General features: G+C 54.7%; 86 protein-coding genes, 1 pseudogene and 1 other annotated feature (1 of these 88 cut by a window edge). Of the genes and pseudogenes, 36 read left to right on the top strand and 51 right to left on the bottom strand.

Features of this window, described 5'->3' with window-relative positions; translation table 11 throughout:
- The 12 genes from INF58_RS15815 to INF58_RS15760 all read right to left on the bottom strand — a co-directional run.
- The coding region (locus INF58_RS15815) for a hypothetical protein (protein WP_193528061.1) at positions 1-418 on the bottom strand (418 nt) is incomplete at its 3' end.
- Positions 419-509: 91 nt separating this feature from the next.
- Positions 510-1091, bottom strand: coding sequence for a hypothetical protein (locus INF58_RS15810; RefSeq protein WP_193528060.1), 582 nt, complete (start codon positions 1089-1091; stop codon positions 510-512).
- A 55-nt stretch (positions 1092-1146) separates the two neighbouring features.
- A complete protein-coding gene (locus INF58_RS15805) occupies positions 1147-3324 on the bottom strand; it encodes a M23 family peptidase (RefSeq protein WP_193528059.1) in 2178 nt (725 codons plus the stop codon).
- A 14-nt stretch (positions 3325-3338) separates the two neighbouring features.
- The gene (locus INF58_RS15800; protein WP_227415109.1) at positions 3339-5771 is read right to left on the bottom strand and encodes a type VI secretion system Vgr family protein; all 2433 of its coding nucleotides are present in this window, start codon (positions 5769-5771) and stop codon (positions 3339-3341) included.
- Positions 5768-8413 carry a type VI secretion system ATPase TssH gene (gene tssH, locus INF58_RS15795; RefSeq protein WP_193528058.1) on the bottom strand — a complete coding sequence of 882 codons (2646 nt, stop codon included), beginning with the start codon at positions 8411-8413 and terminating at the stop codon, positions 5768-5770. The genes INF58_RS15800 and tssH overlap by 4 nt, the downstream gene beginning before the upstream one ends.
- 172 nt (positions 8414-8585) lie before the next feature.
- Entirely contained in the window at positions 8586-9077 is a 492-nt protein-coding gene (gene hcp, locus INF58_RS15790) for a type VI secretion system effector Hcp (protein ID WP_009653685.1), read from the bottom strand.
- Positions 9078-9082: 5 nt separating this feature from the next.
- Entirely contained in the window at positions 9083-10789 is a 1707-nt protein-coding gene (locus tag INF58_RS15785; protein ID WP_193528057.1) for an OmpA family protein, read from the bottom strand.
- Positions 10786-11478: a type VI secretion system protein TssL, short form gene (gene tssL, locus INF58_RS15780; protein ID WP_193528056.1), complete on the bottom strand. Its 693-nt coding sequence runs from the start codon at positions 11476-11478 to the stop codon at positions 10786-10788. Before tssL ends, INF58_RS15785 begins: the two co-directional genes overlap by 4 nt.
- The gene (tssK, locus tag INF58_RS15775) at positions 11475-12815 is read right to left on the bottom strand and encodes a type VI secretion system baseplate subunit TssK (RefSeq protein WP_193528055.1); all 1341 of its coding nucleotides are present in this window, start codon (positions 12813-12815) and stop codon (positions 11475-11477) included. Before tssK ends, tssL begins: the two co-directional genes overlap by 4 nt.
- A 15-nt stretch (positions 12816-12830) precedes the next feature.
- A complete protein-coding gene (tssC, locus tag INF58_RS15770) occupies positions 12831-14366 on the bottom strand; it encodes a type VI secretion system contractile sheath large subunit (RefSeq protein ID WP_063867064.1) in 1536 nt (511 codons plus the stop codon).
- Positions 14367-14406: 40 nt separating this feature from the next.
- A complete protein-coding gene (tssB, locus tag INF58_RS15765; protein WP_193528054.1) occupies positions 14407-14898 on the bottom strand; it encodes a type VI secretion system contractile sheath small subunit in 492 nt (163 codons plus the stop codon).
- A 611-nt stretch (positions 14899-15509) separates the two neighbouring features.
- Entirely contained in the window at positions 15510-17126 is a 1617-nt protein-coding gene (locus tag INF58_RS15760; protein WP_193528053.1) for an ABC transporter substrate-binding protein, read from the bottom strand.
- A 183-nt stretch (positions 17127-17309) separates the two neighbouring features.
- Here INF58_RS15760 and mpaA point away from each other — a divergent pair, with 183 nt between their 5' ends.
- Positions 17310-18023, top strand: coding sequence for a murein tripeptide amidase MpaA (gene mpaA, locus INF58_RS15755; protein ID WP_193528052.1), 714 nt, complete (start codon positions 17310-17312; stop codon positions 18021-18023).
- Here mpaA and ycjG read toward each other — a convergent pair.
- Positions 18014-18979: an L-Ala-D/L-Glu epimerase gene (gene ycjG / locus INF58_RS15750; protein WP_193528051.1), complete on the bottom strand. Its 966-nt coding sequence runs from the start codon at positions 18977-18979 to the stop codon at positions 18014-18016. The genes mpaA and ycjG overlap by 10 nt on opposite strands.
- A gap of 106 nt (positions 18980-19085) precedes the next feature.
- Between ycjG and tpx the strand changes: the two genes are divergently transcribed.
- On the top strand, positions 19086-19592 hold the full coding sequence (gene tpx, locus INF58_RS15745) for a thiol peroxidase (protein WP_193528050.1): 507 nt from the start codon (positions 19086-19088) through the stop codon (positions 19590-19592).
- A 34-nt stretch (positions 19593-19626) separates the two neighbouring features.
- On the opposite strand, the gene tyrR is transcribed toward tpx, so the two are convergent.
- The 3 genes from tyrR to INF58_RS15730 form a co-directional block, all read right to left on the bottom strand.
- A complete protein-coding gene (gene tyrR, locus INF58_RS15740; protein WP_063452310.1) occupies positions 19627-21168 on the bottom strand; it encodes a transcriptional regulator TyrR in 1542 nt (513 codons plus the stop codon).
- A 111-nt stretch (positions 21169-21279) separates the two neighbouring features.
- Positions 21280-22332, bottom strand: coding sequence for a YcjF family protein (locus INF58_RS15735; RefSeq protein WP_193528049.1), 1053 nt, complete (start codon positions 22330-22332; stop codon positions 21280-21282).
- Positions 22329-23726: a YcjX family protein gene (locus INF58_RS15730; RefSeq protein WP_112791805.1), complete on the bottom strand. Its 1398-nt coding sequence runs from the start codon at positions 23724-23726 to the stop codon at positions 22329-22331. Before INF58_RS15730 ends, INF58_RS15735 begins: the two co-directional genes overlap by 4 nt.
- 155 nt (positions 23727-23881) lie before the next feature.
- On the opposite strand from INF58_RS15730, the gene INF58_RS15725 reads away from it, so the two are divergent.
- Positions 23882-24892 carry a LacI family DNA-binding transcriptional regulator gene (locus INF58_RS15725; RefSeq protein WP_193528048.1) on the top strand — a complete coding sequence of 337 codons (1011 nt, stop codon included), beginning with the start codon at positions 23882-23884 and terminating at the stop codon, positions 24890-24892.
- 33 nt (positions 24893-24925) lie between these two features.
- Here the strand turns inward: INF58_RS15725 and INF58_RS15720 are convergent, their stop codons facing one another.
- The 15 genes from INF58_RS15720 to pspA all read right to left on the bottom strand — a co-directional run bounded on the left by INF58_RS15720 (position 24926) and on the right by pspA (position 39346).
- Positions 24926-25840 carry an OmpG family monomeric porin gene (locus INF58_RS15720; protein WP_063866586.1) on the bottom strand — a complete coding sequence of 305 codons (915 nt, stop codon included), beginning with the start codon at positions 25838-25840 and terminating at the stop codon, positions 24926-24928.
- 66 nt (positions 25841-25906) lie between these two features.
- Positions 25907-26989 carry an ABC transporter ATP-binding protein gene (locus INF58_RS15715; RefSeq protein ID WP_107535455.1) on the bottom strand — a complete coding sequence of 361 codons (1083 nt, stop codon included), beginning with the start codon at positions 26987-26989 and terminating at the stop codon, positions 25907-25909.
- Between the two features lie 13 nt (positions 26990-27002).
- Positions 27003-27668, bottom strand: a complete 666-nt coding sequence (gene pgmB / locus INF58_RS15710; RefSeq protein WP_193528047.1) for a beta-phosphoglucomutase — start codon at positions 27666-27668, stop codon at positions 27003-27005.
- Positions 27658-29937 carry a glycoside hydrolase family 65 protein gene (locus tag INF58_RS15705; protein WP_193528046.1) on the bottom strand — a complete coding sequence of 760 codons (2280 nt, stop codon included), beginning with the start codon at positions 29935-29937 and terminating at the stop codon, positions 27658-27660. Before INF58_RS15705 ends, pgmB begins: the two co-directional genes overlap by 11 nt.
- Complete coding sequence (locus tag INF58_RS15700) at positions 29931-30989, bottom strand: Gfo/Idh/MocA family protein (RefSeq protein ID WP_193528045.1); 1059 nt, start codon at positions 30987-30989, stop codon at positions 29931-29933. The genes INF58_RS15705 and INF58_RS15700 overlap by 7 nt, the downstream gene beginning before the upstream one ends.
- A gap of 11 nt (positions 30990-31000) precedes the next feature.
- Positions 31001-31789: a sugar phosphate isomerase/epimerase gene (locus INF58_RS15695; RefSeq protein ID WP_193528044.1), complete on the bottom strand. Its 789-nt coding sequence runs from the start codon at positions 31787-31789 to the stop codon at positions 31001-31003.
- A gap of 17 nt (positions 31790-31806) precedes the next feature.
- A complete protein-coding gene (locus INF58_RS15690) occupies positions 31807-32859 on the bottom strand; it encodes a zinc-binding alcohol dehydrogenase (RefSeq protein ID WP_063866580.1) in 1053 nt (350 codons plus the stop codon).
- A 28-nt stretch (positions 32860-32887) separates the two neighbouring features.
- The gene (locus INF58_RS15685) at positions 32888-33730 is read right to left on the bottom strand and encodes a carbohydrate ABC transporter permease (RefSeq protein ID WP_193528043.1); all 843 of its coding nucleotides are present in this window, start codon (positions 33728-33730) and stop codon (positions 32888-32890) included.
- Positions 33717-34598: a carbohydrate ABC transporter permease gene (locus tag INF58_RS15680; protein ID WP_102750156.1), complete on the bottom strand. Its 882-nt coding sequence runs from the start codon at positions 34596-34598 to the stop codon at positions 33717-33719. The genes INF58_RS15685 and INF58_RS15680 overlap by 14 nt, the downstream gene beginning before the upstream one ends.
- Before the next feature lie 21 nt (positions 34599-34619).
- On the bottom strand, positions 34620-35912 hold the full coding sequence (locus tag INF58_RS15675) for an ABC transporter substrate-binding protein (RefSeq protein ID WP_112791799.1): 1293 nt from the start codon (positions 35910-35912) through the stop codon (positions 34620-34622).
- Positions 35913-35925: 13 nt separating this feature from the next.
- Positions 35926-37611 carry a sugar phosphorylase gene (locus INF58_RS15670; RefSeq protein ID WP_193528042.1) on the bottom strand — a complete coding sequence of 562 codons (1686 nt, stop codon included), beginning with the start codon at positions 37609-37611 and terminating at the stop codon, positions 35926-35928.
- 196 nt (positions 37612-37807) lie between these two features.
- On the bottom strand, positions 37808-38032 hold the full coding sequence (gene pspD, locus INF58_RS15665; RefSeq protein WP_063866575.1) for a phage shock protein PspD: 225 nt from the start codon (positions 38030-38032) through the stop codon (positions 37808-37810).
- Positions 38033-38044: 12 nt separating this feature from the next.
- Entirely contained in the window at positions 38045-38404 is a 360-nt protein-coding gene (pspC, locus tag INF58_RS15660) for an envelope stress response membrane protein PspC (protein ID WP_193528041.1), read from the bottom strand.
- The gene (gene pspB, locus INF58_RS15655) at positions 38404-38628 is read right to left on the bottom strand and encodes an envelope stress response membrane protein PspB (RefSeq protein WP_063452294.1); all 225 of its coding nucleotides are present in this window, start codon (positions 38626-38628) and stop codon (positions 38404-38406) included. Before pspB ends, pspC begins: the two co-directional genes overlap by 1 nt.
- 49 nt (positions 38629-38677) lie before the next feature.
- On the bottom strand, positions 38678-39346 hold the full coding sequence (gene pspA / locus INF58_RS15650) for a phage shock protein PspA (RefSeq protein ID WP_063452293.1): 669 nt from the start codon (positions 39344-39346) through the stop codon (positions 38678-38680).
- Between the two features lie 151 nt (positions 39347-39497).
- Here pspA and pspF point away from each other — a divergent pair, with 151 nt between their 5' ends.
- The 6 genes from pspF to sapF all read left to right on the top strand — a co-directional run bounded on the left by pspF (position 39498) and on the right by sapF (position 45858).
- Positions 39498-40490: a phage shock protein operon transcriptional activator gene (gene pspF, locus INF58_RS15645; protein ID WP_180979062.1), complete on the top strand. Its 993-nt coding sequence runs from the start codon at positions 39498-39500 to the stop codon at positions 40488-40490.
- Positions 40491-40578: 88 nt separating this feature from the next.
- Positions 40579-42219, top strand: coding sequence for an ABC transporter substrate-binding protein SapA (gene sapA / locus INF58_RS15640; RefSeq protein ID WP_193528040.1), 1641 nt, complete (start codon positions 40579-40581; stop codon positions 42217-42219).
- Entirely contained in the window at positions 42216-43181 is a 966-nt protein-coding gene (gene sapB / locus INF58_RS15635; RefSeq protein ID WP_063452290.1) for a putrescine export ABC transporter permease SapB, read from the top strand. The genes sapA and sapB overlap by 4 nt, the downstream gene beginning before the upstream one ends.
- Complete coding sequence (gene sapC / locus INF58_RS15630; RefSeq protein WP_063452289.1) at positions 43168-44058, top strand: putrescine export ABC transporter permease SapC; 891 nt, start codon at positions 43168-43170, stop codon at positions 44056-44058. The genes sapB and sapC overlap by 14 nt, the downstream gene beginning before the upstream one ends.
- A complete protein-coding gene (gene sapD, locus INF58_RS15625) occupies positions 44058-45050 on the top strand; it encodes a putrescine export ABC transporter ATP-binding protein SapD (RefSeq protein WP_063866571.1) in 993 nt (330 codons plus the stop codon). Before sapC ends, sapD begins: the two co-directional genes overlap by 1 nt.
- Position 45051: 1 nt before the next feature.
- Positions 45052-45858: a putrescine export ABC transporter ATP-binding protein SapF gene (gene sapF, locus INF58_RS15620; RefSeq protein WP_003856838.1), complete on the top strand. Its 807-nt coding sequence runs from the start codon at positions 45052-45054 to the stop codon at positions 45856-45858.
- Here the strand turns inward: sapF and INF58_RS15615 are convergent.
- Positions 45855-46445 (bottom strand): TetR/AcrR family transcriptional regulator, encoded by a 591-nt coding sequence (locus INF58_RS15615; RefSeq protein WP_193528039.1) that lies wholly within the window; start codon positions 46443-46445, stop codon positions 45855-45857. The two genes, sapF and INF58_RS15615, sit on opposite strands and share 4 nt — an antisense overlap.
- A 133-nt stretch (positions 46446-46578) precedes the next feature.
- Here INF58_RS15615 and INF58_RS15610 point away from each other — a divergent pair, with 133 nt between their 5' ends.
- From INF58_RS15610 to osmB, 7 genes are all read left to right on the top strand, one after another.
- A complete protein-coding gene (locus INF58_RS15610) occupies positions 46579-46995 on the top strand; it encodes a RidA family protein (protein WP_193528038.1) in 417 nt (138 codons plus the stop codon).
- Positions 46996-47255: 260 nt separating this feature from the next.
- Entirely contained in the window at positions 47256-48044 is a 789-nt protein-coding gene (gene fabI, locus INF58_RS15605; RefSeq protein ID WP_003856831.1) for an enoyl-ACP reductase FabI, read from the top strand.
- Between the two features lie 152 nt (positions 48045-48196).
- On the top strand, positions 48197-49183 hold the full coding sequence (locus INF58_RS15600; protein WP_193528037.1) for a CMD domain-containing protein: 987 nt from the start codon (positions 48197-48199) through the stop codon (positions 49181-49183).
- Between the two features lie 88 nt (positions 49184-49271).
- Positions 49272-51206, top strand: a complete 1935-nt coding sequence (locus tag INF58_RS15595) for an exoribonuclease II (protein WP_063866567.1) — start codon at positions 49272-49274, stop codon at positions 51204-51206.
- Positions 51207-51624: 418 nt separating this feature from the next.
- Positions 51625-51807 (top strand): hypothetical protein, encoded by a 183-nt coding sequence (locus tag INF58_RS15590; protein WP_063867062.1) that lies wholly within the window; start codon positions 51625-51627, stop codon positions 51805-51807.
- A gap of 37 nt (positions 51808-51844) precedes the next feature.
- Entirely contained in the window at positions 51845-52597 is a 753-nt protein-coding gene (locus INF58_RS15585; RefSeq protein WP_107535470.1) for a DNA-binding transcriptional regulator YciT, read from the top strand.
- Between the two features lie 262 nt (positions 52598-52859).
- Positions 52860-53078 carry an osmotically-inducible lipoprotein OsmB gene (gene osmB / locus INF58_RS15580; RefSeq protein WP_017384212.1) on the top strand — a complete coding sequence of 73 codons (219 nt, stop codon included), beginning with the start codon at positions 52860-52862 and terminating at the stop codon, positions 53076-53078.
- A gap of 105 nt (positions 53079-53183) precedes the next feature.
- Here osmB and yciH read toward each other — a convergent pair whose 3' ends face one another.
- The 5 genes from yciH to pgpB form a co-directional block, all read right to left on the bottom strand.
- Complete coding sequence (gene yciH, locus INF58_RS15575) at positions 53184-53510, bottom strand: stress response translation initiation inhibitor YciH (RefSeq protein WP_193528036.1); 327 nt, start codon at positions 53508-53510, stop codon at positions 53184-53186.
- The gene (gene pyrF / locus INF58_RS15570) at positions 53510-54247 is read right to left on the bottom strand and encodes an orotidine-5'-phosphate decarboxylase (protein ID WP_193528035.1); all 738 of its coding nucleotides are present in this window, start codon (positions 54245-54247) and stop codon (positions 53510-53512) included. Before pyrF ends, yciH begins: the two co-directional genes overlap by 1 nt.
- 185 nt (positions 54248-54432) lie before the next feature.
- The gene (gene lapB, locus INF58_RS15565) at positions 54433-55602 is read right to left on the bottom strand and encodes a lipopolysaccharide assembly protein LapB (RefSeq protein WP_063452279.1); all 1170 of its coding nucleotides are present in this window, start codon (positions 55600-55602) and stop codon (positions 54433-54435) included.
- A gap of 6 nt (positions 55603-55608) precedes the next feature.
- Positions 55609-55917: a LapA family protein gene (locus INF58_RS15560; RefSeq protein WP_006810839.1), complete on the bottom strand. Its 309-nt coding sequence runs from the start codon at positions 55915-55917 to the stop codon at positions 55609-55611.
- Between the two features lie 148 nt (positions 55918-56065).
- Complete coding sequence (gene pgpB / locus INF58_RS15555; protein ID WP_193528034.1) at positions 56066-56833, bottom strand: phosphatidylglycerophosphatase B; 768 nt, start codon at positions 56831-56833, stop codon at positions 56066-56068.
- A 197-nt stretch (positions 56834-57030) separates the two neighbouring features.
- Here pgpB and ribA point away from each other — a divergent pair, with 197 nt between their 5' ends.
- Complete coding sequence (gene ribA / locus INF58_RS15550) at positions 57031-57621, top strand: GTP cyclohydrolase II (RefSeq protein WP_013096372.1); 591 nt, start codon at positions 57031-57033, stop codon at positions 57619-57621.
- 37 nt (positions 57622-57658) lie between these two features.
- Here ribA and acnA read toward each other — a convergent pair whose 3' ends face one another.
- From acnA to topA, 6 genes are all read right to left on the bottom strand, one after another.
- On the bottom strand, positions 57659-60334 hold the full coding sequence (gene acnA / locus INF58_RS15545; protein ID WP_193528033.1) for an aconitate hydratase AcnA: 2676 nt from the start codon (positions 60332-60334) through the stop codon (positions 57659-57661).
- Positions 60335-60500: 166 nt separating this feature from the next.
- Positions 60501-60602 (bottom strand): small membrane protein YmiC, encoded by a 102-nt coding sequence (ymiC, locus tag INF58_RS20980; protein WP_063452276.1) that lies wholly within the window; start codon positions 60600-60602, stop codon positions 60501-60503.
- Between the two features lie 134 nt (positions 60603-60736).
- Complete coding sequence (locus INF58_RS15540) at positions 60737-60907, bottom strand: hypothetical protein (protein ID WP_063866560.1); 171 nt, start codon at positions 60905-60907, stop codon at positions 60737-60739.
- Between the two features lie 2 nt (positions 60908-60909).
- Positions 60910-61050, bottom strand: a complete 141-nt coding sequence (locus INF58_RS15535; RefSeq protein WP_216636322.1) for a YmiA family putative membrane protein — start codon at positions 61048-61050, stop codon at positions 60910-60912.
- 336 nt (positions 61051-61386) lie between these two features.
- Positions 61387-62361, bottom strand: a complete 975-nt coding sequence (gene cysB, locus INF58_RS15530) for an HTH-type transcriptional regulator CysB (RefSeq protein ID WP_006810844.1) — start codon at positions 62359-62361, stop codon at positions 61387-61389.
- 186 nt (positions 62362-62547) lie between these two features.
- On the bottom strand, positions 62548-65145 hold the full coding sequence (topA, locus tag INF58_RS15525) for a type I DNA topoisomerase (RefSeq protein WP_193528032.1): 2598 nt from the start codon (positions 65143-65145) through the stop codon (positions 62548-62550).
- 398 nt (positions 65146-65543) lie between these two features.
- Here topA and INF58_RS15520 point away from each other — a divergent pair, with 398 nt between their 5' ends.
- Positions 65544-65795 carry a YciN family protein gene (locus INF58_RS15520; RefSeq protein WP_063452272.1) on the top strand — a complete coding sequence of 84 codons (252 nt, stop codon included), beginning with the start codon at positions 65544-65546 and terminating at the stop codon, positions 65793-65795.
- A 36-nt stretch (positions 65796-65831) separates the two neighbouring features.
- Here INF58_RS15520 and sohB read toward each other — a convergent pair whose 3' ends face one another.
- Entirely contained in the window at positions 65832-66878 is a 1047-nt protein-coding gene (gene sohB / locus INF58_RS15515; protein WP_193528031.1) for a protease SohB, read from the bottom strand.
- Positions 66879-67129: 251 nt separating this feature from the next.
- Between sohB and INF58_RS15510 the strand changes: the two genes are divergently transcribed.
- Together INF58_RS15510 and cobO are read left to right on the top strand one after the other, a co-directional pair.
- Positions 67130-67891, top strand: coding sequence for a YciK family oxidoreductase (locus INF58_RS15510; protein ID WP_063866557.1), 762 nt, complete (start codon positions 67130-67132; stop codon positions 67889-67891).
- Complete coding sequence (gene cobO / locus INF58_RS15505; protein WP_193528030.1) at positions 67888-68478, top strand: cob(I)yrinic acid a,c-diamide adenosyltransferase; 591 nt, start codon at positions 67888-67890, stop codon at positions 68476-68478. The genes INF58_RS15510 and cobO overlap by 4 nt, the downstream gene beginning before the upstream one ends.
- Positions 68479-68513: 35 nt before the next feature.
- Here the strand turns inward: cobO and rluB are convergent, their stop codons facing one another.
- From rluB to rnm, 3 genes are all read right to left on the bottom strand, one after another.
- Positions 68514-69389, bottom strand: a complete 876-nt coding sequence (gene rluB / locus INF58_RS15500) for a 23S rRNA pseudouridine(2605) synthase RluB (protein ID WP_193528029.1) — start codon at positions 69387-69389, stop codon at positions 68514-68516.
- 97 nt (positions 69390-69486) lie between these two features.
- Positions 69487-70107: an L-threonylcarbamoyladenylate synthase gene (locus tag INF58_RS15495; protein WP_003856793.1), complete on the bottom strand. Its 621-nt coding sequence runs from the start codon at positions 70105-70107 to the stop codon at positions 69487-69489.
- On the bottom strand, positions 70104-70997 hold the full coding sequence (gene rnm / locus INF58_RS15490) for an RNase AM (RefSeq protein ID WP_064910501.1): 894 nt from the start codon (positions 70995-70997) through the stop codon (positions 70104-70106). Before rnm ends, INF58_RS15495 begins: the two co-directional genes overlap by 4 nt.
- Before the next feature lie 127 nt (positions 70998-71124).
- Here rnm and trpL point away from each other — a divergent pair, with 127 nt between their 5' ends.
- The 9 genes from trpL (at position 71125) to INF58_RS15445 (ending at position 80170) form a co-directional block, all read left to right on the top strand.
- Positions 71125-71169 carry a trp operon leader peptide gene (gene trpL / locus INF58_RS15485; RefSeq protein ID WP_071524153.1) on the top strand — a complete coding sequence of 15 codons (45 nt, stop codon included), beginning with the start codon at positions 71125-71127 and terminating at the stop codon, positions 71167-71169.
- Positions 71146-71239 (top strand) — a sequence feature (Trp leader region). Its footprint overlaps the gene before it by 24 nt.
- A 23-nt stretch (positions 71240-71262) precedes the next feature.
- Positions 71263-72825: an anthranilate synthase component 1 gene (locus INF58_RS15480; protein ID WP_193528028.1), complete on the top strand. Its 1563-nt coding sequence runs from the start codon at positions 71263-71265 to the stop codon at positions 72823-72825.
- A complete protein-coding gene (gene trpD, locus INF58_RS15475) occupies positions 72825-74420 on the top strand; it encodes a bifunctional anthranilate synthase glutamate amidotransferase component TrpG/anthranilate phosphoribosyltransferase TrpD (RefSeq protein WP_063866553.1) in 1596 nt (531 codons plus the stop codon). Before INF58_RS15480 ends, trpD begins: the two co-directional genes overlap by 1 nt.
- Positions 74421-74423: 3 nt before the next feature.
- The gene (gene trpCF / locus INF58_RS15470) at positions 74424-75782 is read left to right on the top strand and encodes a bifunctional indole-3-glycerol-phosphate synthase TrpC/phosphoribosylanthranilate isomerase TrpF (RefSeq protein WP_193528027.1); all 1359 of its coding nucleotides are present in this window, start codon (positions 74424-74426) and stop codon (positions 75780-75782) included.
- A gap of 10 nt (positions 75783-75792) precedes the next feature.
- The gene (gene trpB / locus INF58_RS15465) at positions 75793-76986 is read left to right on the top strand and encodes a tryptophan synthase subunit beta (protein WP_063452264.1); all 1194 of its coding nucleotides are present in this window, start codon (positions 75793-75795) and stop codon (positions 76984-76986) included.
- Positions 76986-77795 (top strand): tryptophan synthase subunit alpha, encoded by an 810-nt coding sequence (trpA, locus tag INF58_RS15460; RefSeq protein WP_063452263.1) that lies wholly within the window; start codon positions 76986-76988, stop codon positions 77793-77795. The genes trpB and trpA overlap by 1 nt, the downstream gene beginning before the upstream one ends.
- A gap of 173 nt (positions 77796-77968) precedes the next feature.
- Positions 77969-79180 (top strand): selenium metabolism membrane protein YedE/FdhT, encoded by a 1212-nt coding sequence (gene yedE, locus INF58_RS15455; protein ID WP_193528026.1) that lies wholly within the window; start codon positions 77969-77971, stop codon positions 79178-79180.
- Positions 79177-79410, top strand: a complete 234-nt coding sequence (gene yedF, locus INF58_RS15450) for a sulfurtransferase-like selenium metabolism protein YedF (RefSeq protein WP_003856774.1) — start codon at positions 79177-79179, stop codon at positions 79408-79410. Before yedE ends, yedF begins: the two co-directional genes overlap by 4 nt.
- Before the next feature lie 478 nt (positions 79411-79888).
- Positions 79889-80170: a hypothetical protein gene (locus tag INF58_RS15445; RefSeq protein WP_370551720.1), complete on the top strand. Its 282-nt coding sequence runs from the start codon at positions 79889-79891 to the stop codon at positions 80168-80170.
- Between the two features lie 39 nt (positions 80171-80209).
- On the opposite strand, the gene ompW is transcribed toward INF58_RS15445, so the two are convergent.
- Positions 80210-80842 carry an outer membrane protein OmpW gene (gene ompW / locus INF58_RS15440; protein WP_063866546.1) on the bottom strand — a complete coding sequence of 211 codons (633 nt, stop codon included), beginning with the start codon at positions 80840-80842 and terminating at the stop codon, positions 80210-80212.
- A 275-nt stretch (positions 80843-81117) separates the two neighbouring features.
- Between ompW and INF58_RS15435 the strand changes: the two are divergent.
- The 5 genes and pseudogenes from INF58_RS15435 to yciA all read left to right on the top strand — a co-directional run.
- Positions 81118-81198, top strand: a pseudogene (locus INF58_RS15435) (YkgJ family cysteine cluster protein); the annotation flags it as partial.
- Between the two features lie 25 nt (positions 81199-81223).
- Positions 81224-81967, top strand: coding sequence for a YciC family protein (locus tag INF58_RS15430; RefSeq protein ID WP_193528025.1), 744 nt, complete (start codon positions 81224-81226; stop codon positions 81965-81967).
- A 13-nt stretch (positions 81968-81980) separates the two neighbouring features.
- Positions 81981-82520 carry a septation protein A gene (locus tag INF58_RS15425; protein WP_063452258.1) on the top strand — a complete coding sequence of 180 codons (540 nt, stop codon included), beginning with the start codon at positions 81981-81983 and terminating at the stop codon, positions 82518-82520.
- A gap of 179 nt (positions 82521-82699) precedes the next feature.
- Positions 82700-84886 (top strand): TonB-dependent siderophore receptor, encoded by a 2187-nt coding sequence (locus INF58_RS15420; RefSeq protein WP_193528024.1) that lies wholly within the window; start codon positions 82700-82702, stop codon positions 84884-84886.
- 98 nt (positions 84887-84984) lie between these two features.
- Positions 84985-85380 (top strand): acyl-CoA thioester hydrolase YciA, encoded by a 396-nt coding sequence (gene yciA / locus INF58_RS15415; protein WP_063866544.1) that lies wholly within the window; start codon positions 84985-84987, stop codon positions 85378-85380.
- 47 nt (positions 85381-85427) lie between these two features.
- Here the strand turns inward: yciA and tonB are convergent, their stop codons facing one another.
- The gene (tonB, locus tag INF58_RS15410; RefSeq protein ID WP_193032807.1) at positions 85428-86150 is read right to left on the bottom strand and encodes a TonB system transport protein TonB; all 723 of its coding nucleotides are present in this window, start codon (positions 86148-86150) and stop codon (positions 85428-85430) included.
- Positions 86151-86371: 221 nt separating this feature from the next.
- Here tonB and INF58_RS15405 point away from each other — a divergent pair, with 221 nt between their 5' ends.
- Positions 86372-86668, top strand: a complete 297-nt coding sequence (locus INF58_RS15405; RefSeq protein WP_063452254.1) for a YciI family protein — start codon at positions 86372-86374, stop codon at positions 86666-86668.
- A 32-nt stretch (positions 86669-86700) separates the two neighbouring features.
- Here INF58_RS15405 and leuE read toward each other — a convergent pair whose 3' ends face one another.
- Complete coding sequence (leuE, locus tag INF58_RS15400) at positions 86701-87336, bottom strand: leucine efflux protein LeuE (RefSeq protein WP_063866543.1); 636 nt, start codon at positions 87334-87336, stop codon at positions 86701-86703.
- Positions 87337-87470: 134 nt separating this feature from the next.
- A complete protein-coding gene (locus INF58_RS15395; RefSeq protein WP_017384232.1) occupies positions 87471-87644 on the bottom strand; it encodes a YciY family protein in 174 nt (57 codons plus the stop codon).
- A 143-nt stretch (positions 87645-87787) separates the two neighbouring features.
- On the opposite strand from INF58_RS15395, the gene cls reads away from it, so the two are divergent.
- On the top strand, positions 87788-89148 hold the 5' portion of the coding sequence (gene cls / locus INF58_RS15390) for a cardiolipin synthase (protein WP_063452252.1). The gene runs 100 nt beyond the window's last position; 1361 of the gene's 1461 nt are visible here — the first part of the coding sequence; the start codon lies at positions 87788-87790; the stop codon falls past the right edge of the window.

Here is an 89148-nt window from a genome sequence, read left to right as displayed (position 1 = left end):
TCACAAACCATTTAATATCTTTACTACATTTAATAATCCACAATTTTTCCATACCGAGACATGGTTCAGAATCTTCCGCATATTCTGAGTTATATTTCCTGTCCGGTATAAGATATTGGGCATTAACGTTTAGTACTACATTGCACCGACTATAAGGCTCATCTTTCCCTGGTACACCCTCGTGGTTAAAAACAAAAGGATATGCATACTCAACACCTAATTTCATAAAAATATAATAAGGAGGAAACCCAACATCTGGAGCATTAACCTTGTATACTTGAGATAAACCGTAAGGCTCCCCTTCTTTAAAAGTATAGTTTTTTACTGCAGCTGATACATCCGCAGCATTCGCAAGCACACTTGGTGAATAAAAATTAATCACACCAGCCAAGCTCAGCAATATAATTGCATTTTTCATAATCACTCAAGAACTCATTCACACTGCATCGTATAATTAACTGTAATTTCTACCGTAAGCATCAGGCTTCAGAATTGCAATTTTATAAATCTTAATTTTCATCAAATGAGATGGACTCAAGAAGTTTCAGTGTCTTTTTAGATAAATCTTCACCAGTATTCATTACAGCACTGTATCCTGAACCACAAAGAGCGTTATTATCGTGAATCAAACAGAAATAAACACTTTCACCGACACTTCCATCATTGAACTTAGCCATGCGGTTGACAGCCATAAACCCATTTGAATTTTTACCTTTCACCTTCATTAATGATAGATGATTAGGATTTCCATTTTTTACATATGTTTTATCAGGGACTAGTTTCCAATCTTTGTTTTTATAATCGTAAATAATTTTATTGTCTGAACTGCTAACATTAATACCTTTATTGTTAACCTGCTGACTATCATACCCGGCTTCAAAAGCCTCTCCTGAATATAGGCAGCTCCATTCAGATATAGGATATTTTTTCTCGAAATATTCGTCATCAGTTAACTTTGGATATTCATAGTCACTGAAGTGTACATTACATGAATCAAAGCTAGATGATGAAGAAATATCAGCATTAGAATCAGATGACAAACTTCTAATTACTGATGGACTTCCATCATTAGCAGTAGTCGCAGAAGCCATAGCGAAAGAACTGATGATACTAAGAAAGAATGACATGCAAACTAATTTCATAACGTTATTTCCTATGCTTGTATCCTTCCGGAAAATCTACTACTAAACTACCGGAAGCATTCGGGAATTTATTTTCGGTTAAAACAGCAATTGCTACACCGTACGCACAGCATCTCGAATCAAATCCATTGAGTGAACGATGATAAAGTGAACCGATTCGACCAGGCAAATTTACTGCTGCACTTGCTTCCCAAAAACTAGGGCTCCTATAGTAATATTTAACCCCAGCATTTGAGTTAACTGATACTCGTTCTAAAACATGCTCTTTATCAGCATATTTAGCCATTTTATTTTTAACCCAGTAAAAGCCGGCACTATCCGCAGCTAATATGCTCGATGAATCACTATTGCTAACTTCGTTTCTCAACTCAATAAACTCTGTTGAAAGCGTAGGGAAGTGACGATCTTGCAGTGTAGCATTAGATCTATTTCCAGGAGGCTGAGCTGCGATTGAAGCATAGGTATTAACCAGGATTTGTCTAAGTGGTTCCTGAACAGTTTTCCCAATATATTTAAAGTAATTCAAATAATTGTCTGGGTTAGTTAATTGGAGGAAACCCCGTCCATACCATGGTGCATACCAAAGATTGCTACCATTTCCCTCGTGAAGAGTACTTAGCCAACCCGTTTCTTGTATTGCATTTCCTAAAAAACATGCAATTCTAAATGAAGTGTTAATACAATACTTCCTCATTGCATAGTTCAAATTTGAAATTTGATTGCTTAAAATAGAGCCGGACTCTCTTAAATTTGTATTAATCGCTTCCCAGGCATATCGATTTCTACCGGACTGTCGAAGTGCATGGCTGGGTACTATTTGTTTCATTTCAGAAAAACTCAACCAACTACAGTTCCTTAAGTGGTTAATTATCACCTTAGGCTCGAAATGCCACAGTCTTCCGCTGCCGAGAGATCCTGAATCAAAGCACAACGCTTCTGCATGGGCCTTGAATTTTGCATAATCTGCTTCCGTCATCGGAGCACGCTTATCATCCCCCGTTTTCAGCCATGAAAAACGGGTATCGATCGTACTTTTTTCCCATTCGAACGGGAAATGACAGATTAACTTTCCACACTGATTATTGTACTCACCGTCCTCCTGCAGCTTCCTGATTATGGCTGAGCTACACTGACTGTTACTGTCAGCATCGTCATCGACCAGCTGCCAGCCCGTCCAGTGAGGAAAATCAGCGTCACTGAACTTTTTGATATTCGCGTCAGCAAGATTAACCATCCCTTTGCCACCCGGGTAATTCACGGTCATCCATAATGGCGCATCTGCCGGTGCCAGCGTTTCGTGCTCCGTATTGATCACCCGGCCAAAACGAAGCAGTTCAAACCCCGCGCTGGGGCTTTCCTTATAATTCCGCATCGCGGTTTTATAGAGATTATATTCGTAGTCTTCACCGTCAGCATTCACCAGAGGGTCGCCCAGCAGATCATACTTCCCGTCAGTCTGTGTATTTTTCTGGCGGGTCACCATCGTGCAGCTGCCTTGTGCCAGAGTCATACTGACATACAGCGGCGCACTGCTGGTATACAGCTCCGAAAGACCGGTTATGGAAGTACTGTTATCTGCGGGTGCCTTGTCATAAAACTTCGTTCCGGCCGGAAGATAAAAGTGAATATCGCCGTAAACTGCATCGGTTCGGCCATCTTTCGACACATCCAGTTCACGGGTCGTTCTGCCCGCCAGCTTGCTGATATTGTCGTCATCACAAAAAATCTGGAAATGGAATTCATTCTGACCACTGCACATTCCTGAAGAGCCCAGGGGGGCTTTACGGTATATTTTTGCATCCTGCTTTATTTCTTCCTCCAGAAATTTCATATGCATGCACAGTGAATAGAATACGACCTTCCCGTCTTCTCCGCTTCCGATCTCCGTTTCATGCTTCAGCAACACATAGCCGTCATCTGTCGGTCCGAGATAATTGAGTGGTTCTGCATCCTTAGACGACGATGGCTGGCGGAACGAAACCACCACGCCATCAGCAATTGCCCGTATTTTTCCAGGCGGCGTTCCACTATCTGTATGTGTAATGTGAACACCACCATGCCAGGATTCTGCTCCGTTTAAAGGAAATCCCTGAACTGAATTTACCGGCATCATTGCACCAGTCCAGTCGGCATCAGTCTGGGATGCAGTTCTGTTTCTCAGAAACGGCGGGCTGATAATCATGTTATGACTCCGTGTCAGGAAAATAGGAAATAGCTGGCTGGCCCAGGAGCTTCCGGACCAGCATCAGGGGCATCTTCAGCGTTGTCTGGATTTTCTTGAGGTTTGCTATCAGAGCTGACAGGCTCTGATGCTACCGGGGCAATACTCGGAAAATCTTCTGGTTTATTTGCCTTTAGCAGCCGGTCATAAAATCCTGCCCGTGTCCGGTAATCCCCGAGCGTCGCCGCTTCAATCGCATTCGCGTCCAGCGTGATATAGCTTCCGCCACCGTTCAGCGTGATCTTCTTCTTCGCAAGGATCCTGATTTCATCTTCCGTGCTGACAATGCTGATTTCCTTGCGTGCCAGCAGTTCCATCAGATCGTTCTGCGCCTGTACCTGCACTGGTCCCTGGTTCGCGATAAGCCTGATACCCATCTTGCGGACAAACAGGCTCAGGGCGTTGCCCACCCCGATGAACAGATTTTTTACCACGCTGACGTCCGCATTTTTACCGGCCGTGGCAATCAGGTTCTGGCCAGCAGACACCTGAAGATGTTGTCCGCTGGTCAGCGCCATACCGTCCGGTGCGCTCATCAGCAGCACCGATTTTTTCAGGTCCGTCAGATGCTGTTCCAGCAGGGTGATTTGCGCCTGAAGGTCTGCCGGATTCGCCGTCGCCGTCCGTGCATCATCCGATATCGCCTGCATCTGCGCCCGGGCATCACCTAGGTGGATCACCGCCGGCTTCATCTCCAGCACCTGACCCTGCGCCTTCGCCTGCGCGTCCGCGCTGATAAATATCCCTTTCTGCGCCCGTATCGCACCCCAGCTGTCCGTCCTGAGCTCAAACCCCTCGCCGCGCTGCTGCTTCTCGTTGTCGACCAGGTGCCCGAGGTTCAGCTGGCTCTTGCCGCCATACTCTGTGCTGACCTTGATGTGCTCTTTCCCGCGCTCGTCATCAAGGCGGATTTTGTTGTTCGCCGGGGTGCGCAAGACGTTACGTTTGTAGTTGCGGATGGAGACATGGTCGCCGTGCGCCGAGTCATGCAGCACGCCGGCAATGTACGGCCGGTCCGGGTTGCCGTCTTCAAAGCCAATCGCCACTTCGGTGCCCGCCAGCAGCGGCAGGTGCAGGCCGTAGGTGTCCCCCGCATACGGGCGGGACTGACGGACCCACAGGCTCTCGAACCCGGTCTCCCAGTTCTCACGGTCAAACAGCATATTGACGCGATAGCGACCGTCCTTGTCGATATGCCCGTAGGTGTCATTTTCGGTGGTGCTGGTGACGCGGGCCGGTAAGGTGCCGGCCATTACCGGGCGGCTGCCGGGTTCCGGGCGAAAGCAAAAGTCCGCGCTGTCCGGGATGCCGTCAAACCTGACGCAAAAGTCTGCATCACGCCGGGCATGGCTGTGCATCGCCGTGACAACCACGCCCTGGGTAAACACCTCCGCCACTTCGTACCCGCCGGTGACTTTCAGAAGCATACCCGGTGAAAGGATCGGGCAGCTGGTGAAGGCAACGGTCTGCGTCTGGCCATTCAGGTAGCGCTCATGACGGATGCGGGCGTAAAACGCCCCGGACTCCGCTGTCGGGTTGCGATCATACGCACTTCCCTGCGTCAGATAATTATCGCCGTAATGATAGGCCTCACCACAGGTGGTGGTATCCCCGCCGGTCGCGTCAACCCGGGTGTTCATGTCCTCCGTGGCCTGACGGTAGTTGTAGTCGCGTGTGCTGACCTCCTTCTGCACCACGTTATGGTGGCTCTCCATATCCCACACCGAGTCCACACCCTGTGAGTGCTGCCCTGACGGCGGTACCGATGGCAGCGTCAGGCCTTTCTCATACCCCTGCTGGCTGTCGTAAAACTCCACCACGTCGATGTTCAACCGCGTATCGGTGGTGAAGCGGAACCATATACCGACCTCACCCAGCAGGCGGGTGATAAAGTGCAGGTCGTCCTCAGCGTACTGCATCACCTGCTCACGGCGCGGGTACTCTTTTGTCAGTGAGAACAGGAAATCCTGGCCGCGCATGCCGTGGCGCTCGCGCAGGATTTTTTCCACGATTTGCGGAACCGACATGTCCTGGTAAATCGCGTTCTGGTGCGAGCGGTCAAGCAGCGCCAGACGCGGCTCAAGCGTCAGGGCGTAGTGGGTTTCATCTTTTGACGTGCTGAGGCGTTCAAAACCGGTCACCACGCCCTGAATCACCCGCACCGGCTGCTGTATTTTGATACCGTAACCCTGGTCAACCGGAGCCTGAAGCGTCAGGGAAGCCGCTTTCATCAGCATCATCTCTTTGCTGATGGCATGGTCCGCGCTGGTAAATTCAGTACGGTAGCTGAACGGTGTGCTCAGGGCTTCATCGCCCTCAAATGCCAGCACATCAAGCCCTGCATCGCAGCCCTTCACCAAAAGCAGGTGATGGCTGTGGCTGAATCGTAAGGGAAGATTACTGCTCATGCATGCTCACCTTCTGTCCGGTCAAACTCGAGCACTATGCCCTCTTCCTCATCCCAGCCAAGCGTAAGATGCTGCAGCTTCTGCCCCGCCGCCATCTGGCTCAGCAGCTGCTGGCTCAGGACCGGCAGAATCTGCTGATTCAGCAAACTGTCGATATTACGCGCACCGGTATCTGGCAGCAGGCAGGCGTCGGTCAGCGCGTCATATAGGTATTCAGCGATGGTGGTCGTCATACCGTAGTGACGCGCCAGGCGCTGGCTCATCTGGCTCAGCTTCATGCCAACAATCGTTCGCATTGCAGCCTGAGCCAGCGGACGGTAAATCACCGTCTGGAAGCGCGCCAGCAGCGCGGGCTGGAAGTGTTCGCGCAGTACCGGGCGCAGCAGCTCATGCAGGTCCGGCTCTGTCGCTTCCGGCTGTTCATCAAGCATCTGCATGATGAGATCGCTGCCGAGGTTCGAGGTCATCAGAATCACCGTGTTGCGGAAGTCAATTTCACGCCCCTCGCCGTCGCGCATGAATCCCCGGTCAAAGACCTGGTAGAACAGGTTCATCACATCCCGGTGCGCCTTTTCCACTTCATCCAGCAGCACCACGCTGTACGGGCGCTTGCGGACGGCTTCGGTCAGAATGCCGCCCTGACCGTAACCAACGTAGCCCGGAGGTGAGCCCTTGAGCTGAGAGACGGTGTGCGGCTCCTGGTATTCCGAGAGGTTGATGGTGATAAGGGATTTCTCGCCGCCGAATAACTCGTCCGCCAGTGCCAGCGCCGTTTCCGTCTTGCCGGTGCCGCTCGGTCCCACAAGCAGGAACACGCCCTGCGGGCCATTCTCTGGTGCAAGGCCGGTTTTACTTGCTCTCAGGCGCTGCGCGATGGCGTTCAGCGCCGCGTCCTGGCCAACCACCCGCCCGCCAAGGTTTTGCTCCAGGCTCAGCAGTTCCGTCTGCTCATCCTTCATTAATGACGAGAGCGGTATGCCGGTCCAGTCGGCGATAACGGTTGCGACGGTACGGGCGTCCACGTCCAGCCCCAGCAGCGGCGTATTTTTCTGTACGGCAGTAAGCTGCATCTGTAGTTCTGCAATCTCCCCCTGACGGGAGATATCAGTGCGGCAGGCGAACAGTTCTTCCGTCAGCTTCAGCTCCTGACCGTACTGGTTTTCCCGTTCGTCGAGCTGCAAAATGATGCGGACTTCTTCCTGTTCGATGACGGCCAGACGTTCGCGGTGGGCGGTATTGCCCACCGCGATATCCTCCAGTAGCGCCTGTTTCTCCATGGCAAGTGCCGTAAGTTGCGCCTTCATGCGGGTCAGCGGCTCCGGCACCGTATCTAGGCTCATGCGGATACGGGCAGAAGCGGTATCCAGCAGATCAACCGCCTTGTCCGGGAGCTGGCGTCCGGTCAGATAACGCCTGGACAACGTGACGGCGGCTTTTACCGCTTCATCGGTAATATGCACGCCGTGGTGCTCTGCGTAGCGTGACTTAAGTCCGCGCAGCATCAGACAGGCGGTGTCGTCGTCCGGTTCGTCAACTTTAACCATCTGGAAACGACGCTCCAGCGCGGCGTCGCGCTCGAAGTACTGTTTGTACTCGCTCCAGGTGGTGGCGGCGATGGTTCTGAGTTCACCGCGGGCGAGAGCCGGTTTCAACAGGTTTGCCGCATCGGCGCCGCCCGCCAAGTTGCCCGCGCCGATAATGGTGTGTGCCTCGTCAATAAACAGCAGTACCGGTGATGGCGACTGTTGCACCGCTTCGATGATGTTTTTCAGGCGCTTCTCGAACTCCCCCTTCACGCCCGCTCCTGCCTGTAGCAGACCGAGATCAAGGGTGCGCACCGAGACCGGCTTCAGCGCATCCGGCACATTGCCCTCCGCAATTCGCAGTGCCAGTCCTTCCACGAGCGCGGTCTTACCGACCCCCGGCTCGCCGACCAGAATCGGATTATTTTTACGGCGTCGGGAAAGAATATCCACCATCTGGCGGATTTCATTGTCACGACCAAAGACCGGGTCGATCTTCCCTTCACGGGCGCGGGCGGTAACGTCGAGGGTGAACTTGTCCAGCGCGCTCTGCAACGCCGGGGTCAGCTCTCCTTTTATATCGGCATTTACCGGACGGCCGACAAACTCCACCTCACCGCCCTGCGTAAGCTCCGCTTCCTGCTGCACCTCCGGGCGTTCATCCGACTGCGCATCCAGAAGCCCCCGCAGGCGCTCAAACTGGCTTTGCGCCAGTGTCAGCAGCGGCCACAGGCCGTCGCAGCGCACCAGTTTTGGTTTTTCCACCAGGGCCATCAGGAAGTGAATGCTGCGGATGTGCTCTTCCCCCGCCAGCGAAGCGTGCAGCCAGGCCCCCTGCATCAGAGCCTGAACGCTGTCCGACAGCTGCGGGCGGCTGCGCACCGAACGCGGCAGGCTGTCCATAAAACCCAGCAGATCCTGCCATATCGCATCCATATCCCATTCGTAGCGTCGCGCCAGCACGGTCAGGTCGCCTTCGCCCTGTTCCAGCAGCTTCAGCAGCCAGTGTTCGGGCAAAATTTCCGCATGGGCGCGGGTCTGGCAGAGGGACGCGGCGCCTTCCATCGCGCGGGCACAGTAAGGATTTAGACGGCGTAACAGGATGGCTGGATTTTCCATGAGACTCTCTCTTTAACAGTTCCGGACACGCTACCGCCCGTCGCTGTTCCCTGTTATTCAGGAACCCAAAGCGCATCAGGTCAGGCAGGCAGATTGTGTAGTTTTTTGCTGAACGCCCGTCAGTGCAGGCGCTCAGCAAAAAAAGCAGACGGCTGACCGTCTGCTCGGGCACTTACGCAGTGGCGCGTTCGTTCCAGGAATCGGAATGAATGATGTTGCCGTCTTTGTAAGTCCAGGTGATTTTTTCGTAGCGCAGCTCAATCTGCTCAAGGTGGTTATGCTTCTCGAAAGCAGGATCCTTGATGTCATGCATCTTCGGATTCACTTTCACCAGCTTCACGTTCTCAAGCTTCGTGTTGAAGTACTCCACTTCCTGACCCGCGTCGTTGATTCTGTACCATTTGAATTCCGCAGATTTCAGGGTCTGGCCCGTGGTCACCGCCTTGTACAGGTACGGGCTGGAGGAGTCGATTTCCTTGGTGAACAGGAATGGCGTGTGGATACGCGTGCCGGTCAGCTTGCCGGTGTTGTTATCGGTCGGGATGTACAGGTTGTGCTCCTGAGCCACCACTTCGATACTACCTTCACGATCCTGAACGTCCACAGACCCTTTAATGTCCGCGCCGCCGTCGTCCTTCAGCCACAGATAGACTGGAATTGCCATGTTAATTACTCCGTTACATTATTATCAGCGTCATCATCCTGCGATGACGCATGGGTAGTGCCCGGTGCCTGGCAGGCATTCGCCTGCGGCACCAGACTGATTTCGACACGGCGGTTGAGCGCACGCCCTTCCGGGGTGTCGTTGGTGGCGACAGGACGGCTTTCACCATAGCCCTGCACCGCAAAACAGCTTTCCTGCACGTCGCCGGTGTCACGCATCCAGTCGCGCACCGCTTCAGCACGCTTCAGGGACAGCGTTTGGTTCAGTTGTGGATTACCGGTGTTATCGGTATGCCCTGACACGACAATCAGCCAGCCCGGCTTCGCTTTGATGCCAACCAGTGAATTTACCAGCATTCGGATGGAGCCCGCTTTGAGCTCAAATTTGCCGGAATCGAACAGCGACATGCTGTCGAGCCGCACAATTTTCGGTATCGGTTTGAGCTTCGGTTCAGGCGGCGGAGGTGGGGGCACATACGAGCGGATCGCATCCAGCACTGGCATGCGCAGACGCCCGCCCTGATAAAGTCCCAGGCTCAGCCGGGCCGGTACGCCATTACGTGCATGGTCGTCCAGTAAAGCCGCATCCTCGCGCAGTACCGCAACGGCGTCGGCTTTCGGACCGTAGTTGTCCATAGAAATGCGGTCGTAACGGATAATATCGAAGCTCACGTGATGCATTAGCTGGCGATTATTCAAGCCACTGCTGAGCAGCGCAGCGATAGTCGCCAGCGTGAAGATCCCGAGCGCGCAGCGCCAGGTTCGCTCACGCGATGTAAGACCCCGCCCTTCCGGCAGTAATGGCAGGATAAAATCCGGGTACAGGGAGATAACCGTACTGTCCGTTCCCACCGGCTGCCAGCCAGACACCTGCTGCATCGCTGTGTGATGGGAAAGCCACGTCGTCCAGGCAGATGTGGCCAGGCTTCCGGCGAGGATCGGCCCCATTCCCCAAAGCATCGCAATAGGTGCAATCACAGGAATATCGGGGTTTTCATCTATAAATACAGCCTCTACGTGCTGCTGGAACCAGCTCATCAGACTGTTCATCAGCACCTGCTGCTGCACCGCAGGCGTTCCGCCGGTAGTAACCCATGCAGCAACAGAAGCTGGGGCTGAAGATTCACGCCAAACCCTCACGCCTTCTCCCGGTAAAGCAGCCTGCCAGAGTATGTCATTCGTCATCGCGCTGCCGACCTGACCATTCAGCACCAGCGGTATAGAATGACCGGTTTCTTTACGCAACCGGCTGATTTCCCAGCGCAGGGTCAGCAGCCGACTGGTCAGGGCTTCGCTGTCGGGGTGCTGCTGGGGGCAGACGCTGACCATCACCGACAGCTGACGACCCCAGTCAGGACGTAACCACAGTATCTGACGGGCAGCCTGCACCAGATCCTGATGATCTTCCACGCGGATCCAGCATCCCTGCGTGACAGTGAGTACCGGTGACGGTTGCGGCCAGGCTAGCGGCAGATCGCCACAAACCAGCACCACGGGCTGACGGTAAGTGGCGTGAGGCAGTTCCTCCAGACGCAGGGTGGAATCATGCTGTTCACGGCGACTGGCGACAGTCCAGAACACCAGTATAAGCCCTACTACCGCCAGCAGAATGAGCACAGAAACCAGCCAGGATACCGGCAGAAAACCCAGGCAGACCACAGAACTCAGCAGAACGGCCCACAACGCAAGCCAGCGCTGTTGTGCAGGACTCATTTCACGGCCTCCGGCAACAGGGTCAGCAGCATCTGATCTAGCCAGCGATCCAGCCCCCACCAGAGTGCAACGACCACCATCACGCTCAGACCAATACGTACGGGCCATGACGCCAGCCAGCCGCCCATAATTCCCCGCCCGGTATGGCTCTCCGCAAGTACGGGGTGGGACTGTGGATAGCTGAACGGCGTGACATATTCGCTGAGGACGTTGACTAGTTTCTGGCGCTCCGGGTCATTCGGTGAACGGTAACTGCCGAGAAAACCCAGCATCATGACCCGCTGGAAACAGGTCACGACAGCGTGGTCTGGCGCCGGTTCACGCAGCACATCACGCATCCGGTCGCACAGCGTGTCACCAGCATCCATAGTGCCGAGGAAGTACCCTTGCAGAGGAATGTCATACCACTGTATACAGGCGTCATCCTCCACACCCCGACCTTTGACCGCCTCATCGAGTAGCGCGCATTGTGCCGTGAGAATATGCTGGCAGCTGGCTTCATCGAGCTCTCTCGCTTTTAGTTCACGTTGCACATGTTCCACATCAGCAATACAGCGCTCCCAAAGGATTCGCCCTTCCCCTTCCTGGAATGTCGGGCCGTGACGCAGGCTTATCACCTGTAGCCAAGTGTCCTGGAGGAGATCATCAATATCAATGAACGCGGCATTAGCGCGTTTACGATCACTCATGTTCTCAGTACCGCAAAGAGTTCAAGTTCAGGCTCGGCAAGCATTCCAGGAACGTAAAACATACAGGTGCCGCTCTGGAACATTTCTATGGCCAGGGGATGAGAGACATCAAGGCTGAAATACTGATTTTCCAGACGCAGTGGGATGGCTGCCGGCACATGACGCAGCGGCGTCAGAGGAACACCTACCCGCGATGAGTTGACGATACTCCTGACATGATCGGGGCTGCCGACCTTGCACTGGCGCGGGAATTGCTCCTGCAATTGTGCCACCGGCAACGGTGAACGCACGGAGAGGTAATAATCAGCTTCTTCGCGCAAACGCGGATCGTGCAGACGAGCCTGCCAGAAGTGGAGCCGGGCATCATGCTCTAGTTCAATCGCTACCACACGCGATGGCAGGCTAGCTTCGAGCAGGTCACCTAATAAATCAAAGAGCGGCGGGAAGACGTTATTTTGTTGCTCATGTTGCCATACCGGGATCGCGCTGACCTGGTGCTCCAGCGAGAAGGTCAGTAGGCTTCCTGCAAGCCGAGCCAACTCTGGATACAGACGCTCAGGCGGGCTTTGTGGATTGCGCTGAAACTGCCCCAGCACAGGCTCAGCACTGTTAAGGGCATTAAGCAACCAGAACAGGGAGACATCGGCTACGGCAAAATCCGCCATACGCTCATTACTTTCCCGGCGCATGTCCATCAGACGGCCCAGACGAGCGCGCAGTTGCGTCAACAGTTGCTCCAGCTGAGTCACCAACCAGCGGCTGCCCAGCAGCGCCAAAAGTGGTGGAAGGTACGTCTCATCAAGTGCCCAGTTTCCCTGTGAATCTCGCTGTAGGTGAGCGACCGGACAGGTCAGGTAATCGCTGTTGTTTTGATGAGCGAAACGCAACGTCAGTTCTGGCCGCATTACCGCAATCTGCCGAGTGTCATCTCCAAAAAGGTTGCGGACATCCTGCCAGCGCTGACGATAGCGAACAGGACGCCCTGCGACCTCATCGGGCTTAAGGCAGTTGCCACCATTCGCGCGTAGCAGCGGAAGGGCCAATACCACCACCACATCCTGTGATTCACTCTCCAACGCCAGCACCGGGGGAAGGTCGTCAGCATTATCCGTATCGACTAATGTCCCGTCAGGAAACCGGATGTGCAGATGACGGGCCTGCAAACGTCCCAGCTTGAGAATATCCGATTCGAAAGTGGCATTAATTACCCCCCAGGGATGGGTGAGACCCAGCCGGGCGATACATTCCGCAGACCAGGCCGCATAGGCGGCCTGTTGCTGGAAGTGCTGGGGAGAGACCATCTGGCCCCTGCCCCATAACGGTTGTTCCGTTTTCATGCTTCCTGCCTTACGTTACGCTTTCGCTTTCGGCATCTGGCTTACCAGAGACAGGTTCACGTCCATCCCTTCCACCTGGAAATGCGGAACCGCATACAGCTTCACGCGGAAGAAGCCCGGGTTGTCTTCGATATCTTCCACCACCACCTTCGCGTCACGCAGCGGATGAGAAGCCTGCAACTCATCGCCCGGATCGGTCATTTCAGTCACCAGGCTTCGCACCCAGGTATTCAGCTCCAGCTCCAGCAGACGGCGGTCCTTGGTGGTGCCGATGTTCTCGCGCTGAATCAGCTTCAGGTAGTGCGCAATACGCGACAGCAGGAAGATGTAAGGCAGACGGGCATTGATGCGGCTGTTGGCCGTCGCATCTGCGGTGTCGTACAGCGCCGGTTTCTGAGCGGAGTTGGCCGAGAAGAAGCAGGCGTAATCGCGGTTTTTGTAGTACGACAGTGGGATAAAGCCGAGATTGGCGAACTCAAATTCGCGGGTCTCCGGGATCATCACTTCGGACGGTATCTTCACCTGGTTACCGGTACCGAGGTCGTACAGGTGAATCGGCAGATCTTTCACCGCTCCGCCCGCCTGCGGGCCGCGGATCTGCACGCACCAGCCGTTATTGATGAAGCTCTTCACCATATTAGAGGCAAAGGAGAATGACGCGCTGGTCCACAGGTATTTCTCGTGATCCGGGCCTTTCACCTGCTCAACGTAGTTGAAGCTGCGAACAGGCACGGTATCAGGGCCATACGGCAGACGCCCCAGCACGCGCGGCATCACCAGGCCGATATAGCGGGCGTCGTCAGTGTCGCGGAAGGATTTCCACTTGATGTATTCAGCGCGGTCGAAGTAGTTGCCGATATCCTTAATTGCAGCGACCTCTTCCATAGAATCTTTCAGGAAGAATTTCGGGCCGACAGAACCAATAAACGGCATGTGTGCGGCAGCAGACACTTTAGAGATGTTGCGCAGCAGCGCCACATCCTGCGGGCTGGCGTCAAATTCATAGGATGAAATGACTGAGCCAATCGGCTCGCCGCCCGGGGTGTCGTATTCGGCGGTATAAGTGTGCCAGTAGAGGCCGCTCTGGATCAGTTCCGGTGCATCCTCAAAATCCTGGCGCAGGTCGTCCTTGGAGACGTCCAGAATCTCGGTTTTCACATTCTGGCGGTAGTCGGTGCTGTCTACCAGCTGCTTCAGGCCGCGCCACAGGGATTCCACTTTCTGGAACTCCTGATGATGCATTACGGCATCCAGCTGACGGCTAATCTGAAAATCCAGCTCGGCGATATGGTGGTCAATCAGCGTCTTGTCGAGCTTATCCACGGGCTGACCGGATTTGCGGATGCAGTCCATAAATACCTGCATCGCCGCCGTCAGGCGTTCACCCGCCGGAGCGTCAGAAAGCGCGGCATCATCCAGAAACGCATTGATATCACCCAGGCTGGAGGCCGGAGTGAGGTTGATTTTTTCAAACAGGGAGGCGTAAACGCCCTCTTTTTCCAGTACGGTGGTCTGCCCCTGCGCGGAGGCGGTTTCAGTATTCACAGACATCAGCATATTCCCGGTTAATCCATTAAATTACACATGCCGCTTATTTCGGGGCCAGTGCACTCATTTCGTCGCGTAATTCCTGAGACAGCGCTGGGTCTTTAAGAATTTTCTCGAGTTCTTTTCTGAAAGTAGCGTTATCAAGAAGATTGGATTTGAGATCGCGTAATAAATTACGCATAGCCAGCATGGCACGGAGCTGAGGGATCTGGCGGGCCACCTGTTCAGGTTCGAAATCCTTAATATCGGAGAAGTTAAGTTTTATACTTTCTTCAGAACCATCCCCTGCCATTGTGTTTGGAACCGTCAGATTAACTCCCGGGTTAAATTCCGAAAGTACACTGTTGAAGTTATTTTTATTGACGATGATTTTCTCCCTTTCGGATAATGGACGATTCTCTTTTCCATTACTGAAATCACCGACGGTAAGGAGTTTAAGCGGCAGTTCAACTTTCTTCTGCGCGCCACCTGTATGCAGCGCCAGCTTTAAATTTATGCGTGCCTTGGGCACCTCATTCTGGAACGAATCGGCCATAGCAGTCCCTTTCTTCAAAAGAAATAATGTTAAGTGAGTGACGGTTCTTTACAAATCCATATTAGAACAAAAGGCCATTCTAGATCAACTAATCAGATCAAAGATCTACATTTAGACTTTTCTTAAGAATTTTCCACTAATAATTAGTATTTATAAATACCAGACATACGTGGCACATAAAAAGTATTAACCATTTATTCACAATAAACCAGCAGGAATGCCTGCGTTGACAGAGAATATTGAATTCATTGCCCCCTGTCGCTGAATAATTGATTTTTATCAATGCGATTCTAAACATCAGCCGCAGAAGCGCAACCTAATATCATCTTATCCAATAAATCTGCTGAATATGGAAAAGTCCTATACCGGACAATCTCAGGTTTCAAATAGCAGAAATCATGCTGTTATACAGATAATGAATTAATGGTTACGCGCTTTTCGATAAACCGGAAGAGTAATATCGCTGGTGGCATTCATCAAAAGAATGAATGCGGTTTTTTATGGAAGGATTTTTGGTAATAACTCGCCTGTAAATAGCATTAACCCTGCGTTCAGGCGCTTAAGCGATGTACGGCTATTTGCCATAGCCACTTAAGCGCCTTACCTGGTTTTTAATGTTTTTCAATGTACATTGTACGACTGTACGCAACATCCTCTGGGTTATTTATCGGATACCCTTTAACCCAGGGCTTAATGAGACGACCATTGGTGTACTGATAAATCGGGGCAATCGGCGCTTTCTCGGTGAGGATCTTCTCGGCCATGTTGTAGTCTGCATTACGCGCTTTTTCAGTCGTTTCAAGCGTCGCCTGATGAAGAGTCTTATCGTAAGCAGGATCGTTAAACCGGGAGATGTTGCCGGTGTGTGAGGACGTCAGCAGCGACAGGAATGTCGACGGCTCATTGTAGTCTCCTACCCATGACGCACGGATCACGTCAAAATTCCCGGTATTACGGCTGTCGATGTAGGTCTTCCACTCCTGATTCTGCAACTTAACGTCAACGCCCAGATTTTTCTTCCACATAGATGCGACGGCAATTGCGATTTTCTGGTGGTTTTCAGACGTGTTGTACAGCAGCGTTAATTTCAGCGGGCGCTGGGGACCATAGCCTGCCGCCTGCAATAATGTTTTCGCCTGAGCATTCAGCTCCTGCTGCGACATCTGCTCGAATGGCGAGGGTTCCGGCGTAAAACCGGCAGTGACATCAGGAGTGAAATGCCAGGCCGGTTTCTCACCGGTTCCCAGAACTTTTTCCGCCATAATGCGCCGATCAATAGTCATGCTGAGCGCCAGACGCACGCGCGCATCAGCGGTTGGGCCTTTTTGCGTGTTAAACGCGTAGTAATAGGTACCAAGCTGTGGCGGAGTATATACCTGTCCCGGAATATCCTTTAGCAGCTTCTGATACATGTTTTTCGGAAATGATTCCGTGATATCAATGTCGCCCGCCAGGTAGCGTTTGGTCGCTGAGGACTCCTGGTTGATTGGCACGAATGTGACTTTTTTTATCACCGTATTGGCGTTATCCCAGTAGTGAGTGTTCGGCTCAACCACCAGCTTTTCATTCACCACGCGATCTTTCAGCACATATGCACCGTTGCCGATGAGCGCGCCAGGGCGCGTCCATTCTTTACCGCTTTCCACGTTTGCCTTTTGAACCGGATAGAACGCAAAGTTCGCCGTGAGGTTGCTGAACCATGGCAGCGGTTTGTCCAGCTGCACGCGCAGCGTTTTAGCATCAACTGCCGTCACGCCGAGCGTATCCGGAGCAGCTTTTCCATCAATAATGGCCTGCGCATTGTTAATGCCCGCCAGCGCTGCAAACCAGGCGAAAGGTGACGTCGTTTTGGGATCAACCAGGCGACGCCAGCTGTAGACAAAATCTTGTGCCGTCACCGGGCTACCGTCAGACCACTTAGCGTTATCCCGCAACGTGAACGTCCAGACACGGTTATCATTGCTCTGCCAGCGCGTCGCCACGCCGGGAACCAGCTTCCCTTTTTCGTTCTGATTCACCAGCCCTTCATAAAGGTCGCGGATCACCTGTATCTCGGGTAAACCCACCGCTTTAGCCGGATCGAGCGAAGCGGGTTCATCTTTAATGTGTCGAACCAGCTCCTGGTTTTGCGCCAGAACCGTTCCTTTGGGAACCTCCGCGGCATATGAAAGTGAAGAAAGCCCGCACAGCCACAGCGCAGTACAAAGAAGCGAAACAGGATGCTTCATACGATCCCCTTAATGATGTCAGGTAACAGGCAGATGCGTAATTATTTGTTTCGACACGGAGAAATGCAAATGCTTCCTCTGGAAAGTTGATGTCAGGCAATTTTCCATCCAGACGGAAACTATTTGATTAAGCGCGGGTTTTGCACAACACTGCCAGAAGCGACTTCATCATCAGGGTTTACTATGGCAACCACCCGACCAAGAACGGAACGCGGCGCCTTCCCGCCCGGGACTGAACATTATGGCCGCTCATTTTTAGGCGCTCCACTGATCTGGTTTCCCGCCCCCGAGCCCAATCGTACTAGCGGCTTAATCATTGCGGGCACGCATGGCGATGAAAACTCGTCCATCGTGACGCTTTCGTGCGCGCTACGTACGTTGTCCCCCGATTTACGACGACATCATGTGATTTTGAGCGTCAACCCGGACGGTTGTCAGCTTGGATTACGGGCAAATGCGCGAGGCGTTGACCTTAACAGGAATTTTCCGGCAGCAAACTGGCGCGCGGGTGAAACGGTATATCGCTGGAACAGTTCGGCGCAGGAACGCGATGTGGTCCTGCTCACGGGCGACAAACCGGGTTCCGAGCCCGAGACTCAGGCGTTGTGCCAGCTTATTCATAAGATCCACCCGGCCTGGGTAGTCTCTTTCCACGATCCCCTCGCCTGTATTGAAGATCCTCGTCATACGGCGCTCGGGCAGTGGCTGGCGGATGCGTTTGCTCTTCCGCTGGTAACCAGCGTCGGCTATGAAACTCCCGGGTCGTTTGGAAGCTGGTGCGCCGATCTCGGCCTGCACTGTATCACCGCAGAATTTCCGCCGATCTCCTCGGATGAAGCGAGTGAAAAATACCTCAGAGCGATGACAGATCTTCTGCGCTGGCAGCCTCAAAGATGAAGAACGCCAGAGGTAAAACTCAGGGCGGGTGAAACGTCAACCGCCAGCCAGGTTGGGCCATCCAGATCGGCAAAACGCACGCTGTTCACCAGCGGGAGTGCAGCGCCGATCGCTCTGGACGTACACAACATACAGCCCAGCATCAGGGTAAAGCCTTGCGCCTGCGCATGCTTTGCCAGCGCCAGGGCTTCGGTTAACCCCCCTGTTTTATCCAGCTTGATGTTCACCATTTCGTAGCGGCCCTTAAGATCTGAAAGACTCTCGCGCGTATGACAGCTTTCATCTGCACAGACGGGAAGCGGATGAATAAAATTCGCCAGCGCGGCGTCGTCGTCTGCCGGGAGAGGTTGCTCCAGCATGGCAACGCCCAGATCGGCAAGCAGCTGACAGCGGGCCGCCAGCCCTTCGCTGTGCCATGACTCGTTCGCGTCGACTATCAGGGTGGCATCTGGTACCGCCGCCCGAATGGCGACCATGCGTTCGCTAATCAGACGATCGTCGAGCTTCACCTTTAATAAGGTTGCACCGGTGGCATATAACGCCTGAGCGCTGGCCGCCATTTGCTCGGGTTCACCGATGACGACCGTTTGCGCGGTGACGATCGATTGCGGCAGCGTAACGTCCAGCAGTGAAGGCAGCGGTTTGTGTTGCTTCGCCGCTTCCAGACTCCAGAGTGCGCAGTCAATCGCATTGCGTGCCGCGCCGGCCGGCAACCTTTGCTGAAGGGACTCACGCGTCAGGCCCGCCTGCAAGTCGGGCACCACCGTCATAATTTGCGCCATGACCGAGGCCAGGCTTTCTCCGTAGCGAGGATAAGGGGTACATTCCCCGACGCCTTTTACGCCATCCTCTTCACATTCAACCACCACCACACTGGCCTCATTACGGCTGCCGCGCGAGATCACAAACGGGGTGTGCAATGGCCAGGCTTCTTCATAGACCTTAACGCTTCTCATCACTGACTCCTTGCAGGCCGGTAAGGCATAAAATTGGTTTGCCGTGCTAACTGCGGATGGCATACACTAGCCACGACGTTAACTATTTGTAAACAGGAAGATATCTATGTCACAACTCGTTCATTTCCAGGGCAACCCGGTAGCTGTTGCAGGTTCCATCCCTCAGTCTGGCAGCAAAGCACAGCCTTTTACTCTGGTGGCTAAAGATCTGTCCGACGTCTCGCTGAGCCAGTTTGCTGGCAAACGTAAAGTCCTGAACATTTTCCCAAGCATCGATACGGGCGTTTGCGCGGCATCCGTGCGTAAATTCAACCAGCTGGCGACCGAAATGGACAACACCGTGGTGCTGTGCATTTCTGCTGACCTGCCGTTTGCCCAGTCCCGCTTCTGCGGCGCTGAAGGCCTGAGCAACGTCATCACCCTTTCCACTCTGCGTAGCCCGGATTTCCTGGAGCAATACGGTGTTGCCATTTCCGAAGGCGCGCTGAAAGGTCTGGCTGCACGTGCGGTGCTGGTCATCGACGAAAACGACAACGTTCATTTCAGCGAGCTGGTTAACGAAATCACCACCGAACCGGATTACACCGCTGCACTTGAGGCACTTAAAGCCTAAACGTAAAAAAGCCTCTGCAAAGAGGCTTTTTTGTTTATTCGTCACCCTTCTTCTGATTTAACCCATATTCGCGCAGCTTATTCGCAATCGCAGTATGTGAGACCCCAAGACGTTTCGCCAGCTTGCGCGTGCTCGGATAGCTACGATAGAGCTGCGTTAACACCGAACGCTCGAAACGGCTGGTGATGTCGTCCAGCGAGCCTTCCATGGCCTCTTCGCCTACCGATACCGTCCCGGCATCGTAATCCGGCAACAAAATATCCTGAGGACGCAGTTCATACCCTTCAAGCTGAGTTAATGCGCGATAAACCGCATTTTTTAGCTGACGAATATTGCCCGGCCAGCCGTAACGCGTCAGCACGGTGCCGAGGTCGGCAGAAAGCTTCGGACGCGGCACGCCCTGCTCGTCGGCAAAACGGGCGACGAACAGCTCCGTCAACGGCATGATGTCCTGCGGGCAATCGCGCAGCGGCGGGATATTGAGCGTCAGAACGTTCAGACGATAGTAGAGATCTTCGCGGAAAACCCCTTTCTGCACCAGCTCCACCAGGTTTTTCTGGGTGGCGCAGATGACGCGCACATCCACATGCACTTCATGATCTTCCCCCACGCGACGGAACGTGCCGTCATTCAGGAAGCGCAGCAGCTTCGCCTGCATGCGGGGCGACATTTCGCCAATCTCGTCCAGCAGCACCGAACCGCCGTTTGCCTGTTCGAAGAAGCCTTTTTTGCCTTCCGGCGCATGCCCGAACAGCTCGCTTTCCACCGCATCTTCCGGAATCGATGCACAGTTCAGCGCCAGATACGGTTTTGCCGCGCGCGGGCTGGCCATGTGCACAGCATGCGCCAGCAGATCTTTCCCCGTACCGGTATCACCGGTAATCAGCAGCGGCGCGGTCAGATTAGCCAGCTTGCGCGCCTGGTCGATCACGTGACGCATCTTCGGGCTTACCGCAATAATCTGGCTGAATGCGCCAACGTCCTGGCTGGACAAATTCTGTAACTGGCGGCCCATGCGCACCGTGGAGCGCAGCATGATCACTGCGCCGGTCAGCACCCGCGCGGCATTTTCACCTTTCAGGTAGACCGGCGTGATCTCCATCAGGAAATTCTGTCCGTTGATGACGACGTGCTCGCTATGGGTATTTTGCGGGCTGCTGTCCAGCCAGCGCTGGAAATTAAACCCCGGGATCAGCTGCGTAGCGTGGTGACCGATGAGCTTTTCCTGGCTCTGCGCAAACAGCTGGCAGCTGGCCTGGTTAACGCGCTCGACTTTATTTTTCAGATCGAGAGACAGAAACGGCTCCGGCATCGCTTCCAGCAGCGCGCTCAGCGCGAGATGTTCTCGCTCGGACGGCATCCAGGGGATGGTGCGAACATCCGTAACGCCAGCGATACGGCGGATTTCCGCCATCAGGCTACTGAAGGTATTGAATTCAATTTCGGCAAAGTTGAGGTAAATTCGCCCGACAGGGTCGATCTCAATGCCACGTAAATCAATGCTACGTAAAACAAGAAGATCGAGTAACTCGCGGGTCAGACCGAGACGGTCCTCACAAAAGACTTCCAGACGCATGGGAAATTCACCGTTTAAGCCATTAACAGTAAAATGATATGTCAGATCACGGTGTTCGGGAAGGTGGCTGTCAACAAATATTGACAGCCAGCACGAATAGTAAACAAATCCTCACTGCACAGGTTTTTTACTGAGCGTCTCTTTAAGCTGACCTACCAGCTCGCGGCGGAAATCGCCCAGTCGCGGCTTGTCGCCGTCGATCCAGGGAAGTGGACGACAGACCTCCATCGCTTTAATGCCTAAGCGTGCTGTCAGCAGACCGACACCGATCCCCTGCGCCGCCCGCGCGGAGAGACGCGCCGCGAGATCCTGCGACATCCAGTCCATTCCGACCTCGCGCACCAGTTCGCTGGCCCCGGCAAAGGCGATATTCAGCAACACCAGTTTGAACAGGCGCAGACGGCTGTAATAGCCAAGCTCAATGCCGTACAGCCTGGCGATGCGGTTAATCAGGCGCAGGTTGCGCCAGGCGATAAAGGCCATGTCTACCATCGCCAGCGGGCTGACGGCGATCATCAGCGTGGATTCCGCCGCCGAACGGCTGATCTCACGGCGAGCCTGCGAATCCAGTACCGGCTGGACAATATGGGCATACAGCGTGACCACCTCCTGATCATTCTGGGTTTCGTGGATCGCCGCATACCAGCGCTGTAGCGCCGGATGAGAGTGATCTATCCCGGCCTGAGCCGCCAGCTTTTCACAAAATGCGCGCCCTTTTCCCGTGCCGTGGCTGTGCAGCAGATCCCGCGCTTCTTCGCGTTCGTGCGCGCGCTGACGCAAACGCCATAGGCGACGCCACTCGGTGACGACTGAGCCTACGCCCGCACCAACGATCAACACTCCGGCAGCACAGCCACCCAACGCCACCCAATCCTGGGTTTGCCAGGCATTGATGCCCCACTGCACGCCCTGCCCGATTACGCTCGCGCCAAAAAGGGCCAGCCCGGCGGTGACCATCTTGCGCCACAGGCTGCGTTTCGGGCGCAGTGCCGCGTCAACGACCGCTTCCGCCTGCCCCTCTTCAACCAGCGGTTCCTCTGTCAGCACGGGAGCAAAGTTGTCGGCCTGCGGGCCGCTGAAGGTTTGCGCCGTTTTGAACGCTTCATGCGGGGTCTGATCAAGCTGACCGGTAAAATCAATGCGTGGTTTCAACGGTTCCGTCATCGCAATTTATCTCCAATCAAAAACTCCAGCGCCGCATCCAGACGGATGTGCGGCAGTGGCTGGTCAACGTTCATCCTCTGCGGACGGAAGGCTTCGAACTGAAACCCCTGGCTTTGCCAGAAGGCCTGGCCCGGCAGACGCGCGGGAACTTCCCCTGGATAGACCGTGAGCGGCTCTCCGTCGCTGAGGCGGTTGCCCCGAAGGGCCGGAATTTTCTCGCCGTTAACGTCAATCAACCCGCTTTGCGTAGCCTGTACGGACGCCAGCCCCAGACAATCCATGCCGATCCCTTCGAAAGCCGCATTCTGCCAGGCATCCTGCACCAGCTGTTGCAGCAGGGAAACCATATTGGCGTGCTGATCGACTGTCACATGGTCGGCTTTTGTGGCGGCAAATAACAGCTTATCGATGACCGGAGAGAACAACCGGCGAAACAGGGTACGCTGTCCGTAATGGAAACTCTGCATCAGCTGCGTCAGCGCCAGCCGCATATCATTGAACGCCTGCGGCCCGCTGTTGAGCGGTTGCAGGCAGTCCACCAGCACGATCTGGCGGTCAAAGCGTAAAAAGTGATTTTTATAAAAGCCCTTAACCACCTTTTCACAGTAGTAGTTGTATCGCTCGCGGAGCATACCGGCGTTAGTGGTCTTGTCCGCCTGCGCCAGCTTCGATTCGCCGATGCTGTCAACGTCCGGCCACGGGAAAAACTGGAGCGCGGGGGCGCCGGCTAAATCACCCGGCAGCACAAAACGGCCCGGCTGGATAAAATGAAGCCCCTCTTGTTTGCACTGGTGCAGGTAATCCGTCCAGGCTTCGGCTATGACGGCCAGACGATTTTCATCCGCCGGCGCCAGCGGATCCAGCCCTTCGCAAAGCTGGCGCCATTTGGTCGACCACTCTGCCCGCTGCCCCTGCAACAGGCCGGTCATCTGTCGGGACCAGCTCAGGTAATCCTGCGCCAGCATTGGTAAATCAAGCAGCCATTCACCCGGATAATCCACAATTTCGAGATAAAGCGTGGACGTTTCTTTGAAGTGACGCATCAGGGATTCATTCGAGCGGAAACGAAGCGCAAGGCGAATTTCGCTCACGCCACGCGTCGGGGTGGGCCAGGCGGGAGGCTCCCCGTACAACTGCGCCAGACCTTCATCATAGGTGAAACGGGGGATGCCAAAATCACGTTGCGGTACGCGTTTCACGCCCAACAGCCGCTCCTCACGCACCGCGCTTAGCAGCGGCAGCCGCGCTCCCGCATGCAGGTTCATCAGCTGATTGACCATCGCCGTAATGAATGCCGTCTTACCGCTGCGGCTCAGCCCCGTCACGGCAAGACGCAGGTGGCGATCAACGCCACGGTTCACCAGAGAATTGAATTCGTTTTTAAGTCGCTTCATCGCCGTCCTTCATTGCCTGGAACCCTGAAAAGAGTCACTTCAGAATACAGTAAATTGGGGCAGATCGTTGATTATCAATTCTTAATTATTGCTATTGCCGTTTTCTCTCCAGTAAGATGGGCGCAATTGCTGTCCGTCTGGAGTGAGTAAGGTGTATGTCACCCACCATCTATGATATTGCCCGCGTTGCTGGCGTTTCGAAATCAACCGTGTCACGCGTTCTGAATAAACAAACGAATATTTCTCCTGAAGCGCGTGAAAAGGTGTTGAAGGCGATAGATGAATTAAATTACCAGCCTAATAAACTTGCCCGCGCACTCACCTCTTCTGGCTTCGACGCCATTATGGTTATTTCGACCCGCTCAACCAAAACCACTGCTGGAAATCCCTTTTTCTCTGATGTATTGCATGCCATAACGGCAAAAGCAGAAGAGGAAGGTTTTGATGTTATTTTACAAACGTCCAAAAGCAGTGAAGACGATCTACAAAAATGCGTGGGTAAAATAAAGCAGAAGATGATCAAAGGGATCATCATGCTAAGCTCGCCGGCGAACGAGTCTTTTTTCTCGACGCTGGATGAATACGGTGTGCCCGTGGTTGTTATTGGTAAAGTGGAAGGGAATTACCAGAATATCTATTCTGTCGATACGGATAATTTCCGCGACAGCGCCATATTAACAGACTCGTTTATCAAGCATGGCCGCACCAAAATTGCCTGCCTGCATGCCCCGCTCGATTATCACGTTTCTATCGATCGCCTGGCGGGCTATAAGTTCAGCCTTGAGAAACACGGCATCGAAATTAACCCGGCCTGGGTTATCGATGGCGGATATACCCATGAAAGCGCGCTTCAGGCGGCCAGCCAGCTTCTCTCCTCAGCCAACCCGCCCGACGCGGTTTTTGCAACTGACAGCATGAAATTGCTGAGTCTTTACCGTGCCGCCGATGCGCTAAATCTGACGATCCCGGAGCAAGTTGCCATGGCAGGATACAGCGACCCGATGCTGTCTCTCATCTTGACCCCTGCACCCGGCGGCTTTGATATCCCAACGAGAAAGCTCGGCGAAGAGAGCTGCACTCTTTTATTCAAGTGCATTGCAAATAAACCTGCGCCGCATAAGGTGTTGGTTGAAACCCACTTTACAGATGCGGCTTCGTTACGTTAAAAACCAGGGGCAAACGCCCCTGGTATCACGTCATCAGAACGCGTAATTCACGCCGACACCCGCATAGTGGAAGCGGTCGCTGTCACCTTCGTCATGATTTTCCCATTCGTAGGCATACTCGAGCGTCATGGAAAGGCCATTCGCAAAGTCGTAAGCATAGAGCAGCCCCAGTCGGTTGAAGTCATGCCCTTCACGGGTTGGATCGTCCTGCCAGTCCCAGTTTGACCAGCGATCGAGCCCCAGGCGGGTGTAAGGCGTAAGCGTTGTCTGGCCTAATGAAACAGGCAGGTAGGCACGAATTTCCTGGGTGGAGAATTCACCGTTATTACGTGAACTGTCCATATTGAAACCACGCTCTAAATAGTAGTTAACTTTTGCAGAGACGGTTTCGTTTATTGTCCAGGTAAAACCGGTTTCCGTTTCAACACGGCTGTCAGAATAACCGGTTTTTCCCAGGTCATTCGCAAACTGGTACATGGCAAACCAACCGCTAAAACGCCAGTCATCGGTTAATTTCAGATCCCAGTCTGGCTGAATTTTGTAGCGCTGCATATTAGCACTGCCATCTTTCGCACCGTGTTCATCTTTAAAATGATATCCATAATTACGGAAACCGCCCGTAAGACCCAGCGTAAAATCATCGGTGCCAATGAAGCGATACCGTAATTCGAATTCAGGGCGATCGAAATAGGTGCCGCGCGTCATGCTGCTGTAATCAACCGGGCCTTCCTGATACATGGCCAGTGAAATGGTCCACGCATCATACGTGGCGTTAAACCACACGGAAGGTTCATATAATCCATCTTTATCGTCACCCTGCCCTTCGACGTTTTCAATTTCATACATGGCACCAATATTAAACTCCCAGTGTTTTGCTGTTTCTGTTGCTTGCGCGCAGCTAACCCCTGCGCACAGAACGAGCGCAGCACTTCTTAGTAGAGTACTCATTAAAATATTCCTTTATAATTAACTCACAAAAAAACCGGAAATTTTCATTTCCGGCGAACACCTTTCTTATCTAATTGCTGCTTCAGTTTCAGCATCGAAGAAATGGCACTTACTCATATCGAACTGGATGCCGATAATATCTCCTGCGACGTAATCATCCGCTGCACCCGCACGGACCACCAGTTCATGCCCACCCACGGTGGCATACAGCATAAATTCTGCCCCGGTGAGTTCCGCGACGCTGATTTTCGCCGTAACGTTTTCACCGCTACGCTGTAGAGTAAGAATGTCTTCAGGACGGATCCCAAAGACGACCGCTTTACGCTGGTAACCCTGTGCATTCAGTTCGGCGAGCTTGTCTTCCGGGATCTCCAGGCGCAGCGTTTCCGTCACGAAATAGCGATCGTCGATCGCGCCACGAATAAAGTTCATCGCCGGTGAACCAATGAACCCTGCCACGAACATATTCGCGGGCTCGTTGTAGACCTGCTTCGGCGCGCCCACCTGCTGGATGATGCCGTCTTTTAAAATCACGATGCGGGTCGCCATGGTCATGGCTTCCGTCTGATCGTGCGTCACGTAAATCATGGTGGTATTGAGCTTCTGGTGCAGCTTGCTGATTTCAGCGCGCATCTGCACACGAAGCTTGGCATCAAGGTTTGACAGCGGTTCATCCATCAGGAAAACCCCGGCTTCGCGCACTATCGCCCTGCCTAACGCCACGCGCTGGCGCTGACCGCCGGACAACGCGCCAGGTTTACGCTGGAGATAGTCGCGTAAGCCCAGGATCTGGGCCGCCCAGCTAACGCGTTCTTCGATGATGGAGGGGGCAATTTTTTGCATCTTCAGGCCAAACGCCATGTTGTCGTAGACCGTCATATGCGGATAGAGCGCATAGTTCTGGAAAACCATCGCGATATCACGGGATTTGGCGGGAACATCATTCATGCAAACCCCGTCAATAATCAGTTCACCTGCGCTGATTTCCTCAAGGCCGGCAATCATTCGCAGCGTCGTGGATTTACCACAGCCCGATGGACCGACGAAGACAATAAATTCTTTGTCTTCAATTTCGAGATTAAAATCCTTAACCACGTGGACCTGGTTATCATAGATTTTCTGAATGTGTTTCAGTGACAGTTGAGCCATTATAAATTCCTTATCAATACGCCGGGGATGCCCAGAACGCCGTCAGGCGTTCCCAGGTCAGTTCCTGCGTTGAATGAAGTTGTAATCCCGCATGGTCCAGGCCAGGTCCAATCCCGACCGACAGCATTCCTGCGGCGTTGATCGCATCCACCCCCGCGGCGGCATCTTCGATACCGATGGCCTCTTCAGGACGCACGTTCAGTCCTTTACATGCCGCGAGGAAGATCTCCGGGTCCGGCTTTGAGCGGCGGATCCGGGAAGCATCGGCGCAAAAATCGAAGGCCTGATGAATACCCAGCGCATGCAAAATCCCCGGGGCGTTAAGCGATACGGATGCCAGCCCAGTTTTGACCTTCGCAGCACGAATATCCGCCAGTACCTCGCGAATACCCGGAAGCAGCGAATCCTGCGTCAGAGACGCCAGCGACTGGACATAGAGGGCGTTTTTCCTGGCTGCAAGCGCCAGACACTGCTCTTCACTGAACATCCCCGCTTTCCCGCCGTGCTTCAGGATGCGCTGAAGAGAATCCATGCGGCTTATTCCCTTCAGCTGTTCGTTAAACACTTCGTCGAAGGTGATCCCGATCTCCTGGGCCACGGCACGCCAGGCCAGAAAGTGAAGGTGCGCGGTATCGGTGATCACCCCGTCCAGATCGAATACAACAGCGTTAAGCATCATGGCGCCCCTCCGTGGTAGCGGTCCCATTAACAGGTGCAAGAAAGTCCTGATGCGCACATACCTTCCGCCCCGATACGTTCAGCATTTGACCCCACAGCGTTAACGTGACGGGTGCGGTAGTTTCAATGGTTAACAGATCATCTTCAAAGGTGATGTGCATTGTTGCGTCGCGCCACCGCAGCGGGAAGGCAAGTTTCCGCCATTGAGCGGGCAGCTTCGGCGCAAGATGCAGTTCCCCGTCGCTAATGTGCATCCCGGCAAACCCCTGAATGGCACCCAACCAGATCGCGCCGGTGGCCGCAGCATGTATACCGTCATCGCTGCTGTGCGGGTCGTCCCCCAGATCGATGGCGATACCGTCACGCCAGAACGCATAGGCCCCCTCGGTGTCACCGCAGCGCGCGAGCACAATGCCGTGAATGGCTTTACTCAGCGACGAATCATGAATCGTGCGCGGCTCGTAGAACGCCAGATTGGCGGCACATTGCTGCGGCGTAAACCGTTCCGGCAGCAGGTAGTTAAGCATCACGACATCGGCCTGCTTCAGGATCTGCATCTCGTTCACTTCCGCGCGGGAGTAATCGAGCAGAATGGTCTGTTTACCCGCTTTGGCCTTGTAGCGGCTCAGATCGATGGCCGGTTTTGTCATAAAGGTATCATCCTGCGGGATCACACCCTCTGCATCGGCCTCCGGTAACCACAAACGCGCCAGAAACGTCTCGGCATTTTCCGTAAAACGCGCATCGTCACGCCCAAACATCGCCATAAACTGGCGCGCACAGGCCACGTTGTGCCAGGCCAGGTAGTTGGTGTAGGCGTTGTTGTTGACATGCTCGGTGTATTCGTCCGGTCCGATCACGTCATGGATTTCCAGACGACCATTGACGTCCGTCGCGCGTCCCATCCAGAACGAAGCGGTTTCCATCAGCAACGTCAGGCCTTCGTGACGCATAAAGGCATCATCATGCGTCGCCTGCCAGTAAGCGACGACGGCCCAGGCGATATCTGCCACGATGTGGTGTTCAGCGAGTGCGGAAGCCACCTTCTGGCGACCCCCGGTACGAATGTTAATTGCCGCGAACTCAGGCGTCTCTTCCTGTCCGCTGGCGGCGCTTTCCCACGGGAACAGCGCGCCAGGCCAGCCGTTACGACGCGCTTTTTCACGGGCGCCTGAGAGATTAAGCCAGCGATAGCGCAGCAGGCTGCGGGCAATCTTTGGACGGGTAAACAGATGGAACGGCAGCAGGAAAATTTCGGTATCCCAGAAGACGTGCCCCTTGTACCCCTCACCCGTCAGCCCTTTTGCGGCGATACTGCTTCGCTCATCATGGGCAGGCGTCATTGTCGTCAGGTGCCAGACGGCGTAATCCAGCGCCAGCTGATCCTGTTGCTCCGGGGAAGTCACTTCCACACGGGCGTCGCGCCAGACGTCTTTCCAGGCATACGCTGAGCTCTCACGCAGCGCCTCGTAGCCTCTTGCCGCACAGACTTTGAGATCGGCCAGCGCGTTGCGCGCGAAAGTTTCCTGCGACAGCGCTTTATCGCTGCGATGCGTTACCCAGACGATCTTCTCAAGCGTGACAGTGTCACCTTCGGCAATCGTCAGCGAATGATGCACGCTGAGCCGACGATTTTTGGCGGTGAAGCAGCTGTCGCTCTTCTTCGAGAGCTGGCAAAACGCCGAAACCACAATCTCAGAAGCCCGGTCCTGCGTTTCATACACGCCCTGCATGTAATGCTGGTCAAAGACCCTGACCGAGATTTCATCCAGATGCTGCCTGCCGCTGTTCGTTTGCGTCGCATCAATGCCGGTTTTCAGCACGGCCTGCGCGGGGGCATCAAGGGGGGTGATTGCAAGCTGCATAGCCACTAAAGGCAGCTGGTCCAGCGACACAAATCGGCGACTCTCCAGCCGATAGCGTTTGCCGTTGGGTGAACGCCAGACAACGTTGCGATGCAGTTCGCCGTTTGCAAAGGCCAGCTCGCGCTGCCACTCAAGTATTTCCCCTGAAAGGAGGGTGAAATTGACGCCGTCCAGCTCAACATCAATACCGGTGATATCCGGCAGGTTGACCAGTTCAGTGGTCTCGTTGCGACCCGCGCGATGATAAAGGCCGGCAAGATACATGCCCCTGGTTTGCAGGGTGTAATCTTCTTCATGCGCAGCGCGAATGCCCATGTAGCCATTACCGCAGGTCATGACTGAGGCATATTTATTCAGGCTGTGAGGACAAAATCCCGGATCGGTTAATACAGATACGTTCAGCATAATGTCACGCTTTCCCCTGTTTCTGCGGATTCATAAAGCGCGGCGACAAGCTGTTGAATAACCAGTCCCTGCTCTGCGTCAGCGATCATCACAGGCTCACCCAGCACATGCCGCACGAAGGCATCCATGCTGCGCAGATGGCGCCGATCGTCCGCCTCTTCACGCTGGGCAAGGGTTTCCAAAACACCGGCTTCGTCGTTATAGATATGCGCCGGGAACAGCGTTGCGCCCGCCTTTTCACCGCAGAAAGAGACGTTCATGATGGACTGCTCGCGGATGTTAAGCGCAAAGGAGGTATCCAGACGCAGAACGCCGCCGTTGCAGAACTCGATCGTGCCAAACAGGGCATCTTCTACGGTAAACTGCGCGGGATCCCACTCGCCAAACTGGCCGCTGTGTTTCTGGTTTCCGAGCTTCTGGAAGCTGTGCGCGGTCACCCGCTTCACCGCCGGGAAACCCAGGACGTACATGGCGGCATCCAGCATATGAATGCCAATATCAATAAGCGGTCCACCGCCCTGGAGCGATTTGTTGGTAAATACGCCCCAACCCGGTACACCGCAGCGGCGCAGCGCCTGCGCCGAGGTAAAGTAAACTTCGCCGAGCGTGCCGTTCATCACCGCATCACGCAGTAGCTGGGTATCCAGGGCAAAGCGATGATGAAAATCATACGCGAGGACTTTTCCAGCCTTACGCGCCGCAATGCGCATCTGGTCGGCCTGTTCCGGCGTCATCGCCGGCGGCTTTTCACACATCACATGACAACCCGCTTCGAGGGCCGCCATGACGTGTTCAAAATGGAACCGGTTAGGCGAACAGACGCTCACCACATCCGGTTTTACTGTCTGCAACATCTCGTGAGCGTCCTGCCATGCCGATGGAATAGCATAACGTTCCGCGAACGCCTGTGCCTGTTCAGGGCGGCTGTCCATGACAGCCACCATTTGAACATCACTGCGCGTGGCGTAATACGAGGCATGCACTTTGTCTGCAACCTGCCCGGCGCCAATGATGGCGACGCGCAGAGGCAAAGGTGTAGAAGCACTCATCACGCTCGTCATCCTTAGCATTCACGCAGGTAATTGAGTGAGTCCTGATAGGCCTTGGCCGGATCGTCGGCACGAACCCGGCACTCGTACACCACATAACCCTGATAGTTATCGGCACGCAGTCGATCGAACAGGCTGGCGAAATCGAGGCTGCCGCTGCCCGGCTGATAGCGGTGGTTATCAGCAATATGCACATGGCCCAGCAGATCGCGGTTGTTATGCAGCGCATCCGTCAGCGAGTCTTCTTCAATGTTCATATGATAGAAATCACCGATGATCTGCACGTGCTTCAGGCCGTTCTCTTCGATATAACGACGCGCGTCGGCCAGGGTATTGATCATATGATCCTGGTAGCGGTTCAGCGGCTCCAGGTAAACGGTGGTCCCGGTGCGCGCCGCTACTTCATCCAGCCAGCGCAGGGAGGCGCTAACCGCCTTGCGGTCACCGTCCAGGCTGCGTGGCGAGGTCATTGGCGGCAGACGGAAGGTAAACATCCCCCAGGCAGCCGGCACGATGATCCCCTTTCCGCCCACTTCCGCCAGGGCTTCCAGTATGCGTTCAATCTGCTGTAAACCGTTCAAACGGCGTTCTTCGATGAAATCCCCGATCCAGCCGTCGTATCCGCCACACGCCGTCGTCACCGGCAGGCCAGTGGCTTTAATAGCGGCTTTCACTTCATCGAGATTTTCCACCAGCAGGCGGCCATCAATTTCATAGCCATCAAATCCCATCGCTTTGATGTATTTGAATTTTTCCATGATATTGGTCGGGAAAAAGGCCTGGTTTTGTGTTGCGATCTTCATGATTTGCTTTCCTTAGCTTAAAAAGTGACGCCCATTTTGATACTCAGTTCCGGATGCTGATCGACATACTTCATATAGCTGTCCGGGCTGGTGGCGAAGGTGACGACCGGGTCGATGAGATCCTCACAGTTGAGATAACCGTTCATCAGCAGTTCCCAGCAGGTCTCTTCAATGCGCTTGCGGCTCCAGCGCGGATAGTCCGGGTTCGGTTCACTGCACGCGCGGGAGAAGACAATCTTCGCGTTGTTGAAGTGTGCTTCGCGGCCCAGGTTGAAGCCCGCCGCAAACGGTTTGGCGAACGCCACATAAGAGATCGTGCCGCCGTAGGCGAGCCCGCGCAGCGCAGATTGCAGCGCATCCGCAAAACCGCTGGTTTCGATGATCACATCCGCACCCTGTTTGCCGGTCAGTTTCTTAATTTCAAGACCGACATCGGTACCGATTGGGTTCAGGCAGTGGTCAGCACCGTGACGGCGAGCGATGTCACAGCGGTGTTCGATAGGATCGACACCAATCACCACGGACGCACCGGCCTTTTTCGCCAGCTGAATGGCGATCTGGCCAATCGCGCCCAGCCCGACAACCACAACGAAATCCCCCACGCGGACGTTTGCGTCACGCACGCCGCTCATGGCGAACTGCGCCGGATCGTAGCAAACGGCGTTTTTCCAGGACGCACCCTGCGGCATTTTGCGCAGCTTATAGTTGTTCACCGCGTTGACGATGACCGTCTCCTGCAATGGGCCGTAGCAGCAGACGCTGTCGCCGATCTGGTATTCCGTGACGTCTGCACCACACTCGATGATGTCGCCGACGATCATGTTCCCCAGCTGAAATTTGCCAAATTCGATGCCGCGCGCTGCCCCTTCTTCACGTGGGGTAAACATCTGCCACTCGGCGTTGAACTCTTCATCGATGAACGGGCTTGCCGCGCGAAAATCTACGACTTCGGTGCCGTGCTTCGGCGCGCCATAACGGGCGCGAATTTTCACCTCATGCGCTGCAACAGGACGATCTTCGTATTCAACCAGCGCCGCTACACGGGGCGCTGTCGCAACTAATTTTTTCATGACTCACTCCTTGTTAAAATCGGCCGCCTCAGCCCTTCACGCCGCCGGCGGTCAAACCACTTTTAATAAAACGTTCAGAAAGGGCATACATAATGACGACCGGGAGCGCCGTCACCAGCGATGCCGCCATCATTCGGCCCCAGATGTAATCTGGCGTACTGAAGAGCGTGTTCAGCCCAACCGGCAACGTGAAGTTGCTGGCGCTGGACAGGAAAATGGAGGCGAACAGATAGTCATTCCACGCCACCATGAAGCAGTAAACAAAGACCGACACCAGGCCAGAGATTGCCAGCGGCACGGTGATGCGGAAGATAATTTGCAGGCGGTTCAGGCCGTCCATCATGGCGGCTTCTTCAATTTCGTCCGGGATGGTGTCGAAGTAGCTGCGCAGCATAAAGACCGCTGTCGGTAACGTCTGGGTCACCATAGTGACGATCAGCGCCAGCTCGGTGTCATAAATGCCGAGCGCGGTGATGATTTTGAACAGCGGCACCACCAGCAGGATCCCGGAGAACATATAGACGGTGTAAAAGCTCGCATTGATCGTCGTGCGCCCCTTAAAGCGCAGTTTGGACAACGCATAAGCGCCCAGCGTGCCGAGAAACACCGCAATGACCGAGGAGGTCAGCGACACCACCATGCTGTTACGGAAGTAATCCACAAACGGGAAAATCAGCGGGTTAAAAATGTCGACGTAATGCTGAAGCGTCCACTCCTGCGGCAGAATGGTCGGATGCAGCGATATCGCCTCTTTCGCGCTTTTAAACGACGTCATTAACATCACAAAAAACGGAAACAGCGTGATAATCAGAAATACCGCCAGCCCCAGATAAAAACCGATGCGGCCCAGTACGCGTTTATTTGTTGCCATTGAGGTTTACCCTTTTTCTGGTCAGCAGAATGACGGCGAAGATGATCACAAACAGCACAACGGAGATCGCGGCCGCTTTGCCCAGGTCATTGAATGCGAAGGCCGTTTTGTAGAGATACACGCCCAGAATATCGACCTTCGTGGTCAGCAGATAAACATCCGCGAACATGTAGAACATCCAGATGGTTCGCAGCGTAACCACCGTAGCCAGCACCGGCATGATGGCGGGCAGCGTGACGATGCGAAAACGCTGCCAGGCATTGGCGCCATCCATCTCTGCCGCTTCGTACAGTGATTTATCGATGGTCTGCAAAATCGCGAGGAACGAGATAAAGGCGTACGGGAAGTAGCGCCAGATAGCGAACAGCACCACCAGCACAAAGCTGCTGCCCGGATTGTCGAACCATAACGGTGCCTGATCATAGAGATGCAGCAGGTCAACGCCCAGATAATTCACAATCCCGTAGCCGTTGTTGAACATGTATTTCCAGGCAAACACCAGGGAAATAGACGGCGTCACGTAGGACAGAATCACCAGCGAACGCGCCGTTTTCCGCATACGGAATTCACGGTTAAAGAAGATCGCCACGGCCAGCCCCAGCCCGGTACTGCCGATCACTACCAGCGCCGTGTACCAGAACGTCATCCACAGGGAGTGCCAGAACGCGGCATCGCCCAAAATGCGAATGTAGTTATCGAGGCCGACGAACGCCGCATCAATACGCGGGTTCAGCGGTAAACGTAAAAAACTGATTTCAATATTGGAAATCATTGGCCAGGCCACCAGGCCCCCCAGCAAAATCAGGCTGGGGGCCAACAGCAGCATGGCGAAAGGCATATCTGAACGACCAGAAAACAACGTCTTCATAATTCCCTTCGCAAAGCGCTCCTATCGTTGTGATATCAGGTCAGTCAGTTTTTTCTGGCTGTTGCTTAACGTCGCATTGAGATCTTTTTGTCCCACCGTCACGTTATGCACCATGGAACTGATAATGCCGGACCCGGTAACGTCTCCCATGCGGGTAAAGTTTTTGTCGCCCACGGCACCAAACACCTGGACGTTCGGGAACTGCGCAATCAGCTCATATGGCAGTTGACCAAAGGCCTTGATCACGTCGTTGTTTTTCCAGGAATCTGTGCCCACTACGAGTTTATTGACCGGTAGCGCGGCGCCCGGAGACATCATGACCCAGTCAGAGGCGTTCTGAGCCTGCTCCATCCAGGTGACAAATTTCTCGGCGGCCTGCGTTTCTTCTTCGGTCTGACCGGTAGTGATGGTCAACGAGGTAATCATGCCGTAGACGGCGGAGGATTTTTCCGTTGGGACCACGAAGCCCAGGTTGGCCGGCGAGCCATCTTTGTAGACCGCAGGCAGGATATAGGTGGAGTACACGGCCATAGGCGCAGAACCGTTCATGAAGGCGTCTTTGATCTCCATGACATCGTTCGAACCCGGCATCGTGGTCGCGGCCAGTGCCTTATAAAATGCCAGCGCTTTCGACATTTCAGGTGTATCGATTTCCACGTTGCCGTTTGCATCAAAGACGTTGGCGCCGCCCGACAAGGCAAACTGCGAGAAGGCCTGCTCGGTCATAACGCTTTCCGCGGTTGGAAGCGCGATACCGTAATGTTTTTTAGCCGGATCGTTGAGCGCCTGACTGGCTTTCAGCAGTTGCTCCCAGTTGTGCGGCTCTTCAATACCCGCAGCTCCGAGCGCATCTTTGTGATACCAGATGCCGGACAGCCAGGCGCTAACCGGCACCCCCGTCCATGCGCTGCCATCTTCCGTGCGAACCACGCGTAAAATGCCGTCGTAAAATGTCTCCTCGCCCACCGCCTTGATGGCGCGGCCGATGGCGTCACGATCCAGCAGTTGCTCTTTATCCATGACTTTGGCGTAGTCATGGCTGATCTCAATCACCTCCGGCAGCGCACCGGTACGAGCCAGCGTAATAACCTTGGTGTTGTAGGCATCTTCTTCAACGGGTACCTGCTTCACCGTAATCGACGGGTTCTCTTTCTCGAATTTCTCGATCAGTTTCGTTATCACCGCCTGGCGTTCCTGTTCCACCGACGAGTGCATAAACTCAATGGTGACCTGAGATGCTTTATCGTCCTTACAGCCTGATAACAGGGCGCACGAAACCAGTGCTGATAACAGCACAATTTTGGGCATTTTCATTTTAGGGTCCTTTTTAGTTTTCTTTAATCCACATTACCTGCCATGGATTGAGGGTCAGATCCGTACCGCTAATATGTTGTCCTGATAGTAATTCCTTACCAGATAGCGTTTGCTCATAAACGGTCTGCATTTTATTGCTAAAATTAAATAATGCTGTAATACGTTCGCCATTTTCAGCAACGCGGATAATTTTAAGAATTTGTTCACCCACTGCGTCGAAAACAGCCTGACTGTCTGGATGGAATGCGCTTTCCCCGCGACGAATAGCGATAAGCTCACTCAAACGAGAATAAATTTGAGAACGAATACTCTTCTTGTTATTCAGTTCGCTATCGACCTGCCCCGCCGTGTATTTTTTCCGGTTAATCGCGCGATTATAACCAAGGCGTTCAACACCTTCATAATCGTTACGCGAACCAAGAATGCTCTGAATATAAACGGCCGGCACGCCTGGAAAACTTAACAACACGGCATGCGCGAGGATGAACCGGGCAATACGCTCATCATCTGCACTTTCTTGTAAACTTAAGGCATCAAGATAGGTGACATTAATTTCGTAGGGGCTTCGCGTTCCGTCAGGGTTATTTTTCCAGTTGACCAGCGCGCCTTCCTGCTGAAGCTTCTCGACCAGCGAGAGGATCTCTGATTCCGGAAGAATGCCGCGCAGCGGGTTCAAACCGATACCATCATGCGAGGCCAGGAAGTTAAACCAGGTGGTGTGCGTTGAAAGCAGCGCCAGCGACCCCGCCCACTGGCTGAGGGCTTTAACATCCTGACAATGAACGGCATGCAGCACCAGCGGAGGTAAGGAGAAATGATAGACCATCTGGGCTTCATTTTCACCATCACCGAAGTAAGAGATATTGTCTTTGTGTGGAACATTTGTCTCAGTGATGATCACCGTTCCGGGTGCAACGGCATCCGTAATGGCGCGGAATAACTGGATGAGGCAATGGGTTTGTTCCAGATGGATGCAGCTTGTTCCAGGGATCTTCCACATAAAACCGACCGCATCCAGTCGGATGTAACGCGCCCCTTCTGCAAGGTAATGGAGCAGTACGTCCACCATGGCAATCAGCACCTGCGGCGAGGCGAAGTTGAGGTCGATCTGGTCTTCACTGAATGTGGTCCACAGATGACGAACGCTGCCATCATGCAGCGTAAACGGCGTCAGCAGCGGCAAGGCACGTGGACGCGTCACTGCGGATAAATCGGTTTCGGGGTCGACTGAAATAAAGAAATCTTCATAGCCGGGCCTCTGCGCCAGATAATAAGCAAACCATTCGCTTTTCGCTGACATATGGTTGCAAACGAAGTCAAACATTAAGCTGGCTGACTGTTTTAATTCCGCGACATCCTGCCAGGTACCCGTTTCAGGTGCAACATTGTGATAATCGATAACGGAAAATCCATCATCTGACGACCACGGATAAAAAGGTAAAAGATGGACATGGGAAAACGTGCGAGAAAGCCATTCATTATAGAACCGGGTGAATACCGGCAATGCTTTCTCCCCTTTCGCGGAGAACTGATCGGCATAGGTAATCAGAACAACGTCTTTTTCATCCCAGCCTGACTTACGCTTTTCCGTAATATTAACCGCCGCCTGTTCAAGCTTCGTTAATAACACGTTCAGGTGTGCATCTGAAAATGATTCACCGTAAATATGATTGATGAGTTTTTTAATTTTTGCGTTCACTTTATTTTACATGGTAGCGGTCCCACGGACTGGCAATCTACTCCCATGAAAAATATCTGTCAACGCACCTGTGGGCTGAAAAAGGCATTCTCAAAGCAGCGCAACGCAGTAATGTGAGCTGCCGCAAAGAACGAGAAAAAGCAGAGGGGAAATTCATGCCCTCTCTCTGAGCGAGAAAGGGCTTTTGCGCGAGGGATTAGCGTGAAAGGTAGCGGCGGGAAACGCGTTTCGCCAGTTTCTTTAATAGCGGCTCCAGTGCGACCGCCAGCACCATTCTGACCGGCTTACGGGCAACAGACTTGATCGCCCAGCCAGCCACACCCGCCGGACCATAACGTAACGCCGTCATCAGAACCAGTTTACCTGCGATTTTCAGGCCGGGTTTTACCTTCTGACCGGCCTGTTGCCAGTTTTGTTTCATGTATGTTCTCTCTTAAAGCTGACGAAAACGACTTCTCAGCGTAAAGGTATCGGAGGTGACGTAACGTTCCATCTCGCGCAATCGCTTCTCCCCTGCGCTCAGCTGCTCGTCTACCGCATTGAGGAGATCGCTGCTGGTTGGCGTGTTCTCTGCATCCAGTTCACCGTCCGGCATAGGATCGAGTACAAACGACAGAATGACGTATGCCACCAGAGTAATAAAGGCCAGGCCAAAGAAAATCGACAATACGGTGACCACGCGCACCAGTTTTACCGGGACATCCAGATAGTGTGCCAGCCCGGCGCAAACGCCCCGTACCATGCCCTGCTGTGGAATGCGCCACAGTTTTTTATTCAGATTCAGTCCAGCCATTAACGCTCCCTCCAGTTCGGGTGTTCCGCATCCAGGATAGCTTCCAGCGCCTGAATACGTTCGCGCATTTTGTTTGCCTCAGCAGAGAGCTGCGCCAGCCGCTGCTGTTCACTCTGCGACAGCTCACCGCGTGAAGTGCGGTTGCTGTAGTGCAGCCATAACCAGATGGGCAGAACAAACAGCACGAAAATTGTCAGGGGTATTGCCAGAAAAAGCGCGCTCATGTGTACTCCTTGTCTTGCGATGCGGCACGCTCAGGTGCCGCAGGAATTATTATTGATTATCTTGTTTCATTTTGGCTTTCAGCGCAGCCAGCTGCTCGCTAATTTCATCATCGGCTTTCAGGTCAGCAAACTGCTGATCGAGGGTTTTCTGCTTACCAATGCTGTGGCTTTCGGCTTCCGCTTCCATGTGGTCGATACGGCGTTCAAACGATTCGAAACGCGCCATCGCTTCATCCAGTTTGCCGCTGTCCAGCTGGCGACGCACGTCGCGGGACGAGCTTGCAGCCTGATGGCGCAGCGCCAGCGCCTGTTGACGCGCACGGGTTTCGCTGAGTTTATTTTCAAGCTCACCGATCTCTTTCTTCATGCGGGTCAGGGTATCATCCACCAGCGTCACTTCATGTTCCAGCGTGGCAACCATCTCGGTAAGCTTCTGCTTCTCAATCAGCGCAGCGCGGGCCAGATCTTCTTTATCTTTGCGCAGCGCCAGTTCAGCTTTTTCCTGCCACTCGTTGAGCTGGGCAGTCGCCTGCTCGATACGACGCGTTAACTGCTTTTTCTCTGCCAGCGCGCGGGCGGATGTGGAGCGTACTTCAACCAGCGTGTCTTCCATTTCCTGAATCATCAGGCGCACCAGCTTCTGCGGATCTTCCGCTTTCTCCAGCAGCGAGTTGATGTTGGCGTTCACGATGTCGGCAAAACGAGAAAAAATACCCATAATTCAATCCTCATAGTTCTGTTATCGGGCGATGCCCTGCTGTGTAGTAAATACAATTCCCGTGCCAACTTTTTATCTTATTGATTTTACTGAATCTGATTGATATTCACCCAGCCAGAGACTATTCTCACCTGGTGAATATCACTAAGGAGTGGTTAATTTCATCATGGCTGAATATAAAGACAATTTGCTTGGCGAAGCGAACAGCTTTTTGGAAGTGCTTGAACAGGTGTCACGCCTCGCGCCGCTGAATAAACCGGTGCTAATCATCGGGGAACGTGGAACCGGTAAAGAACTCATTGCTAACCGCCTGCACTTTCTTTCTGGCCGCTGGGACGGTCCCTTTATTTCGCTTAACTGCGCGGCACTGAATGAAAATCTGCTCGACACGGAGCTTTTCGGTCATGAAGCCGGCGCCTTTACTGGCGCACAAAAACGCCATCCCGGCCGTTTTGAGCGCGCCGATGGCGGAACGCTTTTCCTCGACGAGCTGGCCACAGCGCCGATGCTGGTGCAGGAAAAACTGCTGCGCGTCATAGAGTATGGCGAACTGGAACGCGTTGGCGGTAGTCAGCCGCTCCAGGTCAACGTTCGCCTGGTGTGCGCCACTAACGCCGATCTGCCCGCGATGGTGGCAGAGGACAAATTCCGCGCCGACCTGCTGGACAGGCTGGCTTTCGATGTCGTTCAGCTGCCGCCGCTGCGGGAGCGACGTAGCGATATCATGCTGCTGGCCGATCAGTTTGCCATTCAGATGTGCCGGGAACTGGGCCTGCCGCTCTTTCCGGGCTTTAGCGAACAGGCCACCGAGACCCTGCTCGGTTACCACTGGCCGGGAAATATTCGTGAACTCAAAAACGTGGTGGAACGGTCCGTTTACCGTCATGGCAGCAGCGAGTCCGAGCTGGACAACATTATACTCGATCCGTTTCGGCGCGAGGTTAAACAGGCCCCTGCTCCGGCGGCGCGCCAGCAGGGTCCGGCGTTGCCGCTCGATTTACGCCAGTTCCAGCATCAGCAGGAGCAGCAGCTGCTCGAACAGAGCCTAAAAGAGGCGAAATATAATCAGAAACGGGCGGCTGAACTGCTGGGTCTGACCTACCATCAGTTAAGGGCATTGCTCAAAAAACATCAAATGCGCTGACATTATCAGCACTTACCCCCAGACATTTTTACGAAGCAGGCGTAAGTGCGATACACTTTGCAGATCGAATCTAAAAACCTTAAAAACTATGCGCCTGGTTTTATCGTCCCTGTTTGCACTCGGTCTGTTCAGCAATCTGGCATTTGCTGCGTCCGATCGCGCTGTGCCCCCTGATATCCGTGAGAGTGGTTTCGTCTATTGCGTCAGCGGGCAAGTTGATACCTTTAATCCGCAAAAAGCGGGGAGCGGCCTGATTGTTGATACGCTGGCCGCACAGCTCTACGATCGCCTGCTCGACGTCGATCCTTATACCTATCGGCTGGTTCCGGAGCTTGCCGAAAGCTGGGAAGTAATGGATAACGGCGCCACGTACCGCTTCCGTCTACGCGATGATGTTGCTTTTCAGCACACCCCGTGGTTTACGCCAACCCGCAAGCTCAACGCGGATGACGTGGTTTTCACCTTCCAGCGCATCTTCAACCGCAATCATCCATGGCATAACGTCAACGGCAGCAACTTCCCCTATTTCGACAGTCTGCAATTCGCGGACACGGTCAAAAGCGTGCGCAAGCTGGATAACCGCACCGTTGAGTTTCGCCTGACGCACCCGGACGCCTCCTTCCTCTGGCACCTGGCGACGCACTACGCCTCCGTCATGTCAGCGGAGTACGCGGATCAGCTGACGAAAAAGGATCGTCAGGAACGCCTCGATCGTGAGCCCGTGGGCACAGGGCCGTTCCAGCTGGCGGAGTACCGCGCCGGACAATACATTCGCCTGCAACGTCACGATAATTTCTGGCGCGGCAAGCCGCTGATGCCGCAGGTTATCGTTGATCTGGGTTCAGGAGGAACTGGCCGTCTCTCCAAACTGCTGACCGGCGAGTGCGACGTCCTTGCGTGGCCTGCGGCCAGCCAGTTAACGATTTTGCGCGACGACCCTCGCCTGCGCCTGACCCTCCGCCCGGGAATGAACATCGCTTATCTGGCATTTAACACCGATAAGCCGCCGCTGAATAATCCGGCCGTGCGCCATGCGCTGGCGTTAGCGATCAACAATCAGCGTCTGATGCAGTCGATTTACTACGGTACCGCGGAAACCGCCGCCTCGATTCTGCCGCGTGCCTCATGGGCCTATGACGGCGAGGCGAAGATCACGGAATATAATCCGGCCAAAGCGCGCGAACAGCTTAAAGCGCTGGGGGCAGAAAACCTGACGCTACAGCTTTGGGTGCCTACCAGCTCTCAGGCGTGGAACCCCAGCCCGCTGAAAACCGCCGAGCTGTTGCAGGCAGATATGGCGCAGGTGGGCGTTAAGGTGATCATCGTTCCGGTCGAAGGCCGTTTCCAGGAGGCGCGGCTGATGGACATGAACCACGACTTAACGCTGGCTGGCTGGTCTACCGACAGTAACGATCCGGACAGCTTCTTCCGTCCGCTACTGAGCTGTGCAGCGATAAATTCCCAGACCAACTATGCCCACTGGTGTAACCGTGAATTTGATGCCGTGCTGCAAAAAGCGCTGGCGTCCCAGCAGCTTGCGTCACGCATTGAAGCCTACGATGAGGCGCAAAATATTCTGGCCAGAGAGCTGCCCGTATTGCCGCTTGCCTCTTCCCTGCGCCTTCAGGCCTACCGTTACGATATTAAAGGGCTGGTACTTAGCCCGTTTGGTAACGCCTCCTTCGCGGGCGTGACCCGTGAGAAAGAGCAAGAGGTGAAAAAGCCATGATTATCTTTACCTTGCGTCGGCTGCTGTTACTGCTGGTCACCCTGTTCTTACTGACCTTTGTCGGCTTTAGCCTTAGCTACTTTACGCCGCACGCCCCGCTTCAGGGCTCATCCCTCTGGGACGCATGGCTGTTCTGGTTTAACGGCCTGCTGCACTGGGATTTCGGCGTGTCCAGCATCAACGGACAGCTCATCTCCGAGCAGCTTAAGGTGGTGTTCCCGGCCACCATGGAGCTGTGTATACTCGCCTTCGGCTTTGCCCTTATGGTGGGGATCCCGGTGGGGATGCTGGCGGGAATTTATCGCAATAAATGGCAGGATAAATTCATCAGCGCGCTTGCCTTAATTGGCTTCTCTATCCCAGTCTTCTGGCTGGCGCTGCTGCTAACCCTTTTCTTCTCATTGACGCTGGGCTGGTTGCCGGTTTCGGGGCGTTTTGATCTGCTGTATAACGTGCAAACGGTAAGCGGCTTCGCCATCGTTGACGCCTGGCTTTCTGATTCAGTCTGGCGCGACGAAATGATCGTAAGCGCGTTGCGCCACATGGTGCTGCCGGTGCTCACGCTGGCCGTCGCGCCCACCACCGAAGTGATCCGCCTGATGCGTATCAGCACCATCGAAGTCTTCGAGCAAAACTATGTTAAAGCCGCGGCCACGCGTGGACTGTCTCGTCTGACGATTTTGCGCCGCCACGTGCTGCACAATGCATTGCCGCCGGTGATTCCCCGTCTTGGGCTGCAATTCTCCACCATGCTGACGCTGGCGATGATCACCGAGATGGTCTTCAGCTGGCCGGGCCTTGGACGCTGGATGATCAACGCGATTCGCCAGCAGGACTATGCGGCTATCTCCGCCGGCGTGATGGTGATTGGCTCACTGGTTATTATTGTTAACGTTGTTTCCGATATTTTGGGTGCCATGGCCAACCCGTTGAAGCATAAGGAATGGTATGCCTTACGATAACGTCTACAGCGAAAAGCGCACACCTGGTGCGCTACGTACCGTGTGGCGTAATTTTTACGGCGACACCACGGCAATGATCGGCTTTTACGGCTGCATTGGCCTCGTGTTGCTGTGCGTTTTGGGTTCGTGGTTTGCGCCGTATGGCATCGATCAGCAGTTCCTTGGCTACCAGCTTTTACCGCCGTCATGGTCGCGCTACGGGGAGGTTTCTTTCTTCCTCGGTACTGACGATCTCGGACGCGACGTGCTAAGCCGCCTGCTGAGCGGCGCGGCCCCCACGGTGGGCGGCGCATTTGTGGTGACGCTTGCCGCGGCGATCTGCGGCCTGGCGCTGGGTATTTTTGCCGGATCAACCCACGGGCTGCGGTCAGCCGTGCTTAACCACATTCTGGATACCCTGCTCTCTATTCCTTCGTTGCTGCTGGCGATTATCGTCGTGGCCTTCGCGGGGCCGCACCTGACGCACGCGATGTTTGCCGTCTGGCTGGCGATTCTGCCGCGCATGGTGCGCTCGGTTTACAGCCTGGTTCATGACGAACTGGAGAAAGAGTATGTCGTCGCCGCCCGTCTGGACGGTGCCACTACGTTCAATATTCTGTGGTTTGCCGTGCTGCCTAATATTGCCGCCGGGCTGGTGACGGAGATCACCCGCGCCCTGTCGATGGCGATTCTGGATATCGCGGCGCTGGGCTTCCTTGACCTGGGCGCGCAGCTCCCTTCTCCGGAATGGGGCGCTATGCTCGGCGATGCGCTGGAGCTGATTTACGTTGCGCCGTGGACGGTCATGCTGCCGGGCGCGGCCATTATGGTGAGCGTTCTGCTTATCAATCTGCTGGGCGACGGGATCCGCCGCGCAATCAATGCGGGGGTGCAATAATGCCGTTACTTGATATCCGTAACCTCACCATCGAAATCAAAACGGGTGAAGGCTGGGTTAAAGCCGTGGATCGCATCAGCATTACCCTTGCAGAAGGCGAAATCCGCGGTCTGGTGGGCGAATCGGGTTCAGGTAAAAGCCTGATCGCCAAAGCCATTTGCGGCGTGTCGAAAGACAACTGGCGCGTCACCGCCGACCGTATGCGCTTCGACGACATCGATCTGTTGCGTCTCTCACCGCGAGAACGCCGCAAGCTGGTGGGCCATAACGTCTCGATGATTTTCCAGGAGCCGCAATCCTGTCTTGACCCGTCCGAGCGCGTGGGCAAACAGCTGATGCAGAACATTCCCGGCTGGACCTATAAAGGCCGCTGGTGGCAGCGTTTCGGCTGGCGTAAACGCCGTGCCGTTGAGCTATTGCACCGCGTCGGGATCAAAGATCATAAAGACGCAATGCGCAGCTTCCCGTATGAACTGACCGACGGTGAATGCCAGAAAGTGATGATAGCTATCGCCCTGGCCAATCAGCCGCGTCTGCTGATTGCGGATGAACCCACGAACGCGATGGAGCCAACGACCCAGGCGCAGATTTTCCGCCTGCTTACGCGTCTGAATCAGAATAACAACACCACCATTTTGCTGATCAGCCATGACCTGCAAATGCTCAGCAAGTGGGCGGATAAAATTGACGTGATGTATTGCGGACAGACGGTAGAAACCGCGCCCAGTGAAGACCTGGTGACAACGCCGCATCATCCCTACACGCAGGCGTTGATTCGGGCGATCCCTGACTTTGGCAGCGCGATGCCACACAAGAGCCGTCTGAATACCCTGCCCGGCGCGATCCCCCTGCTGGAGTCGCTGCCCATTGGCTGCCGTTTGGGTCCGCGTTGCCCGTATGCTCAACGTAAATGTATTGAAACACCGCGCCTGACAGGGCCTAAAAACCATCTGTTTGCCTGTCATTTCCCGCTGAACATGGAGAGAGAGTGAAATGGTCGAAACCTTACTGGAAGTGCGTAACCTGAGTAAGACCTTTCGCTATCGTACAGGCCTGTTTCACCGTCAGACCGTCGAGGCGGTTAAACCGCTGAGCTTCACGCTACGCGAAAAGCAGACGCTGGCGATTATCGGTGAAAATGGTTCGGGCAAATCAACCCTCGCGAAAATGCTCGCGGGCATGGTAGAGCCGAGTGGCGGTGAAATACTGATTGACGATCATCCTCTGGAATTTGGTGACTACTCTTTCCGCAGTCAGCGCATCCGGATGATATTTCAGGATCCGTCGACGTCCCTCAACCCGCGCCAGCGTATTTCCCAGATCCTGGACTTCCCGTTGCGGTTGAATACCGACCTGGAGCCGGAAGCGCGTCGCAAACGGATTGTCGAAACACTGCGTCTGGTAGGCCTCCTGCCCGACCACGTGAGCTATTACCCCCACATGCTGGCTCCGGGCCAAAAGCAGCGTCTCGGTCTGGCCCGCGCGCTGATCCTGCGCCCGAAGGTGATTATCGCCGACGAAGCGCTGGCGTCGCTGGATATGTCGATGCGTTCGCAACTCATCAACCTGATGCTGGAGCTACAGGAAAAGCAGGGGATCTCGTACATCTACGTGACCCAGCACCTGGGCATGATGAAGCACATCAGCGATCAGGTGCTGGTGATGCACCAGGGTGAAGTGGTTGAGCGCGGCAGCACCGCTGACGTGCTGGCCTCCCCGCTCCACGATCTGACAAAACGCCTGATTGCCGGACACTTTGGTGAAGCGTTGACGGCGGACGCGTGGCGGAAAGATCGTTAGCCGTTGCGTAACCCGCTTGCCAGCAGAGTAAACACCTCAATGGCATGCGGCAGCGTCTTCTGCGGCTCATCGCTCGCGGCAATCATCAAAGCAGCATTCAGCGCAGCGCCGTTTAGCAAATGGGCTGCGACTTTCGCATCCATTTTTTTAAGCACGTTGCGTTCGATTAATGTTTCGATGGTGCAGCGAGTCGACTCAAGACAGCTGTTCTGGCTGGGCCATTGCGCCGGATCGCCCAGTACGGCCGGGCCGTCAAGCAGCACGATGCGCTGAACTTCCGGAACGAGCGCCATGTTGATGTAGGCGATACCCTCCGCCAGCAGTCTCTCCCAGTCATCGTCTGCGGCTGCGGCAACGGCTTTCGCGTTGGCCGCCATTTCGCTGTCTATCTGCGCGACCACCGCCGCCAGTAATCCTTTCTTATCGGTAAAATTATGATACAGCGCGCCGCGCGTTAACCCCACGCTTGCCGTCAGTTCATCCATCGACGCTGCGGCATAGCCTTTTTCAGCAAAAGCCTTCCGCGCCGCCTGAATCATTTTTTCGCGATTTTCCTGAGCCGTTTCAGCACGACGTTTTGTAGCCATAGAACTTCCTATAAAAGCGGTATTTTTAATTTGACATACGCGGCGTATGTGAATTACCTTTTTTTCACATACATCGCGTATGTTACTTCTCTTGCGTAACCACAACAACACCTCTGACAGAAAAGGAAATACCATGCCTCCACGTAATCCTGTCTTCCCTGCCAATCGACATGCCCTTTATGAGGAGCATGGCTATTCGGCTGCCATTCGCTCTGGCGATCTGTTATTTGTTTCCGGTCAGGTCGGCAGCCGCAGCGATGGCACGCCTGAACCTGACTTCGTCGCTCAGGTGCAACTCGCATTCGATAATTTACAGGCGACTCTCGCCGCCGCAGGATGCACGTTTGACGATCTGATTGATGTCACGACGTTTCATACCGATCCTGAAAACCAGTTCCCCGTCATCATGGAGGCGAAAAAACGGGCCTTTCCGCAGCCACCTTACCCCAACTGGACGGCTATCGGCGTTAACTGGCTGGCCGGATTTGATTTTGAAATTAAGGTTATTGCCCGAATCCCCTCGCCAGCGAATGAATATCCGCCCCTGTAAGCGTGAAGGCCAGCTTCTGGTTGGATGAGGCGAACCCAGCACCCGGTGATATACTGCTGGAATACGCACGAAACAGCCTGATGAAGCGTCAGTTCAACGTCTTCCATGAGCCCAGTCAACGCCCTGAAGCGAGAAATATCGTGACACAAGGGGCTGTGAGTGGGCTATAATTTCGAGCTAATTTCGAATGATTTTGAAATACTGCCTGTAACGCTATGAATTACAAGGCAAAATAAGCAATGAATATAAGGATTAAAGCTATGGGTTTTCTTTCCGGTAAGCGCATTCTGGTGACTGGCGTTGCCAGCAAACTGTCCATCGCATACGGCATCGCACAGGCTATGCATCGCGAAGGCGCTGAGCTGGCGTTCACCTACCAGAACGACAAGCTGAAAGGCCGTGTTGAAGAATTTGCCGCGCAGCTGGGTTCCAGCATTGTTCTGGAATGTGACGTTGCACAAGACGAAAGCATTGATGGCATGTTTGCTGAACTGGCAAAAGCATGGCCGAAATTCGACGGTTTTGTTCACTCCATCGGCTTCGCTCCAGGCGACCAGCTGGACGGCGACTACGTGAACGCGGTTACCCGTGATGGCTTCAAAATCGCGCACGACATCAGCTCTTACAGCTTCGTTGCGATGGCAAAATCCTGCCGCGCGATGCTGAACCCGGGCGCAGCCCTGCTGACCCTGTCCTACCTGGGTGCAGAACGTGCTATCCCTAACTACAACGTGATGGGTCTGGCAAAAGCGTCTCTGGAAGCCAACGTACGCTACATGGCGAACGCAATGGGTCCTGAAGGCGTGCGTGTTAACGCCATTTCTGCGGGTCCAATCCGTACCCTGGCCGCTTCCGGCATCAAAGATTTCCGTAAAATGCTGGCACACTGCGAAGCGGTTACCCCGATTCGTCGTACCGTTACCATTGAAGATGTGGGTAACTCTGCGGCATTCCTGTGCTCTGACCTTTCCGCGGGTATCTCCGGCGAAGTGGTTCACGTTGACGGCGGCTTCAACATCGCTGCAATGAACGAGCTGGAAATCAAATAAGCCTGTTACTCTCTTCCCGCCAGGGAAGAGAGTTTTCTCCCTCCCCGCACGTCGTTATTCCGTTCTGCTATTTGTTATCACCTAACAATATTTTTCCCCTCATCCGCCTTACGCCAGGATATTGATCGCCATTTTGAGATCAAGGAACGCCCATGGAACAACGCCGTTTTTCCGGCAAAGGCCACTGGTATCATGAAACCCAGTCGAATCATTCGCAGACGGATGTTCTGCCGCTGGTGCCTGAAGCCGCTAACGTCGACGATCGTTTTTTGCTCGATTTAGCCCTGCCTGATGAGGTCCTCGCAAGCTGCGCTGGCTGGCTCTCGCCTGCCCGAGCTCTCTGTCACCTCCTGTTCCCGCTTGATACTCCTGTTAACCGTCTGCATACGCTTAGCGCCTACGACAGGCTGAGTACGGCCTTAACGGTTGCGCAGGCGTGTGGCGTCCAGCGGCTCTGTAACCACTACGCGGCGCTGCTCGCCCCCCTTCCGGGCCCCGACTCTTCCCGGGAAAGCAATCGACGCCTTGCAGAAATCACCCAATATGCCCGCCAGTTAGCCAGCTCGCCCGATGTCATCGACGATAAAGCCCAATACCAGCTTGATGAGGTTGGGCTCACGACGTATGACATTGTGCTTATCAACCAGATCATCGGTTTTATCGGTTTTCAGGCACGCGTAGTTGCGGTGTTTCAGGCGCTGCTCGGCCATCCGGTACGCTGGCTGCCCGGACACCACATTCAGCCCCATACGCTACCGGTCAGCTTCCGCAGATGGGCCGCCACGCTACCCGCGGTTGAACTAAAATATGCCAGCGCGCTTCAGCTTGAGGCACTCTCACGCTGGCAGGCGGAACCGGCGCTACAGGCGCTCACGCCGGTGCTGTGCCATGAACCGATGCTGCTTAATCTGACGGGCGACATTCTGGTTAACCATCCGCAAAGCGAAGGCCCCTCTTTTTCGATGCTCTCAGCCGCCCATACGCTGCTCGCCGCTTCGCCGGATCGCTTTAGCGCCGCCCAGTTAACGCCCCTGACCGAGTCGGGTATCCCGCCAGAAACCGCCATTAATTTGCTCACCCGGCACGCGTTTTATGGTTGGCTGGACCGCCTGCGCGTGGCGCTCGGCAGAGAGGAATAACCGTACTCTTTACCTAAAGAGCGCTTGCTGTAGCAGTGAGAATCGCGTAAAACTGTCAGCCGCTCAATGGCTACGAAAATAGAACATTATGTTTCAGGACAACCCGCTGCTTGCGCAGCTTAAACAGCAACTGCATTCCCAGACTCCGCGTGCAGAAGGGGTCGTAAAAGCCACGGAAAAGGGCTTTGGCTTTCTGGAAGTTGACGGACAAAAGAGCTACTTCATTCCGCCTCCTCAGATGAAGAAAGTGATGCATGGCGACCGCATTTCGGCCGTTATTCATACCGAAAAGGAACGAGAGTCTGCCGAGCCGGAAGCACTGATCGAGCCTTTCCTGACCCGCTTTGTCGGGAAAGTGCATAAAAAAGACGATCGTCTCTCTATCGTGCCGGATCATCCTCTCCTGAAAGAGGCTATTCCGTGCCGCGCCGCGCGTGGCGTTGAGCATGATTTCGTAGAGGGTGACTGGGCCGTTGCTGAGATGCGCCGTCATCCGTTAAAAGGCGATCGCGGCTTTTACGCCGAGCTGACCCAGTTCATCACCTTTGGCGACGACCACTTCGTGCCGTGGTGGGTGACGCTGGCGCGCCATAACCTGGAAAAAGAGGCGCCGGATGGCGTGGCGACAGAAATGCAGGACGAGGGACTGGAGCGTCGCGATCTGACCGGGCTGGACTTTGTCACCATCGACAGCGCCAGCACCGAGGATATGGACGACGCGCTGTACGCGGAAGAAGCCGCGGATGGCAAACTGCATCTGACCGTTGCGATCGCCGACCCTACCGCATGGATTGTCGAAGGCAGCAAGCTGGACGAGATGGCCAAAGTGCGTTCATTCACCAACTACCTGCCGGGCTTCAACATCCCGATGCTGCCGCGCGAACTTTCCGACGACCTCTGCTCCCTGCGTCCCCATGAAGTGCGTCCAGTACTGGCGTGCCGCATGACCATCGCGGCTGACGGTACCATTGAAGAAGATATCGAATTCTTCGCCGCCACCATCGAATCCAAAGCCAAGCTTGCCTATGACAACGTCTCCAACTGGCTGGAGAACACCGGTAACTGGACACCTGACTCTGAGAATATTGCCGCGCAAATTCGCCTGCTGCACCGCGTCTGCCTGAGCCGCAGCGAATGGCGTCAGACCCACGCGCTGGTCTTCAAGGATCGCCCGGACTACCGTTTCGTGCTGGGTGAAAAAGGCGAAGTGCTGAACATCGTCGCTGAGCCACGCCGTATTGCCAACCGCATCGTTGAAGAAGCGATGATTTCCGCCAACATTTGTGCCGCACGCGTGCTGCGCGACAAATTAGGCTTCGGCATTTACAACGTGCACACTGGGTTCGATCCGGCGAACACCGAAGCGCTGGCTGCCCTGCTGAAAACCCATGACGTACACGTTGATCCTGAGGAAGTGCTGACCCTGCAAGGTTTTTGCAAACTGCGCCGCGAGCTGGACGCGCAGCCGTCAGGGTTCCTTGACAGCCGTATTCGCCGTTTCCAGTCCTTCGCGGAAATCAGCACCGAGCCAGGCCCGCACTTTGGTCTCGGCCTTGAGGCGTACGCTACCTGGACCTCCCCGATCCGTAAGTACGGCGACATGGTTAACCATCGTCTGCTGAAAGCGATCGTTAAAGGGGAATCCGTTGCCCGCCCACAGGATGATACGACGTTGCAGATGGCAGAGCGTCGCCGTCTGAACCGTATGGCGGAGCGTGATGTCGGTGACTGGTTATACGCGCGCTTCCTGAATGATAAGGCAGGAACTGACACCCGTTTCCCGGCTGAAATTATCGACATCAGCCGAGGCGGTATGCGCGTACGTCTGGTGGATAATGGCGCCGTAGCCTTTATCCCTGCCCCGTTCCTGCATGCCGTTCGCGACGAGCTGGTTTGCAGCCAGGAAAACGGGACCGTGCAAATTAAAGGCGAAACGGTTTATAAGGTCACTGACGTGATTGATGTCACCATCGCTGAAGTTCGTATGGAAACCCGCAGCATTATCGCGCGCCCTGTCGCCTGATAATCACCTGGAATATCGGCCATCTTCTTAACGGATGGCCGATACTTCTCTCCCGTACTATCTCCCGCAAAATCATCGTTTTTACTCATACTTTTCAGTATCCCACCGCCATGTATACCGCGGGGTGGAGAGCGCGAAAGAAGACGCCTTTCTGACGAAGAACGGCGTCAACGAACGGCAGGGTTATCTTTTTGCTCAGCCCATGCCTGCTGCCGAATTCGAACGATGGCTAAAGCACTATCAGGCCAGGAATGCCCGTTAGCGCCGTTTTACACTAATCCCCCCTGGAACCCGCAGCCTAAGGGTTTACATTTCTCACTTTCATTTAACGAATTTGGTTATTGCATTTTTTACCTTCTCTTTTGAATCAATTTTCTGCATCATTGATAATATTAACTTTTCGCTTCAGGGTGAGCTTATGTCTAACATTGATGCAGCAGCCGTGGCACAGCGTATCGATACCGTGCTGGATATTCTTGTCGCGGGCGATTATCACTCTGCTATCCGTAATCTTGAGATCCTCAAGTCTGAACTGCTGGCTGAGAACGGCGCCGATAACGCACCAGACTCCACTCAACCAAAAGCCCCGTGGGAAGTGTAACCACGTCTTTTCCGCCTTTGTCTTTTAAATGGATGCTATGAATTCCCGACAACAAATCATTTTGCAGATGGTGATCGATCAGGGACGCGTTAGCGTGGTCGATCTCGCTAAGGCCACCGGCGTTTCTGAAGTCACCATCCGTCAGGATCTGAATCTTCTGGAAAAACAGAGCTACCTGCGTCGTGCGCACGGTTATGCCGTTCCACTGGACAGTGACGACGTCGAAACCCGCATGATGAACAATTATGCGCTCAAGCGGGAGCTGGCTGAGTTTGCAGCATCCTTAGTGAATAACGGTGAGACCGTCTTTATTGAAAATGGCAGCAGTAACGCCCTTCTGGCACGCACGCTTGCCGATCAAAAAGACATTACTATCATCACCGTCAGCAGCTATATCGCCCACCTGTTGAAGGAGACTCGCTGCGAGGTGATCCTGCTGGGCGGTATTTACCAGAAGAAAAGCGAAAGCATGGTGGGGCCTTTAACGCGTCAATACGTTCAGCAGGTTCACTTCAGCAAAGCCTTTATTGGTATTGACGGCTGGCAGCCTGACACCGGTTTTACCGGCCGCGACATGATGCGCTCCGATGTGGTTAACGCCGTGCTCGCCAAAGAGTGTGAAGCAATTGTGCTGACCGACAGCTCTAAGTTTGGTGCCGTGCACCCGTATACAATGGGGCCTGCTTCGCGCTTCAGCCGCGTAATTACGGATGAGCGTTTGCGCGAGGAGTACCGCCAGCAATTAGAACAGGACGGCCTGACTGTTGATATTGTGAAAAAAACGGCCTGATTATCCTGCTGCGCCCGAATAAAGGGCGCACTTAAACCTTTCTCTGAGATTATTCCGATCCCTCCTTTAAGAGTTTTTACCTGTTGAAACCTTTCTAAATACGTAAAATTAATATTAGCGATATAACAGGAAGTGACTATCACCTGCGTGATGATGAAACGCCTGCGCGACCAGCTTTCACGGAAACAGAATTTAGGTATGAATATTGTCTATACTTAATATGCATTCCTTTCCGTGAATCGATAATTCAGGAGAAAGTATTATGACCTTTACCAGCAAAAAATTAGCCGCCGCTGTTCTGGCAATCACTGTAGCAATGTCCCTGAGCGCCTGCTCTAACTGGTCTAAACGTGACCGTAACACCGCAATTGGTGCCGGTGCTGGTGCGCTTGGTGGTGCAGTGTTAACGGATGGTAGTACGCTGGGTACGTTAGGTGGTGCTGCCGTAGGTGGTGTTATCGGTCACCAGGTGGGCAAATAATCACCATAACGGTTCTCACCGGTATAATAATATATTTTGTATTTTCAGGTCTGACTTACGCACGTAAAAAAAAAGAGCCACGGCAATGTCCGTGGCTCATTTATTTTAGCCGCCCGCCAGTTTGACTTTCATGCCTTTGGCTTCCAGCAGCGATTTAATTAAATCGCGTTTATCGCCCTGAATTTCAATAATGCCGTCTTTCACTGCCCCACCGCATCCGCATTTCTTTTTAAGCTCAGCGGCGAGCTTTACCAGCTCTGCATCATCCAGATCGACGCCGGTGACCAGGCAAACGCCTTTGCCCTTTCTGCCGCTGGTCTGGCGCTGGATCCGCACGATGCCATCGCCTTTCGGGCGTTCCGCTTTCTCTTTTGGCGCTTCGATGCGCCCGGTATCCGTTGAATAGACCAGACGACTGTTGGCGTCACGCATTATGCCCCCTTTTTCAGTGATGCATTAATCGCTTTCAGGGTCTCTGCCGGATGAGCAGATTGCGTCACCGGGCGACCAATCACCATATAGTCTACACCCGCGCTCAGCGCCTGCTCTGGCGTCATGATGCGTCGCTGATCTCCTGACTCACTGCCCGCCGGACGAATACCCGGCGTCACCAGCTTAAAGTCGCGGCCTAACTCAGTTTTGAAACGAACCGCCTCCTGAGCGGAACAGACCACCCCATCAAGGCCACACTGTTGCGTGAGGCGAGCGAGACACTCCGCATGTTCGGCAGGTGACAACGTCACACCCAGGTCGCGCAGGTCGGATTCATCCATACTGGTCAGCACGGTGACGGCGATCAGAAGCGGTGCGTCATTGCCAAACGGCATCAGCGCTTCGCGCGCCGCTGTCATCATCCGTGCCCCGCCGGAAGCATGAACGTTAACCATCCACACTCCCAGTTCAGCCGCCGCAGCAACGGCGTGCGCAGTGGTATTAGGAATATCGTGAAATTTCAGGTCGAGGAAAACGTCGAAACCACGCTGGTGCAGATCGCGAACGATTTGCGGGCCGAAAAGCGTAAACATCTCTTTGCCGACTTTCAGACGGCAGTCGCGGGGATCAATACCATCAACAAAGGCCAGTGCGGCGTCACGGTTATTGTAATCCAGAGCAACAACAACGGGAGAATCGGTAACTACGCGGGAAGTGGAGGAAGTAACAGACGTCATGACCAGCCCTTTTCGTCTATGGGCGCACAGCGGCGCGAAACAGATAAACGGCGTGCATTCTACCTGCCATCGGCATAAATGAACAGAATCGAATGCTTTTCCTGCTGAACCACAGACCGCACGGTGCTGACGGAATGAATGCACCCATTAGTATGTTGTAACTAAAATCAGGTGTTTTAAAAAATTCACTGCCCGTCCAGACCACGGATTGGCTTAATGGTGGACCACGCACGGCATGAAGGGCAATGCCAGTAGAGCGAGTAAGCGGTAAAGCCACATTTCTGGCAGCGATAGCGCGGTTTACTCCGCACCTGCTCGCCCACCATGTCTCGCAGCACCATCAGACTCTCTTTAGCGCGCCCCTCTTCTGCATCGTTAAGGTGGTAATCCATCAGCTTGTGAAAGACACGCATCGTCGGATGGCGCTGCAACTGACGGGTAATATACACCTGGGCGGTATCACTCCCTTCGTGCTGTTCAACGACGTCGGACAGCATCAGCTCGGCGGTAGCCCCGGTGTTCTCTTCAACGCAGCGGCGCAAAAACGCAACCCATTCATCCTGCTTACCTAACTGCTGATAGCAGGTTTGCAGCATTTCCAGCGTTTCGCTGACCAGCTCTTTGTCCTGATCGATAACGCGAAGCAGGCTTTCCACCGCTTTAGCGTAGTCACCGTTTGCCATGAAGACCCGCCCCATCATGATCGAGATGCGGGCGCTGTTGCGATCGGCCGCGGCGCCTTTCTTGAGCAATGCCATGGCTTTATCCATGTCATCGCTACCCATTTGCTGAAGGGCCAGTTCGCAGTAAAAGTGGGCAATCTCAACGCGCTGTTTGTCTTTGCCGAGTTTGACCAGCCGTTCAGCGGTATCAATCGCTTTTTGCCAGTCGCTGGTAGCCTGGTAGATTTGCAGAAGCTGCTGAAGCGCACCGATACGGAAATCGGTCTCATCCACCAGCTGGGAGAACATATCTTCAGCGCGATCGTAAAGCCCCGCCGCCATATAATCTCTGCCCAACTGCTGCACGGCCAGCAACCGCTGCTCATAGGTCAACGACGCGCTTTCCATCAGGGTCTGGTGGATACGGATGGCACGGTCAACCTCTCCGCGCGAGCGGAACAGGTTTCCCAGGGTGAGATGCGCCTCTACGGTGCCGGTATCCTCTTTGAGCATGTCGAGGAACAGATCGACCGCTTTATCCTGCTGATTGCTCAGCAGGAAGTTCACCCCCGCAACGTAGTCACGGGAGAGTCGGTTTGCTTCATCCTGTTTTGTTTGTTGCGCGCTTCTGCGGCCCATATACCAGCCATAGGCTGCGGCGACAGGCAAAAGCAGAAACAACAACTCCAGCATATTCGATTATTCCTTGACTACCGGCACACCAGAGCTCGCCGGAATGTCAGTCGCAGGCGTAAGTTGATGTTCAAGTCGTTTAATTTTACGTTCAGCGCGAACAAGAGAAACACGAACCTTAAGCCAGAACAGGCCGCATACGAGCCAGCCAATGACAAAACCCGCTGCGAACAACACGGCCAGCAGGCTCGACACCCGGTACTCGCCCTGCGCCAGCAGATAGTTGAAACTGACCTGTTGATCGTTTTGCGCGCCCAATGTGACTGAAATGACAAAAATCGCCAGTACCAGTAAGAAAATGAGTAAATATTTCACATGACTTCCCGTTATGTGGTTCGAGCGTATAAAGCGTGTTCAACTCACTGCAATCAGCCTTATAAGCTACCATTTTAGTGGCGGGCGCGAAATGGAAAAAGTGACGCGCCCTTCATGGATTTATGGTCAAATTGCGGAATATCAACCTTCAGGTTCCGCCAGACTCCCTTTCGGCTATTTCTTGCTCCTCTTGCGGCGGCGGCGTCAGTGGTCCACAAAAACGTTGTGCAAGCCATGTCGCCAGCGTCACCAGTATCCACGAGATCAGCGTTGCCACCACCAAATCACGCGGCCAGTGCATCCCGAGCAGCATTCGGCTGCCCATTACGCCTGTCGCCCAGACAAGCAAAATCGCAATAGTGAGGGTACGCCGACGCGGCCACAGAAGCCCCACGCCGAGTAACGCCCAACTGGCAGCAAACATTGTATGACCAGAAGGAAAGGCAAAGCCGGTCTCTTTTTGCCAGTGTTTGCGTAAAAAGGCCGGGATATCCTGCTGTTCCGCAAGCTGTTCTTTCACCAGCGCCCCGCGATCCTTACGCTTTAAAGTGTAGAACTCATCTACCGGAATATGGTGCGTTTTTTCCAGCCAGACAACAAAGGGTCGGGGCTCCTGCACGCGATCCTTCACCCATGACTTCACACCCTGCCCCACAAGAATGGCGCCACCGAGAATGGCAAACAGCACCAGCGCCGCGCGAAGGCGAAAGCGCAGGCACCACAGAAACCATGCACACAGCAGCACATGCGTAATAATCCCCCACGGCTGGGTAACCGTTTCGGTTATCCAGTATAAGACTTTCAGCCATGTCTCGTTATGTCCAGGCTGCCACATCCAGCCGGAGAACCAAACGACAAGGGGTATAACAAGCAATACGGCGGCCCCGGCGGCCGTACGTCTGGCAATTGAAAGCATGTCCTCTCCTTTTTGACTAAGCACCACAATCATAACTGAATTTCATCATTCTGGTGGATATGTCGGATCGTGCGTTTAACGTCCGTATAGCGTGGTGGTGATTAGGTGAAGTTGCCGGGCTTGTGGCAAAATAGGCGAATACAGAAAGCAAAATGGGGCACAGACACGAAACGTGTCAGCCTTCTCTGGAGAATCACATGCAGCTTAAACGTGTGGCAGAAGCCAAACTGCCAACCCCATGGGGCGATTTCCTGATGGTGGGTTTTGAAGAACTGGCAACCGGACAAGATCACGTCGCGCTCGTATACGGTGACATTTCAGGACAGACGCCGGTACTGTCTCGCGTTCATTCAGAGTGTCTGACCGGTGACGCGCTGTTCAGCCTGCGCTGTGACTGCGGTTTCCAGCTCGAAGCCGCCCTTTCTCATATCGCAGAGGAAGGCCGTGGCGTACTGCTGTATCACCGCCAGGAAGGCCGCAATATCGGGCTGCTGAATAAAATCCGCGCCTATGCGTTGCAGGATCAGGGCTACGATACGGTCGAAGCCAACCATCAGCTCGGCTTTGCTGCTGACGAACGCGATTTCACCCTGTGCGCGGATATGTTCAAGCTGCTGGGCGTGGACGAAGTGCGTCTGTTGACCAACAACCCGAAAAAAGTAGAGATCCTTACTGAAGCGGGCATCAACATCGTTGAGCGCGTGCCGCTGATTGTTGGCCGCAACCCGAAAAACGCGCACTACCTCGATACCAAAGCCGCCAAAATGGGCCATCTGCTGAGCGAGTAATCGCAAAACGCCCGGCACGTCTGCCGGGCGAGTTTTATCAGTCCAGCATCTTACGAATCACATAATGCAAAATGCCTTCGTTCTGGTAATAGGTCAGTTCTGTTGCGGTATCAATGCGACACCGGCACTCCAGCACCTCCGTTCGACCGTCTGCACGCGTTAACTTTACGGGCACCGTTTTACCCGGTTGCAGATTTTGCAGACCGCTGATATCAATCTGCTCTTCCCCGGTCAGCCCCAGCGTTTTACGCGTAACGCCCTGCGGAAACTCAAGCGGCAGGATCCCCATCCCGATCAGGTTTGAACGGTGAATACGCTCAAAGGATTCGGCAATGACCACGCGAACCCCCAGCAGACGCGGGCCTTTCGCAGCCCAGTCGCGGCTGGAGCCGGAGCCGTACTCTTTCCCGGCAATCACGGCCAGCGGTGTCCCCTCCTGCTGATACTTCACGGCAGCGTCATAAATTGAAATGACCTCCGTATCCGGCAGGTGGCGCGTCATGCCCCCTTCCACGCCAGGCACCATTTCATTACGAATGCGGATGTTGGCAAAGGTCCCGCGCATCATCACTTCGTGGTTACCGCGACGCGAGCCGTAGGAGTTAAAATCACGTCGCTCCACGCCCCGGCTTTGCAGATAACGTCCCGCAGGGCTATCCGCCTTGATGCTTCCCGCCGGGGAGATATGGTCAGTCGTGACGGAGTCCCCCAGCATGGCCAGGATCCGCGCACCCTGAATATCCTTCAGCGGTGCGGGCTCTGCCAGCATCTCATCGAAGAATGGCGACAGGCGGATATAGGTGGAATCATCCTGCCAGTCATAGGTATCGGAACCCACCACGTCGATCGTTTTCCACTCCGGTGTCCCTTCGAACACTTCCGCATACTCTTTGCGGAACATCTCGGTGGAGACTTTCTCGACCGCACGCGCAATTTCACGCGATGATGGCCAGATGTCTTTCAGATAGACCGGTTCATTCTTGCGATCGTGACCAATCGGATCGGTCGCCAGGTTAATGTTCATGTTTCCGGCCAGAGCGTAAGCCACAACCAGTGGTGGCGAGGCCAGCCAGTTGGTCTTCACCAGCGGATGAATACGCCCTTCAAAGTTTCGGTTACCGGAAAGCACCGCGCCCACGGTCAAATCCCCCTGCTTGATCGCCACTTCAATAGGTTCAGGCAGTGGACCCGAGTTACCGATACAGGTGGTACAGCCATAGCCCACCAGGTTAAAGCCCAGCTCGTCGAGATAAGGCGTGAGTCTGGCCTGCGCCAGATAATCAGACACCACTTTCGAGCCCGGCGCCAGAGACGCTTTCACCCACGGCTGTGGCTTAAGCCCCAGCTCGACCGCCTTTTTCGCCAGCAGCCCGGCGGCCATTAGCACGCTCGGGTTGGACGTGTTGGTACAGGAGGTAATAGCGGCGATTACCACGGCGCCGTCAGGGAGCTGATACTGATGCCCGTTGAGCACGTAGTCCACCGGACGGTGATCTTTTTGCGCGGCATTGACCTCCAGCTCATTGCTGGCGGCAAAAGCTTTCGGTACGTTGCTCAGCGCGACGCGGTCCTGAGGACGTTTCGGCCCTGCGAGGCTTGCCTCAACGGTGCCCATATCCAGCTCCAGCGTACTGGTAAATACCGGCTCGTCGCCCGGGTTACGCCACATGCCCTGCGCTTTAGTGTAAGCCTCGACGAGGGCAACCTGCTCCTCGCTGCGACCGCTGAGACGCATGTACTCAAGCGTTACGCCATCAATCGGGAAAAAGCCGCAGGTTGCGCCATATTCCGGTGCCATATTGGCGATGGTGGCGCGGTCCGCCAGCGGCAGAGAATCCAGGCCATCACCATAAAATTCAACGAATTTGCCTACCACGCCATGCTTACGCAGCATCTGGGTGACCGTCAGGACCAGATCCGTGGCGGTAATGCCTTCGGACAGCTTACCGGTCAGCTTAAAGCCCACCACATCGGGAATGAGCATCGATACCGGCTGGCCAAGCATGGCCGCTTCCGCTTCGATACCGCCCACGCCCCAGCCCAGTACGCCGAGGCCGTTAATCATGGTTGTGTGAGAGTCGGTGCCCACCAGCGTATCCGGGTACGCAACCCACTCCTTATCCTGCAATTCACTCCAGACGGCTTTACCAAGATATTCCAGGTTCACCTGGTGGCAAATTCCGGTGCCCGGTGGAACGACGCTGAAGCGGCTGAACGCCTGCTGACCCCATTTAAGGAATACGTAGCGTTCATGGTTACGTTCCATTTCCAGACGGACGTTTTCGCCGAAAGCATCGTCGTCACCGAAGTGGTCGACGGTGACGGAGTGGTCGATGACGAGGTCTACCGGGGAGAGCGGATTAACCTTAGCGGTATCGCCCCCGAGACGCTTGACGGCTTCACGCATGGCGGCCAAATCCACAACCGCCGGCACGCCGGTGAAGTCCTGCATCAGCACCCTGGCCGGGCGATAGGCAATTTCTCTGTCTGCATGTGCATTCTTAAGCCACCCTGCCAGAGCCTGGATATCCTCCTCGGTAACCGAGTCGCCATCCTGCCAGCGTAAGAGGTTTTCCAGTAAGACTTTCAACGACTTGGGCAACCGCGAAATGTCCCCAAGCGTGCTGGCAGCCAGCGGTAAGCTGTAGTAGTGCCAGGTTTTATTTTCCGCCTGTAACGTGTCCTTACTGGCTTCGCGTAGGGTTAACGACATAAGCTCCTCCTTAAAAACAGGGATGTCCTGACAATCATCAGGGCTGTAATTAAAGATAACACAAAGATGTCGTAACGTTTTGATAACAACCCAAATTGATAAATTTCGGAATGGTCCAACGCGAGGGATAAAACAAAAAAACCCCGCCGTGGCGAGGTTTTACGATTTAGTGGAGAGCCAGCCAGATAAGCTGACACCAGAAGAGGATCGACGCTGAGAATACGCCGAGCCATGACCAGTATTTTACGGTTGTCATGTTATTTGTCATAGGGACACCAGTCTTTAATTATTTGAGGTTCCGAGGTCTGCCCTCGATCTATATTGCTGATGTGTATTTATTAAAGAGTACAAAAGCGCACAGTCTTTATTCAGACTATTTGCATCGTTACGCAAAAAGCAAAATTATTGTTTTTTGGGCTCGTCTTCCGCGAACACATCAATAAAGGCCTGCTGCTGTGGCGTCAGTTTCCAGGAGGCTGGCACGCTGGTTGCTGGCACCTTGCGCGCTTTGTGAGCATTGTCACGAAGCTGACATATCTCTTTTCGCACTTCCGTACGCACCGTCATGACCATATTCAACCCCAGAATTTCCAGACAAGGAGAGCAACCACCACCCAGAACAGGGCAGAGCCAAGAAAGACCGCCAGCCAGGCTTTACGCTTAAGTGCGGGATCCCTTTGCGGTTCTTCACTTCCTGACGGCATTGCTAACCTCATACAATCGACATCGCTTATCATTTAGAGACCAAACAATTGGCACAAGTAATCATCTGATGAGATAAATCCTAAAGAAACTTTAGCCGAAAAGCCAGTGAATTTACGCATCTGGGCCTGGGAAAAATTCAATCTTTTGACCAGAAATAAATAATTGAAAAGAATAATTTGCACACCTGTAAATTAGTTTCTACTTTTGTCGCAAATTTGCGACAGTAAAACCCCAATCATCAAATGGGTTATGACGATATATGACAGTCGGCGCAAATGCGGTTAATTCTAATTTAGCTTAAAGAGGAATGGCGGTATCTTTCCGCAGGAGAAAGATACCGGATGTGATTATTTGGCAGGAAGTTTGATGTCTTTAAACATCTCTTCAATATCTTCGTTGGAACGTAACGCTACGGCCGTATCTACCACGTCACGCGTTAAATGGGGCGCGAAGCGTTGAATAAAATCATACATATAGCTGCGCAGGAACGTGCTGCGACGAAAACCAATCTTGGTGGTGCTGTGGCTGAAAATATCATGCGCGTCCAGACGCACCAGATCCGGGTCTGAGACAGGATCCACCGCCATGCTGGCAATAACCCCCACGCCCAGGCCCAGACGCACGTAGGTTTTTATGACGTCCGCGTCCGTCGCGGTGAAGACAATCCGAGGCGTTAATCCGGCGCGGTTAAAAGCGGTGTCCAGCTCAGAACGGCCCGTAAAACCGAACGTATAGGTTACCAGCGGGTATTGCGCCAGCTCTTCTATTGTCACTTCACCCTTCCCCGCCAGCGGATGGTCAGGAGTCACGACAATGGAGCGGTTCCAGTGGTAGCACGGCAACATAACCAGGTCATCGTACAGATGAAGGGCTTCCGTCGCGATGGCAAAATCGGCATTACCTTTGGACACGGCCTCGGCAATTTGTGTCGGCGATCCCTGATGCATATGCAGGGAAACGCGGGGATAGCGTTCAATGAAACCTTTAATCACCCCGGGAAGCGCGTAACGCGCCTGGGTGTGCGTGGTGGCAATATACAGTGAGCCTTTATCCGGCCAGGTGTGTTCCCCTGCAACGGATTTAATGGCATCAACTTTGGAAAGCACTTCCCGCGCAATGCGGATAATTTCCTGTCCTGCCGGCGTGACCTGCGTCAGGTGCTTACCGCTGCGGGCAAATATCTGAATACCCAACTCATCCTCCAGCATACGCACCTGCTTGCTGATGCCGGGCTGCGAGGTATAAAGGCCTTCTGCGGTGGAAGAGACATTAAGGTTGTGATTAACGACCTCAACGATATAGCGAAGCTGCTGTAATTTCATGCCAGACCATCCGATTTAACGCACGCGACAATCGCTTAAGACGATTTAATAATAAGAAACGGGTTAACTATAACCACTATATCATTTATAGCCAGGCTGTATAGTACGGAACAAAAAATAATAACGAGGTAATAAAAAAGGGCCGGAGATCCGGCCCTTTCACAGGTAAGTTACGGTAAGAGCAGATTATTTTTTGCCTTCAACCCATTTACCGTCGATAAAGAAGGCTGACCAGCCGGTCGCTTTACCCTCTTTTTCTGCCGCCACATACTGCTGCTTCGTTTTACGGCTGAAACGCACCACGGTTTTGTTGCCTTCCGGATCCTGCTGTGGCGCATCGGCCAGGTAACGCAGTTTCTCCGGCAGGCGATCGCGGAAGCGGTACAGTTCTTCGACCAGCGGCGCACGAGTCTCGCGCGATTTCGGGAAGGTGTTAGCGGCCAGGAACACCCCGGCAGCGCCGTCACGCAGGACGAAATAGGCGTCTGACTTCTCGCACGGCAGTTCCGGAAGCGGAACCGGATCTTCCTTCGGCGGCGCAACTTCACCGTTACGCAGGATCTTACGCGTGTTTTTACAGTCGTCGTTGGTACATGCCATGTACTTACCGAAGCGTCCCATTTTCAGGTGCATTTCGGAACCACATTTCTCACACTCCACGACCGGACCGTCATAGCCCTTAATGCGGAACTCGCCTTCTTCGATCTCATAACCGTCGCAGGTCGGGTTATTACCGCAAACGTGCAGCTTACGTTTCGGATCGATCAGATAGCTGTCCATCGCCGTGCCGCATTTCTTACAGCGGCGTTTGGCGCGCAGCGCGTTGGTTTCCGCATCGTCCCCTTCCAGCACGTTGAGAACTTCGTTCTCCGGCACGAGATTGATGGTGGTTTTGCAGCGCTCTTTCGGAGAAAGTGCATAACCAGAACAACCGAGGAATACGCCCGTTGTTGCGGTACGAATTCCCATTTTACGGCCACAGGTTGGGCAGTCGATGCTGGTGAGCACCATCTGGTTAGGCAGCATGCCGCCTTCTTCAGGATCTTTCTCAGCTTTCTCAAGCTGGCTGGTAAAATCGCTGAAGAAGCTGTCGAGAACTTTCTTCCACTCGGCCTTATGGCTGGCAACCTCATCGAGGCTGTCTTCCATCTGCGCGGTGAAGTCATAGTTCATCAGCTCACGGAAGTTAGCTTCCAGTCGGTCGGTGACAATCTCACCCATTTTTTCAGCATAGAAACGACGGTTCTCAACGCGAACGTATCCACGATCCTGAATGGTCGAAATGATTGACGCATAGGTAGACGGGCGACCGATGCCGCGTTTTTCCAGCTCTTTTACCAGCGATGCTTCGCTAAAACGCGCAGGCGGCTTGGTGAAGTGCTGAGCCGGGACCAGATCGACCAGCGACAGCTCGTCCCCTTTGTTGACCGAAGGCAGCGTTCTGTCTTCATCACCTTTGCGCAGCGCAGGCATCACTTTTGTCCAGCCGTCGAAGCGCAGGATACGACCGCGCGCTTTCAGGCGGAAATCACCCGCACCAACGGTCAGCGTGGTGGAGTCGTATTTCGCTGGCGTCATCTGGCAGGCCACGAACTGGCGCCAGATCAGCTGATACAGCTTCTGCGCGTCCGCTTCCATATCCTTCAGCGATTCGGCCAGGACGGAAACGTCAGAAGGACGAATCGCTTCGTGCGCTTCCTGAGAGTTCTCTTTGCTGGCGTACTGATTAGGACTGTCCGGCAGGTATTTCTTACCGAAGTTATCCTCAATATAACCGCGCACCATGCTGACAGCGTCCTGGCTCAGGTTGGTGGAGTCAGTACGCATGTAGGTAATGTAACCCGCTTCATACAGACGCTGGGCCATCATCATGGTTTTCTTAACGCCGTAACCCAGACGCGTGCTTGCCGCCTGCTGGAGCGTTGACGTGATAAACGGTGCGCCAGGCTTGCTGCTGGTCGGTTTGTCTTCACGATCCAGAACCTGATAACGCGCTTTTTCCAGCAGCGCCACGGCGGCCATGGTCTGGTCGCGATTTTCAGGACGGAACGGCTTGTCGTTGTGGTGGCTCACCTGCAACGGCAGCGCATCGCCGCCCGGCGTGGTGACGTTGGCATCCACTTCCCAGAACTCTTCCGGGACGAACGCTTTGATTTCGCGTTCGCGTTCAACAACCAGACGAACGGCCACGGACTGCACGCGCCCCGCAGACAGGCCGCGCGCGACCTTTTTCCACAGCAGCGGCGAGACCATGTAGCCTACAACGCGGTCCATAAAGCGACGCGCCTGCTGAGCGTTGACGCGGTCGATATTCAGTTCACCCGGCTTTTCAAACGCCTGACGAATCGCATTCTTTGTAATTTCGTTAAACACTACGCGGCTGTAGCGTTTGTCATCACCCCCGATCACTTCCCGCAGGTGCCATGCGATGGCCTCCCCTTCGCGGTCAAGGTCGGTTGCGAGATAAATGTGGTCTGCTTTTTCAGCAAGCTGCTTCAGCTCGTTAACGACTTTTTCTTTGCCTGGCAGCACTTCGTATTGTGCATCCCAGTTGTGCCATGGGTTAACACCCATGCGGTTGACAAGCGCGCTACGTTCATCCTTTTTAGGCTTTTTAGCCCCTTTGGTGGAGGTAGAGTCTGCGCTCTTTTTGCTGGCTGAGCCACTGGTCGGCAAATCGCGAATGTGACCAACGCTGGACTTAACCACGTAGTCATTGCCCAGATATTTATTGATCGTTTTGGCTTTTGCCGGGGACTCAACGATGACGAGAGCTTTACCCATATTCACCTTTACCTAATTTAATTCTTCCAGGAATACGCCGCACGTTGATTTCCCTTCCGCTGACGACGAGCCATTGATATTGCGACGTCGTCAGGGGATATCAACCCCTATGTCTTACCGAACGTCAGAATGGCGACATCCAGGTCATTGAGTTTTCGGGTATTTTTCTCACATCAAAGTTCATTCGTGACGAATTCCCGGTCGAATGTCAAGCAATTCTGTTGCCAGAATGACGAAAGCGCACACTGTACCTGATAAAATTCGTTACGCAACTTTATTAGCATGCAAAAGCAATTCCCGCCAGCCAATCCCCTTTCCTTATCCCCTCGGATAACAGGGAAAATTTGCCCCTGAAGCGACCCAGGGGTAGACTATTGTCACTGTTTAAGGAGTGGAATATGCAGAAAACGACCCAACCCATTGACCGAGCTTCTCTGCTTATCGAAGCAAACAAACTCATTCGCGACCATGAAGACACCCTGGCGGGGATCGAAGCGACTGGCGTGGAACAGCGTAATGGTGTGCTGGTGTTCAGCGGTGAATATTTCCTTGATGAACAGGGGTTGCCAACCCCGAAAAGCACCGCCGTATTTAACATGTTTAAATACCTGGCGCATGCCCTCTCAGAGAAGTATCACCTGGTCGATTAAAAGTAAAAACGCGAGGCATATGCCTCGCGTTTTTCTTTAGAGCAACGGCTTTTGACCGCGCTGCAACCAGCGCAGCAGCAGGCGATCCGCGCTTTCTGCCGCACTATTGGTAAAACGGTCGAGGAGGCGCTTACGACGGGTGAAGCGCACCCCCACCAGCTCACGACCTTCCATCAGGTTTATCAGGAGATCGTCGCTGGTACCCACTTCATCCACCAGCCCTTTCTCCTGCGCCTGCGTGCCGTACCAGTGTTCGCCCGTAGCTACCTGCTCAATGTCCAGCGTTGGGCGCATGCGGTGCACGAAATCTTTGAACAGATGGTGGGTTTCGTTCAGATCTTCCCGGAACTTCTGCCGTCCCTCTTCGGTGTTCTCGCCGAGCAGCGTGAGCGTACGTTTGTACTGACCCGCCGTATGCAGTTCGATATCGATCTCTTTGTTTTTCAGGAAACGATTGAAGTTAGGGATCTGCGCGACCACCCCTATCGAGCCGATAATTGAAAAAGGTGCTGCGACGATTTTATCCGCCACGCACGCCATCATGTAGCCGCCGCTCGCCGCGACTTTATCTACCGCTACGGTGAGCGGGATCTGTTTATCACGCAGACGCTGTAACTGCGACGCCGCCAGTCCATACCCATGCACGACGCCGCCGGGGCTTTCAAGGCGTACTACAACCTGATCCTGCGGTGTCGCCACGGCCAGTACCGCCGTCACTTCTTCGCGCAAAGAGGAGACTTCATGCGCGTCCATACTGCCTTTAAAATCGAGCACATAAACGCGCGGCTTTGCATCAACCTGCGGCGCGGCGAGCTTTGCTTTCGCCTTCGCCGCTTTGGCTTCCTGTTTATGTTTTTTCTTCTGGGCTTTTAGCCACAGCTTCTGTTGATGATCGTCCAGCAGCGCCAGAGACATCTCCTCCTGCATCTCTTTATACTGCTCGCTCAGGCGGGTAATGCGTAACTCACCACGCTGACGCTTACGCTGCGTCAGGTTGACAATCAGAGCGGCAATCACCGCGATAGCAATAACCACCGTCGCGATTTTCGCCAAAAACAACCCATATTGAGAAAGTAATTCCACGCGTCCACCTTGATTTAACCACGAATCTTTCCCGCCAGTGTACAACAGCCCTGCGCGGGCGTCTCGCTCTGGACATTACCTCTGCGAGGCGGCTTCAGGAATCCCCCTGTTCTGGTTTAAATCTTTGCAAATTGTTAATTTCCCAGCGTTCTGTCCTGTAGACTGATTGAATTCTGACGCTGTTTCGGGCATAAAGCCGAAAAGTCATAAATAAAGGTGCAAGTCACGCTCAATGCGCCTGAGGAGCCACCGTGCATTATCAGCCACAAAAAAACCTTCTACAGAACCGCATCATTCTGGTTACCGGTGCCAGCGACGGGATTGGTCGCGAAGCGGCGCTGACCTATTCTGAATACGGTGCGAGCCTTATTCTGCTGGGACGTAACGAAGAAAAGCTAAAATCCGTTGCCCGTGAAATCGAAGACGCCGGCGGTACGCCCACGCCCTGGTATACGCTCGATCTGCTGACCTGCACGCCAGCGTCATGCCAGGCCCTTGCCCAGCGCATCAGCACGCATTATCCCCGTCTTGACGGCGTGCTGCACAACGCGGGATTGCTGGGCGAAGTGCGCCCGATGGATGAACAGGATCCGGAGATTTGGCAGCAGGTGATGCAGGTTAACGTCAACGGGACGTTTTTCCTGACTCAGGCCTTGCTTCCTTTATTACTCAAGTCAGATTCCGGCTCGCTGGTGTTTACCTCCTCCAGCGTAGGTCGTCAGGGCCGTGCGAACTGGGGAGCTTACGCAGCCTCAAAATTTGCCACCGAAGGAATGATGCAGGTGCTGGCTGAAGAGTATCAAAACCGCCATTTGCGGGTAAACTGCATTAACCCTGGCGGTACGCGCACCAAAATGCGTGCCAGCGCGTTCCCCACAGAAGATCCGCAGAAGCTTAAAACCCCGGCCGATATCATGCCCCTTTACCTGTGGCTGATGGGTGACGACAGCCGTCGCAAAACCGGGATGACCTTCGATGCCCAGCCAGGCCGTAAACCGGGGATATCGCAATGAGTGAAGACCGCCATCAGCAGCGCCAGCAGCGTCTGAAAGAACAGGTTGACGCACGTGTGGCCGCCGCCCAGGACGAACGCGGGATCCTCATCGTGTTCACCGGTAACGGCAAAGGCAAAACCACAGCCGCCTTCGGTACCGCCACCCGCGCCGTTGGCCATGGGCAGAAAGTGGGCGTGATCCAGTTTATCAAGGGAGAATGGCCCAACGGCGAGCGTAATCTACTCGAACCGCATGGCGTTGAGTTCCAGGTTATGGCGACCGGTTTCACCTGGGATACCCAGAACCGGGAAACGGATACCGCAGCCTGCCTCGCCGTCTGGGAGCATGCCAAAAGAATGCTCTCAGATCCGACGCTGAATATGGTGTTGCTGGATGAGATCACCTATATGGTGGCCTATGACTACCTGCCGCTGGAAGCCGTGCTGGAGGCGCTCAGGAATCGTCCTGCACACCAGACGGCGATCGTCACGGGGCGCGGGTGTCATCGGGATATTCTGGAGATTGCAGATACCGTCAGCGAGCTGCGTCCGGTTAAGCATGCGTTCGATGCGGGTATCAAAGCGCAGATGGGGATTGATTACTAAAGAAAAAAGCCCGGTATCTTTACCGGGCTTTTCGATTAGCCGTTGTTATTGCGGCTGCCAGAGCGGCGATTGCTGCTGACCTGGCTGTGACGCTTCACCGCACGGCGGATCTGATTTGCCTTCATGCGACGACGATCTTTCTCCACCGCCACTTTCGAGGTGGTTTCTGGCGTCAGGCCAACCAAATCGCGCAGGTAGTTGGTCTGGGTCAGATCCAGTTCGGTATACCCACCGCGTGGCAGGCCTTTCGGCAGCAGAATGTCGCCATAGCGGACGCGGATCAGTCGGCTCACCTGTACGCCTACCGCTTCCCACAGACGACGAACCTCGCGGTTACGTCCTTCTGTCAGGGTTACGTTGTACCACTGGTTAATGCCTTCCCCACCGGTAAACTTGATGGTTTTGAACGCCGCAGGGCCGTCTTCAAGCTGAACGCCACGCGACAGCTCGCGCAGTTTGTTCTCATCAACCTGGCCGAAGACGCGCACGGCGTATTCACGCTCCACTTCACGACTCGGGTGCATCAGGCGGTTTGCCAGTTCACCATCGGTGGTGAACAGCAGCAGGCCGCAGGTGTTCACGTCCAGACGCCCCACGGCAATCCAGCGGGCGCCACGCAGTTTTGGCAGACGGTCAAACACCGTCGGGCGGCCTTCCGGGTCGTTGCGGGTACACAGTTCGCCTTCCGGCTTGTAGTAAGCCAGTACGCGACAGATCTGTTCAGCAGACTCTTTCACGGAGATAAGATGGCCGTCAATGCGGATCTTCAGCCCCGGTACGATTTCTACGCGGTCGCCGAGCGTGGCAATTTTGCCGTCCACGCTCACGCGGCCTGCTTCAATAATGGCTTCGATTTCACGGCGCGAACCGTGGCCGGCGCGCGCCAGCACTTTCTGTAACTTCTCGCTCATTGAGCTTCCTCAGGTGTCGCCTTCACAGGCGTCGAATCAGGTCAAAAACAGGGCAGCGCCCTGCTTTGATGGCCGCGTAGTATATCTGCTTACACCCTTACAAGAAAGGCTTAACATCGCCCACGCCTTCACGAATGACTTCTGGCGCATCTTCGGTGAGATCCACCACGGTGGTCGGCTGCTGGCCGAGATAGCCGCCGTGAATAATCAGCTCAACCACCTTCTCCAGACGATCTTTGATCTCTTCAGGGTCGGACTCGGTAAATTCACTCCCCGGCAGCATCAGCGATGTGGAGAGCATCGGCTCGCCGAGGGTTTCCAGCAGCGCCTGGGCGATCGGGTTAGACGGCACGCGCATCCCGATGGTTTTGCGTTTTTCCTGCAACAGCCGGCGCGGCACCTCTTTCGTCCCTTTCAGAATGAACGTGTAGTTACCCGGCGTGTTGTTTTTGATCAGACGAAAGGCCACGTTGTCGACGTACGCGTAGGTCGACAGCTCGGAGAGGTCGCGACACATCAGGGTAAAGTTGTGGCCATCCGGCAGCTGACGGATGCGACAGATACGCTCCATCGCCCCTTTGTCTTCGATTTTACAGCCCAGCGCGTAGCCGGAATCGGTTGGGTAGACAATTACGCCGCCTTTGCGGACGATTTCCACAGCCTGATTAATCAGGCGTGGCTGCGGGTTATCCGGATGGATATAGAAAAACTGACTCATACTTCCCTCTCTTCAATTTGCTGTGGCTGTTCCCAAAGCTGCCAGACAGGCTCAACGCCCGCAGGTAACCAGAGCTTGCGCCCCAGTTCAATCCACGCGCAGGGCTGATGGAAATCTGAACCCTGTGACCCAAGCAGGCCAAACTGGCGGGCGTAGGTCGCAAGCTGCGAACGCTCATTGGGAGCCTGCTGACACTGGGCAACTTCCATCGCCTCACCGCCGCATTCGGCAAAGTGCGCCAGCAGCCTTTTCAGCCATTTAGCAGAAAGATTATACCGCCCCGGATGGGCCAGTACGGCCTTACCACCAGAATGATGAATGACATCAATAGCTTGTTTTATTGTACACCACTGGGGAGGAACGTATCCGGTTTTCCCGCGCGCCAGATACTTTTTAAAAACATTCGCCATGGTCGTCGCTTTACCGGCTTCAACCAGAAAACGGGCGAAATGGCCGCGCGTTACCGCCCCGCCGTTCGCGAGCTTACGCGCGCCTTCCAGCGCACCGGGAATATGTGCCTTCTCAAGACGTTCGCCGATCATCTCCGCACGTTGATTGCGGCGTGCTTTTTGTTCTTGCAAAAAAGCACGCATTGCCGGATGTTCAGGATCGATGTTCAGGCCAACGATATGAATTTCGTGGTTTTCCCAGAGCGTGGAGATCTCAACCCCGGGTATGAGATTTAGCGCCAGTCCGCTGCGGGCAATCTCCGCACGCGCGGCGGGGATGGCGTCGGTTGTGTCGTGATCGGTTATTGCCAGCGTGCCGACTCGCATTTCAACGGCGCGATGGACCAGGGCTTCGGGCGTCAGCAGGCCATCTGAAGCCTGCGTGTGGCTGTGTAAATCATAAATTACGGCGTAGGTGGTATCGCTCAAAGCACTTCCCATAACAGTCTGGAAACATCCGAAACCCCTATGATACCGACTTACCATGAAATACTGAAATCAGGGGTTGACAACACGCCATCGAACTAGTTAACTAGTACGCAAGTTCACACGAGAAAGGTATCTGAAAATGACAGCACATTTCGCTCTGCACGGTTGGTGGCGTACTTCCTGATCTTCGGGCAGTGTCACGCGTCTGCGAAATGCAAACAGATACCCGCCCGCTACCCAGCGGGCTTTTTTTTGAACAAAATATGAGAACAACAACATGCAAACAGCCAAACCACACCTCGAACTGCTGACCTGCGAGGCGGCCTATCGCCATAACCCTACCGCGCTGTTTCATCAGGTGTGCGGCGCACGTCCCGCGACGCTGCTGCTGGAGTCTGCGGATATCGACAGCAAGGACGACCTCAAAAGCCTGCTGCTGGTTGACAGCGCGCTGCGCATTACCGCGTTAGGTGACACCGTCACCATCAAGGCGTTGTCTGACAATGGCGCGTCGCTGCTGCCGCTGCTGGATGCGGCACTGCCTTCGGGCATTGAAAATGAACGGCACCCGGACCTGCGTATTCTGCATTTCCCGCCGGTGAGCCAGCTGCTGGATGAAGATGCCCGCCTCTGCTCGCTGTCCGTTTTCGATGCCTTCCGCCTGCTGCAAAATCTGGTCACCGTGCCGGAAGATGAGCGCGAAGCGATGTTCTTTGGCGGGCTGTTTGCTTACGACCTGGTAGCCGGCTTTGAAGATTTACCGGCAACCGAGCAGGGTAACCGCTGCCCGGACTACTGCTTCTACCTGGCCGAAACCCTGCTGGTGATCGACCATCAGAAAAAATATACCCGCATCCAGGCCAGCCTGTTCACTCCGTCGGGGTCTGAGAAAAAACGCCTTGAGCAGCGCATCGCGCAACTGCAACAGCAGATGTCGGAAGCACCGCCCGCGCTGCCGGTGCAGCGCATTGAGGAAATGACCTGCGAGGTAAGTCAGACCGACGATCAATACGGCGCGGTGGTACGTCAGATGCAAAAAGCGATTCGCGCCGGGGAAATTTTCCAGGTGGTGCCGTCCCGTCGCTTCTCCCTGCCCTGCCCGTCGCCGCTGGCGGCTTACGATGTGCTGAAAAAGAGCAACCCAAGCCCGTACATGTTCTTTATGCAGGACAATGACTTCACGCTGTTTGGCGCGTCGCCGGAAAGCTCCCTGAAGTACGACGCCACCAGCCGACAGATTGAGATCTACCCGATTGCGGGCACCCGTCCACGCGGCCGTCGTGCCGATGGTTCCCTGGACCGCGATCTCGACAGCCGCATCGAACTGGAAATGCGTACCGACCACAAAGAGCTGTCTGAACACCTGATGCTGGTTGACCTGGCGCGTAACGATCTGGCGCGAATTTGCACGCCGGGCACCCGTTACGTAGCGGATCTGACCAAAGTTGACCGCTACTCCTTCGTCATGCATCTGGTTTCCCGCGTGGTCGGTGAACTGCGCCACGACCTCGACGTTCTGCACGCCTACCGCGCCTGCATGAATATGGGCACCCTGAGCGGCGCGCCGAAGGTGCGCGCCATGCAGCTGATTGCCGAAGCGGAAGGACGCCGTCGCGGCAGCTACGGTGGTGCGGTGGGCTATTTCACCGCTCACGGCGATCTTGATACCTGCATCGTGATCCGCTCCGCCTACGTCGAGGACGGCATTGCTACCGTCCAGGCCGGGGCCGGGATTGTTCTTGATTCTGTTCCGCAGTCTGAAGCTGACGAAACCCGCAGTAAAGCACGCGCGGTACTGCGCGCCATTGCTACCGCACACCATGCACAGGAGATTTTCTGATGGCTGACATTCTGCTGCTCGATAATATCGACTCCTTTACCTACAACCTGGCAGATCAGCTGCGTGCGAATGGTCATAACGTTGTTATCTATCGCAACCATGTTCCGGCCCAGACGCTGATTGACCGTCTGGCGACCATGCAAAACCCGGTGCTGATGCTCTCCCCGGGCCCAGGCGCGCCGAGCGAAGCAGGCTGTATGCCTGAGCTGTTGACACGCATGCGCGGCAAGCTGCCGATTATCGGTATCTGCCTCGGTCATCAGGCAATCGTGGAAGCCTACGGCGGTTACGTCGGTCAGGCGGGTGAGATCCTGCATGGTAAAGCATCGAGCATTGAACATGACGGTCAGGCGATGTTTGCCGGACTGCCAAACCCGCTTCCGGTGGCGCGTTACCACTCGCTTGTCGGCAGCAATATTCCGGCCGGGCTGACCATCAACGCCTCGTTTGAAGGAATGGTGATGGCGGTTCGTCATGATGCGGATCGCGTCTGCGGGATGCAGTTCCACCCGGAATCTATCCTGACGTCCAACGGCGCACGCCTGCTGGAGCAAACGCTCGACTGGGCGCTGCAAAAGCTGGAGCAGACCAATACCCTGCAACCGATTCTGGAAAAACTGTATCAGGCCCAGACCCTGAGCCAGCAGGAGAGCCACCAGCTTTTCTCTGCCGTCGTGCGCGGCGAGCTGAAGCCTGAGCAGCTGGCCGCTGCGCTGGTGAGCATGAAAGTGCGCGGCGAAAGCCCGCAGGAAATTGCCGGTGCGGCCACCGCACTGCTGGAAAATGCCGCCCCGTTCCCGCGTCCGGACTACCAGTTTGCGGATATCGTCGGGACCGGTGGCGACGGCAGCAACAGCATCAACATTTCGACCGCCAGCGCCTTTGTGGCGGCGGCATGCGGCCTGAAGGTGGCCAAGCACGGCAACCGCAGTGTCTCCAGCCGGTCCGGTTCGTCCGACCTGCTGGCCGCTTTCGGCATCAACCTGGACATGAACGCCGAGCGTTCCCGTGAAGCGCTGGATGACCTGGGCGTCTGCTTCCTGTTTGCGCCGAAGTACCACACCGGTTTCCGCCACGCGATGCCGGTTCGCCAGCAGCTTAAAACCCGCACGCTGTTTAACGTGCTCGGTCCCCTCATTAACCCGGCGCACCCGCCGCTGGCGCTGATTGGCGTTTACAGCCCGGAGCTGGTGCTGCCGATTGCCGAGACGCTGCGCGTTCTGGGTTACAAACGTGCCGCCGTGGTACATAGCGGCGGAATGGATGAGGTTTCTCTGCATGCGCCCACGCTGGTGGCCGAACTGAATAACGGTGAAGTGCTGAACTATCAGCTTGAGGCCGCTGACTTCGGGTTGACCCCGTATCATCAGGATGCGCTGGCTGGCGGTACGCCGGAAGAAAACCGTGACATTCTCACGCGCTTATTACAAGGTAAAGGTGAGGCTGCCCATGAGGCCGCCGTGGCGGCCAACGTTGCCATGCTGATGCGTTTACATGGCGAGGAAGATCTGAAAGCCAACGCCCAAAAAGTTCTGGACGTACTGCGCTCCGGTGCAGCTTACGATCGCGTAACCGCACTTGCGGCAAGAGGGTAAATAATGCAGACCGTTTTAGCGAAAATCGTCGCCGATAAGGCCATCTGGGTGGAAGCCCGCAAGCAACAGCAGCCGCTTGCCAGTTTCCAGAATGAAGTCGTGCCGAGCAGCCGTCGTTTCTATGATGCCCTCCGGGGCGCGCGCACTGCGTTTATTCTGGAGTGTAAAAAAGCGTCTCCGTCCAGGGGTGTGATCCGTGACGATTTCGACCCGGCGCGTATTGCCGGTATCTACAAGCATCATGCGTCTGCCATCTCCGTGCTGACGGATGAAAAATATTTCCAGGGCAGCTTTGATTTTCTGCCCGTCGTCAGCGGCATCGCGCCGCAACCGATTCTGTGCAAAGACTTTATTATCGACCCATATCAGATCTGGCTGGCGCGTTTTTATCAGGCCGATGCCTGCCTGCTGATGCTCTCCGTGCTCGACGACGAGCAGTATCGCCAGCTTTCCGCCGTCGCGCATAGCCTGAACATGGGCGTGCTGACCGAAGTGAGCAACGAAGAGGAGCTGGAGCGCGCCATCGCGCTGGAGGCGAAAGTGGTCGGCATTAACAACCGCGATCTGCGCGACCTGTCGATTGACCTCAACCGCACGCGCCAGCTTGCGCCGCGTCTGGGCGCGGGCGTCACGGTGATCAGCGAATCCGGAATTAACCGCTACGCTCAGGTGCGCGAGCTGAGCCACTTTGCCAACGGTTTCCTGATCGGCTCCGCGATGATGGAACACGACGATCTCAATGCTGCCGTGCGCCGCGTGCTGTTGGGTGAGAACAAAGTCTGCGGCCTGACCCGCGAACAGGATGCACAGGCCGCGTATGAAGCGGGCGCCATCTATGGAGGCCTGATCTTTGTTGAGTCCTCTCCACGCGCGGTTAATGAAGAGCAGGCGCGCAGGGTGATTGCGGCTGCACCACTCAGCTATGTGGGCGTATTCCGCAATGCGGATATCACCGACATTGCAGCAAAAACGGACGCGTTATCCCTGAGCGCGGTCCAGCTGCATGGCGACGAAGATCAGGCGTATATCGATGCTCTGCGACATGTTCTGGCGCCACAGGTTCAGATCTGGAAAGCGCAGAGCGTCGGTGACACCCTGCCCGCGCGTAACCTGAATCATGTTGATAAATACGTGCTCGACAACGGTCAGGGCGGTACGGGGCAGCGCTTCGACTGGTCGCTGCTGCGTGGAGAAGCGCTGGACAATGTTCTGCTGGCGGGGGGATTAAGCCCCGATAACTGTGTGGAAGCGGCCAAAACCGGCTGCGCCGGCCTCGATTTCAATTCAGGCGTAGAGTCCCAACCGGGCATAAAAGACGCCAGCAAGCTGGCATCGGTATTCAAAACTCTGCGTGCATATTAAGGAAGAGAAGATGACGACATTACTTAACCCGTATTTTGGTGAGTTCGGTGGGATGTACGTCCCACAAATCCTGATGCCCGCGCTGCGCCAGCTGGAAGAAGCGTTCGTGAGCGCGCAAAAAGATCCGGCGTTTCAGGCGGAGTTTACCGACCTGCTGAAAAACTACGCGGGCCGTCCGACGGCGCTGACCAAATGCCGTAACCTGACCGAAGGCACAAAAACCACGCTTTACCTTAAGCGTGAAGATTTGCTGCACGGCGGCGCGCACAAAACTAACCAGGTGCTGGGCCAGGCGCTGCTCGCTAAGCGCATGGGTAAAACCGAAATTATCGCTGAAACCGGTGCGGGCCAGCACGGCGTGGCCTCTGCCCTCGCCAGCGCCCTGCTCGGCCTGAAGTGCCGCATCTATATGGGTGCCAAAGACGTTGAGCGCCAGTCGCCGAACGTGTTCCGTATGCGTTTGATGGGCGCGGAGGTGATCCCGGTGCACAGCGGCTCCGCCACGCTGAAAGATGCCTGTAACGAAGCGCTGCGCGACTGGTCTGGCAGTTACGAAACCGCCCACTATATGCTCGGCACCGCTGCGGGCCCGCACCCGTTCCCGACCATTGTGCGCGAATTCCAGCGCATGATCGGTGAAGAGACCAAAGCGCAGATCCTTGAAAAAGAGGGTCGCCTGCCGGATGCGGTGATTGCCTGCGTCGGCGGCGGGTCTAACGCCATCGGCATGTTTGCCGATTTTATCGACGAAACCCGCGTTGGGCTGATTGGCGTCGAGCCTGCCGGTCACGGCATTGAAACGGGCGAGCACGGCGCGCCACTGAAGCATGGCCGCGTGGGGATCTACTTCGGTATGAAAGCCCCGATGATGCAGACCGACGAAGGGCAGATCGAAGAGTCTTACTCGATTTCTGCCGGGCTGGATTTCCCGTCCGTTGGGCCTCAGCACGCGTTCCTCAATAGCACCGGCCGCGCGGATTACGTCTCCATCACCGATGACGAAGCGCTGGAGGCCTTCAAAACGCTGTGCCGCAATGAAGGGATCATCCCGGCGCTGGAGTCTTCCCACGCCCTTGCACACGCGCTGAAAATGATGAAGGAAAACCCGGAAAAAGAGCAGCTGCTGGTGGTGAACCTTTCCGGCCGCGGGGATAAAGATATCTTTACCGTTCACGATATTCTGAAAGCACGAGGGGAAATTTGATGGAACGCTACGACAACGTATTTGCTGAACTGAAATCCCGCCAGGAAGGCGCGTTCGTTCCCTTCGTGACGCTGGGCGACCCCGGCCCCGAGCAGTCGCTGAAGATTATTGACACCCTGATCGCAGCCGGTGCCGACGCGCTGGAGCTGGGTATTCCCTTCTCCGATCCGCTGGCGGATGGCCCAACCATCCAGAACGCCACCCTGCGCGCCTTTGCGGCAGGCGTGACGCCGACCCAGTGCTTTGAAATGCTGGCGGCGATCCGCCAGAAGCACCCAACCATCCCGATTGGCCTGCTGATGTACGCCAACCTGGTCTTCAGCCGCGGTATTGATGCATTTTACGCCGAGTGCGCCCGCGTGGGTGTCGACTCCGTGCTGGTGGCTGACGTGCCCGTTGAAGAGTCCGCGCCGTTCCGTCAGGCGGCGATGCGCCACAACGTCGCGCCGATTTTCATCTGTCCGCCGAATGCCGATGACGACCTGTTGCGCCAGATTGCCTCTTACGGACGAGGATACACCTACCTGCTCTCCCGTGCGGGCGTGACCGGCGCGGAGAACAAAGCCGCGCTGCCGCTGCATCACCTGGTGGAGAAGCTGGCAGAATACCATGCCGCTCCACCGCTTCAGGGCTTCGGGATTTCGTCTCCGGATCAGGTTACTGCGGCCATTGACGCGAAGGCCGCCGGGGCCATTTCCGGTTCGGCTATCGTTAAGATTATTGAGAAGAACGTGGATAAACCAGAGCAGATGCTGGCTGAGCTGAAAACGTTCGTCACATCCATGAAGGCGGCCACGCGCAGGGCGTAACCGTTACAACCGTCTGGCCCCGGCGCCAGGCGGTTTTCCCCCTTGCTCCCTGAGAGCAACCTGCCAAAATTGATCCTGTCGATATTTTCGGTGTGAATGACTTTCCAATCTTTCGTGTAAGCGTATGATCTGGGCTCTTTTTAGCGTTATCCTTCTGAGTTCAGAGGTTATTCATGTCCTGGTATTACTTCAAGCAGACTTACCTGGTTAAGTTCTGGTCACCTGTTCCGGCCGTTATCGCGGCAGGCATTCTCTCTACTTATTATTTCGGTATTACCGGCACCTTCTGGGCCGTTACGGGCGAGTTTACCCGCTGGGGTGGACAGCTATTGCAGCTTGCTGGCGTTCATGCCGAAGAGTGGGGCTACTTTAAGCTGATCCATCTTGAGGGCACACCGCTGACCCGCATTGACGGGATGATGATCATCGGCATGTTCGGCGGCTGTTTTGCGGCCGCGCTGTGGGCCAACAACGTTAAGTTACGCATGCCGAAAAGCCGCATCCGCATTATGCAGGCCGTGGTCGGCGGCATCATAGCCGGGTTTGGCGCCCGCCTGGCGATGGGCTGTAACCTTGCCGCGTTCTTTACCGGTATTCCGCAGTTCTCGCTGCATGCGTGGTTCTTTGCCGTCGCCACCGCCATCGGCTCATACTTCGGCGCAAAGTTCACCCTGCTGCCGCTGTTCCGCATTCCGGTGAAAATGACGAAAGTGAGCGCTGCCTCTCCGTTGACTCAAAAGCCCGATCAGGCCCGTCGTCGCTTCCGCCTCGGTATGCTGGTCTTTTTTGCCATGGTTGCCTGGGCGATGTGCACGGCGATGAATCAGCCAAAACTCGGCCTGGCAATGCTGTTCGGCGTCGGTTTCGGCCTGCTGATTGAACGCGCGCAGATCTGCTTTACCTCCGCGTTTCGCGATATGTGGATCACCGGACGAACGATGATGGCGAAGGCAATCATTGCCGGTATGGCGGTCAGCGCGATCGGCATCTTTAGCTATGTGCAGCTTGGCGTGGAGCCGAAAATTATGTGGGCCGGACCTAATGCGGTCATTGGCGGATTGTTGTTTGGTTTTGGCATTGTGCTGGCGGGCGGGTGCGAAACCGGCTGGATGTATCGCGCCGTGGAAGGCCAGGTGCATTACTGGTGGGTTGGTCTGGGTAACGTGATTGGCTCAACCCTCCTGGCGTACTACTGGGATGACGTCTCTCCGGTGCTGGCAACCAACTGGGACAAGGTCAATTTGCTGAATACCTTTGGTCCACTCGGGGGGCTCATGGTGACCTACGCCCTGCTGCTTGTCGCCTTCTTGCTGGTGGTTGCACAAGAGAAGCGTTTCTTCCGCCGGGCTACCGTCAAAACTGAAACTCAGGAGAATGCCGCATGAAAGAGATCGTGCCTGACTATCGTCTCGATATGGTGGGTGAACCCTGCCCTTACCCGGCCGTCGCCACGCTTGAGGCGCTACCGCAGCTTAAAAAAGGTGAAATTCTGGAAGTGGTGAGCGATTGCCCCCAGTCCATCAACAACATTCCGCTTGATGCTAAAAACCACGGCTATACCGTGCTGGATATCCAGCAGGACGGGCCAACCATACGGTATTTGATTCAGAAGTAGCTCTCAGGTACGAAAAAGGCCTCTACGGGAGGCCTTGTTTCAACTTGCTGGCTTTAGCCACCGTCGCCTTTTGAGTTTCGGGAGGCATGAATGGGTGGTGAGGCGTGTTCCGCAAACTGAACAGACCGCACCGTGAGGTTGGCTGTGCGTCGGGCTAAACGTGGTGAAATAAAACTGTTTGCCTGCACATACCGGACACTCAAATTTGATGTTGGGGATATCCCCTCCAGCCAGATGTATGGAAGAACCACCATACAGCAATTCACGGACTTACAGGGATATATCGTCCCCGCGAGAACACAAGGCGAGGAAGACTTAACATAGGCTTTTGAAACTTAACTCTTATTGATCCACAGCAACAGGAAAGATTTACACTTAAGTAAAATCTTACGTCTGGTTTGAGTAGGGTTTTGACGCGTTGATGTTTTTTAGATGTTTTGGATTTTTGCTTGTTTTTATCTCGTTTCACGCTTCGTCTTTGAATTTCTCATCGACGTTTTTGCGGCTGAACTGCCCGGAACGCGGCCTGGTCGAAATTATTCTGCACGTCTACGACCACACCCAGGAAAAGTGGCCCGGGCATTTTGAAACCGGCGCTGGCCATAAACGTGTCGGCGATACCGAAATTATTCCCTTTGCAAACGGGGATGTTCTGTTCCACTCCATTTCACGCGATGCGTTCAGCTACCTGTATGATGGCGAATCGACGCTCAGCCACTGCATGAAGCTGGACGAACGCCCCGTTTATCCGTCCTTTTGACGCCCGGCACTGGCCGCTGTGCGGCCAGTTTTTACCGAATCAGAAACGGTAACCCGCAGAGAACATAAATACCCACGGATCCAGACGGGTACTGATACTCTGCTGCTCTCCGCCCGCCTTGAAGCGAACGTCGGTATCAATATCCATGTACCAGACCGAGGCGTTGATCAGCCAGTCGCGGTTGATCAGATAGTCCAGCCCCACCTGCCCCGCCACGCCCCAGGAGTCCTTCAGGCTGAGATCGGAAAGCCCGGCCGCTTTCCCGGTATCGTTAAATTTCTCGTCAAAGAAGGTGGTGTAGTTAACGCCCGCGCCAATATAGGGGCGCACCTTGCTGCTGGAATCCCCAAAGTACCATTGCGCCATCAGCGTTGGCGGCAAATGGTGCACCGTGGCAATGTCTCCGGTCGGTCCCAAACCGACGCGGTGACGAAACGGCGTGGCGGCAAGAAGCTCAACGCCCACGTTATCCGTTGCCATATAGGTAAAGGTCAAGCCTAGCTGAGTATTATTGCTGACGTTGAAACCGCCCATCCCCAGCACGCTGTCTGAGCCTTCCGTTGGGCGCACCGTTGCCGAACCGGCACGGATAAAGAATTCACCTGCTTCATGCGCGTACGCGCCGCCAGAGAGACTGCTTAAGATAAGGGCTGCCACCGCTAATTTTTTCATATCCGCTCCATCGTTGTGGTTTTAATTGCGGAGGAGAATATACTCACAAAAGAGTAATAAGTGATCTAACACAGATCACATTAAAACCAGTAAGTTAACATTCATTGATCTAGGTTAATTTTTGGTGACGCCATATAAAGCAATAAGTTGTTACCACGTCAATTTCTGGCATTTCACGGTTACAAAAATTTCTGCTTTTCCTCACTTGCGCTTGCAGTAGCGGCTGAACAATCTTTCGCTCTCACAGTCTGACTGGGTGGGTCCGTCTTTTGCAGCTTTACAAAGATATGCTTTTCCATACAAGCCTTGATGCTGCCACCAGCGCCATATCCGGTGTACAATTGCCGGCTAATTAACACCTGCAATACTCAAGGAGAGTGCATGTCTATCACGGCGAAGTCTGTCTACCGTGACACGGGAAATTTTTTCCGCAATCAGTTCATTACCTTTTTACTGATCGCGTTGTTGTGCGCCTTTATTACGGTGGTGCTGGGTCATGCGTTCTCACCCAGTGATGAACAGATTGCCACGCTGAGCCAGGGGGATCATCTTGCAGGCAGCGCGGGGTTGTTTGACCTTGTGCAGAATATGACGCCAGAACAACAGCAAATCTTGCTGCGCGCCTCTGCGGCATCGACCTTCTCGGGCCTGATTGGCAATGCCATTCTGGCCGGTGGCGTGCTGCTGATGATCCAGCTGGTGTCTGCCGGGCAACGCGTCAGCGCGTTACGTGCAATCGGTGCCAGCGCGCCGGTGCTGCCGAAGCTGTTTATCCTCATCTTCCTGACCACGCTGCTGGTCCAGATGGGGATAATGCTGGTTGTCGTTCCTGGCGTGTTGCTGGCTATCGTTCTTTCATTCGCGCCAGTCATGGTGGTGCAGGACAAAATGGGCATTTTCACCGCCATGCGTAGCAGCATCAGGCTCACGTGGGCAAATATGCGACTGGTCGCGCCGGCCGTTATCAGCTGGTTGCTGGCCAAAACGCTGCTACTGCTGTTTGCACCGAATTTCGCGGTGTTAACGCCAAACGTCGGTGCGGTTGTCGCCAATACGCTGAGCAACCTGATTTCAGCCGTGCTGCTGGTCTATTTGTTCCGCCTGTACATGTTAATTCGTCAGTAACCGGGATCGCAGAATGAAGCAGTTTCTTGATTTTTTACCGCTGATCGTATTTTTCGCTTTTTATAAGCTGTACGACATTTATGCCGGCACGCTGGCGCTGATTGTGGCCACGGCTGTGGTGCTGATTTATAGCTGGGTTCGCTACCGCAAGGTTGAGAAGATGGCGCTCATCACCTTCCTGATGGTGGCGGTGTTTGGCGGCCTGACGCTGTTCTTCCACAATGATGAATTCATCAAGTGGAAGGTCACGGTGATTTATGGCCTGTTTGCGGGCGCGCTGCTCATCAGCCAGTGGGTGATGAAAAAGCCGCTGATCCAGCGTATGCTGGGCAAAGAGCTGACGCTGCCTCAGGCAGTCTGGGGGCGTCTGAACCTGGCCTGGGCGCTGTTCTTTATCCTGTGCGGTCTTGCCAATATCTACATCGCTTTCTGGCTGCCGCAGAATATCTGGGTCAACTTCAAGGTATTTGGCCTGACGGCCCTGACGCTCGTGTTTACGCTGCTAAGCGGCGTGTACATCTACCGGCACATGCCGCAGGACGATAAGCAGTAACCTTACGGGCCAGATCGCAATGCAATCTGGCCTTTTTTCACTTTCCTTTCACATTCCGCCCCCCTTCTTCAAAAATGACTGAATCATGAAGATTTTATGGAGATTGCTCTCTTCTCATTGTAATGAGAATCACTATCATTAATATTCGTCATCGCATTTTAACAAATGGAAATGAGTTGATGAAAAGCATAATAAGATTTGCCCCCGCTTCACTTACGTTGGCCATCCTTGCGGCACTGGGCCAGGGCGCGCACGCAGCAGAAGAGACTCTCGACGACGGTGAAACCATGGTGGTTCAGGCGACGGCTGAAGAGGCGCTGAAGCAGCAGCCTGGCGTCTCGGTTATTACGGCGAAGGACATCGAAAAGGACCCGCCGGTAAACGATCTTTCTGAAATCATTCGTAAAATGCCCGGGGTAAACCTCACCGGCAACAGCGCGACGGGCAGCCGCGGCAACAACCGCCAGATCGATATTCGCGGTATGGGGCCGGAAAATACCCTGATCCTGATTGACGGCGTGCCGGTGACGTCCCGTAACTCGGTGCGCTACAGCTGGCGCGGCGAGCGCGACACCCGCGGGGACACCAACTGGGTTCCGCCAGAAATGGTCGAGCGCATTGAAGTGCTCCGCGGGCCTGCCGCCGCTCGCTATGGCTCCGGGGCTGCCGGTGGCGTCGTCAACATCATCACCAAACGCCCGACCAACGACTGGCACGGCTCGCTCTCGCTCTACACCAACCAGCCTGAAAATGATAAAGAGGGAGCGACTAAACGCGCTAACTTCGATCTGAGCGGTCCTCTCGCAGGCGATGCGTTAACGATGCGCCTTTACGGGAACATCAACAAAACCGACGCGGACGCCGAGGATATTAACACCGCGCAAAACGGCTCTTACGCCGCCGGACGCGAAGGCGTACGAAACAAAGACATCAACGCCCTTCTCTCCTGGAAACTCACGCCGCAGCAGATTATAGACTTCGACTACAGCTACAGCCGCCAGGGCAATATCTACGCGGGCGATACGCAGTACAGCAACGGTAACGTCAGCCCAGGTGGCCTGGTGTCGTCCCTGTACGGTCACGAAACTAACCGTATGTACCGCCAATCATACGGCATTACGCACAACGGCATCTGGGACTGGGGCCAGTCGAAGTTTGGCGTCTATTACGAGAAGACCAACAACACCCGCATGCAGGAAGGGTCGACGGGCAGAGTTGAGGGTATGATCAACAGCGATAAGTACGACACCAGCCGGCTTGAGTCGTACCGTTCCACAGGCGAGCTGAACATTCCGCTGTTCTGGCTGGTGGACCAGACGCTGACCATCGGCGCGGAGTGGAACCGCGATGAGCTCAACGACCCGGCGTCAATGCAGGCGACGGACGTGTCGGGAGAAGTGATTAACGGCGTTTCCGGCACCGCTTCCGAGCGCAACAGCAAAAACAGCGCCGATCTCACCGGGATCTATCTTGAGGACAATATTGAAGCGCGTCAGGGGACCAACCTGATCCCGGGGATCCGCTTCGATTATCACAATAAATTTGGCAGCAACTGGAGCCCAAGCCTTAACGTTTCACAGGATTTAGGCGACATGTTCAAGGCCAAGGCGGGTATCGCTCGGGTATTTAAAGCGCCGAACCTGTATCAGTCCAGCGAAGGCTATCTGCTTTCCACCCGCGGGAACGGTTGTCCGAACAACATTACCGAGGGAAGCTGCTACCTGTTAGGCAACCCGGATCTGGATCCGGAAATCAGCGTGAACAAAGAGATCGGCCTGGCCTTTGCCCTGGAAGGCTACGAGGCTGGAATTACCTGGTTCCGCAACGATTACAAAAACAAGATCGTTTCAGGAACGGACGTGCTGGGGCAGACAAGCAGCGGCGTAAATATCCTGCAATGGGAGAACGGCGGCAAGGCCGTTGTTGAAGGGCTGGAAGGCAACCTCACCGTGCCGGTTATTCGCGATACGCTGACCTGGCGTACCAATGCGACGTATATGATCCAGTCTGAAAGTAAAGACACCGGCAACCCGCTGTCGATCATCCCCAAATACACCGTCAACACCATGCTGGACTGGGAGGTTAACAGCAAGCTTTCAGCCAACGTAAGCTGGACGATGTATGGCCGCCAGAAGCCCAGAGAGAACGCTGAAATCCGCAAAGAGGAGAATGCGATGTCCAACAGAGAGATCGGCGCGTATTCCATCGTGGGTATCGGCAGTAATTATCAGCTGACCAAAAACCTGCGCCTGAATGCTGGCATCAGCAACCTCTTTGACAAGCAGATTTACCGTGAAAATGACGGTGCATCGACCTATAACGAACCGGGCCGCGCGTATTACGCCGGCGTAACCATGTCCTTCTGACCCTCAGGCGCCCGCGCTGCGGGCGCTCACCCTATTCTCTCCAGCCAGAAATCATAGTAGCATCCCGCCTGAAGTCTTCAGTTACGAGTTTAAAAACAATGACAACAATTGACGCCCCACAGGGCGAACTGGTTTTACGCACACTGGCAATGCCCGCTGACACCAATGCCAATGGCGATATTTTTGGCGGCTGGCTAATGTCGCAAATGGATATGGGCGGCGCAATTCTGGCTAAAGAGATCGCCCACGGGCGCGTAGTCACCGTCCGGGTTGATGGCATGACCTTCCTGCGTCCGGTTGCGGTTGGAGATGTGGTTTGCTGTTACGCGCGCTGCGTAAAACGCGGCAATACCTCTATCTCCATCAACATTGAGGTTTGGGTAAAAAAAGTCTCTTCTGAACCGATTGGTCAGCGCTATAAGGCGACGGAGGCATTATTCATCTATGTGGCGGTGGATAGCGACGGGAAACCGCGCCAGCTTCCCCGGAGCTAAGCTTCAGGTATAAAAAAAGCCTCCTTGCGGAGGCTTTTTATTGGCCGTTATTCCATCTGCGCCCCGCCGTTCAGGCGGAAGACAATGTTCACAACCAGCCCGCTGCCGGGTTTACCGGCCTCGTAGCGCCATCTGCGCATGGCCGATTTCACTTCACGTTCAAACATATTCGCCGGCTGGGCGGAGAGGATTTGCACGTTATCAACGCGACCGTCGGCGGTGACGTCAAATTTCACCCTTACGCGCCCCTCAATGCGTAACGCCTGCGCGCGCGCCGGGTACTGCGGCTGATTACGGCTCAGCGCGCGCGGGCCCGCTGGCGCGGTTACCGTCGGTTTCGTCGCGGTCGCGGTGTTATTCATCAGCGGACGCGACGGCGCGGCATTTTCAACCGGTTGCGTGGCGCGTGGCTCTACCGGACGCACTTCACGTTTAGGACGCTCTTCCACCTTTTTAACCGGCTTGGGTTTTGGCTTCGGTTTAGGTTTTGGCTCTGGCTTATGGATCACCACCGGCGCTTCTTTCGGCGGCTCAGGAACTGGCTCGGGTTCGGGCTCCGGTTCAACAACGGGCTGTGGCGGCGGCGGCGCAACCTGCGGCGGCTCAAGATCCGCAGGCGATACCATGGTCACAGAAATTGGCTGCGCTGGCGCCGGCATTTCAATAACCTGATGAACCGAGGTATAGAGCAGACCCGCCACGACAGCACCGTGAATAACGACGGAAAGCAGCGTCGGCCATGGAAAGCGGCGAGGTAAATCAAGGGTCATCGAAGTCATAATCATCAACGTTAAAAAACCGAACTTCGATTTTAAATGCAAATAGCAATCATATTCAATAAGACACTTTGTCCTGGCGCAATTTAAGCGCGTAAGCGGGCAAAAAAGGGGCATCCAGATCAGGGTTTTAACAATGTGATTATCTTTACATTGCAGTCATTTGTGCTTTCACATAACGTAATTGTCACTTTCACCGGTTAAGGAGCTTTGCCGTGCTTTACGTGATTTACGCTGAAGATGTACATGATTCTCTGGAAAAACGTCTTTCCGTTCGCCCTGCCCATCTGGCGCGCTTACAGTTGCTACAGGATGAAGGCCGTTTGCTGACCGCGGGCCCGATGCCTGCCGTTGACAGCAACGATCCGGGAGCGGCAGGTTTTACCGGCTCCACGGTGATTGCCGAGTTTGAATCTCTGGAAGCCGCGCAGGCGTGGGCAGAAGCAGACCCGTACGTCGCAGCCGGCGTGTACGAGAAAGTCACGGTTCGTCCGTATAAAAAAGTGTTCTAAAAGAAAGGCTCCCTCTGGAGCCTTTTCTTCATTCAGTGCAGCGACGCCAGCCTCGCCGCAAAGCCGACAAACAGCAGACCGATCAGCCCATTCCCCAGCTTCGCCAGTTTCTTTTTGGTTTTCAGGTAACGCGTCACAAACGCGCCTGAGAAAATCAGGAAGCTCATGTACATGAAGCTAATCAGCTCAAGCGTTGTGGCGAGGATCAGGAACGACGTGCCGGTATTCTTCGCGTTTACATCGATGAACTGGACGAAGAACGACACGTAAAAAAGAATCGCTTTCGGGTTCGTCAGGCTCAATACCAGCGAACGCTTGAGGATCGCGCTTGCCGGTTCGGCGCTGTTATCATGTGTATTATTCTGACGGTTAATAACGGACCAGAGCATTTTCCCGCCGAGCCACAGCAGGTAAAACGCCCCGAGGTAGCGGACGATATTGAATAACACCGGCGTGGTCTGGATCAGCGCGGCGACGCCCGCCCAGGCCAGAAACATCAGCACCGCGTCACCAATAAATACACCGGTGGCGGCCAGATACCCTTTTTTTACGCCGTGGCCAATCCCTGTTTTCAGCACAAACAAGGTGTTCGGTCCTGGAACCAGCACGATAAAAAATGCGCCGACAACATAGGTCCAGAAATTCAGTACACCAAACTCCGCAAACACGTCTCACTCCTTTTGCTCAAAACAAAGGGAATATCGCCGCAACGTCGATATTCCCGAAATCTGAAACTGTATACCGTTAAAGCCGCAAACCGCGTCAGTTAAACAACGGGCACCTTTCGGTGCCCTAAGTGTTATCAGATGTCCTGGACCGCGAACAACAGCGCATTACGGTGTCTGTTCAGCCCACATTTTCTGATGGCGTGGATACGCATATTGCGGCGGGATTGTGCTTCCAGCCAACGAGCCTTACGACGACTCACCTGTCGCAACATGCGCCAGCGCCCGACTTCAGTTCTACTGCGCTTCATGTCTACAACTCTTTCTCTAACAGAGATGCCATTATAAGCCTAAGCGGGCGGCAAACCAGCGCTTTTATCTGCCGTTTTTATTTGCCAGATGAATCCTGATGCGTAAACTCATAACAATACGCTTTCAAAAGGATTTTTTATTTATGACAACCTTCTACACCGTGGTGAGTTGGCTGGTCATTTTAGGATACTGGCTGTTAATTGCCGGGGTGACGTTGCGCATTCTGATGAAGCGCAGAGCGGTCCCTTCCGCCATGGCCTGGCTTCTGATTATCTACATTCTCCCGCTGGTGGGCATAATCGCCTATCTCTCTTTTGGTGAACTTCATCTGGGTAAACGCCGGGCCGAACGCGCCCGCGCCATGTGGCCCTCCACGGCGAAATGGCTTGCCGATCTCAAAGCCTGCAAGCATATCTTTGCCGAAGAGAACAGCAGCGTGGCGTCGTCCCTGTTCAAGCTGTGCGAACGCCGCCAGGGGATCGCCGGCGTAAAAGGCAACCAGCTCCAGTTGATGACCTCTTCCGACGATGTGATGCAGGCGCTGATCCGGGACATTCAACTTGCCCGACATAATATCGAGATTGTGTTTTACATCTGGCAGCCGGGCGGCATGGCGGACCAGGTAGCCGAATCGCTGATGGCGGCTGCACGTCGCGGTATCCATTGCCGCCTGATGCTGGACTCCGCCGGCAGCGTGGCCTTTTTCCGTAGCCCGTGGGCTGGCATGATGCGCAATGCCGGTATCGAGGTGGTCGAGGCGCTGAAGGTGAATCTTTTCCGCGTATTTCTGCGGCGCATGGATCTCCGCCAGCACCGAAAAATGGTTCTGATCGATAACTATATCGCTTACACCGGCAGCATGAATATGGTTGACCCCCGCTTCTTCAAACAGGATTCCGGCGTGGGGCAATGGATTGATTTGATGGCTCGCATGGAAGGCCCGGTGGCAACGTCTATGGGCATCGTCTACTCCTGCGACTGGGAAATTGAAACCGGCAAACGCATTCTTCCCCCGCCACCGGATGGCAATATCATGCCGTTTGAGGAAGCCAGCGGGCACACTATTCATACCATTGCCTCCGGTCCTGGCTTCCCGGAAGATCTGATCCATCAGGCACTGCTTACCGCCGCGTACTCAGCGCGTGAATATCTGATCATGACCACACCCTATTTCGTTCCCAGCGACGACCTTCTGCATGCCATCTGTACGGCGGCGCAGCGCGGAGTGGATGTGAGCATTATTATGCCGCGCAAGAACGATTCGCTGCTGGTCGGGTGGGCAAGCCGTGCGTTCTTCAGCGAGCTGCTGGCCGCGGGCGTGAAAATCTATCAGTTCGAGGGCGGGCTGCTGCACACCAAGAGCGTGCTGGTGGACGGGGAGCTCAGCCTGGTGGGCACCGTCAACCTGGATATGCGGAGCCTGTGGCTGAATTTTGAAATTACGCTGGTCATCGATGACGCCGGGTTTGGCGGCGATCTGGCGGCGGTTCAGGACGATTATAT

It is taken from the genome of Enterobacter cloacae complex sp. P24RS (assembly GCF_014982165.1).
In the GTDB taxonomy this organism is placed as follows: Bacteria; Pseudomonadota; Gammaproteobacteria; order Enterobacterales; family Enterobacteriaceae; genus Enterobacter; species Enterobacter quasihormaechei.
This window is presented reverse-complemented; position numbering and strand designations above follow the sequence as displayed.

Bases quoted from the DNA above. Each gene is read 5' to 3' on its own strand.
- INF58_RS15810 (WP_193528060.1), bottom strand. From the start codon at position 1,091: ATGGCTTCTGCGACTACTGCTAATGATGGAAGTCCATCAGTAATTAGA.
- INF58_RS15805 (WP_193528059.1), bottom strand. From the start codon at position 3,324: ATGATTATCAGCCCGCCGTTTCTGAGAAACAGAACTGCATCCCAGACT.
- INF58_RS15800 (WP_227415109.1), bottom strand. From the start codon at position 5,771: ATGAGCAGTAATCTTCCCTTACGATTCAGCCACAGCCATCACCTGCTT.
- tssH (WP_193528058.1), bottom strand. From the start codon at position 8,413: ATGGAAAATCCAGCCATCCTGTTACGCCGTCTAAATCCTTACTGTGCC.
- hcp (WP_009653685.1), bottom strand. From the start codon at position 9,077: ATGGCAATTCCAGTCTATCTGTGGCTGAAGGACGACGGCGGCGCGGAC.
- INF58_RS15785 (WP_193528057.1), bottom strand. From the start codon at position 10,789: ATGAGTCCTGCACAACAGCGCTGGCTTGCGTTGTGGGCCGTTCTGCTG.
- tssL (WP_193528056.1), bottom strand. From the start codon at position 11,478: ATGAGTGATCGTAAACGCGCTAATGCCGCGTTCATTGATATTGATGAT.
- tssK (WP_193528055.1), bottom strand. From the start codon at position 12,815: ATGAAAACGGAACAACCGTTATGGGGCAGGGGCCAGATGGTCTCTCCC.
- tssC (WP_063867064.1), bottom strand. From the start codon at position 14,366: ATGTCTGTGAATACTGAAACCGCCTCCGCGCAGGGGCAGACCACCGTA.
- tssB (WP_193528054.1), bottom strand. From the start codon at position 14,898: ATGGCCGATTCGTTCCAGAATGAGGTGCCCAAGGCACGCATAAATTTA.
- INF58_RS15760 (WP_193528053.1), bottom strand. From the start codon at position 17,126: ATGAAGCATCCTGTTTCGCTTCTTTGTACTGCGCTGTGGCTGTGCGGG.
- mpaA (WP_193528052.1), top strand. From the start codon at position 17,310: ATGGCAACCACCCGACCAAGAACGGAACGCGGCGCCTTCCCGCCCGGG.
- ycjG (WP_193528051.1), bottom strand. From the start codon at position 18,979: ATGAGAAGCGTTAAGGTCTATGAAGAAGCCTGGCCATTGCACACCCCG.
- tpx (WP_193528050.1), top strand. From the start codon at position 19,086: ATGTCACAACTCGTTCATTTCCAGGGCAACCCGGTAGCTGTTGCAGGT.
- tyrR (WP_063452310.1), bottom strand. From the start codon at position 21,168: ATGCGTCTGGAAGTCTTTTGTGAGGACCGTCTCGGTCTGACCCGCGAG.
- INF58_RS15735 (WP_193528049.1), bottom strand. From the start codon at position 22,332: ATGACGGAACCGTTGAAACCACGCATTGATTTTACCGGTCAGCTTGAT.
- INF58_RS15730 (WP_112791805.1), bottom strand. From the start codon at position 23,726: ATGAAGCGACTTAAAAACGAATTCAATTCTCTGGTGAACCGTGGCGTT.
- INF58_RS15725 (WP_193528048.1), top strand. From the start codon at position 23,882: ATGTCACCCACCATCTATGATATTGCCCGCGTTGCTGGCGTTTCGAAA.
- INF58_RS15720 (WP_063866586.1), bottom strand. From the start codon at position 25,840: ATGAGTACTCTACTAAGAAGTGCTGCGCTCGTTCTGTGCGCAGGGGTT.
- INF58_RS15715 (WP_107535455.1), bottom strand. From the start codon at position 26,989: ATGGCTCAACTGTCACTGAAACACATTCAGAAAATCTATGATAACCAG.
- pgmB (WP_193528047.1), bottom strand. From the start codon at position 27,668: ATGATGCTTAACGCTGTTGTATTCGATCTGGACGGGGTGATCACCGAT.
- INF58_RS15705 (WP_193528046.1), bottom strand. From the start codon at position 29,937: ATGCTGAACGTATCTGTATTAACCGATCCGGGATTTTGTCCTCACAGC.
- INF58_RS15695 (WP_193528044.1), bottom strand. From the start codon at position 31,789: ATGAAGATCGCAACACAAAACCAGGCCTTTTTCCCGACCAATATCATG.
- INF58_RS15690 (WP_063866580.1), bottom strand. From the start codon at position 32,859: ATGAAAAAATTAGTTGCGACAGCGCCCCGTGTAGCGGCGCTGGTTGAA.
- INF58_RS15685 (WP_193528043.1), bottom strand. From the start codon at position 33,730: ATGGCAACAAATAAACGCGTACTGGGCCGCATCGGTTTTTATCTGGGG.
- INF58_RS15680 (WP_102750156.1), bottom strand. From the start codon at position 34,598: ATGAAGACGTTGTTTTCTGGTCGTTCAGATATGCCTTTCGCCATGCTG.
- INF58_RS15675 (WP_112791799.1), bottom strand. From the start codon at position 35,912: ATGAAAATGCCCAAAATTGTGCTGTTATCAGCACTGGTTTCGTGCGCC.
- pspD (WP_063866575.1), bottom strand. From the start codon at position 38,032: ATGAAACAAAACTGGCAACAGGCCGGTCAGAAGGTAAAACCCGGCCTG.
- pspC (WP_193528041.1), bottom strand. From the start codon at position 38,404: ATGGCTGGACTGAATCTGAATAAAAAACTGTGGCGCATTCCACAGCAG.
- pspB (WP_063452294.1), bottom strand. From the start codon at position 38,628: ATGAGCGCGCTTTTTCTGGCAATACCCCTGACAATTTTCGTGCTGTTT.
- pspA (WP_063452293.1), bottom strand. From the start codon at position 39,346: ATGGGTATTTTTTCTCGTTTTGCCGACATCGTGAACGCCAACATCAAC.
- sapA (WP_193528040.1), top strand. From the start codon at position 40,579: ATGCGCCTGGTTTTATCGTCCCTGTTTGCACTCGGTCTGTTCAGCAAT.
- sapB (WP_063452290.1), top strand. From the start codon at position 42,216: ATGATTATCTTTACCTTGCGTCGGCTGCTGTTACTGCTGGTCACCCTG.
- sapC (WP_063452289.1), top strand. From the start codon at position 43,168: ATGCCTTACGATAACGTCTACAGCGAAAAGCGCACACCTGGTGCGCTA.
- sapD (WP_063866571.1), top strand. From the start codon at position 44,058: ATGCCGTTACTTGATATCCGTAACCTCACCATCGAAATCAAAACGGGT.
- sapF (WP_003856838.1), top strand. From the start codon at position 45,052: ATGGTCGAAACCTTACTGGAAGTGCGTAACCTGAGTAAGACCTTTCGC.
- INF58_RS15615 (WP_193528039.1), bottom strand. From the start codon at position 46,445: ATGGCTACAAAACGTCGTGCTGAAACGGCTCAGGAAAATCGCGAAAAA.
- INF58_RS15610 (WP_193528038.1), top strand. From the start codon at position 46,579: ATGCCTCCACGTAATCCTGTCTTCCCTGCCAATCGACATGCCCTTTAT.
- fabI (WP_003856831.1), top strand. From the start codon at position 47,256: ATGGGTTTTCTTTCCGGTAAGCGCATTCTGGTGACTGGCGTTGCCAGC.
- INF58_RS15600 (WP_193528037.1), top strand. From the start codon at position 48,197: ATGGAACAACGCCGTTTTTCCGGCAAAGGCCACTGGTATCATGAAACC.
- INF58_RS15595 (WP_063866567.1), top strand. From the start codon at position 49,272: ATGTTTCAGGACAACCCGCTGCTTGCGCAGCTTAAACAGCAACTGCAT.
- INF58_RS15590 (WP_063867062.1), top strand. From the start codon at position 51,625: ATGTCTAACATTGATGCAGCAGCCGTGGCACAGCGTATCGATACCGTG.
- INF58_RS15585 (WP_107535470.1), top strand. From the start codon at position 51,845: ATGAATTCCCGACAACAAATCATTTTGCAGATGGTGATCGATCAGGGA.
- osmB (WP_017384212.1), top strand. From the start codon at position 52,860: ATGACCTTTACCAGCAAAAAATTAGCCGCCGCTGTTCTGGCAATCACT.
- yciH (WP_193528036.1), bottom strand. From the start codon at position 53,510: ATGCGTGACGCCAACAGTCGTCTGGTCTATTCAACGGATACCGGGCGC.
- pyrF (WP_193528035.1), bottom strand. From the start codon at position 54,247: ATGACGTCTGTTACTTCCTCCACTTCCCGCGTAGTTACCGATTCTCCC.
- lapB (WP_063452279.1), bottom strand. From the start codon at position 55,602: ATGCTGGAGTTGTTGTTTCTGCTTTTGCCTGTCGCCGCAGCCTATGGC.
- pgpB (WP_193528034.1), bottom strand. From the start codon at position 56,833: ATGCTTTCAATTGCCAGACGTACGGCCGCCGGGGCCGCCGTATTGCTT.
- ribA (WP_013096372.1), top strand. From the start codon at position 57,031: ATGCAGCTTAAACGTGTGGCAGAAGCCAAACTGCCAACCCCATGGGGC.
- acnA (WP_193528033.1), bottom strand. From the start codon at position 60,334: ATGTCGTTAACCCTACGCGAAGCCAGTAAGGACACGTTACAGGCGGAA.
- ymiC (WP_063452276.1), bottom strand. From the start codon at position 60,602: ATGACAAATAACATGACAACCGTAAAATACTGGTCATGGCTCGGCGTA.
- INF58_RS15540 (WP_063866560.1), bottom strand. From the start codon at position 60,907: ATGGTCATGACGGTGCGTACGGAAGTGCGAAAAGAGATATGTCAGCTT.
- INF58_RS15535 (WP_216636322.1), bottom strand. From the start codon at position 61,050: ATGAGGTTAGCAATGCCGTCAGGAAGTGAAGAACCGCAAAGGGATCCC.
- cysB (WP_006810844.1), bottom strand. From the start codon at position 62,361: ATGAAATTACAGCAGCTTCGCTATATCGTTGAGGTCGTTAATCACAAC.
- topA (WP_193528032.1), bottom strand. From the start codon at position 65,145: ATGGGTAAAGCTCTCGTCATCGTTGAGTCCCCGGCAAAAGCCAAAACG.
- INF58_RS15520 (WP_063452272.1), top strand. From the start codon at position 65,544: ATGCAGAAAACGACCCAACCCATTGACCGAGCTTCTCTGCTTATCGAA.
- cobO (WP_193528030.1), top strand. From the start codon at position 67,888: ATGAGTGAAGACCGCCATCAGCAGCGCCAGCAGCGTCTGAAAGAACAG.
- rluB (WP_193528029.1), bottom strand. From the start codon at position 69,389: ATGAGCGAGAAGTTACAGAAAGTGCTGGCGCGCGCCGGCCACGGTTCG.
- INF58_RS15495 (WP_003856793.1), bottom strand. From the start codon at position 70,107: ATGAGTCAGTTTTTCTATATCCATCCGGATAACCCGCAGCCACGCCTG.
- rnm (WP_064910501.1), bottom strand. From the start codon at position 70,997: ATGGGAAGTGCTTTGAGCGATACCACCTACGCCGTAATTTATGATTTA.
- INF58_RS15480 (WP_193528028.1), top strand. From the start codon at position 71,263: ATGCAAACAGCCAAACCACACCTCGAACTGCTGACCTGCGAGGCGGCC.
- trpD (WP_063866553.1), top strand. From the start codon at position 72,825: ATGGCTGACATTCTGCTGCTCGATAATATCGACTCCTTTACCTACAAC.
- trpCF (WP_193528027.1), top strand. From the start codon at position 74,424: ATGCAGACCGTTTTAGCGAAAATCGTCGCCGATAAGGCCATCTGGGTG.
- trpB (WP_063452264.1), top strand. From the start codon at position 75,793: ATGACGACATTACTTAACCCGTATTTTGGTGAGTTCGGTGGGATGTAC.
- trpA (WP_063452263.1), top strand. From the start codon at position 76,986: ATGGAACGCTACGACAACGTATTTGCTGAACTGAAATCCCGCCAGGAA.
- yedE (WP_193528026.1), top strand. From the start codon at position 77,969: ATGTCCTGGTATTACTTCAAGCAGACTTACCTGGTTAAGTTCTGGTCA.
- yedF (WP_003856774.1), top strand. From the start codon at position 79,177: ATGAAAGAGATCGTGCCTGACTATCGTCTCGATATGGTGGGTGAACCC.
- ompW (WP_063866546.1), bottom strand. From the start codon at position 80,842: ATGAAAAAATTAGCGGTGGCAGCCCTTATCTTAAGCAGTCTCTCTGGC.
- INF58_RS15430 (WP_193528025.1), top strand. From the start codon at position 81,224: ATGTCTATCACGGCGAAGTCTGTCTACCGTGACACGGGAAATTTTTTC.
- INF58_RS15425 (WP_063452258.1), top strand. From the start codon at position 81,981: ATGAAGCAGTTTCTTGATTTTTTACCGCTGATCGTATTTTTCGCTTTT.
- INF58_RS15420 (WP_193528024.1), top strand. From the start codon at position 82,700: ATGAAAAGCATAATAAGATTTGCCCCCGCTTCACTTACGTTGGCCATC.
- yciA (WP_063866544.1), top strand. From the start codon at position 84,985: ATGACAACAATTGACGCCCCACAGGGCGAACTGGTTTTACGCACACTG.
- tonB (WP_193032807.1), bottom strand. From the start codon at position 86,150: ATGACCCTTGATTTACCTCGCCGCTTTCCATGGCCGACGCTGCTTTCC.
- INF58_RS15395 (WP_017384232.1), bottom strand. From the start codon at position 87,644: ATGAAGCGCAGTAGAACTGAAGTCGGGCGCTGGCGCATGTTGCGACAG.